This is a genomic window from Kribbella capetownensis (assembly GCF_004331485.1).
GTDB classification, from domain to species: domain Bacteria; phylum Actinomycetota; class Actinomycetes; order Propionibacteriales; family Kribbellaceae; genus Kribbella; species Kribbella capetownensis.
This window is the reverse complement of record NZ_SJKD01000008.1, coordinates 55,637-166,586: the sequence shown is the minus strand read 5'-3', so window position 1 is coordinate 166,586 and position 110,950 is coordinate 55,637. Positions and strand designations below refer to the sequence as shown.

110 protein-coding genes (2 of these 110 cut by a window edge) are annotated in these 110,950 nt (G+C 68.3%); 65 read left to right on the top strand and 45 right to left on the bottom strand.

Features of this window, described 5'->3' with window-relative positions; genetic code table 11:
• From E0H75_RS31500 to E0H75_RS31490, 3 genes are all read left to right on the top strand, one after another.
• On the top strand, positions 1-81 hold the 3' portion of the coding sequence (locus E0H75_RS31500) for an aldo/keto reductase (RefSeq protein WP_131517348.1). It extends 897 nt beyond the left edge of the window; 81 of the gene's 978 nt are visible here — the last part of the coding sequence; the start codon falls outside the window, past its left edge; the stop codon is at positions 79-81.
• A 137-nt stretch (positions 82-218) separates the two neighbouring features.
• Positions 219-4,127 carry a carboxypeptidase regulatory-like domain-containing protein gene (locus E0H75_RS31495; RefSeq protein ID WP_131517347.1) on the top strand — a complete coding sequence of 1,303 codons (3,909 nt, stop codon included), beginning with the start codon at positions 219-221 and terminating at the stop codon, positions 4,125-4,127.
• Positions 4,128-4,156: 29 nt separating this feature from the next.
• Positions 4,157-5,770: a carboxypeptidase-like regulatory domain-containing protein gene (locus tag E0H75_RS31490; RefSeq protein ID WP_131517346.1), complete on the top strand. Its 1,614-nt coding sequence runs from the start codon at positions 4,157-4,159 to the stop codon at positions 5,768-5,770.
• A 1-nt stretch (position 5,771) separates the two neighbouring features.
• On the opposite strand, the gene E0H75_RS31485 is transcribed toward E0H75_RS31490, so the two are convergent.
• Together E0H75_RS31485 and E0H75_RS31480 are read right to left on the bottom strand one after the other, a co-directional pair.
• A complete protein-coding gene (locus E0H75_RS31485) occupies positions 5,772-6,749 on the bottom strand; it encodes a helix-turn-helix domain-containing protein (RefSeq protein ID WP_131517345.1) in 978 nt (325 codons plus the stop codon).
• A gap of 30 nt (positions 6,750-6,779) precedes the next feature.
• A complete protein-coding gene (locus E0H75_RS31480; RefSeq protein WP_238163364.1) occupies positions 6,780-7,982 on the bottom strand; it encodes an MFS transporter in 1,203 nt (400 codons plus the stop codon).
• A 159-nt stretch (positions 7,983-8,141) separates the two neighbouring features.
• Between E0H75_RS31480 and E0H75_RS31475 the strand changes: the two genes are divergently transcribed.
• The 6 genes from E0H75_RS31475 to E0H75_RS31450 are packed head-to-tail and all read left to right on the top strand — an operon-like array spanning position 8,142 to position 14,128.
• Positions 8,142-9,620 (top strand): sulfatase-like hydrolase/transferase, encoded by a 1,479-nt coding sequence (locus E0H75_RS31475; protein WP_131517344.1) that lies wholly within the window; start codon positions 8,142-8,144, stop codon positions 9,618-9,620.
• 1 nt (position 9,621) lies between these two features.
• Positions 9,622-10,887: an extracellular solute-binding protein gene (locus E0H75_RS31470; protein WP_131517343.1), complete on the top strand. Its 1,266-nt coding sequence runs from the start codon at positions 9,622-9,624 to the stop codon at positions 10,885-10,887.
• The gene (locus E0H75_RS31465; RefSeq protein WP_131517342.1) at positions 10,884-11,804 is read left to right on the top strand and encodes a carbohydrate ABC transporter permease; all 921 of its coding nucleotides are present in this window, start codon (positions 10,884-10,886) and stop codon (positions 11,802-11,804) included. Before E0H75_RS31470 ends, E0H75_RS31465 begins: the two co-directional genes overlap by 4 nt.
• On the top strand, positions 11,801-12,625 hold the full coding sequence (locus E0H75_RS31460; RefSeq protein WP_131517341.1) for a carbohydrate ABC transporter permease: 825 nt from the start codon (positions 11,801-11,803) through the stop codon (positions 12,623-12,625). The genes E0H75_RS31465 and E0H75_RS31460 overlap by 4 nt, the downstream gene beginning before the upstream one ends.
• Before the next feature lie 14 nt (positions 12,626-12,639).
• Positions 12,640-13,647, top strand: coding sequence for a LacI family DNA-binding transcriptional regulator (locus tag E0H75_RS31455; protein WP_131517340.1), 1,008 nt, complete (start codon positions 12,640-12,642; stop codon positions 13,645-13,647).
• A gap of 4 nt (positions 13,648-13,651) precedes the next feature.
• Positions 13,652-14,128: a GNAT family N-acetyltransferase gene (locus E0H75_RS31450; RefSeq protein ID WP_202873268.1), complete on the top strand. Its 477-nt coding sequence runs from the start codon at positions 13,652-13,654 to the stop codon at positions 14,126-14,128.
• 364 nt (positions 14,129-14,492) lie between these two features.
• Here the strand turns inward: E0H75_RS31450 and E0H75_RS31445 are convergent, their stop codons facing one another.
• Genes E0H75_RS31445 through pdhA form a run of 3 tightly spaced genes read right to left on the bottom strand, consistent with a single transcriptional unit; the run spans position 14,493 to position 17,742 of the window.
• Complete coding sequence (locus E0H75_RS31445; RefSeq protein ID WP_202873267.1) at positions 14,493-15,716, bottom strand: dihydrolipoamide acetyltransferase family protein; 1,224 nt, start codon at positions 15,714-15,716, stop codon at positions 14,493-14,495.
• A gap of 11 nt (positions 15,717-15,727) precedes the next feature.
• The gene (locus E0H75_RS31440; RefSeq protein WP_131517339.1) at positions 15,728-16,723 is read right to left on the bottom strand and encodes an alpha-ketoacid dehydrogenase subunit beta; all 996 of its coding nucleotides are present in this window, start codon (positions 16,721-16,723) and stop codon (positions 15,728-15,730) included.
• Positions 16,720-17,742, bottom strand: a complete 1,023-nt coding sequence (pdhA, locus tag E0H75_RS31435) for a pyruvate dehydrogenase (acetyl-transferring) E1 component subunit alpha (RefSeq protein WP_202873266.1) — start codon at positions 17,740-17,742, stop codon at positions 16,720-16,722. Before pdhA ends, E0H75_RS31440 begins: the two co-directional genes overlap by 4 nt.
• Before the next feature lie 51 nt (positions 17,743-17,793).
• Between pdhA and E0H75_RS31430 the strand changes: the two genes are divergently transcribed.
• On the top strand, positions 17,794-18,387 hold the full coding sequence (locus tag E0H75_RS31430) for a TetR/AcrR family transcriptional regulator (protein ID WP_131517337.1): 594 nt from the start codon (positions 17,794-17,796) through the stop codon (positions 18,385-18,387).
• Here the strand turns inward: E0H75_RS31430 and E0H75_RS31425 are convergent.
• Positions 18,384-18,779 (bottom strand): RidA family protein, encoded by a 396-nt coding sequence (locus E0H75_RS31425; RefSeq protein WP_131517336.1) that lies wholly within the window; start codon positions 18,777-18,779, stop codon positions 18,384-18,386. The two genes, E0H75_RS31430 and E0H75_RS31425, sit on opposite strands and share 4 nt — an antisense overlap.
• Before the next feature lie 98 nt (positions 18,780-18,877).
• Here E0H75_RS31425 and E0H75_RS31420 point away from each other — a divergent pair, with 98 nt between their 5' ends.
• The gene (locus tag E0H75_RS31420; RefSeq protein ID WP_131517335.1) at positions 18,878-19,459 is read left to right on the top strand and encodes a TetR/AcrR family transcriptional regulator; all 582 of its coding nucleotides are present in this window, start codon (positions 18,878-18,880) and stop codon (positions 19,457-19,459) included.
• 120 nt (positions 19,460-19,579) lie between these two features.
• Entirely contained in the window at positions 19,580-22,912 is a 3,333-nt protein-coding gene (locus E0H75_RS31415) for a S8 family serine peptidase (protein ID WP_131517334.1), read from the top strand.
• Positions 22,913-22,957: 45 nt separating this feature from the next.
• Here the strand turns inward: E0H75_RS31415 and E0H75_RS31410 are convergent, their stop codons facing one another.
• Positions 22,958-24,145 (bottom strand): CynX/NimT family MFS transporter, encoded by a 1,188-nt coding sequence (locus E0H75_RS31410; protein ID WP_131517333.1) that lies wholly within the window; start codon positions 24,143-24,145, stop codon positions 22,958-22,960.
• A 45-nt stretch (positions 24,146-24,190) separates the two neighbouring features.
• On the opposite strand from E0H75_RS31410, the gene E0H75_RS31405 reads away from it, so the two are divergent.
• A complete protein-coding gene (locus tag E0H75_RS31405) occupies positions 24,191-24,883 on the top strand; it encodes a FadR/GntR family transcriptional regulator (protein WP_165554155.1) in 693 nt (230 codons plus the stop codon).
• Here E0H75_RS31405 and E0H75_RS31400 read toward each other — a convergent pair.
• The 3 genes from E0H75_RS31400 to E0H75_RS31385 all read right to left on the bottom strand — a co-directional run bounded on the left by E0H75_RS31400 (position 24,864) and on the right by E0H75_RS31385 (position 27,088).
• Positions 24,864-25,769, bottom strand: coding sequence for a pyridoxamine 5'-phosphate oxidase family protein (locus E0H75_RS31400; protein ID WP_131517331.1), 906 nt, complete (start codon positions 25,767-25,769; stop codon positions 24,864-24,866). The two genes, E0H75_RS31405 and E0H75_RS31400, sit on opposite strands and share 20 nt — an antisense overlap.
• Positions 25,766-26,365, bottom strand: a complete 600-nt coding sequence (locus E0H75_RS31395) for a CGNR zinc finger domain-containing protein (protein WP_202873265.1) — start codon at positions 26,363-26,365, stop codon at positions 25,766-25,768. The genes E0H75_RS31400 and E0H75_RS31395 overlap by 4 nt, the downstream gene beginning before the upstream one ends.
• A 315-nt stretch (positions 26,366-26,680) precedes the next feature.
• A complete protein-coding gene (locus E0H75_RS31385; RefSeq protein ID WP_131517330.1) occupies positions 26,681-27,088 on the bottom strand; it encodes a hypothetical protein in 408 nt (135 codons plus the stop codon).
• Between the two features lie 142 nt (positions 27,089-27,230).
• Here E0H75_RS31385 and E0H75_RS31380 point away from each other — a divergent pair, with 142 nt between their 5' ends.
• The 4 genes from E0H75_RS31380 (at position 27,231) to E0H75_RS31365 (ending at position 30,491) form a co-directional block, all read left to right on the top strand.
• Positions 27,231-28,238 carry a proline racemase family protein gene (locus tag E0H75_RS31380; RefSeq protein WP_202873264.1) on the top strand — a complete coding sequence of 336 codons (1,008 nt, stop codon included), beginning with the start codon at positions 27,231-27,233 and terminating at the stop codon, positions 28,236-28,238.
• Positions 28,235-28,948, top strand: a complete 714-nt coding sequence (locus E0H75_RS31375) for a GntR family transcriptional regulator (RefSeq protein WP_131517328.1) — start codon at positions 28,235-28,237, stop codon at positions 28,946-28,948. The genes E0H75_RS31380 and E0H75_RS31375 overlap by 4 nt, the downstream gene beginning before the upstream one ends.
• A gap of 8 nt (positions 28,949-28,956) precedes the next feature.
• On the top strand, positions 28,957-29,793 hold the full coding sequence (proC, locus tag E0H75_RS31370) for a pyrroline-5-carboxylate reductase (RefSeq protein WP_131517327.1): 837 nt from the start codon (positions 28,957-28,959) through the stop codon (positions 29,791-29,793).
• A 116-nt stretch (positions 29,794-29,909) separates the two neighbouring features.
• The gene (locus E0H75_RS31365) at positions 29,910-30,491 is read left to right on the top strand and encodes an NAD-dependent epimerase/dehydratase family protein (RefSeq protein ID WP_131517326.1); all 582 of its coding nucleotides are present in this window, start codon (positions 29,910-29,912) and stop codon (positions 30,489-30,491) included.
• A gap of 3 nt (positions 30,492-30,494) precedes the next feature.
• Here E0H75_RS31365 and E0H75_RS31360 read toward each other — a convergent pair whose 3' ends face one another.
• Positions 30,495-30,992, bottom strand: coding sequence for a winged helix-turn-helix transcriptional regulator (locus E0H75_RS31360; RefSeq protein WP_131517325.1), 498 nt, complete (start codon positions 30,990-30,992; stop codon positions 30,495-30,497).
• Between the two features lie 26 nt (positions 30,993-31,018).
• On the opposite strand from E0H75_RS31360, the gene E0H75_RS31355 reads away from it, so the two are divergent.
• From E0H75_RS31355 to dhaK, 5 genes are all read left to right on the top strand, one after another.
• Complete coding sequence (locus tag E0H75_RS31355; protein ID WP_202873263.1) at positions 31,019-32,251, top strand: MFS transporter; 1,233 nt, start codon at positions 31,019-31,021, stop codon at positions 32,249-32,251.
• A 75-nt stretch (positions 32,252-32,326) separates the two neighbouring features.
• A complete protein-coding gene (locus E0H75_RS31350) occupies positions 32,327-33,184 on the top strand; it encodes a class II fructose-bisphosphate aldolase (protein ID WP_131517324.1) in 858 nt (285 codons plus the stop codon).
• A complete protein-coding gene (locus E0H75_RS31345) occupies positions 33,181-33,987 on the top strand; it encodes an HAD-IA family hydrolase (protein WP_131517323.1) in 807 nt (268 codons plus the stop codon). Before E0H75_RS31350 ends, E0H75_RS31345 begins: the two co-directional genes overlap by 4 nt.
• A complete protein-coding gene (dhaL, locus tag E0H75_RS31340) occupies positions 33,984-34,628 on the top strand; it encodes a dihydroxyacetone kinase subunit DhaL (RefSeq protein ID WP_131517322.1) in 645 nt (214 codons plus the stop codon). The genes E0H75_RS31345 and dhaL overlap by 4 nt, the downstream gene beginning before the upstream one ends.
• Entirely contained in the window at positions 34,625-35,620 is a 996-nt protein-coding gene (gene dhaK / locus E0H75_RS31335) for a dihydroxyacetone kinase subunit DhaK (protein ID WP_131517321.1), read from the top strand. Before dhaL ends, dhaK begins: the two co-directional genes overlap by 4 nt.
• Positions 35,621-35,638: 18 nt before the next feature.
• Here dhaK and E0H75_RS31330 read toward each other — a convergent pair whose 3' ends face one another.
• Positions 35,639-36,886, bottom strand: a complete 1,248-nt coding sequence (locus E0H75_RS31330) for a GAF domain-containing protein (RefSeq protein WP_202873262.1) — start codon at positions 36,884-36,886, stop codon at positions 35,639-35,641.
• A gap of 305 nt (positions 36,887-37,191) precedes the next feature.
• On the opposite strand from E0H75_RS31330, the gene E0H75_RS31325 reads away from it, so the two are divergent.
• Both E0H75_RS31325 and E0H75_RS31320 read left to right on the top strand, forming a co-directional pair.
• Positions 37,192-37,785, top strand: coding sequence for an RNA polymerase sigma factor (locus E0H75_RS31325; RefSeq protein WP_131517319.1), 594 nt, complete (start codon positions 37,192-37,194; stop codon positions 37,783-37,785).
• On the top strand, positions 37,775-38,254 hold the full coding sequence (locus E0H75_RS31320) for a hypothetical protein (RefSeq protein ID WP_131517318.1): 480 nt from the start codon (positions 37,775-37,777) through the stop codon (positions 38,252-38,254). Before E0H75_RS31325 ends, E0H75_RS31320 begins: the two co-directional genes overlap by 11 nt.
• 5 nt (positions 38,255-38,259) lie before the next feature.
• Here E0H75_RS31320 and E0H75_RS31315 read toward each other — a convergent pair whose 3' ends face one another.
• On the bottom strand, positions 38,260-40,887 hold the full coding sequence (locus E0H75_RS31315) for a CHAT domain-containing protein (RefSeq protein WP_131517317.1): 2,628 nt from the start codon (positions 40,885-40,887) through the stop codon (positions 38,260-38,262).
• A 209-nt stretch (positions 40,888-41,096) separates the two neighbouring features.
• On the opposite strand from E0H75_RS31315, the gene E0H75_RS31310 reads away from it, so the two are divergent.
• Positions 41,097-42,455, top strand: coding sequence for a S8/S53 family peptidase (locus E0H75_RS31310; RefSeq protein WP_131517316.1), 1,359 nt, complete (start codon positions 41,097-41,099; stop codon positions 42,453-42,455).
• Positions 42,456-42,460: 5 nt separating this feature from the next.
• Here E0H75_RS31310 and E0H75_RS31305 read toward each other — a convergent pair whose 3' ends face one another.
• On the bottom strand, positions 42,461-43,084 hold the full coding sequence (locus tag E0H75_RS31305; RefSeq protein WP_131517315.1) for a hypothetical protein: 624 nt from the start codon (positions 43,082-43,084) through the stop codon (positions 42,461-42,463).
• A gap of 146 nt (positions 43,085-43,230) precedes the next feature.
• On the opposite strand from E0H75_RS31305, the gene E0H75_RS31300 reads away from it, so the two are divergent.
• Positions 43,231-44,031: an Ig-like domain-containing protein gene (locus E0H75_RS31300; protein ID WP_131517314.1), complete on the top strand. Its 801-nt coding sequence runs from the start codon at positions 43,231-43,233 to the stop codon at positions 44,029-44,031.
• Between the two features lie 5 nt (positions 44,032-44,036).
• On the opposite strand, the gene E0H75_RS31295 is transcribed toward E0H75_RS31300, so the two are convergent.
• On the bottom strand, positions 44,037-45,098 hold the full coding sequence (locus tag E0H75_RS31295) for an SDR family oxidoreductase (protein WP_131517604.1): 1,062 nt from the start codon (positions 45,096-45,098) through the stop codon (positions 44,037-44,039).
• A gap of 71 nt (positions 45,099-45,169) precedes the next feature.
• Between E0H75_RS31295 and E0H75_RS31290 the strand changes: the two genes are divergently transcribed.
• Positions 45,170-46,342, top strand: coding sequence for a zinc-dependent alcohol dehydrogenase (locus E0H75_RS31290; RefSeq protein WP_131517313.1), 1,173 nt, complete (start codon positions 45,170-45,172; stop codon positions 46,340-46,342).
• A gap of 25 nt (positions 46,343-46,367) precedes the next feature.
• Positions 46,368-48,041, top strand: a complete 1,674-nt coding sequence (locus tag E0H75_RS31285; RefSeq protein WP_131517312.1) for an alpha-amylase family protein — start codon at positions 46,368-46,370, stop codon at positions 48,039-48,041.
• 147 nt (positions 48,042-48,188) lie between these two features.
• Here E0H75_RS31285 and E0H75_RS31280 read toward each other — a convergent pair whose 3' ends face one another.
• Positions 48,189-49,133 (bottom strand): phosphotransferase family protein, encoded by a 945-nt coding sequence (locus E0H75_RS31280; protein WP_131517311.1) that lies wholly within the window; start codon positions 49,131-49,133, stop codon positions 48,189-48,191.
• Between the two features lie 229 nt (positions 49,134-49,362).
• Here E0H75_RS31280 and E0H75_RS31275 point away from each other — a divergent pair, with 229 nt between their 5' ends.
• The 4 genes from E0H75_RS31275 to E0H75_RS31255 all read left to right on the top strand — a co-directional run bounded on the left by E0H75_RS31275 (position 49,363) and on the right by E0H75_RS31255 (position 52,195).
• Entirely contained in the window at positions 49,363-49,536 is a 174-nt protein-coding gene (locus tag E0H75_RS31275) for a CsbD family protein (protein ID WP_131517310.1), read from the top strand.
• Between the two features lie 247 nt (positions 49,537-49,783).
• Positions 49,784-50,536, top strand: coding sequence for a GAF and ANTAR domain-containing protein (locus E0H75_RS31270; protein WP_131517309.1), 753 nt, complete (start codon positions 49,784-49,786; stop codon positions 50,534-50,536).
• Positions 50,537-50,898: 362 nt separating this feature from the next.
• Positions 50,899-51,696: an endonuclease/exonuclease/phosphatase family protein gene (locus E0H75_RS31260; protein ID WP_131517307.1), complete on the top strand. Its 798-nt coding sequence runs from the start codon at positions 50,899-50,901 to the stop codon at positions 51,694-51,696.
• Positions 51,686-52,195, top strand: a complete 510-nt coding sequence (locus E0H75_RS31255; protein WP_131517306.1) for a DUF3291 domain-containing protein — start codon at positions 51,686-51,688, stop codon at positions 52,193-52,195. Before E0H75_RS31260 ends, E0H75_RS31255 begins: the two co-directional genes overlap by 11 nt.
• Positions 52,196-52,228: 33 nt before the next feature.
• Here E0H75_RS31255 and E0H75_RS31250 read toward each other — a convergent pair whose 3' ends face one another.
• From E0H75_RS31250 to E0H75_RS31235, 4 genes are all read right to left on the bottom strand, one after another.
• Positions 52,229-53,011, bottom strand: coding sequence for a DinB family protein (locus E0H75_RS31250; RefSeq protein ID WP_131517305.1), 783 nt, complete (start codon positions 53,009-53,011; stop codon positions 52,229-52,231).
• Between the two features lie 41 nt (positions 53,012-53,052).
• The gene (locus E0H75_RS31245) at positions 53,053-53,256 is read right to left on the bottom strand and encodes a three-helix bundle dimerization domain-containing protein (protein WP_131517304.1); all 204 of its coding nucleotides are present in this window, start codon (positions 53,254-53,256) and stop codon (positions 53,053-53,055) included.
• Between the two features lie 83 nt (positions 53,257-53,339).
• The gene (locus E0H75_RS31240; RefSeq protein ID WP_165554153.1) at positions 53,340-53,789 is read right to left on the bottom strand and encodes a DinB family protein; all 450 of its coding nucleotides are present in this window, start codon (positions 53,787-53,789) and stop codon (positions 53,340-53,342) included.
• Between the two features lie 58 nt (positions 53,790-53,847).
• Positions 53,848-54,528 (bottom strand): VOC family protein, encoded by a 681-nt coding sequence (locus E0H75_RS31235; RefSeq protein ID WP_238163363.1) that lies wholly within the window; start codon positions 54,526-54,528, stop codon positions 53,848-53,850.
• Positions 54,529-54,674: 146 nt separating this feature from the next.
• Between E0H75_RS31235 and E0H75_RS31230 the strand changes: the two genes are divergently transcribed.
• Complete coding sequence (locus tag E0H75_RS31230; protein ID WP_131517302.1) at positions 54,675-56,165, top strand: DHA2 family efflux MFS transporter permease subunit; 1,491 nt, start codon at positions 54,675-54,677, stop codon at positions 56,163-56,165.
• Position 56,166: 1 nt separating this feature from the next.
• On the opposite strand, the gene E0H75_RS31225 is transcribed toward E0H75_RS31230, so the two are convergent.
• The gene (locus E0H75_RS31225; RefSeq protein ID WP_131517301.1) at positions 56,167-57,486 is read right to left on the bottom strand and encodes a dihydrolipoyl dehydrogenase family protein; all 1,320 of its coding nucleotides are present in this window, start codon (positions 57,484-57,486) and stop codon (positions 56,167-56,169) included.
• 160 nt (positions 57,487-57,646) lie between these two features.
• Here E0H75_RS31225 and ftsH point away from each other — a divergent pair, with 160 nt between their 5' ends.
• On the top strand, positions 57,647-59,611 hold the full coding sequence (gene ftsH, locus E0H75_RS31220; protein ID WP_131517300.1) for an ATP-dependent zinc metalloprotease FtsH: 1,965 nt from the start codon (positions 57,647-57,649) through the stop codon (positions 59,609-59,611).
• A 15-nt stretch (positions 59,612-59,626) separates the two neighbouring features.
• Here ftsH and E0H75_RS31215 read toward each other — a convergent pair whose 3' ends face one another.
• Positions 59,627-60,097, bottom strand: a complete 471-nt coding sequence (locus E0H75_RS31215; RefSeq protein ID WP_131517299.1) for a MarR family winged helix-turn-helix transcriptional regulator — start codon at positions 60,095-60,097, stop codon at positions 59,627-59,629.
• A 212-nt stretch (positions 60,098-60,309) separates the two neighbouring features.
• On the opposite strand from E0H75_RS31215, the gene E0H75_RS31210 reads away from it, so the two are divergent.
• Positions 60,310-61,377, top strand: coding sequence for an alkene reductase (locus E0H75_RS31210; protein ID WP_131517298.1), 1,068 nt, complete (start codon positions 60,310-60,312; stop codon positions 61,375-61,377).
• Positions 61,378-61,400: 23 nt separating this feature from the next.
• Positions 61,401-62,843, top strand: coding sequence for an MFS transporter (locus tag E0H75_RS31205; RefSeq protein WP_131517297.1), 1,443 nt, complete (start codon positions 61,401-61,403; stop codon positions 62,841-62,843).
• Here E0H75_RS31205 and E0H75_RS31200 read toward each other — a convergent pair.
• Together E0H75_RS31200 and E0H75_RS31195 are read right to left on the bottom strand one after the other, a co-directional pair.
• Entirely contained in the window at positions 62,767-63,255 is a 489-nt protein-coding gene (locus E0H75_RS31200; RefSeq protein WP_131517296.1) for a GNAT family N-acetyltransferase, read from the bottom strand. The genes E0H75_RS31205 and E0H75_RS31200 overlap by 77 nt on opposite strands.
• A gap of 9 nt (positions 63,256-63,264) precedes the next feature.
• Positions 63,265-63,702, bottom strand: a complete 438-nt coding sequence (locus tag E0H75_RS31195; protein ID WP_202873261.1) for a universal stress protein — start codon at positions 63,700-63,702, stop codon at positions 63,265-63,267.
• 130 nt (positions 63,703-63,832) lie between these two features.
• Here E0H75_RS31195 and E0H75_RS31190 point away from each other — a divergent pair, with 130 nt between their 5' ends.
• Genes E0H75_RS31190 through E0H75_RS31180 form a run of 3 tightly spaced genes read left to right on the top strand, consistent with a single transcriptional unit; the run spans position 63,833 to position 66,992 of the window.
• Positions 63,833-64,933: a sugar ABC transporter substrate-binding protein gene (locus E0H75_RS31190; RefSeq protein ID WP_131517294.1), complete on the top strand. Its 1,101-nt coding sequence runs from the start codon at positions 63,833-63,835 to the stop codon at positions 64,931-64,933.
• Positions 64,933-65,718, top strand: a complete 786-nt coding sequence (locus E0H75_RS31185; RefSeq protein WP_131517293.1) for an ATP-binding cassette domain-containing protein — start codon at positions 64,933-64,935, stop codon at positions 65,716-65,718. Before E0H75_RS31190 ends, E0H75_RS31185 begins: the two co-directional genes overlap by 1 nt.
• Positions 65,715-66,992: a sugar ABC transporter permease gene (locus E0H75_RS31180; protein ID WP_131517292.1), complete on the top strand. Its 1,278-nt coding sequence runs from the start codon at positions 65,715-65,717 to the stop codon at positions 66,990-66,992. Before E0H75_RS31185 ends, E0H75_RS31180 begins: the two co-directional genes overlap by 4 nt.
• Before the next feature lie 12 nt (positions 66,993-67,004).
• Here the strand turns inward: E0H75_RS31180 and E0H75_RS31175 are convergent, their stop codons facing one another.
• The 5 genes from E0H75_RS31175 to E0H75_RS31155 all read right to left on the bottom strand — a co-directional run bounded on the left by E0H75_RS31175 (position 67,005) and on the right by E0H75_RS31155 (position 71,207).
• A complete protein-coding gene (locus E0H75_RS31175) occupies positions 67,005-68,465 on the bottom strand; it encodes a sensor histidine kinase (protein WP_131517291.1) in 1,461 nt (486 codons plus the stop codon).
• Positions 68,466-68,509: 44 nt separating this feature from the next.
• The gene (locus tag E0H75_RS31170) at positions 68,510-68,890 is read right to left on the bottom strand and encodes a response regulator (protein ID WP_238163362.1); all 381 of its coding nucleotides are present in this window, start codon (positions 68,888-68,890) and stop codon (positions 68,510-68,512) included.
• Between the two features lie 12 nt (positions 68,891-68,902).
• Complete coding sequence (locus E0H75_RS31165) at positions 68,903-69,514, bottom strand: signal peptidase II (protein ID WP_131517289.1); 612 nt, start codon at positions 69,512-69,514, stop codon at positions 68,903-68,905.
• Between the two features lie 151 nt (positions 69,515-69,665).
• Positions 69,666-70,319 carry a response regulator gene (locus tag E0H75_RS31160; RefSeq protein ID WP_131517288.1) on the bottom strand — a complete coding sequence of 218 codons (654 nt, stop codon included), beginning with the start codon at positions 70,317-70,319 and terminating at the stop codon, positions 69,666-69,668.
• A gap of 24 nt (positions 70,320-70,343) precedes the next feature.
• Complete coding sequence (locus tag E0H75_RS31155) at positions 70,344-71,207, bottom strand: serine/threonine-protein kinase (RefSeq protein ID WP_165554151.1); 864 nt, start codon at positions 71,205-71,207, stop codon at positions 70,344-70,346.
• 215 nt (positions 71,208-71,422) lie between these two features.
• On the opposite strand from E0H75_RS31155, the gene E0H75_RS31150 reads away from it, so the two are divergent.
• Together E0H75_RS31150 and E0H75_RS31145 are read left to right on the top strand one after the other, a co-directional pair.
• Positions 71,423-71,941: a COG4315 family predicted lipoprotein gene (locus E0H75_RS31150; RefSeq protein WP_165554149.1), complete on the top strand. Its 519-nt coding sequence runs from the start codon at positions 71,423-71,425 to the stop codon at positions 71,939-71,941.
• A 24-nt stretch (positions 71,942-71,965) separates the two neighbouring features.
• Positions 71,966-73,078, top strand: coding sequence for a winged helix DNA-binding domain-containing protein (locus E0H75_RS31145; RefSeq protein WP_202873260.1), 1,113 nt, complete (start codon positions 71,966-71,968; stop codon positions 73,076-73,078).
• On the opposite strand, the gene E0H75_RS31140 is transcribed toward E0H75_RS31145, so the two are convergent.
• A complete protein-coding gene (locus tag E0H75_RS31140) occupies positions 73,059-74,072 on the bottom strand; it encodes a methyltransferase (protein ID WP_131517285.1) in 1,014 nt (337 codons plus the stop codon). The two genes, E0H75_RS31145 and E0H75_RS31140, sit on opposite strands and share 20 nt — an antisense overlap.
• A gap of 95 nt (positions 74,073-74,167) precedes the next feature.
• Here E0H75_RS31140 and E0H75_RS31135 point away from each other — a divergent pair, with 95 nt between their 5' ends.
• The 3 genes from E0H75_RS31135 (at position 74,168) to E0H75_RS31125 (ending at position 78,700) form a co-directional block, all read left to right on the top strand.
• Complete coding sequence (locus E0H75_RS31135; protein WP_131517284.1) at positions 74,168-74,896, top strand: helix-turn-helix domain-containing protein; 729 nt, start codon at positions 74,168-74,170, stop codon at positions 74,894-74,896.
• 192 nt (positions 74,897-75,088) lie between these two features.
• Positions 75,089-76,114 carry an NADPH:quinone reductase gene (locus tag E0H75_RS31130; protein WP_131517283.1) on the top strand — a complete coding sequence of 342 codons (1,026 nt, stop codon included), beginning with the start codon at positions 75,089-75,091 and terminating at the stop codon, positions 76,112-76,114.
• A gap of 114 nt (positions 76,115-76,228) precedes the next feature.
• On the top strand, positions 76,229-78,700 hold the full coding sequence (locus E0H75_RS31125) for a X2-like carbohydrate binding domain-containing protein (RefSeq protein WP_238163361.1): 2,472 nt from the start codon (positions 76,229-76,231) through the stop codon (positions 78,698-78,700).
• A gap of 48 nt (positions 78,701-78,748) precedes the next feature.
• Here the strand turns inward: E0H75_RS31125 and E0H75_RS31120 are convergent, their stop codons facing one another.
• Positions 78,749-79,498, bottom strand: coding sequence for an SDR family NAD(P)-dependent oxidoreductase (locus tag E0H75_RS31120; RefSeq protein ID WP_131517282.1), 750 nt, complete (start codon positions 79,496-79,498; stop codon positions 78,749-78,751).
• A gap of 129 nt (positions 79,499-79,627) precedes the next feature.
• Between E0H75_RS31120 and E0H75_RS31115 the strand changes: the two genes are divergently transcribed.
• Complete coding sequence (locus E0H75_RS31115; protein ID WP_131517281.1) at positions 79,628-80,542, top strand: LysR family transcriptional regulator; 915 nt, start codon at positions 79,628-79,630, stop codon at positions 80,540-80,542.
• Here the strand turns inward: E0H75_RS31115 and E0H75_RS31110 are convergent.
• Positions 80,522-81,439, bottom strand: a complete 918-nt coding sequence (locus E0H75_RS31110) for a LysR family transcriptional regulator (protein ID WP_131517280.1) — start codon at positions 81,437-81,439, stop codon at positions 80,522-80,524. The two genes, E0H75_RS31115 and E0H75_RS31110, sit on opposite strands and share 21 nt — an antisense overlap.
• A 95-nt stretch (positions 81,440-81,534) precedes the next feature.
• On the opposite strand from E0H75_RS31110, the gene E0H75_RS31105 reads away from it, so the two are divergent.
• Both E0H75_RS31105 and E0H75_RS31100 read left to right on the top strand, forming a co-directional pair.
• A complete protein-coding gene (locus tag E0H75_RS31105) occupies positions 81,535-82,290 on the top strand; it encodes a class I SAM-dependent methyltransferase (protein WP_131517279.1) in 756 nt (251 codons plus the stop codon).
• Positions 82,291-82,391: 101 nt separating this feature from the next.
• Complete coding sequence (locus E0H75_RS31100) at positions 82,392-83,537, top strand: winged helix-turn-helix domain-containing protein (protein ID WP_238163360.1); 1,146 nt, start codon at positions 82,392-82,394, stop codon at positions 83,535-83,537.
• A 3-nt stretch (positions 83,538-83,540) separates the two neighbouring features.
• Here the strand turns inward: E0H75_RS31100 and E0H75_RS31095 are convergent, their stop codons facing one another.
• Positions 83,541-83,978 (bottom strand): SRPBCC family protein, encoded by a 438-nt coding sequence (locus E0H75_RS31095; protein WP_131517277.1) that lies wholly within the window; start codon positions 83,976-83,978, stop codon positions 83,541-83,543.
• A gap of 121 nt (positions 83,979-84,099) precedes the next feature.
• Between E0H75_RS31095 and E0H75_RS31090 the strand changes: the two genes are divergently transcribed.
• Genes E0H75_RS31090 through E0H75_RS31070 form a run of 5 tightly spaced genes read left to right on the top strand, consistent with a single transcriptional unit; the run spans position 84,100 to position 87,836 of the window.
• The gene (locus E0H75_RS31090) at positions 84,100-84,651 is read left to right on the top strand and encodes an RNA polymerase sigma factor (RefSeq protein WP_131517276.1); all 552 of its coding nucleotides are present in this window, start codon (positions 84,100-84,102) and stop codon (positions 84,649-84,651) included.
• Positions 84,648-85,463: a zf-HC2 domain-containing protein gene (locus E0H75_RS31085; RefSeq protein WP_131517275.1), complete on the top strand. Its 816-nt coding sequence runs from the start codon at positions 84,648-84,650 to the stop codon at positions 85,461-85,463. The genes E0H75_RS31090 and E0H75_RS31085 overlap by 4 nt, the downstream gene beginning before the upstream one ends.
• The gene (locus tag E0H75_RS31080) at positions 85,460-86,329 is read left to right on the top strand and encodes an ATP-binding cassette domain-containing protein (RefSeq protein ID WP_131517274.1); all 870 of its coding nucleotides are present in this window, start codon (positions 85,460-85,462) and stop codon (positions 86,327-86,329) included. Before E0H75_RS31085 ends, E0H75_RS31080 begins: the two co-directional genes overlap by 4 nt.
• Complete coding sequence (locus tag E0H75_RS31075; protein ID WP_131517273.1) at positions 86,326-87,201, top strand: hypothetical protein; 876 nt, start codon at positions 86,326-86,328, stop codon at positions 87,199-87,201. The genes E0H75_RS31080 and E0H75_RS31075 overlap by 4 nt, the downstream gene beginning before the upstream one ends.
• The gene (locus E0H75_RS31070; protein ID WP_131517272.1) at positions 87,198-87,836 is read left to right on the top strand and encodes a hypothetical protein; all 639 of its coding nucleotides are present in this window, start codon (positions 87,198-87,200) and stop codon (positions 87,834-87,836) included. Before E0H75_RS31075 ends, E0H75_RS31070 begins: the two co-directional genes overlap by 4 nt.
• On the opposite strand, the gene E0H75_RS31065 is transcribed toward E0H75_RS31070, so the two are convergent.
• Both E0H75_RS31065 and E0H75_RS31060 read right to left on the bottom strand, forming a co-directional pair.
• Entirely contained in the window at positions 87,751-88,221 is a 471-nt protein-coding gene (locus E0H75_RS31065; RefSeq protein WP_131517271.1) for a nuclear transport factor 2 family protein, read from the bottom strand. The genes E0H75_RS31070 and E0H75_RS31065 overlap by 86 nt on opposite strands.
• Positions 88,222-88,289: 68 nt before the next feature.
• Entirely contained in the window at positions 88,290-88,664 is a 375-nt protein-coding gene (locus E0H75_RS31060) for a nuclear transport factor 2 family protein (protein WP_131517270.1), read from the bottom strand.
• Positions 88,665-88,754: 90 nt separating this feature from the next.
• Here E0H75_RS31060 and E0H75_RS31055 point away from each other — a divergent pair, with 90 nt between their 5' ends.
• Positions 88,755-89,312: a TetR/AcrR family transcriptional regulator gene (locus tag E0H75_RS31055; RefSeq protein ID WP_131517269.1), complete on the top strand. Its 558-nt coding sequence runs from the start codon at positions 88,755-88,757 to the stop codon at positions 89,310-89,312.
• A gap of 235 nt (positions 89,313-89,547) precedes the next feature.
• Here the strand turns inward: E0H75_RS31055 and E0H75_RS31050 are convergent, their stop codons facing one another.
• Genes E0H75_RS31050 through E0H75_RS31025 form a run of 6 tightly spaced genes read right to left on the bottom strand, consistent with a single transcriptional unit; the run spans position 89,548 to position 96,201 of the window.
• On the bottom strand, positions 89,548-90,558 hold the full coding sequence (locus E0H75_RS31050; protein WP_202873259.1) for an N-acetylglucosamine kinase: 1,011 nt from the start codon (positions 90,556-90,558) through the stop codon (positions 89,548-89,550).
• A complete protein-coding gene (locus E0H75_RS31045; protein ID WP_131517268.1) occupies positions 90,555-91,688 on the bottom strand; it encodes an SIS domain-containing protein in 1,134 nt (377 codons plus the stop codon). Before E0H75_RS31045 ends, E0H75_RS31050 begins: the two co-directional genes overlap by 4 nt.
• Complete coding sequence (locus E0H75_RS31040; protein WP_131517267.1) at positions 91,685-93,049, bottom strand: family 4 glycosyl hydrolase; 1,365 nt, start codon at positions 93,047-93,049, stop codon at positions 91,685-91,687. The genes E0H75_RS31045 and E0H75_RS31040 overlap by 4 nt, the downstream gene beginning before the upstream one ends.
• A gap of 28 nt (positions 93,050-93,077) precedes the next feature.
• On the bottom strand, positions 93,078-93,911 hold the full coding sequence (locus tag E0H75_RS31035; protein WP_131362023.1) for a carbohydrate ABC transporter permease: 834 nt from the start codon (positions 93,909-93,911) through the stop codon (positions 93,078-93,080).
• Positions 93,908-94,864 carry a carbohydrate ABC transporter permease gene (locus E0H75_RS31030; protein ID WP_131517266.1) on the bottom strand — a complete coding sequence of 319 codons (957 nt, stop codon included), beginning with the start codon at positions 94,862-94,864 and terminating at the stop codon, positions 93,908-93,910. The genes E0H75_RS31035 and E0H75_RS31030 overlap by 4 nt, the downstream gene beginning before the upstream one ends.
• Positions 94,865-94,866: 2 nt before the next feature.
• Positions 94,867-96,201, bottom strand: a complete 1,335-nt coding sequence (locus tag E0H75_RS31025; protein ID WP_165554147.1) for an ABC transporter substrate-binding protein — start codon at positions 96,199-96,201, stop codon at positions 94,867-94,869.
• A gap of 216 nt (positions 96,202-96,417) precedes the next feature.
• Between E0H75_RS31025 and E0H75_RS31020 the strand changes: the two genes are divergently transcribed.
• The gene (locus E0H75_RS31020) at positions 96,418-97,173 is read left to right on the top strand and encodes a DeoR/GlpR family DNA-binding transcription regulator (protein WP_202873258.1); all 756 of its coding nucleotides are present in this window, start codon (positions 96,418-96,420) and stop codon (positions 97,171-97,173) included.
• 6 nt (positions 97,174-97,179) lie between these two features.
• Here the strand turns inward: E0H75_RS31020 and E0H75_RS31015 are convergent, their stop codons facing one another.
• A complete protein-coding gene (locus tag E0H75_RS31015; RefSeq protein WP_131517263.1) occupies positions 97,180-99,237 on the bottom strand; it encodes a glycoside hydrolase family 36 protein in 2,058 nt (685 codons plus the stop codon).
• A gap of 302 nt (positions 99,238-99,539) precedes the next feature.
• On the opposite strand from E0H75_RS31015, the gene E0H75_RS31010 reads away from it, so the two are divergent.
• The 3 genes from E0H75_RS31010 to E0H75_RS31000 all read left to right on the top strand — a co-directional run bounded on the left by E0H75_RS31010 (position 99,540) and on the right by E0H75_RS31000 (position 102,096).
• Complete coding sequence (locus E0H75_RS31010; protein WP_131517262.1) at positions 99,540-100,154, top strand: DUF4386 domain-containing protein; 615 nt, start codon at positions 99,540-99,542, stop codon at positions 100,152-100,154.
• A gap of 204 nt (positions 100,155-100,358) precedes the next feature.
• A complete protein-coding gene (locus E0H75_RS31005; RefSeq protein WP_131517261.1) occupies positions 100,359-101,522 on the top strand; it encodes a lipid II:glycine glycyltransferase FemX in 1,164 nt (387 codons plus the stop codon).
• A gap of 37 nt (positions 101,523-101,559) precedes the next feature.
• Positions 101,560-102,096 carry a mycothiol transferase gene (locus tag E0H75_RS31000; RefSeq protein ID WP_131517260.1) on the top strand — a complete coding sequence of 179 codons (537 nt, stop codon included), beginning with the start codon at positions 101,560-101,562 and terminating at the stop codon, positions 102,094-102,096.
• Positions 102,097-102,098: 2 nt separating this feature from the next.
• Here the strand turns inward: E0H75_RS31000 and E0H75_RS30995 are convergent, their stop codons facing one another.
• Positions 102,099-103,403: a sensor histidine kinase gene (locus E0H75_RS30995; protein ID WP_202873257.1), complete on the bottom strand. Its 1,305-nt coding sequence runs from the start codon at positions 103,401-103,403 to the stop codon at positions 102,099-102,101.
• A 17-nt stretch (positions 103,404-103,420) separates the two neighbouring features.
• Entirely contained in the window at positions 103,421-104,077 is a 657-nt protein-coding gene (locus tag E0H75_RS30990; protein ID WP_131517258.1) for a response regulator transcription factor, read from the bottom strand.
• A gap of 95 nt (positions 104,078-104,172) precedes the next feature.
• Between E0H75_RS30990 and E0H75_RS30985 the strand changes: the two genes are divergently transcribed.
• From E0H75_RS30985 to E0H75_RS30975, 3 genes are read left to right on the top strand one after another with little or no spacing between them, the layout of a single operon-like run.
• Positions 104,173-104,901, top strand: coding sequence for an ABC transporter ATP-binding protein (locus tag E0H75_RS30985; protein ID WP_131517257.1), 729 nt, complete (start codon positions 104,173-104,175; stop codon positions 104,899-104,901).
• Positions 104,894-105,661, top strand: a complete 768-nt coding sequence (locus E0H75_RS30980; RefSeq protein ID WP_131517256.1) for an ABC transporter permease — start codon at positions 104,894-104,896, stop codon at positions 105,659-105,661. Before E0H75_RS30985 ends, E0H75_RS30980 begins: the two co-directional genes overlap by 8 nt.
• Entirely contained in the window at positions 105,658-106,113 is a 456-nt protein-coding gene (locus E0H75_RS30975) for a hypothetical protein (RefSeq protein WP_131517255.1), read from the top strand. Before E0H75_RS30980 ends, E0H75_RS30975 begins: the two co-directional genes overlap by 4 nt.
• Here the strand turns inward: E0H75_RS30975 and E0H75_RS30970 are convergent.
• The gene (locus E0H75_RS30970; RefSeq protein WP_131517254.1) at positions 106,091-106,960 is read right to left on the bottom strand and encodes an LLM class flavin-dependent oxidoreductase; all 870 of its coding nucleotides are present in this window, start codon (positions 106,958-106,960) and stop codon (positions 106,091-106,093) included. The genes E0H75_RS30975 and E0H75_RS30970 overlap by 23 nt on opposite strands.
• Before the next feature lie 96 nt (positions 106,961-107,056).
• Here E0H75_RS30970 and E0H75_RS30965 point away from each other — a divergent pair, with 96 nt between their 5' ends.
• From E0H75_RS30965 to E0H75_RS30945, 5 genes are all read left to right on the top strand, one after another.
• Positions 107,057-107,452, top strand: coding sequence for a PPOX class F420-dependent oxidoreductase (locus E0H75_RS30965; protein WP_165554143.1), 396 nt, complete (start codon positions 107,057-107,059; stop codon positions 107,450-107,452).
• Positions 107,453-107,544: 92 nt separating this feature from the next.
• Complete coding sequence (locus E0H75_RS30960) at positions 107,545-109,482, top strand: glycoside hydrolase family 43 protein (protein ID WP_131517252.1); 1,938 nt, start codon at positions 107,545-107,547, stop codon at positions 109,480-109,482.
• 103 nt (positions 109,483-109,585) lie between these two features.
• Positions 109,586-109,915 (top strand): PadR family transcriptional regulator, encoded by a 330-nt coding sequence (locus E0H75_RS30955; RefSeq protein ID WP_131517251.1) that lies wholly within the window; start codon positions 109,586-109,588, stop codon positions 109,913-109,915.
• Positions 109,916-109,924: 9 nt separating this feature from the next.
• Positions 109,925-110,683, top strand: a complete 759-nt coding sequence (locus E0H75_RS30950; RefSeq protein ID WP_131517250.1) for an ABC transporter ATP-binding protein — start codon at positions 109,925-109,927, stop codon at positions 110,681-110,683.
• A 9-nt stretch (positions 110,684-110,692) separates the two neighbouring features.
• Positions 110,693-110,950: the start of an ABC transporter permease gene (locus E0H75_RS30945; RefSeq protein WP_131517249.1), read on the top strand. 504 nt of this gene lie beyond the right edge of the window; the window shows 258 of its 762 coding nt (coding positions 1-258); its start codon is at positions 110,693-110,695; its stop codon lies off the right edge, out of view.

The window sequence follows — 110,950 nt, the reverse complement described above, 5'->3', positions numbered from 1 at the left end:
GAACAGCTCGGCGCAGTGGACCTCCAGCTCGACCAGGAGACGATGCGCCGCCTGAACACCGCCGGCACCGACGAGACCTGACCCTCTCGCGGCGCCGGACGTCGTGAACGTGACAGGTGGCAGGAACACGAGCGTGGAACAGCATTGTCAACGCTCGGGTACGGGTGACACGATCCAGCGGTTTGCCGTGTCACGACAGCGATCAGAGGGGTGGCGGCGTGCTACGCAGGATCTTGGGCGGGCGAAGGTTCCAGGCAGTCGCGGTCATCGTGCTCGCGATCTCCACCGCGTCCGCGAGCACCGCGATGGCGGCGGTGGTGCCGGCAGCAGGCACAGCCGGACCGCCGTCGCACGGCAGCTACTCGGTGCCGGCCGGCTGCAACGCCGGCGAGGCCTCGGCCGACGACGCCGCACCGATGGCCCGTTGCTACGCGGTCGGTCGTGCCGACAAGGCCGGGGTCTTACTGCAACAGCAGGACGAGCCGCTGCCGACCTCGTTGGGCCCCGCCCAGATCAAGGACGCGTACAAGCTGCCGGACGGCGGTGACGGCCGGATCGTGGCGATCGTCGATGCCTTCGGCTACGAGAACGCCGAGTCCGACCTCGCCGTCTTCCGGGCGCACTACGGACTCCCACCCTGTACGACGGCGAACGGCTGCTTCACCAAGGTGGACCAGCGCGGCGGCACCGACTACCCGACGCAGGACCCCGACTGGTCCATCGAGACCGCGCTCGACCTCGACGCGGTCTCGTCGGCCTGCCCGGCCTGTCACATCCTCCTCGTCCAGGCCGACAACAACAGCTCACCGAGCCTGGGCCAGGCCGTCGACACCGCCGCGGCCCTGGGCGCGGTGGCCATCTCCAACTCGTACGGCATCGACGGAGAGCTCCCGTTCGAGTCGTACTACGACCACTACTACGACCACCCCGGCGTTGCCGTCACGGTGTCGTCCGGCGACCTCGGCAACGTCCAGAGCTACCCAGCGACCTCGCCCGATGTGATCGCCGTCGGTGGTACGACGCTCAGCCGGGACAAGTCGTCTCCGCGCGGCTGGCGGGAGACTGCCTGGGCCGACGGCGGCAGCGGCTGCTCCCGCTACGAGCCACGGCCCGAGCACCAGCAGGGGATCGACACCGGCTGCCCGGACACGCGGGCCACCGCCGACGTCGCGGCCGACGCCGACAGTGAGACCGGGCTTGCCGTCTACAACACCCTCGGGCAGGACGGCTGGGCACAGTGGGGCGGTACGTCACTCTCCTCGCCGCTGGTCGCGGCGATGTACGCGCTCGCGGGTAAACCGGTGCCTGGGAGCAACCCGGCGACGTACCTGTATCGCCAGCACCTCGCGATGAACGACGTGACCGAGGGGACCGACGGGACCTGTGGCGACGTCCGGTGCACGGCCGGCCCGGGCTGGGACGGTCCGACCGGCGTTGGCACTCCCAACGGTGTCTCGGCGCTGACCCTCGGCGCTCACGGGCAGGTCACCGGCTCGGTGCGGACGAACAAGCGCACCCTGGCTGGTGCGACCATCGCGTTCACCGACGCCGGGGGCTACACCACTCGCGCCACGGCCGACGACCATGGTCGCTACAGCCTCGCCGTTGCCGCGGGCACCTACCGGGTCGTCGCGTCGAAGTTCGGGTACGCCGATGCGGCCGTCGACCACGTCACCGTCGCCGCCGGCTCCGCGACCAGCAGGAACTTCACACTGTCTGCCCTTGCCAGCCGCACTGTCACCGGGACCGTCACCGACGGGTCCGGTCAAGGCTGGCCGGTGTACGCCAAGATCTCCGTCGGCGGGTACCCGAACGGGGCCGTCCACACCGATCCGTTCACCGGCCGCTACAGCGTCGACCTCCCGGTCGGTACGACGTACCGGCTGCAGGTCGAGGCGGTGGACATGCCCGGCTACCTGCCGGCGAGCAGCAGTGTTGCCGTTGGCAACGGGAAGCGACCGCTCGAACGTGACGTCGCACTGTCCGTGGACGGAGCTGCCTGCTCGGCCGCTGGGTATGCCTACTCCTACCGGGGAGCCGGTGCCGGCTTCGAGGGCTGGTCCGCTCCCCAGGACGGCTGGCAGGTGACCGATGACGCGGGCACCGGCAAGATCTGGACGTTCAGCGATCCCGGTGCCAAGGGCAACCTCACCGGCGGCAGCGGCCAGTTCGCGATCGTCGACAACTGGGCGTCGCCCGTCGGCACGAACGACACCAGCCTGGTCGGCCCGGCCGCGGATCTGTCCGGTCAGTCGACGCCGGTCGTCGGGTTCGACACCTACTACTACGACTACGGGTTCGGCCGGCAGGACGGGTACGTCGACCTCAGTCTCGACGGCGGATCGACCTGGGAGACCGTCTGGCAGGCGCCGGATGCGTTCGTGCATGGGCATGTCGAGGTCCCGGTTCCGCAGGCCGCGAACAAGAACGGTGTGCGGGTGCGGTTCCGCTTCAGCGGCGACGCGGACAACTACTGGGAGCTGGACAACGTCTACGTCGGCACGCGGATGTGCGATCCCACGGCCGGCGGGCTGGTGGCCGGCTTCGTGCGCGACGACAACACCGGCGCGGCCTTGACCGGCGTACAGGTCGCCGGCGGAACGCCTGCCGTCAGCCAGGCAACGCCGGACGACGCGCAGCTCGGCGACGGCTACTACTGGCTCTTCAGCCGGGCTGGGCGTGTTCCGCTGACCGCCTCCGGGCGTCACTACGCGGCGGGCACCGGAACGGCAACCGTCGCTGCGCACCGGGTGGCTCGGCACGACTGGTCGCTGCGGGCGGGGCGCGTGACCGTCACCCCGCACGAGATGTCGGTCAGCTCCGGCAAGGGGCCGGTGGGGTCGCGTCCGGTGACGTTCACCAACCACGGCACGGAGCCGGCCGAGGTGACGATCCTCGAGCAGGACCGTGGTTTCACGCCCAGGGGTGGCCGGCTCCGGACGACCTCACCGGGCGCACCGCTGCGGCGGGAGAAGGTGGACGCCTCGCCGGTCTCGTTCGCGCGACAGCACCACGGCGGACCCTCGCAGGTGCCCTCACACGATGTCTCCGAGAACCCGGCCTGGTCCGATCTGCCGGACTACCCGACACCGATCATGGACAACGTCGTCGCCGCGAACGACGGCGTCGTCTACTCGGTCTCCGGAGCGACCGACAACGGCCTGACCGGAGCGGGCTACGCGTACGACGCGACCGCCAGGTCGTGGCGGCGGATCGCCGACCTGCCCGAGCCGCGGGAGAACGCGGTCGGCGGCTTCGTCGGCGGGAAGCTGTACGTCGCCGGCGGCTGGAACCTCCAGGGTGACCTGACCTCGACGACCTATGTCTACGACCCGGCGACGAACCGGTGGTCGCGCGGAGCGGATCTGCCCGCGCCCAGCAGCGCGGCCGCAGGAACCGTTGCGGGAGGCAACCTGTACGTCGTGGCCGGCTGCGAGACCGTGGCGTGCGCGGAGACGGCTCCCACCTATCGCTATGACTCCGGCCGCAACGCCTGGACGCTGCTGGCGGCGTACCCGGAGCACGTCGTGATGCTCGGCTGCACCGGCTCGGGCGACGGACTGATCTGTGCCGGTGGCCTGGTGCCGTCGGACGACCCGTGGCACGAGTTCCCGGTCGCCAGTGCCTATCAGTACGTCGCGGGCTCGGACAGCTGGACCAGAATCGCGGACATGCCCTATCCCGTCTGGGGGATGGCGTACTCGGGCAGCGGAGGCAAGCTCCAGCTCGTCGGTGGCATCACCAGCGGCGCGATCACCAACCAGGCGATCGAGTTCGATCCCGTGAGCGGTGCGTGGTCGGCGCTGCCGAACGCGACGTACACCATGTATCGCGGCGGTGCGGCCTGCGGCCTCAGCCGGATCGGCGGCTCGATCGGTTCGTTCACCGCGACACCGTTCGCCGAGTTCCTGCCCGGTCAGGACGCCTGTGTCAGCGGCACCGACGTGGGCTGGCTCTCGACGGACCGCACGCAGCTGGTGGTGCCGCCGGGCCGGTCGGTCACGGTTCGGGTCCGGTTCGACCCCGCGGCCACGTCCGCGGCCGGTGCCTACGCCGCCCGGCTCGCCTTCGGGACCGATACGCCGTACGACGTCCCACCGGTTGCCGTCACGCTGACCCGCAAGTGACCTGTCCAGCCTCCCGAAAGGAACTCTTCGTGCTTGCACGTCCCTCCCTCTGGAGGTTGTCAGCGGCAACGACCGCCTTCCTGCTGGCGTTCGCGGCCGTCCCGGCCCGGGCCGATCAGGCGCCGTCGAGCGCGGTCCGGATCACCGTGCTCGACCGGGCCGGTGCGCCGGTGCCCGGAACCGACGTCCTGCTGGTCAACCCGGACACGGGTGGGTCTCCGGAGGTGATCACGGACGACGCCGGGCACGGCGTACTGACGCTGCCGAACGGGCACTGGTCTGCTCTGGTACGCGTCGTGACGCCGCCCGCGCCGGGCCGTCGCGAGACCATCACGATGGTGGTCGACCCGGACTTCGTGGTCAGCGGCGACCGGACGCTGGTGCTGGACGCGCGGGCCGGCCGCAGGGTGATGCCACCCGTCGTCCAGGGCCAGTCGACCAACGTCACGGCCTTCACCATGATCGTCTCCCGGACCGATGCCGGGGTGGTCGGCTGGCAGCATCGGATGGACGCGAGCGTCGAGCAGGTGCGCGCGGGCGACGTGTACATCACGCCCGCGGCGAAGGCGTCCACCGGCGTTCTGGAGACAGTGGGTCTGTGGCGGCTCGAACCGACGGGGCATCGGGGGAGGTCGACGCCGGATTCCTACCGGGTGTTCGACATCCAGGCCGGCGTGTCCGCCGGGCCGAAGATCCTCTCCATCGGCGAACTGCACCGGATGGCGCGGATCGTGCATCACTACCACGCCTCCTCGGCGGGCGCCATCTGGCTGCAGACGACGGCGATGACGCGGTACAACCCCGGTGATTCGATGTTCTGGCGGCAGGTCGAGTCCGGCTCGACCGAGACGGAGCTGGTGACCAGCGATCCGCGGGCTACGTACCAGGAGTGCGCAAGCCTGCCGAACGAGGCGGCCTTGTTGCTGTGTGGGAGCGCGCCACGCAGCTATCGGTCCGGCGAGCGCGTCGAGCTGTTCGAGGGGCGCGGGCTACATGCGGATCTCGTTCCGGCGCAGACGTACCAGGTTCGCGGAGGATTCGTCCTGACCACGGGACTGAGCGACGGCGAGCTGGCCGGCCGCGTCGACGACCACTCCCTCGACGCGGTCCGCACCACCCTCTACCGCAACGCTGAACAGATCGCGACCGGCAAGACCGCGAGCGGGTTCTTCCAGGTTCCGGACGAGCGTGCCGACTTCCGGATCGTCAGCCGGATCGGCCGGCACGAGGGCACGATCCGGTCCGACACGATGACGGAGTGGACCTTCAGTTCGGCGGCTCCGGACGACGACGCACAGTACAGTCGGGTCCCGCCGGCCCTGACCGTCGCATACGCACCGGACGTCGACGGATCCGGTACGGCGTCCCGCCGGCATGACCTCCGGCTCGACCTGCAGGTGCGTCATTTCGACGGATCGGCCAGTACGGCGCAAATCGGCGTACCCGTGGTGTCGTGGACGAACGACGACGGGCAGTCGTGGCAGGCGGCGCGGGTCCACACGGGGCACGACGGCGGCTACTCGGTCACCGTGCCGGCCAAGGAGCTGCGCGGCGCGGCGGCGGTCGGGGTCCGCGTTCGGGTCGCTGACAGTGACGGGAGCGCCGTCGACCAGACGCAGTACGGCCTGGTCGAGCTGCGCTGACTCAGACCAGGCCCCGGCGTACCAGTTCCATGCCGAGTTGCAGCCGGGTGGTGGCTCCGACCTCGCTCATCAGGGTGTGGATGTGCCGCTGGACCGTGCGGATGCTGAGGCCGACGGCGCGGGCGACGACCTCGTCGGTCGCACCGCCGGCCAGGAGGCCGAGCAGGGTCCGGCGGGCCTCGTCGTCCGGATCCGTCGCGGCCTTGTCGCCGTTCGGCCGGTTGAGGGCGACCGACCGGGTCCAGGTGGTCTCGAACACCTCGGCGAGCGCGTCCAGGAACGCCGACGGATGGACGAGGTACGCCGTCGCGGTGTCGAAGTCCGAGGTCGAGTTGACCAGCGCCAGGTCGTCGTCGGCCAGTGCCAGCTTCAACGGCAGCCTCGCCGCCACCCGGGCCTGCTCGCCCTGGCGCACGCCGGCCCAGATGTCGGCCATCCGGCCGGGCACGTCCAGCACGGCGCGGTCGTAGATGACGCGGTACGTCAGCCGGGACTGATCGAGATCGTCCAGCTCCAGCTCGTTCGCCTCGAACGAGTCGGCCCCGCCGGAGTTGAAGTACGGCGGCCGGTCGAACACCCGGATCTCCCGCCGGGCGGCGCGCTGGAGCCGCCGGAAGGCGTTGCGGACGTTGCCGGCTCCCTCGAGGACCTCGACCAGCTCGGCCGGGTGCCGGCGCCCGCCCGCCGGGAACGCGACGGCCAACTGCTGCAGGTGGGTCTGCAGACGGCGCTGCCGGCGTTCGTGCTCAGCCAGCAGATCCTCGGCCACCTGCGCGGGCGGCGTCGCGGCGTACTTCGGCGGCTGTCCCGGGACCCGGAAGGCCAGCCCACGCCGGACGAGCTCGACGAGCGTCTGCGGCACGAGCGCGGCCACCGCACCGAGCACCGCCGACAGGTCGTCGACCTCGGCGTGGGGTCGCGCGAGCAGCGCCTCGTAGACCTGCCCCTCGACATCCGACAGACCGACCGCCTCCCACATCGCGCCGTCTCCGTCCCTTCTCGGCTGTGGCTACGTCCGGGTCCTCGCGACGAGCACGTGGAGGGTCAGCGTAATCGCGAGGATGACGGCGGCGATGCCGAGGAGGCCGTACGGCGAGGTGCCCGCGGCCAGCGAGACGCCGCCGAGGCCGCTGCCGAGGGCGGAACCGAGTGAGATGGCGCTGCCGTTCAACGCCATCACGATGGCGGCGGAGTTCGGGGCGAGGGCCGCGAGGCGGGCCTGCTGAGGTACGGCGGCGCCGCCGTTGCCGACGCCCGCGGCGAAGAACCACACCAGGCCGGTGACCGTGGTCACCGCGAGCGGCACGGTCAGGAACGCCACCATTCCCAGCACCGAGTTCAGCAGCAGCCCGATCAGTACGACGGTGAGGACGCGCAGCGGTGTGAAGCGGTCGGTCAGCCGGCCGGTGACTGCGTTGCCGAGCATGCTGGCCACGCCGTACCCGAACATGATCACGATGATCATCCAGTCGAGCCGGAAGGTCGGCGCGAAGATCAGCGTGGCGTAGGTGAAGCAGGTGTAGCTGCTGCAGAGGATGCCGGTCGTGACGAGCAGACCCGCCAAGAGCCGCGGCTGGCCGAGCGGACGCAGGCGCTCGGCCAATGTCCCGGCCGGGAGGTGCAAGCGCGGAAGCTTGAGCATGATTCCGGCCAGCGCGATCGTGCCGACCACGGCGACCAGGATCATCGGGAACCGCCAGCTGGACTGGCCGAGAGCGAGTCCGACCGGTACGCCGAGCGCGGTCGCGGTCATCCAGCCGCCGAGCACGAAGGACAGCGCCTTGCCGCGGTGCTGCGGTGGCGCGAGTGCGATCACGTACCCGGTGACCGCGGCGTTGAGCAGCGCGCCACCGAGCGCGGCCATCACCCGGCCGCCGAGCGCGGTCGCGTAGTTGGGCGCGAGCCCGACGACCAGGTTGCCGAGCACGAACACGGCCAGCGACAGCGCGATCGTCGTACGCCGTTCCCACCGGCTGGTGATCGTCCCGAGCACGGGCGCGGCAAGGGCCGATGTCAGTGCGAACACCGAGACCAGCTGTCCAGCGGCTGCCGCGCTTACCTCCAGATCGCCGGCGATGGCGGGCAGCAGCCCGGCCAGCACGTAGCCGTCGATCCCCATCGAGAACGTCGCCACCGCTAGCCAGATCAGGGTCCGGTACGACAACCCGGCATCCTGCTGCAGTCCCGGGGCCGGGCCTTCCGTTGCCGTCACGCGGCTAGTCGACCATCGCGCCGACCGGTTAAGCAACCTCCCTACCGAATCGTGGCCATCGGCGCCGGCCCTTGACGCGGGCAGCCGGTGTGCGCCAATCTTTGCAGCGCTGTATTACAGCGCTGTACAAATCCGCCGGACCCCAGGAGAGACCAGGGAATGCGTCCCGACATCGTCATCGTGATGACCGACCAGCAGCGCGCCGGATTCACCCGCCGGAGCGGCTACCCGGTCGACACCATGCCCTTCGTCGACCGGCTGGCGGCCGCCGGAACCGACTTCACCCAGGCCTACACCTCGGCGCCCGCCTGCGTCCCGGCCCGGACCAGCCTGCTGACCGGACGCTTTCCCAGCGCCCACCAGGTCCGGCAGAACAGCACGCCGGCCCACGCCCGGTTCGAGGCCGACCTCCTCGACGTACTGCGGGCGGCGGAGTACCAGCTGCACTTCGCCGGCAAGCCGCACATGCCGCGGGGCGCCGACGACTTCGACAGCTACAACGGCCCCTACTTCCATACCCACGGTCCGGAGCGCGACGAGCAGGAGAAGGCCTTCGACAGCTGGCTCGAGCGACTCGACCATGGTGTCTCCGAGGAGCCCACGCCGTACGAGCTGCGCTGCCAACTGCCGTACCGGATCACCACTGACGCACTCGCTGCTGTGGAGGCTGCCGATCCGGACAAGCCGGGGCTCTTCTGGGTGTCGTATCCCGAGCCGCACAACCCCTACCAGGTGCCGGAGCCCTATTTCTCGATGGTCGCGCCCGACGACGTCCCGGAGCGGATCACCGGCCCCGAAGGCGCCGAGGCCAAGGGTGGCAGCTACGCGTGGTTGCGCCGGCTGCAGGAGGAGAAGCGGCCCGGGTACGACGCGGGCTGGCGTCGGTACGCCGCCAACTACCTCGGCATGCTGCGACTGCTGGACGACCAGATCGAGCGGCTGCACGAAGGTCTCGCCCAGCGAACGCGACCACGGCTGACGATCGTGCTGGCCGACCACGGCGACTACGTCGGCGAGTACGGCCTGCAGCGCAAGGGCGCCGGGCTCTCCGAGTTCCTGATGCGGATCCCGTTGGTCATCGCCGGGGACGGCGTCGCCACACAGCGCCGCGACGAGCCGGTGTCGATTGTCGACATTCTGCCGACCATCTGTGAGGCAGTCGGTCAGCCGCTGCCTGAAGGCGTCCAAGGCCGGAGTCTGCTGCCGCTCGCGCAGGGCGAGGAGGCGCCGGAGACGGAGTTCGGCAGCATCATCGCCGAGCAGGGATTCGGCGGACGTGCCCGCGATGTCACCGATCGACCGCCGCTGCACTTCTCGTACGACGGCCAGACGTTCGACGAACTCAACACGGTCACCCAGTCCGGATCGGCCCGGATGCTGCGCAGCGGCCAATGGAAGCTCATCGTCCACGCCGATCTCGCGGGCGAGCTGTACGACCTCGACGCCGATCCGGCCGAGCTGGACAACCTCTTCGAGAGCGAACACCACCTGGCCGTCCGCGCGCGGCTGCTGCACCAACTGGTCCGATGGCAGGCACGACTCACCGACGACCTGCCGACCGGCGTCTACGTCCCGCTTCGCCTTGAACACAACTGGCGCTGGGCCCACTCCACCACGCCAACGAGCAGGGAGAACTGACATGAATCCGTCCACCTTCAGCCGCCGTACCCTGCTAGGTCTCGGTGCCGCCACGGCCGCCGCCACCATGCTGCCCGGCTGCTCCGCGAAGTCGGGGCCGATGCGGGTCGCGTGGTACGGGCCCGACCCCGTGACGAAGGCGATCAACAAGGCGCTGGACGCGTGGAAGTCCAACGGTGGCACGGACTTCGCCCCGGAGAGCGCGCCCTTCGACGACTACTGGGACAAGCTGGCCACGCAGACCTCGGGCAACAACGCGCCCGACGTACTGCGGATGTCGATGAGCTACTTCAGCGACTACGCCGGCCGCGGTGCCCTGAAGGACTTGGGATCACTGGGCATCGACACCTCCGGGCTGGACCCGGACGTGGCCGGCAGCGGCACCGCGGACGGCAAGAACTTCGGCATCGGGCAGAGCTCGATCAGCTACGCCATGTACGTCGACGAGGCCGCGGTGAAGAAGGCCGGCGGCAGCGTCCCGAAGCAGGGGTGGACGTGGGACGCGTTCGCCGAGTTCGCGAAGGACTATTCGGGATCGGTGCAGGGCACCTTCGGGTCCAGCGACCAGGCCGGCAACTTCCAGCTGTTCGAGGTGTTCGCCCGTCAGCACGGGACCGAGATGTTCTCCGACGACGGTGGGAAGCTGACGACCAGCAAGGACACGATCCAGGAGTGGTTCCAGTACTGGGCGGACCTGCGGACGGCCAAGGCCGCGCCATCGCAGAACGTCAGCGGCGAGACCACGGCGATCGAGAAGTCCCTGGTGGCGACCGGGAAGGCGCCGCTGCAGTTCGGCTGGGTACAGCAGGTCACCTTCTACCAGCCGCTGGTCAAGAGCCCGTTGACCGTACTGCCGGTGCCCCAGGACAAGGCCGGCGACCTCAAGGGGCAGTTCATCAAGGCCCTCGACCTGTGGTGCGTCTCGGCCGCGAGCAAGCACCCCGAGGACGCGGCCAAGCTGATCGGGTTCCTGCTCAACGACGAGACCGCGATCAAGACCATCGGCATCCTGCTCGGCGTACCGCCGTCGAAGAAGGCGCGTGACGTGGTCTCGGCCGAGGCCGACTCGGCCGGCGCCCGGGCCATCGCGTACGTCGAGGACATCGCCGGCAAGGTCGGTCCGTCGCCGCAGCCCTGGCCGAAGGGGTACGGCGAACTGCTCACCGGCTTCGGGCGCATCGCCGAGAACATCGGTTTCGGCAAGGCCACCCCCGCCTCCGGCGCGACGGAGTTCGTCGAGCTGGCGGGGAAGACGCTGGGCCAGTGAGTCGATCCGCCGCCGACTCGTTCGGAACGCGTCTGCGCCAAAGCGTCCCGGGCTACCTGTTCCTGTTGCCCTGGTTGATCGGCGTACTCGGTCTGACCGTCGGCCCGATGGTGTTGTCGCTGTATTACTCGTTCACCGATTACGCGCTCTTCAACACTCCGGCGTGGACCGGACTGCACAACTACACCGCACTGTTCCACGACGCCCGCTACCTGCATTCCCTTCGGGTGACGTTCCTGTACGTCGCGGTGTCGGTGCCGCTGGAGATGACCTTCGCTCTCGCGATCGCCGTACTGCTCAACCGTGGTTTGCGTGGTCTCGCGGTCTATCGCGCTCTGTACTACGTGCCGAGTCTGCTCGGCGGCAGTGTCGCGATCGCCCTGCTCTGGCAGCAGATCTTCGGCAGTGACGGTCTGCTCAACCACGTCCTCAGCCTGTTCGGCATCGAGGGACATGGGTGGATCTCGGAGCCGGGTACGGCGCTGTGGACGCTGATCGTGCTGCGCGTGTGGCAGTTCGGCGCTCCGATGGTCATCTTCCTGGCCGGGTTGCGGCAGATCCCGGAGGACGTGATGGAAGCCGCCGAGATGGACGGCGCGAACAAGTGGCAACGGTTCTGGCGGGTCACGCTGCCGCTGCTGTCGCCGGTCGTGTTCTTCAACCTGGTACTCCAGATCATCGGTGCGTTCCAGGCGTTCACCCCGGCGTACATCATCAGCGGCGGTAAGGGCGGGCCGTCGGACTCGACGCTGTTCTACACGCTGTACCTGTACCAGCAGGCGTTCGGCAACTTCCGGATGGGGTACGCCGCAGCGATGGCCTGGGTCCTGCTGCTGATCATCGCGGTGTTCACCGGCCTGAACTTCGTCCTCGGCCGCACCTGGGTGTTCTACGGAGACGAAGGGGTCCGCCGATGAGAACTCGCCGTGTCTTCGCACACGTCGGCCTGACCGTCGGCGCGTTGATCATGCTGTATCCACTGCTGTGGATGATCACCGCGTCGCTGCGGCCGAACACCGAGATCTTCACAGATGCCGGCCTGGTGCCCGAGCATCCGACGCTGGGCAACTATGCGCTGGGCTGGCACTCGACCGGGGTCAACTTCGGGGTGTACATCGCCAACTCGCTGATCATCTGCACCGCGGTCGTGATCGGGAACGTGCTGACCTGCTCGCTCACGGCGTACGCGTTCGCCCGGCTCAAGTTCGTCGGGCGCAAGACGCTGTTCGCGCTGATGCTGGCCACGATCATGCTGCCCGGTCACGTCACGCTGATCGCGCAGTACTCGATCTTCCGCAACCTCAACTGGATCGACACGTTCTGGCCGATGATCGTGCCGAGCTTCCTGGCCACCGACGCGTTCTTCGTGTTCCTGATGGTGCAGTTCATCCGGTCGATCCCGGTCGAGCTGGACGACGCCGCGCGGATCGACGGGTGCGGGGCGTGGGGCATCTACCGGCGGATCATCCTGCCGCTGCTGTCCCCGGCGCTGGTGACGACCGCGATCTTCTCCTTCATCTGGACCTGGAACAACTTCTTCAGCCAGCTGATCTACCTGTCGACGCGGACGAAACTGACGGTTCCGGTGGCCTTGCGCGGGTTCCTCGACGCGACCGGCAGCTCGGAGTGGGGAGCACTGTTCGCGATGAGTGTGGTCACGCTGGTACCGGTCGTGGTGGTGTTCGTGGTCTTCCAACGGCGGATCCTGGCCGGAATGGCACACACCGGCTTGAAGTGACATATTTACCACCCATGAGGCCTCGTTTGATCGACGTCGCCGAGGCGGCCGGCGTGTCGATGAAGACGGTGTCGAACGTCGTCAACGGGTCCGAACACGTCCGGGAGTCGACCAGGCTGCGAGTCCTCGCCGCGATCGACAAGCTCGGCTACCGGCCGAACATCGCCGCCCGGAACCTGGCCCAGGGGCGCAGTGGAGTGATCGCGTTCGCGGTGCCCCAGCTCGATCGCCCGTACTTCGCCTCGCTCGCGGCGCGGATGCTGGACGAGGCGGAGACCTTCGGCTGGATCGTCCAGTTCCACCAGACCGGTGGCCGGCGCGAGGCTGAGTTGGGTCTGCTCACGGACCGGCATCCGGCCCGTCTCGACGGGATCATCATGAGCCCGCTGAACCTGAGTCCGGAGGATGTGCAGCGGCGTGATCCGGCGCTGCCGCTGGTGCTGCTGGGTGAGAAGGCCGGTGAGGAACACCTGGCCGACCACGTCGGGATCGACAACCGGGAAGCCGGGCGGGCAGCGACCGACCACCTCCTGTCGCTCGGCCGGCGCCGGGTGATGGCGCTGGCGCCCGGGCCGGGGGTCGCGGACGAACGGATCAACGGGTATCGCGATGCGCTGGTGGCGGCGGGGATCGGCGTCGACGAGGACATCGTGCTCCCCGCCGGAGGGGTCCGCGGTGAGGACGCCGAGCTGACTCTCGGCCGCTGGCTGGACGCCGGCAATCCCGCTCCGGACGCGATCTTCGCGGGCACCGACTGGTTGGCGATGGGCGCGATCCGGGCTTTGGTGCTGCGCGGGCTGAAGGTGCCACAGCAGGTCGCCGTCGTCGGCTTCGACGACATCCCGTACGACCTCGCCACCCTCCCGACGCTGACCACCGTCGCGCCGGACCGTGTCGCCATCGCCCGCCTGTCCCTGCAGGCCCTCCGCGACCAGAAGCCGGGCCAGGACCCCGTCCGCTTCCAAGCGCCGTTCACGTTGGTGGTCCGCGAAAGCACCGCCGGCATCGGCCCGGGACACTGACGGAATGGATTGGATCTTCCGGTCGGCACACGAGTCCGATCTGCCCGAGTTGGTGGAGTTGCAGGAGCGCGGGGCGGTGGAAGGACTGGGGCATATCTTCCCGCAGGAGACGCATCCGTTTCCGCGCGCCGACATCCTGGACCGGTGGGCGGTCGAGCTCGCCGATCCGTCGATCGCGGTCTACGTCTCGTGTGATCAGCACGATCGGATCACCGGATTCGCGGCCCGCCGGGGTGACGAGGTCTTCCACTTCGGCACCGCTGTCGATACCTGGGGCTCGGGGCTGGCGGCGTACCTGCACGACGCTCTGCTGGCCACCTTCCCGTCCACGCTCGAGACTCTGCGGCTCCGGGTCTTCACCGAGAACGCCCGAGCCCGCCGCTTCTACGAGAAGCTCGGCTGGCACCCCACCGGCCGCCAGACCCGGACCGCGTTCCCACCCCACCCACCCCTCACCGAATACATCCTCACCCGGCGTTAGTAGCCGGCCCCAGGCGGGCGCGCCGCCTGGGGCCGGACCTGCGCCGCGTTAGGCCTGGAACAGGAACTGGTGGCTCAGAACAGATCATTTCCCGTCCCAACCTCCCACAGCCTGTTCAAGCGGAGGTGAGCCGGCTTCCGGAGATCTCCGCATCGGCAGGTCACAGCTCACAACCCACCACGACCAGGCTGGTGGCCGGGTCCATCCAGTACGTCGGGTGGGCGGGCTAGGGTGATGTGGGTGGAGGCCTGGTGGGGACGCTGCCTTCCGGGGCGCCGCTCCAGGTCCGTTGGCTCGATGCGTATGGCCGGCACCGCTGAGAATCCGCCGCAGGTCGAGGTCTGGGCGGTGGTTCGGATGCGGGTCAGGCGATGATGAGCCAGGGGTGCTCCAGGAGATGGGTCAGGTCGGCCAGGAAGCGGGCTCCGTCGGCGCCGTTGAGGATGCGGTGGTCGGCCGAGAGCGTGTAGCGCATCCTGGTGCGGGCGGCGAGTGATCCGTCGTCGAGGACTACGGCCTCGCGGCGGGATGCGCCGACGGCCAGGATCGCGGCCTGCGGGGGATTGATGATCGCGGTGAACTGCTCGACGCCGTACATCCCGAGGTTGCTGATGGTGAACGTCCCGCCGGCCATCTCGTCGGTCGTCAGTTGGCGCTGTCTTGCACGTACGGCGAGGGCCGCGGACTCCTCGGCGATCACGCCGACCGACTTGTGGTCGGCGTTGCGAATGACGGGGACCAGGAGTCCGTCGTCGATCGCGACTGCCACGCCGATGTTGATGTCGTGGTGGCGCAGGAGGTTGTGGCCGGACAGCGACGAGTTGACGTCCGGGTGCTGGCGCAGCGTCAGTGCGCACGCGCGGATGACGAGGTCGTTGATGCTGACCTTCTGGCGTCCGGCCTCCGTCAGTTGTGCGTTGAGCTCGAACCGCAGGTCGACGAGGTTCTCGAGGTCGGCGCTCGCGGTCAGGTAGAAGTGCGGTGCGGTCCGGGCGCTGTCGGCCAGCCGCTTTCCGCTCGTCCTGCGCAGCAAGCTGAGTGGGACCTCCTCGCCGTCGTTCTGTTCCTGGGCGACCGGTGTCTCTGGCTCGGCAGGAGTCGCTTGGGCGGCGGCACGGACATCCGCACGGATGATCCGCTCACCGGGTCCGGTCCCGACAACCTGCGTCAGATCCACCCCGAGCTCCGCCGCATCCCGCCGAGCCAAAGGAGAAGCCGGCATCCGCTCCATCGCAGGCACCACGACGGAGGTCTGCACGGCATCGTCGACGGTGCCTGACTGCGCGGGCGGTGGAGACGCCGACGCCTGAGACTCAGCTGCCTCGTCCGGTGCGGCTGCGTCGTCGGCGTCCTCTTCGTCGCCGATGACTGCGATTGGTTGGCCGATGGCGGCTTCTTCGCCCTCGGCTACCAGGATTCGGCCGAGGACGCCGGACTCGTAGGCCTCGTACTCCATCACGGCCTTGTCGGTCTCGATGTCGGCCAGGATCTCGCCGGCCTCGACCATCTCTCCGGTCTGCTTGTGCCAGGTGACCACGACGCCGGTTTCCATCGTGTCCGACAACCGTGGCATCAGAATCGTGCTCATCGTGTCTCCTCTCAGCGCAGCCGGCCGACCGCGGCCAGGGTCTGTCTGATCGCCGTCTCGACATCGCCCGCCGAGGGCAGGGCAGCGCTCTCCAGGCTCTTGGCATAGGGAAGCGGTACTTCAGCCATCGCGACCCGGCGTACCGGCGCGTCCAGCTGGTCGAACGCACCGTCCGAGATCGTCGCCGCGATCTCCGCGCCGATGCCGTACGTCAGCCAGTCGTCCTCCAGCACCACCGCCGCGTGCGTCTTGCGGACCGACCGGACAATCGTCTCCCGATCCAGCGGACGCAGACTGCGCAGATCGAGGACCTCGGCATCAATTCCCTCCCGAGCAGCCAGCTCCTCCGCCACGGCCAGACCGAGCGACGCCATCCGCGAGTAGCCGATCACGGTGATGTCGCTGCCGGCCCTGGTCACCGCCGCACGCCCGATCTCGGCCGGTACGTCGTCGTCCGGTACGTCGCCTTTCGTGTTGTACAGCGCGAGATTTTCCAGAAACAGCACCGGATCGTCGTCCCGGATCGCCGCGAGCAGCAACGCCTTGGCATCCGCGGGGTTGCTAGGGGCAACCACCTTCAGTCCCGGTACGAAGGCGTAGTACAGCTCGACGTTCTGCGAATGGGTGGCGCCGAGCTGCTGGCCGCCACCACCAGGCGTCCGGATCACCATCGGGACGCTGCGCTGGCCGCCGAACATGCCGTGGATCTTCGCCGCATGGTTGACGATCTGATCGAGTGCGAGCAGCGAGAAGTTGATCGTCATCAACTCGACCACAGGCCGGAGCCCGAGCATCGCCGCACCGATCGCGGCGCCGGTGAACCCTTCCTCCGAGATCGGTGTGTCCCGCACGCGTCGTTCGCCGAACTCCGCGAGCAACCCCGCGGTGATCTTGTACGACCCCTCGAAGACGCCGATCTCCTCGCCGATCAGGAACACGCGATCGTCGCGATGCATCTCGGCCCGCAGCGTCTCGTTGATCGCCTGCCGGTAGGACATCACGGTCATGCGCCGGCCACCGCGAAGAGAGGCTGGCCCGGCAGTCGGTTGAGATCGTTCGGCACCGGCGTCGCGTAGTTGTAGTCGAACAACGTCTTGACATCCGGTGCTGCGCTGGCATCGGCGAACGCGATCGCCGCACCGACCTCCGCCGCGACAGACTGCTCCAACTGTTCCAGGTCCTCAGCGCTCAACCGCAGCTGGTCACCCAACGCGAGCACGGGATCCGCGGCCCTGAGCTCGGCCACTTCTTCCTTCGTCCGGTACGCCGCCGGATCCACCACCGAATGCCCACGCAGCCGCCCGCTGACAGCCTCCAGCAGCACCGGCCGCCCTTCACGCGCCATCGCGACCGCGCGTACGGCGGACTCCTGTACGGCGACGACATCGTTTCCGTCGACGCGTTCGCCGTACATCCGGTACGCCGCGGCGCGCTTGTGCAGCTCGGGTTCAGCGGACGACATCTCGACGGTGGTGCCCATGCCGAGCTGATTGTTGACCACCGCGAACACGATGGGGAGTTTCCACAGTGCGGCCAGGTTGAGCGATTCGTGGAAGGCGCCGATGTTCGTCGTACCGTCGCCCAGGTGGCACATCACGATCTCCGGACCGCCGCGGTAGGCGATCGCGAGCGCCGCCCCGGTTGCCAGCGGCAACTGGCCGCCGACGATGCCGTACCCGCCGAGCAACCGGGCCTGCGCGTCGAACAGATGCATGGAACCACCCCAGCCCTTGGACACGCCGTCGCTCCGGCCGTAGAGCTCGGCCATGACGCGGCTGGGGTCGATGCCGCGCGCGATGGCGTACCCGTGCTCGCGGTAGTTCGTGAAGACGTAGTCGCTCGGGTCGAGTGCACTCATCAACCCGACGACCGTTGCCTCCTCGCCGAGGTTCAGATGGCAGTAGCCGCCGATCTTGGCTTCGGTGTAGGCCCGGGCGGCCCGCTCCTCGAAGCGCCGGATCAGCAGCATCTGCCGGTAGTGGCCCAGCAGGCCGGGCGGTGCGGACATCGTGTCGGCTCTCCTCACGAGGATAATGATACTAGATCGTGTCATTCTGTCATGAAGGAGGATAGCGCCATGACCAGAGCTGTCGACGGTGGTCCGCGCAAACGTGGACGGCCGACCGAGTCCGAACGCGAGCAGCGGCGGGAGGAGATCCTGGACGCGGCGGTCCGGCTGTTCCTCCGGCACGGGTACGGCGGTGTCTCGCTGGACCGGCTGGCGACGGAGGCGAAGGTCACCAAACGCACGATCTACGGCTACGTCGGCGACAAGACCGAGGTCTTCACCGCGGCGGTCGCCCGGTTGAACCGCGAGGTCCTGCCGGAAGCGGAGCCAGTCGACCGACAGGCCCGGACGCCCGGTGCGAACGCCCTCGAGGCACTCGCCGTACGGCTCGTCATCACGCTGCACTCGGACGTCGCGATCGGCCTGCACCGGATGGTGGTCGCCGAGGCACACCAGTTCCCGGACCTCGCCACGGGCTTCTACGCGGCCGGTCCGCAGCGCTACATCGACGCCTTGAGTGATCTCGTCCCGTGCCCCGAGGAGCTCTTCACACTCCTCCTCGGAGAGCCGCACCGCCGCCGCCTCCTCGGCCTGGATGCTCCGCCCTCACGGGCCCGGGCCGAGGCTCACGTCAACGGCGTACTGCAACTCCTGGACCTCTAGTCCATGGCCGTGGCTTCCAGGGCGACGAGGAGGTCCGGGCCGGCGAGGGTCGCGACGCCGAGGACCGTGCTGGCGAAGCGGTCGGGGATGCCGCTGAACCGCTCGGCCAGGACGCCGAACTGCTGGAGCAGTTCGCCGACGTCGGTGGTGTAGATGTTGAGCCGGACCACGTTGGCAACGGTCATATCGGCACCGGCCAGGACCGCTTCGAGGTTGTCGAGGGCGAGCCGGAGCTGGGCTGCCATGTCGCCCGGATGTTGCGCGTTGCCGTTGGCGTCGACGGAGTCCTGGGCGCTGCAGATGAGCTCGCGGCGGCGGCTCTCGACGAGCTGGGCCTGGTCGAAGCCCAGGCCGACGGACCAGTTCCACGGGTTGACGGCGGTGCGTTGCATGGTGGTCTCCTTCGATCGGACCGGCCCTTCGTGGACCGGCGAGTTAGTTAGGTAACTAACCTAGAACTCGGCTCCGACAGTTTCTTATACTCGGGACCATGAGCGAGACGCGACCGGGCAAAAGAGAGCGACTGGTGGCCGCCGCGGCGGAGATGGTGTACCGCCAGGGAGTGGCGCCGACGACGCTGGCGCACATCGCGGAGGCGGCCGACGTACCGCTGGGGAACGTGTACTACTACTTCAAGACGAAGGAGGACATCGTCGCCGCCGTCGGCCAGGCCCGCGCGGAGCGGCTGGAAGCGACGCTGGCCGAGTTGGAGACCCGCCACCGCACCCCGAAGACGCGACTCAAGGCCCTCGTCGACATGCTCGCCGACCGAGCCGATGAGACCGCTCTCTACGGCTGCCCCTACGGCACCCTCGCCACCGAGCTCTCCAAGCGCCCCGACGGCACGAACCCCCTCGCCACCTACCTGATGGAGCTCCTCATCAGCTGGGCCGAACGACAGTTCCAGCAGTTGGTACGCCGCGATGCCCGCGACCTGGCCATCGACCTGGTCGCCGCGTACGAGGGTGCCGCGGTCCTCGCTTCCACCCTCGCCCAGCCCGACCTGATGGCCCGCCACTCCCGCCGCCTCCGCGCCTGGATCGACGCTCAGCCGGGTCTTGCGACGGCTTGACCGGTTTCCGTCATGTCCGGGACTTGTCACGGTGGTCCGTGGCCGGGGTGGTGACCGATCGGATACGACAGGTGCATCAGGACGCACCAGATCGGTGCCTGGAGCAAGGATGGAGCCCTCGTGGCCTTGTCGAAACCACTTCCGACCCGGACGGCGCTGCTGCTCACCGGCGCGCTGCTGCTGTCCGCGGTGACCGTCCCGGGCCTCGCGTCCGCCGCCAAACCGCCGCCGCCCGGAGCCGCACCAGCGGCCCCGGCGCTGACCGGCCCAGCCACGGTCACGCTGCTGACCGGTGACCGCGTCACCCTGACCCCGGACAAGAACGGGACGCCGCGCGTCGACGTCCGGTCTCGCGACGGGAAGAGCGGGACCAACGGATTCTCCGTCCGCAACGACCACGGCCGGATCAGCGTCGTACCGCATGACGTCGCCACCCTGGTTCCCGACGTACTCGATCCTGCGCTGTTCGACGTGACCGGTCTGGTCGAGATGAAGTACGACGACGCGCACCGCGCGGACCTGCCGGTGATCGTGCGCCAGGGTGCTGGTGAGCGGACGATGGCGAGCAACGGGTTCACCGCGACCCGCGAGCTGGCCAGCGTGGACGCGACCGCCGGCCGGATCCAGAAGTCCCGTACGACGACATTCGGTGCATCGCTCACCACGACCAAGGCGGCGCGGCCGGACAAGATCTGGCTCGACGCGGCCGTGCACGGCGAGTCGACGACAGCGGTCGAGGCCGCGCCGCGGGACGGCTACCTGGACCAGATCAACGCACCAGCCGCCTGGGACCGTGGACTCGACGGGCGTGGCGTCAAGGTCGCGATCGTGGACTCGGGCATCGACGCCGAGCACCCCGCCCTGTCCGGGAAGGTGACGGCCACCGCCGACTTCACCGGCGAGGGCACCCAGGACGACCTCGGCCACGGGACGCATGTGGCGTCGCTCGTCGCCGGGAACGGCGCTGGATCGGACGGCGCCCGGCAGGGTGTCGCACCTGGTGTCGAACTGGTCTCCAGCAAGGTCATCAACGCCGCGAACGAGGGCACCGAGTCGGGAGTCATCGCCGGACTGGAGTGGGCGGCCGACCAGCACCCCGACCTGGTGAACCTCAGCCTCGGCGGCCGCGCGCCGCGGGTCGGCGACGACCTGATGGCCGATGCGGTCAACCGGCTGACCGACAAGACCGGCGCTCTGTTCGTCATTGCGGCCGGCAACAGCGGGTCGTTCCTCCCCACTCCGTTCTCGATCGAGTCGCCGGGGACCGCCGCGTCCGCCCTCACCGTCGGTGCGGTCGACGCCACCGACCACAAGGCGCAGTTCTCGAGCGAGGGTCCGACCTGGTCGTACGTGCAGAAGCCAGAGGTGTCCGCACCAGGCGTGAACATCCTGGGTGCCCGGGCCGGCGCCCGCGACGGTGACCTGTACGTCGCGTACTCCGGGACGTCCCAGGCGACGCCGCAGGTGACCGGATCGGCGGCCCTGCTGCTCCAGCAGCACCCCGACCTGACCTGGCAGCAGCTCAAGGCACGCTTGAGCAGCGCCGTGGACGACACCGGCACGTACACCTCGTGGTCCGGCAGCGGGCGGCTGAACCTCGCCACCGCGACCTCGAACGGCCTGTCCGCTGACATCGGCGTCGTCGACTTCGGTGCGATCCGTCACCCCGACGACGCCGTGCAGACCCGCACCGTCACGCTGACCAATCCCGGCAGCGAGCCGCTGGCGGTCACGGCCGCCGACCACGAGGTGCTGTCTGGCAACACCACGACGGCACCCGACGCGGCCGTCGTCGTGTCCCCGGCCACGTTGACGGTTCCGGCCGGAGGTACGGCGAGCCTCACCGTCACGCTGGACCCGGCCACCGTCGACGACGCCATGTGGCAAGGTTCGGTCGACCTGCTCGGGGCCGACGGCAAGGAGCTCCTCCGTCTCGCCTTGAACGCCTACGACGAGCCGCCGGCGTACGACGTCTCTGTCCGGGTGCTCGACCGGGACGGCCAGGCGGTGTCCGGCGGGTGGGTCAACGCGTTCAACGGCAGCAACGGTGACTTCATGCAGTTCGTGCTCGACGACCAGGGCCGCAGTACCCGCCGGATCTCGCCCGGCGAGTGGAGCATGTGGACCTTCGTGACGACCGGCGACACCGTCGCGATGACCGGCGGTACGGACTTCCTGGTCGCGAAGGACGCCGACTTCACGCTGGACGCCCGGAAGACGGTGCGCCTGGACGTGCCCGTGGTCGAGGGGCAGCCGACGAAGGCGACCGAGGGCGCGGTCACCGCCCTGCGCGCCTCAGATCCAGCCAAGTGGCAGGCTGAGGAGTTCTTCCCCACCATCGAGGACATCGCCGCCGGGAAGGTCTATGTGCAACCCACCGGTGCGCCCAAGAAGGGGATCGTCGAAGCCGTCACTCGCTGGCAGTTGCAGTCGACGAAGAAGGCCGACCACAACGCAGCGGACCTGTACCAGGTCTATCAGAGCGCGAACCGGTTCACTGTGCCGTTGGCGAAGAACCTGGACCGCAAGGCTGTCCGCGCCATGGCTCGGGTCGACACCTCCTTCGGCAGCGTCTGGGGAGGCGGTACGGCCGGCGTCGGTCGCGGCGTCCGGAGTGCGGTGACCACCTTCGGTGGCGGCACCTGGCAGACCGTCGAGACGCCCTCCCACCGCGTGGAGATGCTGTCCGCGGGCCCGGGGATCGAATGGTGGCAGTGTCTGGATTCCCCGGCCACCGGCATCGCCGGAGTCTGCGACAACCCGGAGCGGACCTACAAGCCCGGCGAGAAGGCGCGCTCGGTCTTCGGTACGGCGATGCATCCGCAGCTCAACATCGGCGAGATCTTCAACGGTGACTTCAACATCCAGGTCGGACTGGCCGACCCAGGCCACCTGGGCATTGTCGACACCGCGCTGATCGACGACGTACGGCTCGCGCTCTATCGCAACGGCGTCAAGCTCGGCGAGCAGAAGAACACGTCGGGCTTCTTCCAGGTTCCCAGTGGTACGGCGCGGTACCGGCTGGAGCACAGCTGGAAGACGGACCATTTCTCGACCTCCACGGAGGCGAAGACCACCTGGGAGTTCACGGCCACGCCACCGGCGGAGTGGGCGAATCCGGTCCGGCCGTCGATGCTGAGGCTGGACTACGACCCGTACGTTGCGCTGGACGGCAGTGCGCCGGCGTGGCGGCCGATGGTGTTCGACCTGCGGGTCGGAGCCCAGGACCGTGCGGCGACCGCGCCGGTCAAGTCGGCCCGGCTGTGGATCTCGTCGGACCGCGGTAAGCACTGGACGGCGGCGCCGCTGGTCCGTACCAAGGACGGCTACCGGACGATCATCGCGCCGTGGTCGTTGCTGCCCGGGCACACGTTGTCCGTCCGGGCCGCGATCACGGACAAGGCCGGCAACTCGGTCGACCAGACCGTTCTCGACCTGGTCCCCGTGCGCTGACCGGCGGACTCGAAGGCCCGGGCGCGTGCCCCGGGCCTTCGAGCGTCACGCCGTACGGGTGTCGCGGCCCACGATGATGCCGATCACGACCTGTACGGCGGCCAGGGTCGCGAACAGGGTGAGCGTCGCGTCCCAATTGCCGGTGAGTTCGGTGAGGGAGCCGGCGATGACGGGACCGGTGGCGGCGAGGAGGTAGCCGACGGCCTGCGCCATACCGGACAGCTGGGTCGCCTCGTGGTGGCTGCGGCCGCGGATGCTGATGAGGGTGAGCGCGGCGACCAGAGCGGCGCCCTGGCCCAGTCCGGCGAGGACGACCCAGACGACCACCAGACCTGGCGCCAGCAGGATTCCGAGCAGCGCAACGAGGATCGGAACGCTGGCGGTGATCGTGCCGGCGCGTTGATCGGTCGGATGCTTCAGCAGCCGGGGAATCGTCAGGCCGCCGACGAGGCCGAAGCACTGGAACAGAAACAGGTGTACGCCGGCTGTCCGCTCCGAGATACCGGTCGAGATCTCGATGGTGGGCAGCCAGTTGACGAGAAGGTAGAAGCTCGTCGACTGCAGGCCCATGAACGCCGTGATCAGCCAGGCCATCGGCTGCCGCCAGACGCTGACCGGGAGAGCGCCGTCGTCGGGGTCCGGCGGCGGCATCGGCACTGACGCGGACTGCCTCGGCAGCCAGATCACGGCGACGACCGCGGCAAGACCTCCCCAGACTGCCAGCGCGAGCCGCCAGTCGGCCGCGTCTGCGATCGGCACTGCTGACACCGAAGCGATCGCGGCGCCGCCGGTGATGAAGGCCGTGTACACCCCGGTCGCGCGGGACACGTTGCCCGCGTAGTCACGCTTGAGGATGACGGGGACCAGCACGTTGCCGACCGCAATCGCTGCACCGACCACGATCGTGCCGAGCCACAGTCCAGGCAGCCCGGTGTAGGACCGGGCGACGGTCGCGACGGCGAGGACGAGCAGCGAGACGAACACGGCCCGCTCCATCCCGTGCCGCCGGGACAGTCGATGGATGAGAGGCGAGGCCAGTCCGAAGGCGATGAGCGGCAGCGTGCCGAGCAGGCCGAGCGCTCCCTCGCCGAGTTGCTCGTCGGCACCGATCTGCGGCAGCACCGGGCCGACCGCGGTCAGCGCCGGACGCAGGCACAGGGCCACCAGGAAGACGGTCGCGGTCAGCAGGGCGGCCCGTCGTCCGGACGGCGGCTCGGCCGGCGGTTTCAGCACATCCTCACTCCTGACTAGATGTCCTACATTTACACTGTAGCCTGGGTGAGAACGGAGGTCGTCGCGGTGTCACTGAGTGGGCCGGTGCGTCAGGTGCCGCTGGTACTTCAGGTCTCGGAGCAGTTCCGAGGGCTGATCGAGTCCGGCACGTGGCCGGTGGGGAGCAGGATTCCCGGCGAGAACCAGCTCGCCGGCGACCTGGGGGTCAGCCGGGGAACTGTGCGTGAGGCGTTGCGGTCGCTGAGTCTGACCGGTCTGCTGGAGCCGCGGGTCGGCGATGGCACGTATGTGCGTGCGACCAATGAGATCAGCGGTGTTCTTGTCCGCGACGAGTTGTCGGCGTCGCTGACGCATGTCCTCGATGCGCGGGCCGGCATCGAGGCCGCGGCCGCGCGGCTGGCTGCCCAGCTGCCCGATGGAGTCGCTGGGCTGGACGCAGCACTCGAGGCACGCAGCGCAGCTCACGAAGCCGGCGATCTAGCTGGCTACGTTGCCGCGGATGCCGGCTTCCATCGAGGCGTGGTCGAGGCCAGCGGCAATCCGCTCCTGCTTCGTCTGTACGACGCTCTCGCGGAGGTGCTGACCGACTCGATCCACCAGACCGCCACGATCCCCGAGGACACCAAGGTCCGCGATGCGCATTTCGCCTTGCTGGCCGCGATCCGTGACGGCGATCCGGAGGCCGCGGCCAAGACGTCGTACGCGCTGATCGAATCGGTCAAGCAGTCTGCTGGGTGATGGCGGACGCCCACAGCGCACCGGCGGTCGCGTGGAAACGCACCGAGCGACCCGTGGCGAAGTCGTTGCCTGCAGCATTGTTGGAGTTCCACTCTAGAGTTGCTCTCCCGGTGAGCTGGAGTACGTCGCCGCTCTCGAAGTCGATGAACAGGAGCGCAGCCGTGGGATCGATGTTGAGGTTCCCCATGCTGTTGAACATGTTGTTGCCCGCGTAGTCCGGCCAGATCACGTCGGCGCCGTCGACCTGCACGAATCCGGGGGAGCCTCCCTTGTGCGAGGCATCCGCTCCACGGGTCGGGTGTTCCGTCCCCAGGAAGAACATGTCCGCAGTCGTGATGATCCGGCGCGCCTCGTCCGTCAGTCCGCCGCCCGCTGCCAGCGCTGAGTGCGTCGGGCTGACCGGCCGCGACGGCCCCTGCGTGATCTGTCGCGGCTGGACGTACGACGGACAGTTGCCGAACGCCTCGTGGACATCGAGGGTGAGGCCGTTCTCGGCCACGTCCGTGATCCAGCCGTTGACTCTGACGCGCCGGCGACGCTCGAGGTCGATCGCAAGTACGCCGGCCGCCTGGTCCGGCGCCAGGTTGTGCAATGCATCCGCCGGTGCGGGTTTGGTCTTCACCAGCAAGAGTTGGCCATGACCGGCGAGAAACCCTGGCTGCGCGACCAATGGGGACGCCCACAGTCGGTGCTGCTCGTCACGGGCGACCAGGACGGCGAAGGACTGCAACCCCAAGATCGCAGCCCGGCCGCCTGTCAGCGACACCGGAGCGAGCATGCCTTCCAGACGCGATGCCGCGTCCCGCAGTCCCGCACGCGTTTGTACCGCGAGTTCGCCTTCGTGGAATCCGGTGGTCTGGCTCGGTGTGTTCGGTGCGGCAGTCATCGCACATCTCCCGAGCGGTGCGTCTTGTGGTAGTGCCGTGCCGCGCGGGCGCGGTTCCCGCAACCGGCGCTCGAGCACCAGATCCGGCGCTTGTTCTCCGCGAGGAACAGCATCGAGCACGATGACGAGGCGCACCGCCGCAGCGTTGCCAGCCGATCGGGATCCGACAGCAGATCGATCGCCTCTTGGGCGAGCGCGGCGAGGATCGCGTTCCCGCCGAGTTCGGTGTGCCAGCGCGTTTCCGCCGCCGGTCCGTCTGGCCCCAGCGTGAGTTGCCGGCTGGTCGGGACCGCGGAGGCGTACGCGTTGACGTCGGCTACCGAGGTTGCCTGCGGGTCGCGGCCTTCGAGGTGTGCGTCGAAGAGGTCGCGGATCGCGGACCGAAGGCGCAGTACTGCGGCCTCGGGTGGGCGGGGACCGGTCGGGAGCCGGTGCGACTGCAGGTCCCACCAGGCGTCGGGCCGCTCCGACAGCAGGTCGCGTGGCGGGTCGACGACCAGGATCGCCGTATCCACCAGATCGAGCGCCGCGAGCGGTTCCCCACCCATCGGGAACCCGGCATCCTGCATCGCGTCGATCGTCGGCATAACGGACATGGTAGGAGTCTAAGCATTAGGCACGCGGATCACAAGCGCTCAATCTAACCATTGACTTGATCAGTAGGCATTAGGCTCACGCGAGTGCCGGCCATCATGTCGTACGGCGAGACGCGGGCGAACAACGAGCGCCTGTCCGAACGACACCCGCTGCCCGGTTCGAGCCGACACCACCATCAGCCCACGCAGTCGCTGGCCGTGCGTAGCTCCACGCACCGACTCCCGCCAGGCCAGCCACAGTGTGGCAGGCAGAACCAGCAGGAGAAACCAGCCGCCGCCTCGTCACCATGGCGGTAGCCAGAGTCCGCCGCGGTGTCACTCGTCGACTGGTTTGCGGCGGGAGCGCAGGACCTGGGCGAAGATGAGAAGGCCGGTGGCGAAGGCGACCAGGATGAGGAGGGCGACGCGGTCGGTGCGGGCTTGCTGGCAGTCGGCGAGGATCGTCTGCCGAGCATCGACCGCCCTCTCCTGCTGAGTCTCCGGAGGATCGTCCGACGCGCGAACCTTCTCCATGTACGCCGAGAGCACGGCCGACTCGTCATCACTGAGCGGCTCGTCCAGGTCCTGCGTCTCGGAGCTGAGCCGGCCCAGCGCCGGGCACTTCACGGAGACCGGGTCGCCATCGAACCCGTCGTCGTACTTCACATCGGCGGAGTTGAAGAACAAGAACAGCATCCACACAGCCCCAAGCAAAGCCAGCACCCCGGCCCACTTGCCCTTCATCGCACGCATCCCTTCCGTCGCGAACCCCCACATCCTGCCCGCCAAGGGGTCGACCACCGGGAGGTCGCGGCGACTGACGCGACCAGTAAAATGTTACATGCTACTGTGCTGTGACAGATGCCGCCGGGTGGTTGGAGCTGGGATGCGAGTCAGCGTGACGGACTACCACACGGCCGGTGAGCCGTTCCGGATCGTGACCGGCGGACTTCCCGACATACCGGGACAGACGATCCTGGAACGGCGGTCGTCCGCGCAGACGTCGCCTGAGGTCGACGCAGTACGGCAACTTCTGGTGAACGAGCCGCGGGGACATGCGGACATGTACGGCGGCTTCCTGGTGCCGCCCGATGACGACGGTGCGGACCTCGGCGTTCTGTTCTGGCACAAGGACGGCTACTCGACGGCGTGCGGCCACGGCACCATCGCGCTGGGCGCCTGGGCTGTCCGGACCGGGCGGATCCCCGCCGCGCCGGACGGCGACACCGAGGTGGTGATCGACGTACCGTCCGGCCGCGTCCTGGCCCGGGTCACCTGTCTGGGCGGTGAGGTCGAGCAGGTCTCGTTCCGCAACATCCCGGCGTACGTCGTTGCCCGGGGCATCGAAGTCGCGATCGGCCGCGGCACGGTCCGGGCGGACCTCAGCTATGGCGGCGCCCTCTACGCATCCGTCGACGCGTCCTCGGTCGGCCTCGACGTGACGCCGAAGAACAGCACCGACCTGATCTCCGTCGGGCGCGAGGTCAAGTGGGCGCTGAACGACACCCGGTGGGCGCGGCACCCGACCGACAGCCGCCTCGACGGCATCTACGGCACCATCCTGTACGACGACCTCGGCGGGACCGAGGGCGGTCCGCACCAGCGCAACGTCACCATCTTCGCCGACGGTGAACTGGACCGATCACCCTGTGGTTCCGGGACTTCCGCACGCATCGCGCTGCTGGCCGAGGACGGCCGGCTGCCGATCGGCCGCACTCTCGAGCACGACTCGATCGTGGGTACGACGTTCCTCGGCCGGGTCGTCGAACACGTCGAGGCCGACGGTCATCAGGCCGTCGTCACCGAAGTCACCGGCGCGGCGTACGAGACCGGCCAGGCCACCTTCACGCTGGATCCGCGCGACCCGCTCGGCACTGGATTCGTGCTGCGATGACCGTTCAAAGCCAGGTCGTGACCGACCAGATCGGCATCCCACACCTCGGCGGTGGTCCGAACCTCCGCCAGCAGATCGGCGACGTACTGCGAGCCTCGGTGATCGCCGGGCGGATGCGGAAGGGCGTCGTGTACTCCGCTCCGACGCTCGCCCAGCAGTTCGGGGTCTCTCCGACGCCCGTCCGCGAGGCGATGCTCGACCTTGCGGCCGAAGGACTCGTCGAAGCCGTTCGAAACAAGGGATTCCGGGTCGTCGAGCTGTCCGACAAGCAACTCGACGACATCACCGGGGTCCGGTTGCTGCTGGAGGTTCCGACCGTCGCCGGCCTGGCGACGAACCTCACCGACGAGTCGCGGCGCAAGCTCGAGGCGCTCTATCCTGCGGCGCGGCAACTCGTCGAGCTGACCAGGCAGCGGGACCTGGTCGGCTTCGTCGGTCTCGACCGGCAGTTCCATCTGTCGCTGCTCGACCTCGCGGCGAACCGGACCCTGGTGGAGATTGTCGGCAATCTGCGGGCCCGCAGCCGGCTGACCGGGATGTCGGACATCGACCACGACCTCCTGATCGCCTCGGCGCAGGAGCACGTCGAGATCCTCGATCGCCTGCTCGCCGGGGATGTGGCCGGGGTGACGACCGTGATGAGCCGGCATATCAAGCATGTCCGTGGAGCGTGGGCCGGTCGTCCGGACCGCGAGCAGGAGAAGGGATGATGAGCCCGATGACAGCAGCACGTCAGGACAGTCTCGCGATCGTTGGCGGCGGCAACATCAGTGCGGCCTTGCTGTCAGGGTTGCTCGAGGGGGACGTCGTACTCCACGATCCGGACCGGATCGCGGTGGTCGAGCGGTTGCCGGACAGGGCGGCGTACCTGCGGGAGCGGTTCGGGATCTCGACGCCTGATCTCGCGGAGGCGGTGCGGGGAGCCGATGTCGTGCTGCTGATGGTGAAGCCGTACCACGTCGAGGCGCTGCTGCCGCAGTTGATCGAACACGTCACAGCCGAGCAGCTGGTCATCTCGGTGGTCGGCGGGATCAGCACGGCGCAGATCGAGCGTGGGCTGGTGCCGAAGACGCCGGTGGTACGGGCGATGCCGAACACGGCGGCGTCCGTCGGGGAAGGGATGACGGCGATCTGCGCCGGATCCTTTGCCACTGACGTGCATCTGGAACGCGCCGGTGCATTGCTGCGCTCGGTGGGCAAGGTGGTGGAGGTGCCGGAGACGCAGATGAACGCGATCACAGCGTTCTCCGGCAGCGGTCCGGCGTTCTTCTTCTACTTCGCCGAGGCCTTGATCGACTCCGGAGTGCTGCTCGGACTGAGCCGGGAGTTGTCGGAGGAGATGGTGATCCAGACTGCGGTCGGTGCGGCCGTGATGCTGCGCGACTCAGGCATGGATCCGGTCCGGCTCCGCGCCGCTGTGAGCAGCCCCGGAGGCACCACCATCACCGCCATCCGCGAACTCGAGAAGGCGGGAGTCCGCGGCGCCGTCATGGTCGCCACCGAGGCCGGTCGCGACCGCACCATCGAGATCGGCGCGCAGGCCGGCAGCCACTGAACAACGTTAATCCCGTCACCCTCAGCTGGCTTGACGATTCGATAGTCAGCTTCTAGAGTTAAGAACAGATCCTGGATATAAAACATCCAGAACAATGAGAGATGGGAGCTGGAGCGATGAGGATCTTTCTTGCCGGGGCGTCGGGTGTGATCGGGCGCGCGCTGATTCCGCGACTGGTGGCCGACGGCCATGTGGTCGGAGGAATGACCCGGTCGGTCGCGAAGACCGAACTGGTGGAGGGACTCGGGGCCGAGCCGATCCTGTGCGATGTGTTCGATCGCGACGCGCTGATCCAGGCGGTCGGCGACTTCAAGCCGGACGTGATCCTGAACGAGCTGACCGACCTGCCGGACGACGTGACGCGGATCGGGGCGCACGCGGACCTGAACGCGCGGATCCGGACCGAGGGCAACCAGAACCTGATCGAGGCCGCGCGGCGGGCCGGGTCGCCGAAGATCCTGGCCCAGACCGTCGCCTGGCAGCTCCCCGACGGCCCCGATGCCTTGGCGGTCGCCGAACTGGAGCGATCGGTTCTGGCCGAGGGTGGCGTCGTCCTGAGCTATGGGCAGTTCTACGGGCCGGGCACGTACAACGAGAAGCAGTTGCCCGCAGAGCCGCGAGTGCACATCGACCGCGCCGCGGAGCTCACTGTGCGGGCGCTGCGCGAGCCGAGCGGCGTCGTCGTCATCACCGACTGATCGTCAGCTGTCCTGCGGGTCGGCCCAGTCGCCGTTCGCGACGATCGCGAGGTCCTCGAGCTCGAGGTTCTTGCCGGACGCGGTCCGCGGGCCGATGATCACCGGCTCGCCGGTGCCTCGCTCGACCAGGCTCAGCGGCCCGCCTTCCTCGTCCTGCACGTACTTGTTGCCCCACTGCATCAGCGCGAAGACCGCGGGCAACAGCTCCCGGCCTTTGTCGGTCAGCAGGTACTCGGAGCGGGTCCGCTGGCCCGGCTCGCGGTACGGCTGCTTGCTGAACAGACCGATCTCGGTCAGGTCCCTGAGCCTGGCCGCCACGATCGCGTCGGTCAGCCGGGTACGCCGGGTGAAGTCGTCGAACCGCGTGGTGCCGTAGAACGCCTCGCGCAGGATCACCATCGACGACCGGGTGCCGATCAGATCCATCGTCATCGCGATCGAGCAGTTCTCGAGCGTCCAGGTGCTCCGATCGGCCAGCACCCCTTCGAACGTGATCGCCATACCTCGTCCTTTACAAGGAGTTTCCGATGTCATCCTCTCACGTGGTGGCTGAGCGGCCTGTTGTCCGCCGGCGGCCGACCATCCCCGCCGGGCTCGCCATGGCCGGTGCGGCGATCACCTTCACCGCGCTGTATCTCGCGGCCGGGGCGCTGACCCCGTTGCTCGTGTTCTACCAGGAGCAGTGGGATTTCGCGCCGTCTCTGCTGGCGCTCGCGTTCGCTGTGTACGCGGTCGGCTTCCTCGCCGCCGTACTCACTGTTGGTTCGCTCTCGGACCATGTCGGCCGGCGCCCGGTGCTGATCGGCGCCCTGGTTGTCCAGATCGCCTCGAACCTCACCTTTCTCGCCGCTTCCGGTGTCGGGTGGGTGATCGCCGGCCGGATCATCCAAGGCGTCGCCAGCGGTGCGGCAACAGCCGCCTTCACCGCAGCGCTCGTGGAACTCGCGGCGCCGAACCGCAAACGGCTGGGCACGATCCTGGGCAGTGTCGGACTGACCGGAGGCCTTGGGTTCGGCTCCTTGCTGGCCGGCCTCGCCATCCAGCTCACGCCCGCGGCGAACTCGATCATCTTCGTCGTCCTGACTGTTGTGACGATCTTCGGAACGGTCCTGGTGGTCCTGTCGCCCGAGACCGCCACCCGGGTCCCTGGCGCGTTGCATTCGTTGGTCCCACGCATCGCCCTTCCACCGGCAACCCGTCGAGAGTTCGCCGCGGCCGCGCCGGTGGTCGCCGCGGTCTGGATGCTCGCGGGTCTGTCCGGCGGGCTCGCGCCGAGCATGGTGCGCAGTGTCTTCCATCTGAACAGTGGTCTTCTCAATGGCGTGGCCGGGTTCGTCGCGCCGGCGACCTCCGCTGTGGTCGGGCTGGCGTTCGCCCGCGTCGACTCGCGGCGGGCGATGACGTGGGGGATCTACGCATCGATCGTCGGAGCCGTCGGCATCATCACCGGCGTCCTGGCCGGAAGCCTGGCCGTGATGATCATCGGGCAGGCCATCGCAGGTGTCGGTTTCGGCGCGGCGTTCACGGCCGCTCTCCAGCTCATCTTCCCGCTCGCGGCCCCACACCAGCGGGCCGGCGTCGTCGCCGCGATCTACCTGGTGTCCTACCTCGCGCTCGGTATTCCCGTGGTCATCGCCGGTCAGCTCACCGGCCCCATCGGTGCGGTCGCGGCGGTCACGTCGTACACGGCCCTGACTGTGGTCCTCGCCTTCGTCAGCCTGATCGCCCAGCTCCGCCTCAAGCGCCGTACGCACGCTTAGCTGTGCAGCATTTCTGCAGCGTTCGGCGAGGCAGGCTGGCATCGAGCGGTGGGGTTGCCGCGGAGAGGAGGGATCATGCCCGTCGCGCCCCTGAAGGAACTCGTCGACGAGGCTCTGGCCAAGGGGTACGCCGTTCCCGCGATCAACGTGGTGGACGAGCTGAGCCTGCGTGCCGTCGTCGACGCCGCCGTGGAACTGCGCTCGCCGCTCATCGTCCAGACGTCGGTGAAGACGGTGAAATCGGTCGGCCGCGACGTCCTCAAGGCGATGTTCGACGCGACGGCCGCGCCGGTGCCCGTGCCGGTGTCTCTCCACCTCGACCACTGCCCGGACCGCGAGGTGATCAGCTCGTGCCTCGCGGCTGGCTGGAACTCCGTGCTGTTCGACGCGTCGGCGCTCCCGGTCGAGGAGAACCAGCGCCAGACCGTGGAGGTCGTCGCCGAGGCCAGGGCGTACGGCGCTCATGTCGAGGGTGAGATCGAGGGGATCACCGGTGTCGAGGACGGGGTCGGATCTGACACCGAGTCGGCGCGTCAGTCCCTCGAGATCGCGACCCGGTTCGTGGAAACGACCGAGGTCGACGTGTTCGCTCCGGCGATCGGCAACGCCCACGGCATCTATCACTCGTTGCCGGACCTGGACTACCAGCGGATCACCGACCTGGTGGCGGCGACCGGGATCCCGATGGCGCTGCACGGTGGCTCGGGGCTGAGCTGTGAGCAGTTCCAGGATCTGATCGGCCGGGGCTGCTCGAAGGTGAACATCTCGACGGCTCTCAAGGTCGCCTACATGACATCGTCGCTGGAGCACCTCGAGCAGGCGCGTGCCGCGAACAAGTGGGACCCGCCGTCCCTGTTCGTCCACATCCACGCGGCCGTGAAGGCGATGGCCGCCGAGCACATCGAGATCTTCGGCAGCGGCGGCCGGGCATGACCGCGATCATCTTCGACTGCGACGGCGTACTGGGTGATACCGAACGCGACGGGCATCTGCCGGCGTTCAACGCGACGTTCGAGCAGTTCGGACTGCCGGTGCGGTGGTCGGTCGAGGAGTACGGCCGGTTGCTGCGGATCGGCGGTGGCAAGGAGCGGCTGGCCACTGTGCTGGACGACCCGGAGGTGTGGGCCGCGGCGGGATCGCCTGCGACGCCTGAGGAGGGCGCCGAGGTTGTGGCGACGTGGCACCGGGCCAAGACGAAGGCGTTCACCGACTTGGTCGCCGCTGGAGTCATCCCACCGCGCCCTGGCGTACGGCGGATCATCACTGGCGCGTTGGAGGCCGGGTGGACGGTTGCGGTGGCGTCGACGTCTGCTGAGCCGTCGGTTCGGGCTGTCCTTTCCGGAGCTGTCGGTGCTGAGGTTGCGGCGACGATCCCGGTGTTCGCGGGTGACGTCGTACCGCGGAAGAAGCCTGATCCGGCCGTCTACGAGTTGACCGTCAAGGAGCTTGGGCTGGACCCGGCCGAGACCCTCGTCGTCGAGGACTCACACAACGGACTGCTCGCTGCCAGCGGAGCCGGGCTGGCCACGGTCGTGACCGTCAGCGGCTACACCCGGGACGAGGACTTCACCGGCGCCGCCCTCGTCGTCACGAGCCTGGGCGATCCGGGCGGTGAGCGGCTCGAGGTTCTCGCGGATCCCTGGGACATCGAACCGGTCGACGCGCTCAGCCTGACCCAGCTCTCCCGCCTGGCCGGCCGGTCACCGCACGACGAGACCCAAGGAGGGCGGACATGACGGACAGCTGGAACGAGGTCGACCTCGTCATGACGACGATCATCGACACCTGCCTCGCCAACGAGAAGTACTTCGGCGACCTGGATTCGGTGGTCGGCGACGGGGACTTCGGGTACTCGCTGGCGCGTGGTTTCGAGAAGCTGCAGGCGCAGTACGCCGAAATGGACCGGACCGACATCGGCACCTTCCTGAAGAAGGTCGGGATGCTGGTGACGTCGCGGATCGGCGGGACGTCCGGCCCGATCTGGGGGACCGGGTTCCTGCGCGCGGGGATGACCGCCGGTACGGCGACCTCCCTTGACGGCGCCACCGTCGTGGCGATGCTGCGGTCCGCGGTCGCCGGCATCATGGCGCGCGGCGGGGCCGCATTGGGGGAGAAGACACTGCTCGACGCGCTGGTCCCGATGACCGACGCCATCGAGGAGGCGCTCGCCGCGGGAGCGAGCAGTGACGAGATCGTCGACCGGGCCGCGGCGGCCGCCCGGTCAGCCGCCGACGCGACGATCGACCTGGTCGCGAAGCGCGGCCGCGCCGCCTACACCGGCGAGCGCAGCCGTGGATCGGTCGACGCCGGAGCCACCGCTGTCGCCGTACTGATGGAGCAGATCGCGAAGAACTGGAAGGGGAGGGAGTCCCGATGAAGAAGTTCGTGAACGATCCCAAGAACTACGTGCCGGAGATGCTGCAGGGGATCGCGCTGGCCAACCCCGAGACCTTGAAGTACGTCCCGGAGTACAACCTGATCATGCGGACCGACGCGCCGCGCGACGACAAGGTCTCGATCGTCCAGGGCTCGGGGTCCGGGCACGAGCCCGCCCACGTGATGACGGTCGGCAAGGGCATGCTCGACGCCGCCTGTCCGGGGGACGTGTTCGCGGCGCCGCCGATGGAGTACGTGTACGAGACCACCAAGCTGCTCGCGTCGCAGAAGGGCGTGCTGCTGCTGGTGAACAACTACACCGGCGACCGGATGGCGTTCGACATGTCGCAGGAGATGAGTGCGGCCGATGGTATGAATGTCCGCACGTTGATCATCGACGACGACGTCTCGGTGAAGGACTCGACCTACACGGTCGGCCGGCGTGGGGTGGCCGGCAACTTCTTCGTAATGAAGGCGGTGGGTGCGGCGTCCGAACAGGGCGCGGACCTGGACGAGCTGGTCCGGATCGGCGAGAATGTCAACTCGGTCACGCGGACGATGGGGATGGCGCTCACGGCCTGTACGCCGCCGGCGAAGGGCTCCCCGCTCTTCGAGCTCGGCGATGACGAGATGGAGATGGGCGTCGGTATCCACGGCGAGCCGGGGCGGAGTCGCGAGACACTCGCGTCGGCCAACGAGATCATCGATCAAATGCTCGAGGCGGTCCGGTCCGATCTGCCGTACGAGTCCGGCGACAACGTCGCGCTGATGATCAACGGGCTGGGCGGAACGCCGATCAGCGAGCTGTACCTGCTCTACGGTCGCGCCCACCAGGTGCTCACCGACCAGGGCATCAACGTACGGCGCAACTACGTCGGGGAGTACTGCACGTCGCTCGACATGGCCGGCGCGTCGGTCACCTTGGTCAAGCTGGACGACGAGATCGACGGTCTGCTGTCGGCGCCGGCCGAGATCGCGATCCGGGTCTTCTGACGTTCAAGGGGATCGGGGTCAGCCCTCGGTCCCCGCCGCGTTCAGGCCGTAGTCCTTGCGGAGACGTCGTACCTCGGACTGGGCGGCCGGCCACAGCGGGGAGGTCGGCGACAGCAACGTCAGTTGGTGTTCCCACGCGGCCAGGTCGTTGACCCCGGCGTACGAACGAGTCCACGCCACAACGAGGTCGACGTCCTGTGTCTGCAGTACGGCGGCCCGGATCCGGTTCTCCAGACGGTTGCGGGCGGCAACGACTCCGGGTGCGTCGGACTGCGGAAGCAACGGGCCGACGTACCGGCGCAGGGCCGACGACAGCAGATGCGAATCGAGGTCGTTGGCGGTCTCGAGCCAGTCCGCGGCGATGTCGCGGCGCAGCCGGTACGGACGCGACTCGACGATGTCGGCGCCGAGGAGTGCGCGGAGTCGGGTCACCTCACCTCGCAACGACGACCGGTGATCGGCTTCGCCGTAGAGCGCGTCCGACAACTCCTCCGCGCTGAGTCCTTCGGGGTGCTCGGCCAGCAGGACAAGGATGTCGCTGTGCCGCCGGCTGAGCCGGAGATCGCGGTCGTCGACGCGTACCTCGGCGTCCGGTCGTCCCAGGGCAGAGATGTGCACTCGATGGCCCGAGTCGCCGGTGATCCTGCGAAGGATCGTGAGTCGGCCGAGCTCGGCCTCGGCCATGCGGGCGGCGGCGCGTACCAGAGCCAGCGACTGGGGTGAGCTGGCATCGGCGCCGCCGGTCACGTCCACGACGCCGAGCACTCGCTGCGTCTCCGGGTCGTAGATGGGCGCGGCCGCGCACGACCACGGTTGCACGAGCAGCGTGAAGTGTTCTGCCGATCGGATCTGGACCGGTCCAGCGACCTCCAACGACGTACCGAGGGCATTCGTGCCGACCTGGCGTTCGGCCCACCACGCGCCTTCGCTGAAATGGATGCCGTCCGCGGCGCGCAGTACATCGCGACGTCCGCACACCCACAGCAGCCGTCCGTCACTGTCACCGATCGCCATCACGCTGTCACTGTCCTCAGCGGCCCGGCCGAGTACGTCGTACAGCATCGGGAAGACCGCGGCGAGTGGATGCTCGGCCCGGTACGCCGACAACTCGTCCGCACGGAACGCGAACGGCGCCGCCGTACCGGAATCCAGTCCTGCCGCGATGGATCGCCCCCAGGAGGCCGCGACCAGCCCCCGCACGTTCCGCTCCCCACCCTCGAGGAACTCCTCGTGCCGCCGATGCAACCCCCGATCGACCCGATCCACCCTCCAAGGGAACTGCGCGCACCCTCGAAAGTCCAGCACACCCATCAGGGGCGGCGGACTGCAGCGAGAGACTGAGGCCATTGGTTTCCTGGTGGACGTAGACGTCGAGGCGGGTCCACCGGAGGTAAATACCTTCGGTATCAGAATCCGGGCCCCGGGCTCTTGTCGGCATCACGTCGATCGGAAGGAGGCCGGAGATGGCTGTCGCAATCCCTTTACTCCCGGCGCGAGGCAGGAACCGCGAAAGGCGTGCAGGCTGTGGACTGCGTCGCCCACCTCGGCGAGAATGCCGAGGGGGGCGGGCGATGGACCAGCAACGGCATGCCGACAATCAGGCGCTCGTCGCTTTGGTGCGTTCCGCCGACCCGGTCGCCTGGCGCACGCTGACGGACCGCTACACCAATCTCCTGTGGCATATCGCCCGCGGAATGCGGCTGAGCCAGGAGGACGCCGCGGACGCCATCCAGACCACCTGGCTCCGGCTGATGGAGCGTGTCGACACCGTTCGGCAGCCGGACAGGATCGGAAGCTGGCTGGCCACCACCATGCGCCACGAATGCCTGGCGGCGTTGCGGCGCCGGTCCAAGGTGGTGGTGCTGGAGATCTTCGACGATCTGCCGGACCACGCCGATCCGTTCGACGACGCGCTGCTGCGAAGAGAGCAGGATGCCGCGTTGTGGCGGGCGTTCCGCTCGATGAAGCCGCGCTGCCAGACATTGCTGCGGGTGCTGATGACCGATCCGCCGCCGGCCTACACCGAGGTGGCGTCGGCGCTGGACATGCCCGTCGGGAGTATCGGCCCGACCCGCAAGCGTTGTCTCGCGGCGCTCCGCGAGATCATGGCCGCCGACCCGTACCCGTTCGAGTCCACGGCCGCGGAACCTGGCGGTGATCAGTGAGATGAACGCCGACCACGATGACGACGCACTGCTGGCGTGGTTGAAGCGAGTCGCAGCAGAGGCGGACCCGATGCCCGGCGACATCACCGCCGCCGCGTACGAAGCGATCGGCCTGCACGACCTCGACGGGCAGTTGGCCGAGCTGATCGCAGACTCTGCCGGGGTGACCCAGGAGTACGACGCGGTACGGCGTACAGAGGCCGCGGACCGCCTGCTGTCGTTCGAAGGCGGTGGTGTCCGGGTCGAGTTGGAGATCGTGCCGGATGACGGTGAGCTGGCTGTCATCGGGCAAGTCATCGGTGCCTCGCCGGAGGACTGCGAGCTCGAGTACGGCGATGGCCGCCGCGAGGCCCTGCCATTGGATGACCTCGGACGTTTCCTGGTCGATCGGAGGCGGGGCGGACCGGTGCGGATCCGGTGCCGGTCGGTCGACGGCAGCCCGGTGATCACCTCCTGGGTCAACCTGTGACCCCGTCAGCGGCCGAGAGCCACGAAGGACAACGCAGTCGCGACCGCGATCGGGTCGTCGCCGACGCCGGCGCGGGCTTTCTGGAGGGCGACGCCGAAGGAATCGCCCGCGCGCAGGTGCTGGTGGAAGTCAACCATCAACCCGGCGGTCGCGGTGTCGTTGACCGGTACGACGCTGGCCAGCAGGCTCGCCGTACCGAGTGGGACCAGTGCGGACACCGCTCCGAGGAGCTCGTCCGCGCCGATCGGAGCGGCGACGCCGGACTCGCAACTGGACAAGACCAACCGCAGTGGCGCGCGGCGGAGCCGGCCGAGGTCGTAGAGAGTCAGCGGCCCGTCGTCGAGAGCGAACGCGGAGAACAACGGGTTGTCGCGGCGCAAGCGCCCGTGGGCCGCGATGTGGGCGGTCCAGGCGCCGTCCAACGCGGCCAAGGTCTTGTCGGCAGTGGCGTGCCCGTTGGCGAGGACGTCCGCACTCGGATAGTTGCCCCTGATCTGCCGCAGTTCGTTGTCACCGCCGCGGAGTCCAGGTCCTGCGACGAGGGTGACGCGGCGTTCCCGCGGCGTGTGCAGACGGCCGGCCCGCAACCACATCGACGCCGACGGCGCGACCACGACCGGGGCCGATCTCAACGCCGGCAACATCGCCCAGGGCACCGCGTGCAGAGCCGCCGGCGGCACGATCAGGACAGGCCCGTCGCCGAGCTCGGCAGCCGACGGTCCCAGCAGGACCTTTTGCAGTCGGAGACCGACCGCGTCCATGCGTTCGAGAGCTCCGGAGTGCGCGCGACCGTGCGCCAGCCGGCGCAGCATGAACAGTGCGAGATCGAGTTCGCGTACGGCGACCTCGACCGGGCCGATCGGGTACATGCGTACTCGCCGGCCGATGACCGTGATCGCGTGGAGCACGCCGTCGAGCGCGGTGATCTCGACCAGGCGATGTTCTCCCAGGCTCTCGATCAACGCGCCGAGGTCAGCGGCGTCCTCACGGCGACGCGGATCGACCGAGGCGCCGGAACGGTTGCTGAGCCGCCTGGTTCGGGCCCGGATGGACGACTCGAGCCGGCTCCGTTCGAGCTGAAGCCGCTCGGTGTCCTCGTCCGCCCGCTGAGCGGCCTCGACGCGTCGAGCCACGTTGCGCAGAGCGGCGAGCTCGGCCGCGAGTTCGGGATCGTCGGGAGGGCGGACCGGCGGCAACGCCAACGCACCGGCGCGCCACTGCTCGCTCCACCGCAACAGCATCCGTGCGTCGTTCCGCCGTACGGCGTGACGCTCGGCCAGGGCGGCGAGCTCGACGCCGTATGCCGCGGCGTGGGCACGCAACTCGGGCGCGGCCAACGAGCGTTGGTGATCGGCCGCCGCTTCGAGGCCGTGCCGGCAGGCGATGAGAGTTGCGGCCGTGTCGCCGCGGCCCTCGGCCCGCAGCGCGTGGGCGAGCCAGCCGGCCGCATGTCCGAACGTCGGACCGCGATGACGGAAGCGTGCCGCGAGGGCGAGATGGCGGTCGGCGTCGGCCTGGCGTCCCTCGTCAGCAGCGAGGCGGCCGGCCAGAAGGTGCGCCGAAAGTGCATCCGGGGAACTGAACTCATCGAGTTGATCGGCGAGCCGCTGAGCCTCGGCGCAGAGTCGATCGCCACGGTGACCGGCGTCGTACCGCGCCTGGAGCGTGAGGTACGTCGTCCGCGCAAGCCAGCCCTTCCGGCCTTGCTGGCGGAACAGGCGACCGGCTTGGACAGCACGTTCCTCAGCGAGAGCCGGTCGTTCGGCGGCCTGCGCGGCCTGTGCCACGGCGAACAGCAGTTCGGCCGTCCCGGTCCCTCCGGGGTCGCGACGCAGGTGATCGCGCAGCACCTGCTCGGTCGTGGTGACCGCTTCGGTTGCGAGGCCGGCCGCGAGCAGTACGGCGCAGCGGTCGATCGCGAGACTCGGCCACTCCGTCTGAAGCGCCGTGTACCGAGCCGCGGCCTCGTCGAGGAAGCCGAGCGCCGCGGGCAGGTCACCTGCCTGGAACGCCACGTCGGCGCGGTTGTGTACGAGCATGGCCGACTCGAGCTCTTGGCCGTTGGCAGCCGACAGTTGCTCGGCCACCACCAGGTCCCGGTCGGCATGGGCTGCCTGTCCCAGGGCGGCGTACACCAGGAATCGGTGGGTGCGTGCGCGAGCCTCCCAGACCTGGTCGCCGCCGCGATGCAGGAGCATGACGGCCTGACGGAGGTCCGCGAGCGCTTCGTCGTACCGTCCGAGGACCCGGAGCAGGTATCCGCGCCGGGTCAAGGCCCTTCCCGCGGCGGCGCCCTTGCTGTTCGCGATCGCCTGTTCCAGCAGGGCGAGCGCCTCGACGTGTTTGCCTCCGAGGCCGAGCGTGAGGCCGAGGGTTGCTTGGACGTCCGCGATGCGTTCGGGCTCGGTGGAGCTCTTGGCCAGGCGCAGCGCGCGACGCAGTTCGGTGACCGCTTCGGTCTGATGGCCGGAGTCGCGCAGGACGATCGCCCGGGCCTGACGAGCGATCGATGCGGTCCTCGGGTCCGGAGCATCCGCCAGCACCGTGGCGGCCGCCGCGAGGGCTTCGGAGGGGCGAGACACCGCCAGCGGCAGGAGTCGGTCGGGATCGTCGTGACGGTCACCGGCTGACATTCAAGGAGTCTAAGAAACTCACTGCGTAATCGGGAGGGGTCATGTCAGAAGACGACGCAACGGGTCCGGAAGGTCGCACTGAGGAAGCAGCGGTGGTTCCTGAATCACCGGAGGACGCCCAGCGTGCCTTGATTCTCAGCCGTTTCGACCGCGAATCCGAGCATCCGCGGAAATTGGCGCCAGGGCGGGGGGCCGGTACGGATTCCGGGATGGACTTCTTCTACGAGGCCGGCACGATTCTGGTGCGGGAAGAACATTTCGAGCATGTGCGCAGGATTCTGGATCAGTTGCACCTGCTGCCCCGCGGTGACCGGGAGCCGGTGTCGCAGCCGGTGATCGCAGGTATCCGGCTGATTCGGTTGAATCCCGAGCTCAATCCGCAACTCGGCACGCTCGAGACACTCAAGTTGCTCCGGGAAGGCGGCGAAGTCACGATCAACCGCCCGGCAGACCAATCCGGCGACGTGGACACGCCGGCGGAAGGCTCCGGTCCGGAGCAGGGCGAGCGGCCCGCGGACGATGCGGGATCCGCGGAAGGGGCGGGATCCGCGGAAGGGGCGGGATCCGCGGAAGGGGAGCGGCCGCCGGGCACGGTGCCGCAGACGGTGCTCGTCACCGGGCTTGGTCCGGGGGTGGGGACACCGAATCATCTCGTCTCCATCACCGGTGGCCGGGGCAACGGTGCCGGGTGCCCGGCGACCGAGCCTGAGCCGATGCCCGCCGGAAGCGCCCCCTATCCCGGGTACACATCGGATCGATGCGCCGGAGAGGGCGTCAAGATCGTCGTCGTCGACACGGGCTTCGATGCGACGGCGCCGGACCGCAGCGACTGGCTGACAGGTGTGGAGGGGGACAAGGACCTCGGCATCGTCGGCAACACTCTGGAGTTCTACGCCGGCCACGGAACGTTCATCGCGGGAGTCATCAGGTCCGTCGCCCCGCTCGCGGAGGTCTGCGTCCGGAAGGGCTTCGGCCCGGAGGGCACGGTGGTGGAGTCCGACCTGGTCGCGAAGCTGGACGAGATCATCGAGAAGGACGACCCCGACATCATCAGCATGTCGGCGGGCACGTACTGCCACGACGCGACCGGCCTGCCCACCTTCGGGATCTTCAACGAACGACGCCTCAGTCACCACAAGGGTGTCGTCCTCGTGGTTGCTGCGGGCAACTATGCCGATCGGAAGGCGTTCTGGCCGGCGGCTGCGCCGTACACCGTGTCCGTCGGAGCGCTGAACACGTACTGGCATGGAAGGGCCGGCTTCAGCGATTACGGCGGCTGGGTCGACGTCTATGCGCCCGGGCAGGACCTCGTCAACGCCTTCCCGGTCGGGAACTACACCTATCGCGAGCCGCCGCACGTAGGTCCCGGACGCCCACCGCGGCAGGAGGAGTTCTACGGCATGGCGAAATGGAGCGGTACGTCGTTCAGTACGCCGCTCGTCGCCGGGCTGATCGCGGCGCGGATGTCACGCACCGGCGAGAACGGACGGGACGCGGCGGCCGCACTGATCGCCGAGGCCCGGCAGGCAGCACAGCCCGGTGTCGGCGCCGTGCTGCTGCCGGAGTAGTCGGTTCAGCGCTGGTCGTCGTTCGGGGTCGTCTCTTCGTCCGGGACCTGGGAGTCCTCGGGCGGAGTGACGCCCAGCAGCGGACGCAGCCGCACCATCGCCTGATCGGTGAACAGACCGGCCAGGCAGCCCGTCATCATCAGCACTGTCACGCCGGCGGAGGAGGTCGTGTCGTCGCCGATGCTGATCAGGCCGGTGTTGACGGCGACGACGACCACCGAGCCCAGCAGAGCGGACCAGACCGGACGCAGCAGGTACCACCAGACGAACCCTCGCTCCAGCGTCTCCAGACCGGCACGCTGGGCGAAGACCATGCTCTGATGGATGACGCTGCCGACGGCGCCCGCTGCCGCTCCGACGATCAGCAGCGACATGTTCAACGTGGTCGTGAAGTCCGGGCCCCACCAGTGGACAGTGCGCGTCGCGATGCCGGTCGGCCCGGTGATCTCCTGGTCGGACACGAGCCGCTCGGCGATGCCGTACGCCGCGATCAGACCGATCAGCGTGATGATCGCCTCGGCGAAGTTGATCGCGCCGATCATCCGCCGGGTCATCGGCTTCATCGCGGCCTTGTTCCGCGGCCGCGCGATGCCGGGCCGTGCAGTGGCAGGACGTGCTGTGGTGGTCACGGGATCCCTCCGGTTCGTTCTCTCCCCCTGCCGAACCAGAGTCGCGAGGCCGCGCCCGGATACATCCGGAATCGTGGGCGGGCGGTGGTATCAGGTGCGGCGGTTCTGCCTCCGGTTGGCATGGCCACGTCCGAGGGGAGACGGACATGGAAATGCAGCAGAACCATCGGATCAGACGGCAACTTCGAGAGACGAACGCGTTCAGCGGTACGTCGCTGTTCTTCGGCGTCCTGTCGTCCGTCGTGTGCTCGGCGATCATTCCGGCGCTGGGCGCGGGGCGGATCGCGACCGTGCTCGGCGCTGCGCTGGGCCCGTTGCTGGTGGCGATGTTCACCACGCGAGGACCAGGGTTGATCCGCACTGTCGGCATCGCGTCGGTAACCGCCATCGCCTTCGTGATCAGCCTCGGTGGGTTCACTTTGCCCGAGGCGATCGCGGGCGACGGATCACTGACCTCGGACCGCGCCGGCACCTTCGTGTACACCAAACGGGGCCCGGCACCGACCCCTGCGCAAGCCGCCCAGGCAACGAGAACCGCGCCAGTGCCTGAACCATCGGAGCCGCCGTCCTCGCCCTCGTCCTCGCCCGAGCCGTCGGGGCCTTCGCAGGCCGGCGCCGAGATCGAGCTGCCGGACCAGCGGGAGTGTCCGGAGATCCCGGTGGGCGACGTGAAGGTGTGCAAGCAGATCGGCGTCGGGAACGCCGGGACCAAGACGGTCGAGATCGCCACCGGGGAGATGAGCGGCGCTCACGCTGACGACTTCGTGATCACCCAGCGGTGCGACGGGACCCTGAAGCCGGGAACCGGGTGCTCGGTGCGGGTGGAGTTCCGGCCTTCCGCGAGTGGCCTTCGCGAAGCCAGTCTGATTCTGTACGTGCAGCCGGGCAACGTCACGCGTGAGATCACGGTGACCGGCAACGCGATCGCCCTCGACGGAACCGAGTGAGCTTGTCAGCGGTTCCGAGAGTGTCGGGCGGTGAGGACTGCGGTTGCGGCCGCTGTGCAGGTGGCGAGCGCGGTGGTGACCAGACCGCGATGCTGGGACGCCCAGAGTTGGTAGCTGTGCGGGGTTGACCGGTCGTCGAAGACGCCATGCGTCCCGTAGTCCGTGCCTTCCTTCTGATCGGCCGGGTGCCACAGGTTCGCGGCCTGGTCAGGGTCGGAGACCGAGTCGGTCTGCTGGGACTTGTAGCCGGTGCGGGCCAGGTAGCGGTCCAGGAGTCCGGCGGCGAACTTGTTCGCGATCAGCGTGGCGACGGTCGGCGTACCGACCCAGTACTCGCGGCGCTGTGGGTGGTCCGCGGCGAACACCACCGCATCGGCCGCGACCTCGGGCTGGAAGATCGGCGGCACCGGCTGCGGATGCTTGGGCAGCTTCGACAGGACCCAGGAGAACTGCGGGGTGTTCACCGCGGGCATCTGCACCATCGTGACGTGCACGTTGGACTTGTCGTGCAGCAGTTCGCACCGCAACGAGTCGTGGAATCCCTGGATCGCGTGCTTGGCACCGCAGTACGCCGATTGCAGCGGGATACCGCGGTACGCCAGCGCGGACCCGACCTGCACGATCGACCCGCGATCGCGCGGCTTCATCCGGTCCAGTGCGGCGCGGGTGCCGTAGACATAGCCGAGGTACGTCACCTCGGTCGCCCGCTTGAACTCCGTCGGCTCGATCTGCGTGAACGGCGCGAACACCGAGGTGAACGCGACGTTGGCCCAGACATCGATCGGCCCGAGTTCGTCCTCGACGCGCTGGGCGGCCGCCTCGACCTGCTCGTACTCGGCGACGTCGACCGGGATCGTGAGCGCGGTCCCGCCGGCCGCTTCCACCTCGCGCGCGGCGCCCTCGAGACCTTCCTCGCCCCGTGCCAGCAACGCGACCTTGGCGCCCCGCCGGGCAAACGCGATCGCACTCGCGCGGCCGATCCCACCACTGGCCCCGGTCACCACAACCACCTGCGTCACGCCCTCGACCTCCTCGACTCGAACCAACTCCGCCCACCAGTACCCCATCCGCTCCACCGGATTCACCCCCGCATGCAGCCGGGCACCGGAATTCCTCAGGCGTCGAAGGAGGAGGCACAGTGAAGGCACTGACCTGGCAGGGCAAGCGGACGATCGAGTACGCCGACGTACCGGACCCGCGGATCGAGGAACCGACCGACGCGGTGATCAGAGTGACGTCGACAGGGATCTGCGGGTCCGACCTGCACCTTTACGAGGTCATGGGTCCGTTCCTGGACGCGGGTGACGTGCTCGGGCACGAGGTGATCGGGCTCGTGGAGGAGACCGGCACCGGGGTGAGCAACCTGTCGGTCGGCGATCGAGTCGTCGTACCGTTCCAGATCGCCTGCGGGTCCTGCTTCATGTGCGGACAGGGCCTGCAGACGCAGTGCGAGACCACGCAGGTGCGTGACCAGGGGATGGGCGCCGCGCTCTTCGGCTACACCAAGCTCTACGGGCAGGTGCCGGGCGGGCAGGCGGAATACCTGCGCGTCCCGCAGGCGCAGTACGGGCCGATCAAGGTGCCGCACGGGCCGCCGGACGACCGGTTCGTGTACCTGTCCGACGTACTCCCGACGGCCTGGCAGGCGGTCGAGTACGCCGGGATCCCGGCCGGCGGGACGGTCGTCGTCCTCGGGCTCGGCCCGATCGGCGACATGGCGTGCCGAGTCGCGCTGCACCGCGGACACCGGGTGATCGGCGTCGACCTGGTCGCGGAGCGGCTCGAGCGAGCGCGCGTCCGCGGTGTCGAGACGCTCGAGTACGCCGACGATGTGGCTGACGCGATCCGGGACCTGACCGACGGCCGCGGCCCGGACTCGGTCATCGACGCGGTCGGGATGGAAGCGCACGGCTCGCCGACGGCCAAGATCGCTCAGCAGGCCGCAGCGCTGCTCCCGGATCCGATCCAGCGCACGGTCATGCAGAAGGCAGGCATCGACCGGATGGCCGCGCTGCTGCTCGCGATCGACGTCGTCCGCCGCGGTGGCACGATCTCGCTGATCGGCGTGTACGGCGGGATGGCGGATCCGCTGCCCATGCTGACGATGTTCGACAAGCAGATCCAGTTGCGGATGGGGCAGGCCAATGTCCGTCGCTGGACCAAGGACATTCTCCCGCTGCTCGGCGACGACGATCCGTTCCAGGTCGACGACTTCGCGACCCACCACCTGCCGTTGTCCGAAGGCCCGGCGGCGTACGAGCTGTTCCAGCACAAGCGTGACGGCGCGATCAAGGTGCTGCTCACGCCTTAGGGTTTGAAGCGGGGCACGGGAAGGCATGCGGCTGACCGAGACTGCGGACGTTTGGTGGAAGAACGCGGTGGTGTACTGCCTCGATGTCGAGACGTTCTTCGACACCGACGGTGACGGGCGCGGTGATCTGCAGGGCGTGAGTCAGCGGATCGATCATCTGGCCGAGCTTGGTGTCACCTGCCTGTGGCTGATGCCGTTCTATCCGACGCCGGACCGCGACGACGGCTACGACATCACCGACTTCTACGGGGTCGACGCACGGCTGGGGTCGCACGGCGATCTGGTCGAGCTGATGACGCTCGCGCAGGATCGCGGGATCCGGGTGATCGCCGATCTGGTCGTCAACCACACCTCCGACCAGCATCCGTGGTTCCAGAGTGCGCGGGCGTCGCGGCAATCGCCGTACCGGGGCTGGTACGTCTGGCGGGACGAGCCGCCGCCGGACGCGGACGAGGGCATCGTCTTCCCGGACCAGGAGGACAGCCTGTGGCAGTACGACGAGGAAGCCGGTCAGTACTACCTGCACCGGTTCTACAAGCACCAGCCGGATCTCGACATCGCGAACGCGGAGGTGCGCGAGGAGATCGAGCGGGTGATCGGGTTCTGGTCCCAGCTGGGGATGTCCGGGTTCCGCGTCGACGCCGTACCGTTCCTGCTCGACACCGCCGGCGCGCTCGATGCATCCGGCCTGCCGGACCCGCACGACTATCTGCGTGACCTGCGGGCGTTCCTGGATCGGCGGCGCGGTCAGTCGATGCTGCTCGGCGAGGTCAACCTGCCCTATCCCGACGTACGGCGCTTCTTCGGTGACGAGGACGGCGACGAGCTGACGATGTGCTTCGACTTCATCGGGATGCAGCGGATGTATCTGTCCCTGGCGCGCAACGACCCGGCTGAGTTGGTGCAGGCGTTGCGGTCGCGTCCGGATCCGCCGGAGGAGGCGCAGTGGGGCACGTTCGTCCGCAACCACGACGAACTCACCCTGGACAAGCTGTCCGACGAGGAACGCCAGGAAGTCTTCGACGCGTTCGGTCCGGCTGAAGACATGCAGTTGTACGGCCGCGGCCTGCGCCGGCGACTGCCGCCGATGGTGGGGAATGACCCTGCCCGGTTGAAGATGGTGTACAGCCTGCTGTTCTCCTTGCCTGGTACGCCGGTGTTGTTCTACGGCGAGGAGATCGGGATGGGGGAGAACCTCGCCGCGGAAGGGCGCAACGCCGTACGCACACCGATGCAGTGGACGACCGGGATGAACGGCGGCTTCTCGACCGCTGACCCTTCTGTGCTGGCCGCTCCGGTCACCGAGGGGGAGTTTGGTCCTGAGCACGTCAACGTCGCTGCTCAGCGGCGTGATCCGGACTCGTTGCTGAACTGGATGCGGCTGCTCATCCGGCGGTATCGGGAGTGTCCCGAGCTGTCCTGGGGCGAGTGCACCATCCTCGAGCACGAGTCGCCGTCGGTCTTCGCACACCGCTCCGACTACGAAGACGGCACGATAGTTGCCCTCCACAACTTCGCTGCCGAACCCGCCCACGTCACCCTGGCCGTTGCCGGCGCGGGGGTCGGCGTACGAGCGGTCGATCTCCTCCGCGACGGAACCACAGACGTCGGCGAGGACGGCGTGATCTGCCTCGACGTGGATCCCCACGGCTCCCGCTGGCTCCGCATCATCCACCCCGGCGACCGCTACATCCTGTGATCCCGCGGTCGACTGCCGGGGCGTGGGTGGGCCGAGCGGAGTACAGCTGGATGCTTTCCGGAAACTTGTCGTCGCCTGGTGGCACTTTGTTTCCGGGCATCGCATTACCGCACCTGGCCCTTCAGGGCGACCGGCAGGGAACCGCGGTTATCCGATGCGTCGTAGCGCTGTCTCGATGGCGACCTCGACGCGGGAAGTCATGCCGGAACCATCGACGGGACGGCGCCCAGCGACCTGACCACGGATCCACTTCGGCTGGCTGTCGTCATGGTGCAGCAGGGCGTACAGGTCCCACCACGGATCGAGAGTCACCCCGGCGATCGACTCATAGAGCGACCGGAGCTGCTCCGACCACTCGGGCGAGTAGAGCGCCGCCAAGTATCGCCGACAGTGCCCGACGTCAATCGCGCGCGCTCCTCGATGGATGGAGTTCCAGTCGGTCAGCCCAGTAATCCTCCCGCGCGACCACAGCATGTTGACAGGCAGGAAATCGCCGTGCAGAAAGACGGCAGGGTCCTTTGGTGGTGGCGCTGCCATGACATCGAACGCCGCCTTCCACACAGCCGGCTTCTGTGCGCCCGCCGGCACCTGAAACCCGTCTCGAGGAGCGATCCAGGAATCCGTCCAAGGTCTGAACCTCTTCGCGGGGAGATCGAGGGAATGCAGCAAGACAGCAATCTCGGCGATCCGCGTCAGCCACGACCGAGGTTCCGCCGGATTGAGGTGAACACGTCCCTGCAACCGTGTCATCAGCAACGATGGCGCGCCCCCCGTCGAAGCACCGGCAACATCAGAAGCCAGGATGCCCGGAACCGGGAGCCCGCTTCCCGCCACCACACCAAGGTTGGCGATCTCCTTCTCCAAGGCATCCTGCAGGTCAAGCCCGCCCGGGTACTGACGCAGTACGACGAACGTTCGCACTCCACGTCGCTCGACAGTCAGCCGATTCACGGCGGAAGAAACGCCACCGGTCAATCGGCGATAGCCAACGACGCGACTGCCCCGACCCATCGACGCCGCAACCCAGGCGAGAGTCTCCGCGGAGGGCCGACGCTGCCTGAACCCACCATCCCTCCAGTCGCCGTCGGTCATGAGCGCGAGCGTATTCGTCAGGCGCCTGCGGCGCTAAAGGTTTTCCAACCCACCAGAGCCAGCGACCCGGCTGCTGGACGGACGGGGTGGGCGCGTCCGCGAGGCACGCCGCGGAAGGCGCGCTCCTGGCGGATTGGTGGAGATCATCCGCAGCTGGATGTGCATGGATCGGCGGATCGGGGGCACCCGGAGCGCGACAAACGTCCGGAGCTTCTAGGAGGAGAGTTCGATGGGTGTTGGAGACAAGATGGAGAATGCCGCCGAGGCGGCCAAGGGCAAGATGAAGGAGAAGACCGGGGACGCGACCGACAATCGCGATCTGCAGGCCGAAGGGCAGGCGGAGAAGACGAAGGCCGACCTGAAGCAGGCCGGCGAGAAGGCGAAGGACGCGTTCAAAGACTGACTGCGTGTCACGGACCCACGGTGTCCAGGCCGCAGTCGGTTGCTTGGAGACTCACACCCCCGCCGGGGTGCGTGCGGTGTACGGCCAGCGCCCCGGCACATGCAGTAGCAGCCGGGGCGATGCGGAGGAGCCCGCAGCTCTCAAGGGAGCAGCACACGGGAGCAGTCGCCGGATGCGGGGCGGTTACCTCAGCGCACCGCAGGAATGGTTCGTATCGGTCTGAGGAGTTGCGGGGCAAGATAGGGGCATGGAACGCGGTGAGTTGGAAGACGCGGCGGATGCCGGCGTCCTCGACCGGGGACCTGCCCGATCTGGGCTCGCCCCGGACACGGACGCGGTGGCTGATGTGTTCGCGCGCCTGGCGCTGGAGTTGCATGACTCGGCGGGGGTCGAGGAGACGGTGCAGGCCGTGGTGGAGTTCGCGCTGCAGGCTCTGGGCTGTTCGCATGCCGGTGTTGCGTTGGCCGCTCGCGGGCGGCCTGAGGTTCCGGCGGTGACGGACCCGGTGGTCGAGGAGATCTACCGGTGGCAGATGGCGAGTCGCGAAGGTCCGCTGGCGGTGTCGATGCGTGAGCACAGCACGCTGCTGGTGCGAGACACCGCGACGGACGGGCGGTGGCCGGACTGGGCGGCGACGGTGTTGTCGCTGGGTGTCCGGAGCGTTCTGGACGTTCCCCTGACCACAGCCGCCGGCACAGTCGGCGTACTCGGGCTGTACAGCGCGACCCCGGATGCGTTCGACGCTGACGACGAGGCGGTCGCGCACATCCTGGCCAGGCATGCGTCGGTGGCGGTGGCGACCGCGCGCAAGGAGGCGAGCCTGGCTCAGGCGGTCGACGCGCGCAAGCTGGTCGGGCAGGCGATGGGCATCCTGATGGAGCGGTACGGCGTGGACGGTGATCGCGCGTTCGCGATCCTCAAGCGCTACTCGCAGGACACCAACACCAAGCTCCGCGAGGTGGCCCAGCGCCTGGTCGACACCCGCAAGCTACCGAAATAGTTCAACAATCATCGAGCGGAGTCTGTCATCCGGTTGAGTGGCGCAGGGGACTAGTGCGGTATACCGGAATGGTGGCAAGCTTGCCCCCGGGTGGGTCTGTTGAGCAGTCAGCAGCCGAAGTGGGATTCGGGTTGTGGCTGGAGGAATGATGACCGTCGGTGGCGTCGATACGTACTACGACTACGACGAGAAGCAGTGGAAGAGCCGAAGACTCGGCGGGGGACCGATTCGTCGCGGACCGGTGTGCCCGGCGCCGAAGTCTCCGGAACAACACGAGCAAAGCGGTGGCCAGAAGTCGCTCGCAGCCCGCAACCGGCCACACAAGTCAGCAGCCCTTGGTGGTTGATCATCAGGTCAGGGCGATGACCTGGAACATCTGGTGGCGGTTCGGACCTCGGTGGCGTGAGCGGCAGCCCGGGATCCTCGCCACGATCGAGCGGTACACGCCCGATGTCGTGGCCCTGCAGGAGGTCTGGAGCGCAGACGGTACGTCGCAAGCCGAGCAGCTCGCGCAGCAGCTCGGCTTCCACTCGACCTTCGCGGCGCCTTCGTACCCGGCCGCACCGGATCCGCCGGTGCTCCCCGACCACGAGGGTGTCGAGCTCGGGGTGGCGTTGCTCAGCCGATGGCCGATCCTGAACCAGGACGTGATCGCGATGCCGTCGCGCCATCGCGGGTGGGATCCGGTCGTCCTGAGAGTCTCCGTCGCGCATCCCGCCGGCCCGCTTCCGATCCTGGTCGCCTGCCTCGAGCACGCGACGACGTACAGCGATGACCGGCTGGCTCAAGCAGGCTTGCTGGCCGACCTCGCGACCGATCCCGGCACCGACGGACCGTGCCCGTCCTTGGTGATGGGCGACCTGAACGCCGCGCCCGACAGCGCCGTACTGCGGCCGCTGCGCGACGTACTGATCGATGCCTGGGCGGATGGCAATGGCGCATCCGACGCGGTCACGCTGCCCTCGTCGCATCCTTCTGCTCCGCTCGAAGCCGGCCCGGAGTTGGTCGACCAGCGGATCGACCACATCTTCTACCGGCCCGGGCACGAGGACCAGCTCGTCAACGTCGAGTCGGCCGTGATCGCCGGGGATGCGGTGGACGGCGTCTTCCCGTCCGACCACCGAGCCGTGATCTGCGACTTCCGCTGGCATGATCGGTGATCCGGTCGGCGGAAGGGATCTGGTGGAGTTCAACCTTGCTCAGGTCAATGTCGCGCGGATGCGCGCGGAGGCCCGGTCGCCTGTGGTCGGTGAGTTCATCGCGGCGCTGGATCCCGTCAACAGGTTGGCGGACCAGAGCGCGGGCTTCGTCTGGCGGCTCCCGGCGGCCGAGGGGCATGTGCTGACCCACGGCCCCGGTGGTGCGCGGGATGTGGTGAACCTGTCGGTGTGGTCGTCGTACGAGGATCTGCATGCGTTCGTCTATCGCAGCGCGCACGGCCGCTTCGTGCTGAAACGTAGCCGCTGGTTCGAGAAAGTCCAGCAGCCGTCGACGGCACTCTGGTGGCTGCCGGCCGGCGAGCGCCCGACCGTCGAAGACGCGCTGGCCCGCCTCGACTACCTGCGCCGCTGGGGCCCATCCCCCAAAGCCTTCACCCTCCGCCGCCGCTACGACGCAAACGGCCGGCCGGCAGGCGTCAGAAGACCTAACCGCGGTTGACTCCGGCATCGCACATCTCCGCGGCGCGGTGTGTCAGCGGGTTTCGAGGGTTGTGAGGTCGCGGGTGGCGAAGCGGTAGTGTTCGCAGGCTTCCTCCATCACGACGGCGAGGCATTCGGCGACCGCGCGAGGTTCCTCGGGGTATCCGGGTGCCGGCGTACGGTCGCTCATCCGGCCGAGGTCGGAGTTGGTGAGAGCGTCGACAGCACGGCGTACCACCGCCATCCGGTCGCCGAAGACCCGCAGGACCTCGTCGTACGCCGGAACCGCCGCAAGGTCGAGGCCTAGGGCAACCGCATCCTCGTCGGCGTACCAGGACTGGACGACGCCGAGCGGGTGGTACGGGTGCTCCTGGTCGAGGACCGGGCGGCTGAGCCAGGCGTCGACGATGAAGACGAGGTGGCGCAGGGTTTCGGCGAAGGACCATTCGCCGTCGACGCGTTCGTTCCGGGCGGTCTCGGGCCGGCGCTCGGCGCGAGCGATGGCGTCGGACCAGAGCTTCTCGATCGTGTCCCACATCGCGCGGAAGCCGTCGGCGTCCTGGATCTCGCGGAGCTGGACGCGCTCTGGATGCCGGCGGTCGAGTTCGGCATCGACGTACCCGGTCACGTCGACTCCGTTGACGAGCAGCCGCTCGACGTACCCGGAGATGTCGACGTCGACCAGGCAGCCGTCGACGATCTTCACCCCGGACAGATCGCAGTCGGTGAAGCGGGCGCCGCGAAGGTCCGCGACCCGGAACGCCGCACCGCGAAAGGCATCCGTCTCCTCGCCGCCACCCGAGAACCGGTGCGGGCCGTACTGAGCGTCATCCATCGCCCTAGTCAACCATCCACGGACCTCAGCGATGGGCGGAGTCAGCTGGGCACCCGGCCCCGGAGTCTGTCCTTGGCGCCGCGCTCGACGAACAGCGGCACGAAATCCCGGATCGGGTTGGGGTCGAACTCGGGCCGGCTGGCCTCGACCGCGGCCGCGACATCGTCCGCCGGGACATCAGGGAACTGCTTGCGCAGGCGCACGACCGCTTCGGCGATCGCGCGATCCTCTTCGGACCTGTCCATCTTTCAACTGTGTCGTCGCCGGCCACCGAAAGCAACGGCGCTCCCGATGACCGAACGCGGAGTCCGGATTCACCGGCCGCGAGTCAGCGGCCGGTCGTGCCGTCGATCTGTTCACGGATGATGTCGGCGTGGCCGGCGTGCCGGGAGGTCTCGCCGATGACGGCCAGGATCGCCCAGCGCAGGTCGTGGGTCTTGCCGTTGCGCGTCACCGGTGCGTCCGCGTCGCCGATCGAGGCGACGATCTCGTTGCTGGTCTCGCAGGCAGCGCGGTAGTCGGCGCGAAGGTCCTTCAGCGAAACCGTGGGGTCGACCTGCATCGACCGCTTCCCCCTGGTCGCCTTACGCCCGGCCACGATCTCCTCGAACCACAGCGACTCGACGAACGTCAGGTGCTGGATCAGGCCGGCGAGGTTGGTGCCGGAATCGACCGTACTGCGCCGCGCATCCGCCTCACTGAGCCCGGCCAGCTTCTTCAGTACGCCGGCCCGCAACCCATCGAGCACCGCACACAACTGCTGGACCTCGCCGGTCATGCTCCGGAGCATAAGACACACAGGAGATGACAGAGCGTGCTCCGTCGTCTCCTGTGCTTCATTCCGGGAGCTCGGCGCCGGACTGTTCGGCAGCCATGTACTCGGCGTACCAGGCCGGCCAGTTCTCGTCGAACTCGCCGCCGTGGCGCTTCTCGTGTTCGCCGTGGGCCGTGGCCGCGCGGATCAGGGCAGCGCGCAGGTCGTCGACGGAGGCGAACGACGTCTCGTCGGACTCGATCCGGCCGGGGAGCCGGCTGGTGATCTCCTGCAGCAGCCAGCCGTTGCCGTCCGGGTCGCTGAACGTCGCGAACGAGCTGTAGCTGGCGCCCTCCTCGGCCCGCCCGCCGACGCGATCGCTGCCGTCGGTGTGGAACTGCGCGCCCGGCGCGCCCGGGTGGAACACCTCGCTGACCTCGACACCGAGCCCGGCGAGCTCATCGCGAGCCGCCTGGATGTCGGACACGATCAGGTAGAGCCCCTGGGCCGAGCCCGGCGTGGCCGAGGTGATGCCGGCGCCGAACTGGACCGAGGCCGGCGAACCCGGCGGGGTGAACTGGACCACCCGGAAGCCGTTGTCGAACCCGAAGTCCGCGTCTTCGCGCCAGCCGAGGTTCGCATAGAACGCCTTCGCGGCGTCGACGTCGCTCACCGGGATGACGGTGGCCTCGAACTTGAACGGAACCTTCCCGGTCCGCCCGTCGGCGCTCGCAACTCCGGCCGAGTCCTGGGTGGTGCTCATGTGTGCCTCCTGGATGGATGTCTGCCTGTAGAGACGATCCTCGCGCCGCGACTATTCCGTCGCACCAGGGTGACTCACTGGTGCGACCTACGTGCGACGTGGAGGAAGGTCGGACGTGAACACTGCCGCCACCCCGGGAGCCGACCATGCCGACAACCGACCACCCGCTTGTCTCGTTGCGCAGCCGGGCCGGCGTCGCGATCGTCGCGGCGACCGTGCTCGCCTCGGGGATCGCCTGGTACGACGCGTACGTCGTCAACGTCGCGGTGCCGGCGATCGGCAAGCACTTCGCCGCCGGTGTCTCGTCGGTGCAGTGGACACTCACGGCCTATCTCCTGGCCGTCGCGTCGCTGCTGCTCCTGGCCGGTGCACTGGCCGACCGGTTCGGCCGTCGGCGCGTGCTCGTGGTCGGCCTACTGGTCATGCTCGCGGCATCGTTCCTCTGCGCAGCCGCTCAATCGATCGGCTGGCTGATCGGTGCCCGGGCCATCCAGGGCATCGGCGCTGCACTCGTCGTACCGATCAGCCTGGCCTTGCTGAACGGCACGCTGCGCGTCGCCGATCGTGCGAAAGGCATCGGGATCTGGGCGGGCCTGTCTACAGCCCTCAGCACCATCGGTCCGTACGGCGGCGGCTGGCTGATCGACAACGCCTCGTGGCGCTGGGTGTTCCTGCTCCCGCTGCCGTTGTTCGTGGCCGTGTTCGCCGTACTGCGGCATGTGCCCGAGACGACCCGTGAGCGGCCGGCGCTGTCGGTCGACGTGGTTGGTGCAGTGCTCGGAGTCGTCGGGCTGGGCGGCCTGATCTATGCGTTGACCGAGGGGCCCAGTGCAGGTTGGTCGAGTGCACGCGTGCTGGTCCCGGGTGTGATCGGAGCCCTTGCGCTGATCGCGCTGCTGCCGGTCGAGAACCGCCGACGCGCGCCACTGCTGCGCCTCTCGCTGTTCGAGTCACGCCAGTTCGACGCGATCAACGTCGTGACGGTCCTCGTGTACGGCGCTCTCGCGGCAGGCGGTTACCTGTTCGTCGTGAACTGCCAACTCAGCCTTGGATATACGGCCGCGCAGGCCGGAGCGGCGCTGATCCCGGCGTCGATCGTGTTCCTCCTCCTGTCGCCGTTCAGCGGCGCACTCGTGTCTCGTCTCGGGCCGCGCTGGCTGATGTTCGCGGGAATCCTCATCATCGCGGGCGCTAACGTCTGGCTGGCCCAAGCGGCTCCCGGCTCGAGCTATGTCGGCACGATCCTGCCCGCGGCGCTGGTACTGGGCGTCGGCCAGGGCGTCATGGTCGCGCCACTGACGGCCGCCGTTCTCGCCGCCGTCAGCGATGCCGATCTCGGCGAGGCCTCCGCGATCAACGACGCGGCCGCCCGGGTCGGCGCGCTGGCCGTGATCGCCCTCGTGCCACTCCTGATCGGTGCGACGGCGGGCAGCAGCCTCGCCGACTCGCTCGCCGATGGCTACCGCCCGGCGATGCTCGTGCTCGCCGGCGTCTGTGCCATCGCCGCCGTACTGGTCGCCGTCTTCGTGTCGAACGAGCGGGCTCAGGCTCCCCGCCTCGCTCCGCCGGCCCCGCACCACGGCTGCGCCCTCGCCGTCACCACCGAGGCGACGGTTGGCGCAGCCGACGGCAGGTGAGCTACGTCCGCAAGGCTTTCAGGGCTTCGACGTAGATCTCGGAGAAGGTCGGGAAGGGCTGGATCACGTCGCGCAGTACGTCGAGGGGTACGGCGGCCCGGATCGCGAGAGCAGCCTGCTGCAGCCATTCGCCGGCCTCAGGCCCGAGGGCGTACGCGCCGGTCAGCTTCTCCCCATCGCTGAGCAAGGTGAGGAAGCCGTTGGACTCGGCGTACGCGTGGGTGTAGGTGGCCGTCTTGGCGACGCCGGAGAGCGCGGCCGTCCCGCTGTACGGCGCTTCGATCGCTCCGACCGATGCGGCCTGTGGATCGGTGTAGACGACCCGGGGGACCGCGTCGTAGTTCGCCTCCCGCGGAGTGCCGAGGATGTTGGCGGCCACGACCTCACCTTGGTACTTGCCGACGTGGGTCAGCGGCCACAGACCGGTGATGTCGCCGACAGCCCAGAGTCGCTCACCGGCGCGAAGCCGGGAGTCGACCGGAACACCGCGACGGTCGGGTGTGATGCCGAAGGTCTCCAGCCCGATCCCCTCGACGCGCGGGCGACGGCCCGTGGCCACGAGGAGCTTGTCGCCGCGCAACTCCCGGCCGTCACTGAGGTTCAGCACGTAGTCGTTGCCCTCGCGCCGGGCACCGGTGATCTCGACCCCGAGGGCGAGGTCGATCCCCTCCCGACGGAGTGCCTCGCCGAGCGCTTCGGCCAGCGCCGCCGGCTCCCGGTACAGCAGGTGCTGACGCTGGTCGACCAGCGTCACCTCACCGCCGAGGCGTCGTACGATCTGCGCCAGCTCGGTGCCGGCCGGACCGCCGCCGATGATGAGCAGATGGCGGGGGACGGCTTTCATGCTGGTCGCCTCGCGGCTCGTCCACACGCCCTCGAGTTCGCGCAGGCCCGGGATCGGCGGGATCACGGCGTCCGCGCCGTTGGCGAGTACGACGTTGTCGGCTGTGTGGCGTACGCCGTCAACCTCCACGACACCCGGTCCCGCGAGCCGGCCGGAGCCCCGGAGCAGATCGATGCCGTTCTTGGCCAGCCACTGTTCCTGACCGGCGTCGGAGTAGTCCGACACCATGAAGTTGCGCCAGGCGAACACCGCCTCGGCATCGACCTCTGCGGTGGCGCCGGCGTCCCGCGCGCCCTGCACGGCCTCGCCCGGACGGAGCAACGACTTGGACGGGATGCAGGCGTAGTAGGAGCACTCTCCGCCGACCAGCTCACGTTCGACCACGGCGACCCGCAGGCCGCCCTCGGACAGGGCTCCGGCGGTGTGTTCGCCGGGTGATCCGCCGCCCAGGACGATCACGTCGTACTCGGTTGTCATAGTTCGGTCCTCCCTCGACAGGTGCTGTCCTCACGCTCGCTCGCCGGACGTCCGGGTCGCACCAGGGAGAGTCCCTGGACTCAGGACCGGGGACCCGCATTGGCGCGATGCCGGTCGCCTGGCCCGATGATGGAGGCAAACCGAGACAACGGAGCCGACGATGAGCGACCAGGACAAGCGACCGCGTGAGCAGCCCCCGGCGGATCAGGACGACCGATCCAACGGTTCGCAGCGGCCCGCCGACCAGCCGTGGCGGACCGAAGGGCTCCCGCCGGGCAAACAAGGCGACAAGCCGCGGCGGCCGCGCTGGCTGCGGTGGGTGGCGTTCGTCGCCGGCGGTTACCTGGTGCTGTTCCTGCTGACCACGATGCAGGACCAGATGGCGGGCAGCGCGGAGACGGTCTCCTACACCGAGTTCTCGGCACAGGTGCAGAAGGGCAACGTCTCCGAGATCTTCGCCCGGGGTGACACGATCCAGGGCCAGCTCAAGAACGAGGCCCCGGTGCCGGGCAAGAGCGACTCGAAGTACACGAAGTTCACCACCGAGCGGCCGACGTTCGCCAACGACGATCTGTACGGCGCCCTGCAGAAGGCCGGCACCACGGTGAAGGCCACTCCGGTGGTCCAGCAGCGCGGGGCACTGTGGAACCTGCTGATCTCGTTCGCCCCGATCCTGCTGCTGGTCGGGTTCTACATCTGGCTGTTCCGGCGTCAGCAACGCGCGGCCGGGGGAGGGCTGAGCGGTCTGCTCGGTGGTGGCCAGAAGAAGCCGGTCGACCCGCAGACCGTGCGGACCACCTTCGCCGACGTCGCCGGCATCGACGAGGTCGAGGACGAGATCTCCGAGATCGTCGACTATCTGAAGGACCCGGACAAGTACCGCCGGCTCGGTGCCCGGGCGCCGAAGGGCGTGCTGCTCTCGGGCGCGCCGGGGACAGGAAAGACACTGCTCGCGCGGGCCACCGCGGGCGAGGCCGGCGTGCCGTTCTTCTCGGCCGCCGCCTCGGAGTTCATCGAAGCGATCGTCGGTGTCGGGGCGAGCCGGGTCCGCCAGTTGTTCAGCGAGGCCCGCAAGGTCGCGCCGGCGATCATCTTCATCGACGAGATCGACACGATCGGCCGGGCCCGCGGCGGCGCGCGCTCGTTCGGCGGTCACGACGAAGGCGAGCAGACGCTGAACCAGATCCTCACCGAGATGGACGGCTTCTCCGGGACCGAGGGTGTGGTGGTGCTGGCGGCCACGAACCGGGCCGACGTACTGGATGCGGCGCTGCTGCGGCCGGGGCGGTTCGACCGGACGATCACCGTGCACGCTCCGGACCAGAAGGGCCGGGAGGCGATTCTTCGCGTCCACGCACGGGGCAAACCGCTCGCCGCGGACGTCGACCTCACCGCGGTGTCCAAGTCGACACCGGGAATGACCGGCGCCGACCTGGCCAACCTGTTGAACGAGGCAGCCCTGGCGGCTGCCCGCGACGGCCGGTCGGAGATCCGCCGCCGCGACCTGACCGACGCGCTGGAGAAGATCCAGTTGGGTACCGCCCGCAACGTCGTGATGCCGGAGGAGGAGCGACGCCGTACGGCGTACCACGAGGGCGGGCACGCACTCCTCGGCATGATCCAGGTCGGCGCCGACCCGGTCCGCAAGGTGTCGATCATCCCCCGCGGTCGCGCGCTCGGGGTCACGCTGTCGACCCCCGAGATGGATCGGTACGGCTACGACGCGGAGTACCTGCGCGGCCGCATCATCGGAGCCCTCGGCGGAATGGCGGCCGAGCAGGAGATCCTCGGCGTGGTCACCACCGGAGCCGAGAGCGACCTGCAGACCGCCACCCAGATCGCCCGTTCGATGGTCGGCCGGTGGGGTATGTCGGCGGCGGTCGGACCGGTGTCCGTGCTCCCGGTCGACGGTGACCCGCGGGCCTTCGCCTCCGACTCGCTGCTGAACACCGTCGACGACGAGGTACGGCGCCTGATCGACGAGTGCTACCAGGAGGCCAGGCGACTGCTGCGCGACAACCGCGATCGGCTCGAGGGCATCGCGGAGCAACTACTCCGGCACGAAACCCTCGACGAGGCCGACGCCTACGCCGCCGCAGGCATCCCCCACGACGCCCGGACATAACGCCGGGGCCGACGGCTAGTTCGGTGGAGTAGTGGCGCGGGTGAGGCTGGATTCGATGCGTTGGAGGATTGCCAGGGCGTCGGCTTGCTCGGCGGGGGTGAGGTCGCCGGTGGCGCTCTCTTCCAGATGGGCCCAGATGCGTTCGACCTCGCGGCGTACGGACTGGCTGGCGGGCGTGGCCTCGACGATCGTGGCGCGCTTGTCGGTGGTGCTGGGCCGGATACGCACGAAGCCGGCGTTCTCCAGGCGGCGCACGGTGCGGGTCATGGTCGCGGAGTCGGAGCCGAGGACGCGGACGAGGTCCGTCTGGCTCTGTGGGCCGCGGTCCCACAGTTGCATCATCACCAACTCCTGACCGAGGCGCAGACCGAGCGGGCGCAGCAGGTGTCCGGCGATCATCCGGTGCAGCCGTGCCACCCGGACGATCGCGTTGGTCAGCGGCTGGGCCGGCATGGACGGCAGTGGCGCGTGCTCTGAAGGACTCATCAGCCTCTCACCAGGATCATTTAGCTGTTCAACCAGTTGTCACTGTACCGGACGTCGATCGGACGACCGTTGGGTGGTCTGGCCTGCGCAGTCACAGTGATGAGTGACGCAGGTCACACGATGGGCGGAAATGGTTTGGATGAATTACCTGTTCGAACAGGTATTGGTTGCCGCGGAGGGCGGCGACCCTCCTCGAGAACGGGAGTCCGACCATGTCGATGGCCTTCGACCCGTACGACCTGGGTGGCAAGCGCCTGGCCAACCGCATCGCGATGTCTCCGATGACCCGCAGTCGCGCCTACGGACCGGGAGCGAGTCCAACCGCGCTGACCGCGGAGTACTACGCGCAGCGGGCGGGAGCCGGCCTGATCGTCACCGAGGGCACCCAGCCCTCGCCGGTCGGCCAGGGGTACCCCAATACGCCGGGACTGCACAGCGCCGAACAGGTTGCAGCGTGGCGAACGGTGACGGACGGCGTGCACCGCGCGGGCGGCGTGATCTACGCGCAACTCCTGCACACCGGCCGCATCGGGCACCCCAGCCTGCTGCCGGACGGCCTGCACCCGGTCGCGCCGTCCGCAACGGCCGCGCAGGGACAGGTCTTCACCCACGAGGGGCCCCAGGACTTCGTCACGCCGAAGGAGCTGACCGAATCCGGCATCGCTGCCACGATCGGCGATTTCGTCGCGGCGGCGCGCAACGCGATGGCCGCCGGGTTCGACGGGGTGGAACTGCACGGCGGCAACGGATACCTGATCCACCAGTTCCTCGCGCCCAACGCGAACCGCCGTACCGATGGCTGGGGCGGCGCGGCCGAGCGACGGATCCGCTTCCCCGTCGCGCTGGCCTCAGCGGTGGCTAACGCGGTCGGCGCCGAGAACGTCGGTCTCCGGATCTCACCCGGCGTACCGAACAACGACATCGTCGAGGTCGATCCCTACGAGACGTACGGCGCTCTGCTCGCACGGCTCTCCCCGCTAGGTCTGAGCTACCTGCATCTGATGGAAGGCCCGGACCGCGACCTGACCTACCGGCTGCGCAAGGAGTGGCCTGGCACGTTCATCCTCAACCCGCAGACCCTTCCCGAGACCACCGGTCCGGATGCCCTCGACCTGATCGAGGACGGCACCGCCGACCTGATCGCCTTCGGGGCGCTGTTCCTGGCCAACCCCGATCTGCCCGACCGCCTCGCTGCCGGCGGTCCGTACAACACGCCGGACAGCACCACCTTCTACGGCGGCGACCACCGCGGCTACACCGACTACCCGACCCTCACCTGACAACTCCCCGGGAAGGTTTCGCTATGCAACCCGCAGTAGAAATGCAGCCCGCGATCAGGAGATCCGCGTGGATGATCCTGGCGCTGGCGTGTGCCAGCCAGTTCATGGTGATCCTGGACGCGTCCATCGTGAACGTCGCCCTGCCCTCGATCCAGCGAGACCTCGGCTTCAGCTCGACCGGCCTGGCCTGGGTGGTGAACGGCTACCTGCTCACGTTCGCCGGTTTCATGCTGCTCGGCGGTCGCGCCGCCGATCTGTTCGGCCACCGCCGGATGCTCGCCGCCGGGTTGTTGCTGTTCTCCGTGGCAAGCCTGGTCGGCGGTCTGGCCGCGGACCCGGCAGTCCTGGTCGCGGCCCGTATCGTGCAAGGGACGGGTGCCGCCATGCTCGCGCCGGCGACGCTGGCCGTGATCAACACCCACTTCACCGCGGAACACGCACGTGCGCGGGCGTTCGGTGCCTGGTCCGCATCGGGTGGTGTGGGTGGGATGGCCGGCGCGGTCGCAGGCGGCGCGCTGACGACCGGCCTGTCGTGGCGATGGGTCTTCCTGATCAACGTGCCGATCGGTGCGCTGCTGATCGTTGTGGCGATGACGTCGCTCGCCGGCGTACGCACCGGCCGGCGGGAATCGCTCGACCTCACCGGCGCGGTCACCGGCACGGCAGGGCTGGCCGCGCTCATCTATGGCGTCATGCAGAGCACCGATCATGGCTGGACCTCGGTGCCGGTCGTCGTACCGATCGTGGCAGGCCTGCTTCTGCTCGCTGTCTTCACGCTGGTGGAGGCGCGCGTCGCCCGGCCGATGATGCCGCTGCGGTTGTTCCGTGTCCGGAAGGTCGCTGTCGGCAATGGCATGCTGCTGCTGTTCGGCGGGATCGCGATTGCGATGTGGTACTTCACGTCGCTGTTCCTGCAGAACGTCCTTGGCTACAGCGCACTGCGGTCCGGCCTCGGGCAGACTCCTGCGGCGGTGACGTTCGTCGTGGTCGCGCGACTGGCTTCGGCTCTGTTGCCGCGGACCGGCGTACGTCGGTTGATCCTTGCCGGGAGCGCCTTCTTCCTGGCCGGGTTCGCGTGGCTTGCCCAGGCGGGCGCCGATAGCGGCTACTTCACGGGCATCCTCTGGCCGACGCTGCTCGTCGCGGCCGGCATCGGGCTGACCTTCCCGACGCTGATGGCCGCGGTGACCGCTGACGTTCCCGAGGGCGACGCCGGGATCGTCGGCGGGCTCGCCAACACCGCCAGCCAGGTGGGTGGATCAGTGGGTCTCGCGATCCTCACGACGGCCGCCGGAGCCGCAACAGCCGACGGTCGGCCCGCGTCCTTCGCCGAGGGTTACGACCTGGTGTTCCTCGTAGCGGCCGCGCTCGGCGTGGCCATCGCGGTGGTCAGCGCCCTGCTGCCGCGTCACCAGCGTCCGGCAACTCCAGTCGCATCCGGAACTTCGGATCCTCATCCGCGATGACGACGAACCCGAGCCGTTCGTAGAGAGACCTGGCCCGATTCGCCTTCAGAACATGGAGTTCTGCCGCGGCGGCTCCGCGCCTCCGAGCCGCCGCGAGCAGATCGCGCAGAATCCGCGACCCGAGTCCAACCCCCTGGAACCGCGGCAGAATCTCGATCCGCCCGATGTAGAAGACGGTCGGCGTTTCGAACCCAGCATCGACGACACCGGCCTCCACGTCGCCAACCAGCACGATCCGCAGCCGCTCCGGCGAGAACGACCGCTCATGGAACCCGCGCTGCACCGCCTCGTCCCAAGGCCCCCACGTCGCCTCGACAACCGCACCCATCGCGGCCCGATGCAGTCCGTAGACGAACGCATCGTCATCGCTGGTTGCCGGCCGGAACCGATACTCAACGACCTCTTCCACCATGCTTCATCCTCAGGGGACGACGGTGACTGGCCAGCGGGCGTCTCGGACCAGGCGGGCGGCCAGAGAGCCGATGAGGCGGTGGCCGGATTGCATGGAGGCGCCGACGACTACCGCGTCGACGCGGAGTTCGTCGGCGAGGCGGACCAGTTCGAGGTACGGGTTGCCGTGGCGTTCGTGGAACGTGACGTGCAGGCCGAGGGCTTCCGCGTTGCGGTGCACCTCTTCGCGCAGTTCGTCGACGACGCTCACCTGGGACTGGCGCTGCAACTCCATCAGCTGCGGGTTCAGTAGGCCGCCTCCGGCCGGGACGTGGACGAACAGGACGATCACCTGCGCGCCTTGCCGCCTGGCCAATCCAGCGGCGTACGACCCGGCCCGCAGCGACGTATCCGACCCGTCGACCCCCACCAGAATCGACCGAGGACCATCAGTGCCGAGCTCGAACATCCCCATACCGTACCGTTGCAGTTAGCGGGAGCTGAGGAGTGTGGCTAGCCGGTAGGTGGGTCGGGCGCTTGCCGGGATGTTGTGTCGCGCGGCCGGGCGGAGTGTTGCCAGTATGAAGGCTCCCTGGGACATGCGTAGAACACTCCGCACCGTCGTGGCCGTGACCGGAGTCGCGACCGCGATGACGGCCGGGCTGGTCGCCTGTGGAAACAACAAGACCTCCTCGGCCGGCGGTGCCCCGCCCGCGAACACGAAGGTCGGCATCCTGCTGCCCGACACGGCGTCCTCGCCGCGCTGGGTCGCGGCGGACCCGAACGAGCTGAAGGCGCAGTGCGCGGACAACAAGCTCACCTGTTTCATCGACAACGCCAACGGCAGCGCGACCACGCAGCAGTCGCAGGCGCAGGCTCTGATCAACGCCGGCGTCGGCGTCCTCCTGGTCGTGAACCTGGACCCGGGCTCCGGCAAGGCGATCGAGGCTCTCGCCCAGCAGCACAACGTCGTCACGATCGACTACGACCGGCTCACCTCCGGTGGCACGGCGTCGTACTACGTCTCGTACGACAACGTGAAGGTCGGCGAGGACCAGGGCACGGCGCTGACCCAGGCCCCGCAGGTCAAGGACAAGACCGCGGTCAACTACGTCGAGATCGACGGTGCGCCGACCGACAACAACGCCACCCAGTTCGCCCAGGGCTACAACTCGGTCCTGTCGAAGCAGCCGGGCTGGAACAAGCTCGCCGACCAGACCGGTAACTGGGATGCCGCCACCGCGCAGACCGTGTTCACCACGATGCTCGGCCAGCACCCCGACATCAACGCGGTGATGGTTGCCAACGACACCATGGCGCAGTCGGTCATCAACGTGCTGAAGTCGCAGGGCCTCGCCGGCAAGGTCGCGGTGTCCGGGCAGGACTCCACCGCCGGTGGCCTCGACAACGTGATGGCCGGAACCCAGGCCTTCACCATCTACAAGCCCGTCGCCGGTGAGGCGGACGTGGCGATCAAGCTGGCGGGTCAGATCCTCGCCGGCCAGAAGCCGACCGCGCCGACCACCGTCAAGGACCCGACGAACGGTCGCGCCGTCCCGGCGTACCTGGCCGACCCGACCGTCATCACCAAGGCGAACGTGGCCAAGCCGGTCACCGACGGCTACGTGACGGCAGCGGCCGTCTGCCCCACCCCCGCGCTGGTCCAGCTGTGCGCGGCCAACGGCATCAAGACTCCGTGATGGCCACCCACCCCACTTTGGAACTGCGTGGCGTCGACAAGTCCTTCGGACCGGTCCACGTGTTGTCATCGGTCGACCTCACCGCGCTCAGCGGTGAGGTGACCGCCCTTGTCGGCGACAACGGTGCCGGCAAGTCGACCCTGATCAAGTGCATCGGCGGCATCCACCGCATCGACGCGGGAGAACTGGTCTTCGACGGTACGCCGCACGTCGTCACCGGCCCGCGGGACGCCGCCCAGCTCGGTGTCGAGATCGTCTACCAGGACCTTGCGCTGGCCGACAACCTCGACATCGTCCAGAACATGTTCCTCGGCCGCGAGAAGGTCACCGGCCTGCACACGCTGGACGAGAACTCGATGGAGAAGCTGGCGCGACAGGCGTTGACGTCGTTGTCGGTCCGGACCGTGCGGTCGGTACGGCAGCGGGTCGCGAGCCTGTCCGGCGGCCAGCGGCAGACGGTCGCCATCGCCAAGTCAGTGCTGTGGCAGTCGAAGATCGTCATCCTGGACGAGCCGACGGCCGCGCTGGGCGTCGCGCAGACCGAGCAGGTGCTCGACCTGGTACGCCGCCTCGCCGAGCAGGGCGTGGCAGTGATTCTGGTGTCACACAACATGAACGACGTGATGAAGGTCGCCGACTCGATCGGCGTCCTGTTCCTGGGCCGGATGGCGGCGCAGGTGAGACGCGAGGACGTGACCCAGACGCAGGTGGTCGAGCTGATCACCGCCGGCCGTTCGGGTGACCTGGGACTGTCCCGCGAAGAGTCGACCGGAGCGGCGATATGAGCGCCCAGACAGATCACCTCGTCAAGCCGGACAGCGCGGAGCCGGTCGAGGGACTCGGCGCACTGAGCACCTACATCCGCGACTATGTCGGCCGGGTCCGCGGCGGCGAGCTGGGCTCGATCCCCGCGATGGTCGGCCTGATCGTGATCACCGTCGTGTTCGCGGTGGTGCATCAGGGCTTCCTGAGTGCCTACAACATCGAGGCTCTGGTGATCCAGGCGGCGCCGATCATCGTGATGGCGATGGGCCTGGTCTTCGTTCTGCTACTCGGCGAGATCGACCTCTCCGCCGGCACGACCGGCGGCCTGTGTTCGGCGATCATGGCCGTGCTGATGATCCGGCACGGTGCGTCCTGGTGGTTCGGACTCCTGATCGGCCTGGGGGTCGGCGTCCTGATCGGTCTCGGGATCGGCTGGTTGCGCGCCCGGATCGGCGTACCGTCGTTCGTGATCACGCTGGCGACGTTCCTGGCGTTCCAGGGCGTCACGCTGATTCTGATCGGCGGCCAAGGAGCGGTGACCCTGCCCGCCGGCTCGCCGATCATCAAGCTGGAGAACAGCTTCGTGCCGCTGTGGCTGGGCTGGGTCCTGTGGGCGTTGTTCGTGATCGGGTACGCCGCCGTCAAGGTCAACGACGCCCTCGGACGCCAGCGTTCGGGGCTGTCCCGGCCGCCGTTCACCGTGATCGCGGCGAAGGTGGTGGTCCTGGCCGCGCTCGGTGCGGCGTTCACGTACGAGATGGGGATCAACCGCAACCTGTCCGCCAACGCCTTCTTCAACAACAAGGCCGAGGGCATGCCGTGGGTCGTCGTGCTGCTGGTGATCCTGTTCGCCGCGTGGCACTTCATCCTCAGCCGGACGCCGTACGGACGGCATCTGTACGCCGTCGGCGGGAACGAGGAGGCGTCGCGGCGCGCGGGCATCGTGGTGTCGCGGATCCGGATCTCGGTGTTCGCCATCTGTTCCGGTATGGCCGCCGTCTCCGGGGTCATCGCTGCCTCGCTGCTGCAGTCGGTCCAGTCGAACGCGGGCGCCGGCAACACCCTGTTGCTGGCGGTCGGTGCCGCGGTCATCGGCGGTACGTCGCTGTTCGGTGGGCATGGCCGTGTCATCGACGCGGTCCTCGGCGGACTGGTCGTCGCGGTCATCATCAACGGCATGAGCGACCTGATCCAGGGCGCGAACTCGGCCGGCTACGAGTGGGTCGTCACGGGCGCCGTACTGCTGCTGGCCGCCGGATTCGACGCGGTCGTACGCCGGGCGCGGGCCAGCTGAGCGAGGGCTGAATCATGGGTGGATCCGGTTGCCGGGACGCGACCAGCTCGGCTGGCTGTCGGTGCCGGAGTCGAGGCCGGACTCGAGCGGAAGGTCCACCAGCAGCGTGGTACCCACACCGACCGGGCTGTCCACCGAGATCGTGCCACCTAGTGCCTCGACCCGGTCGGCCAGCCCGATCAGCCCCGTTCCCTGATCAGGCACCGCACCACCGGTGCCGTCGTCGCGGACCGACAGGTGCAGGCGGCCCTCGCTGACCCGGGCGTCGATCCACACCTCCGATGCGTTGGCGTGCTTGACGGTGTTGGCCAGCGCTTCCGACGCCACGTAGTACGCGCAGACCTCGATCGGCTCGGGGAGTCTGGCCGGAATGTCCACTGTCAGTTCCGACGGCACGGGACTGCGGCGAGCGAGCGCCTTGAGGGCCGGACCGAGGCCGCCCTCGGTCAGGATCGCCGGGTGGATTCCCCGGGACAGCTCCCGCAGTTCGTCAGTCGCATTGGTGAGCTCGCGTGCGGCGTTGGCGAGCTGGGCGCGGACCTCCGGCTGGTCGGGTGGCACCGCGGCCTCGCCCGCGCGGAGCTGGAGCGCCAGGGCCACCAGCCGCTGCTGGGTGCCGTCGTGCAGGTCGCGTTCGATCCGCTGACGGGCCCGATCGGCAGCCGCGACGATGCGGGCACGCGAACCGGCGAGGTCCCGCTGTGCCTGCTGCACGGCCGCGGCCATGGCGTTGAAAGTCCGCTGCAGTACGCCCATCTCGCCGACACCGTGGTCGGACACTCTGGCGCTCAGATCCCCGGCCGCGAGCCGCTCGGCCATGGCGGCGGTACGGCGTACCGGGTGCAGGATGCTCCGGTTCAGATACCAGGTGAACAGTGCCACCAGCAGAACCGAGCCGGTCAGGCCGGCGGCTGCGGCGAACATCGCACGGCCGGCCGCGTCGCGCGCACTGTCCTGGCGCGTCATCGCCAGCTGCTTCTCGGCGTCGAGCAGTTGATCGAACTGCGTCCGCATCGCGTCGACCCGTTGCCGGCCCTCTGTGGTCGCGGGCAGGAGGTCGATCGAGGTCCGGTCCCGCCGGGCCGCGGCGACGAGCGGTACGGAGTAGTCGTTCAGGTACGACGTCCCGGCTCGGGTGAGGGCCTCGGCCCGGGCGTGCTGCTCGGCGTTGTCGGCGACAAGGTTCTCCAGGGCGGCGGCCTGCTGCGCGAACTCCGCGCGACCTTCCACCCACGGCTGCAGGAACTGCTCGGATCCGGTCAGCAGGAACCCGCGCTGGCCGTCCTCCATCTCGACGATGAGCCGCTCCAGCCGGTTGGCGGCCACCAGCACGTCCTCGGACTGCTGCGCCCGCCGCTCGAGGCTGCGCAGCTCGGTCACCGAGGAGAGCAGTACGGCGAACGCGGCGGCGATGATCACGGCGAGCAGAACGCTGGCGGTGATGATCCGGACGCTCAGCCCGAGACCCCTCATCCGCCCCTCCGGTTGGTCGCCGTGCTCCCGGGGCCTCGCGCTGCTCACCGTCCCGAGGGCCCGCCGACTTCGCCGAGCGTCTCGCGGACGGCGGCACCGGACAATGCCGTCTTCGACAGGAATCCGATCGCTGGGCTCGCCTCGATCAGGTCAGCGTAGTCCTCCTCGGAGTGGGCGGAGATCATGATCAACGGCGCCGGTGACCCGTTGGCCTGCTCCGCCAGCCGCGCGGCCAGTCGCAGTCCGCTCTCGGCACCGAGGTCGATGTCGACCAGCGTCACGTCGGGCCGCAGCCGCGCCACCAGGGCGAGGGCCTCCGTGCTGGTCGAGGCGGTCCCCACCACCTGGATTCCGTCGTACTCCAGCACCGCCCGCGCGGCCTCGAGGAAGCGCGCGCTGTCGTCGACGATGATGCAGCGAACCATGATTCCACCATTTCAGCGAAGTAGACCGGTGGCATTCCGGCTAGCTGCACCTCTGGACATCGATCCGGTCACGGTCCGTGCCTGGACCGGCATCCCCCGGCGCGTCCGGAGGCGACGATAGATCGCGGTACCGGATCGGTAGCTTAGCGATACTCCGAGGACGAGTGTCGCAACGCCGATGACGAGGTCCGCGAGGTTGTAGCGGTAGTGGCTGACAGCAATGAAGTCGACCGCGCCGCGGACACTGCCCGGAGCGGTCCAGGCGTGCAGGCCGACGCGGTCGAGTTGGTTGCTGCCCCAGCCGCCGATCGCCAGCGCGGTGGAGACGAGGATGATCGCTGGGCGCCGGCGCCGTACCAGCACGACGTACGCCGTGATCAGCAAGGCCAGCCCGGCGAGGTCCAGGAGCGTGCCCGTGGACGGGTCGGCGTACCAGTCGCCGATCCGCGGGCCCGCGAACTGGTCGCTTCCGCTGTTGATGATCGAGCCGTCGACGTGCTGCCAGGCCCACCGCTTGGTCGCCTGGTCGACCAGGACGACCAGCGCGAGCAGGGCGAGAACACGGAACCGCTGGCCGGCTCCGGCGGCGGCGGTCGTCGTGGTGGCCAGGCGGACCTTCGACATGACGCTCCTCGGGGGTGGACGGCGTCCGCGCTGGTCACGCGCGTTCTCGGCCGTACTTCAACCCTTCCGGGCGAGCGAGGATCGGACCTCAGCGACAGCGGCCAACCCACCTACCGGTTGCCTGCAATCTTGCGCCGGGCGCTGTCAGGGGTCAGCGGCCCTCGAGGTAGGTGAGGACCGCCAGGACGCGGCGATGGTCGTCGTCGGCCTCGGGCAGCTGGAGCTTGGTGAGGATGCTGCGGACGTGCTTCTCCACGGTGCCTTCGGTGACCCACAGCTGCCGCGCGACGCCGGCGTTCGACCGGCCCTCGGCCACCAGGGCCAGCACCTCGCGCTCGCGCTCGGTGAGCACCGCGAGCGGATCGTGCCGATGGCGAGAGTCCACGAGCTCCTTCACCAGCGCCGGGTCCACCACGGAGCCACCCCGGGCGACCCGCTCCAGCGTCTCGACGAACTCGTCAACGTCCGTGACGCGGCTCTTGAGGAGGTAGCCGACTCCTTGTCCACTGCCGAGGATCTGCATCGCGTGCTCGACCTCGACATGCGCCGAGAGCAGCAGGATCGCGGTCTGCGGGCGCTCCTGCCGGATCGCCTGCGCCACGTCCAGCCCCTCGGTCGAATGGCCGGGTGGCATCCGGATGTCGATGATCACCAGGTCCGGGAGGTGTTGCCGGACCAGCGCCAGCAGTCCCGGGCCGTTGCCGGCCTGCCCGACGACCTCGAATCCCGAGCGCTCCAGCAGGCTCGCGAGCCCTTCCCGGAGCAGGACGTCGTCATCCGCGATCGCCACTCGGGTCCGGCTCATCTCCACTCCCTACGCCGCCTGAACTCAGGTTAGCGCGAGGTCGAGGAGGGCAGCCCGGGCAGCGCCGACGGTCAGACGTTCGCACGGGTCCTTGGCCAGCAAGCCGGCGATGACGGGGCGCAGCCGGCCCGCCCGCAGCCAGGGGCCGGGCGGATTCTCGGCAACCGCGGTCAGCGTCGCCCACAGGCCGCCCTGGTCGAACGGCGTCCTGCCCTCGACGGCGGCGTACAGCGTCGCGCCCAGTGAGAACAGGTCGGACGGCGGTGCGGGCTCGTCGCCTCGGAGCTGCTCCGGGGACATGAACGCCGGGCTGCCGGCGACCACACCATGCGGGCAGTCGAAGTCCTCGTCGTGCCTGCAGGCGACGCCGAAGTCGGTCAGCACCACCCGGCCGTCGGCGCACAGTTGCACGTTGCCCGGTTTGACGTCGCGGTGGACGATGCCGGCGGCGTGGACACTCCGCAGTACGTCGAGCAGACGCAGGGCGAGGCGGATCACCCTGTCGATCGACAGAGGTCCGTCGGTCGCGATCACCTCGGCCAGCGTCTGGCCGGACAGCGGCTCCATCACGATCCAGGGGAGGCTGCCTTCGCGGACGAGATCCAGGATCCTGACCACGCCGTCATGGCTCACCCGGGCAGCGGTCCGCGCCTCGTTGAGCGACCGGGCTCGCGCTGCCCTTGCCTCTCCCACCGAACCGGTGTCGTTCGCCAGGTGCTGCTTGATGGCGACCGGCCGGCACAACAGTTCGTCCTCGGCCAGCCAGACCCGTCCCATGGCCCCGCGTCCCAGCAGTGACCGAAGCCGGTACCGCCCGGCGACCAGCCGTCCCGACGGTGCGGTCACGGACTCCGTGACGGCTTCGGCGAGGTCCGCGACGGCGTTCATGGGCTGACCCTTCGGATCTGGCGGTGTTCCGACCGTTCCAGCCTGCTGGGAAACCGGCATCCGAGTCGTCAGGGCCTGCGGGCATCCCCTCTACCGGCTAGCAGGAAGGCGAGCTGGGTGCCAGCCGCAGACCTGCTCCGCGCTCTGAACCCGTCCGTTCGATCCGACCGTGTGAGGAGTGTCGAATGATCAACAGCGCAAGGAGAAATCTGAAAATGAAGCGCATCGCCCTCTTCGCCGGTACGGCTGTGCTCGGGCTGGCCACTCTGACAGCCTGCGGCAACGGCTCGAGCTCGGCGCCCGCGCCGCAGAGCACGCCCGCCGCGTCGGCCTCCAACGCTCCGGCGAAGGTGTCCACTGCCACGGCCGGGAACTTCGGCAAGATCGTTGTCGACGGCACCGGCCGCACGCTGTACGTGTACGACCTGGACACCGCCAAGCCGTCCAAGTCCAACTGCTACACCGGCTGCGCCGCGCTGTGGCCGCCGTTCCTGGCAGGCACCGGTACGCCGCAGGTCAGCGGGGTCGACCCTTCGCTGGTGGGCACGGTGGCCCGTACCGACGGCACCAAGCAGGTGACGCTGGCCGGATGGCCGCTCTACCACTTCGCCAACGACTCCAAGGCCGGCGACGTGAACGGCCAGGGCGTCGACGGCACCTGGTGGGTGGACTCGACCAGCGGCCAGAAGATCACCACCCAGGCGTCCTCGTCGGGCGGCAACCTCGGCTACTGAGTCGTTCTTCCGTACGCTGGGTCGATGAGTGCAACGGTGCCGCGGACGGTGCTCAGCCGTCGTGCCTTGAATCGGGCCTTGCTCCAGCGTCAGCAGTTGCTGGATCGGGGCAGCGGCCCGGCGACCGAGTTGATCGAGCGGCTGGTGGGGCTCCAGGCTCAAGCGCCGTTGGCGCCGTACGTCGCGCTGTGGTCGAGGCTCGACGGCTTCGACCCCGACGAGCTGTCCGAGCTGCTGAGGTCGCGCCGGCTCGTGCGTTCCTCGTTGATGAGAGCAACGATTCATCTCGTCACCGCCGAGGACTGTCTGTCGTTGTGGCAGCTCCTGCATCCGGTCGCGGATCGAGGATTGCGGGGTGCCTTCGGCAAGCAGTTGGCCGGGGCCGACGTCGACGCGGTTGTTGCCTACGGCACCGAGCTGCTGAGCCAGGAACCGTACACCCGCAGTCGCTTGCGCGCGGTGCTCGGTGAGCGCTGGCCGGACTGGGACGCCACAGCGATGGCGTACGCCGTGAGCTACCTGACCGGCACGGTTCACGTCACTCCGCGCGGGCTCTGGGGCGAGAACGGCCCTGCCGCGCTGCAGACGATCGAGAGCTGGCTCGGCCGGTCGCCGGTGGCCGATCGCCCGATCGACTCGCTCGTACTGCGGTATCTGGCGGCGTTCGGTCCCGCGAGTGTGGCCGACGTACAGACGTGGTCGGGGCTGACCAAGCTGCGGGAGGTCGTGGATCGGCTCGAGCTGCGCGTGTACGCCGATGACGAGGGGCGAGAGCTGTACGACGTACCGGACGGGCCGCTGCCTGATCCGGAGACGCCCGCGCCGGTGCGGTTCCTGCCGGAGTACGACAATCTGCTCCTCTCGCACGCAGATCGCCGGCGGGTCAATCCGTCCGGGCGGACGATCCCGCTGCCGCCCGGGAACGGCGCGGCGATGGGCACGCTCCTCATCGACGGCGACTACCAGGCCGACTGGCGTCACCACCGCGGCCAGGAATCAGCACGAGAAGCGAGCCTGCGGATCACGTCTCACCGCGCACTGACCACCGATGAGCAGGAGGCGATCGAGCTCGAAGGGGCCCGGCTCCTCACCCTGATCGGCAACGAGGCAACACCGATCACCTTCGCAACGGACTAGGAGTTCGGGCGAAGACGAGCAGGGACCGGCCTGAAGTCAGGCGCCGGCGTTCTTCCAACGACAAGCCGACCGATGCCGCCAGTGCGTGCAGGTCGTCGTGGGTGCGTTCGCCTCCGCCGAACAGGACGAACAGCCGGAGATCCTGCGCGGTGGCGTTCAGCTCCGCCGCGGAACTTGCCTGATCATCGGTCAGCTCGCGTTCGACGACGACAACCCGACCGCCGGGTCCGCACGCCTCCGCCGCCCGCCGAAGGATGACGGCGGCGCCCTCGTCGTTCCAGTCGTGCAGGACATGCGCCAGGACATACGCGTCGTACCCGGTGGGCAACGGACCGCGGAGGTCGGCGGTCACTACCTGCGCGCGGTCGGCCAGGCCGAGCCGTTCGGCCTCCTCCTGCGCGGCTCGAGCCGGACCGGGGCGTTCGACGAGTACGCCGGTCAGCTGCGGCCAAGCCTGCAGGAGGCGATAGAGGAGGTGGCCTCGACCTCCGCCCAGATCCGCGATGCTGCCCAGCCGCCCCCACAGCGGATCCTCGACGAGCTCGTCCGCCCACTCCGCTGCCCGGGCGCTCATCAGCGTGTCGAACGAGCCCGACAGCACAGGATCGTCGTCGAAGACTGCCCATGGATCCGGTCTGCGCTGCCGGCCCAGCACTGCCGCCAGACAGTCCTCCACGAAGGACCTGTCCATCCGTCCGGCCGCGCCACTCCAGTCCAACCGGGCCGCATACGATCCGGTCCGGTCCGAGATGCGCCGGCCGAGCTCGGTCGACGACACCACGCCGTTCGCGTCCACGGAGAGAATCCCGCGCGCGGCGAGGAATCGCACCAGGCGCCGCAGGACCGAGTCGTCGATCCCCAAGCCGATCGCCAGCTGGCTCATGGGAGTCGGTTCCGTGGAGAGCAGGCCGATCGTGACCGCGACCCGAACGACGACAGGGGTCACCAGATCGGTCACCTGGTCGGGACTCGGCACTGAGGTCGACTGAGGCATGGCGCCAGCATCTGCTCGACCTCAGCGATCGCCCACACGGTGGCAGGAACTCGCCACCGGGGAGGTGGACCCTCCGTCGAGGCCAGAATGGACGGATGACACGGAGGCCCGAGCCGGTCGAGCAGGTGACGCATGCCCTGGAGCAGGGCAGGCGCCGGGTCCGCCTAGGGGCGACCGCACCGGCTCACACCGTACGAGGGTCACAGTCGTCGCTCTGGGACACCATCACCAAGCTACGGGCTCAGGCACGCCGCGAGATCCTCAGCTTCGACGACACCAGCTACCTGCTGGCCCACGACGTACCGGATCCGATCCAGCGGCGCGGCCCGGCGACCCTCCGCGCGGCACTCGGCCGCGGTGCCAGAGTGCGTCAGGTCACCTCGCGAGCAGGCTTGCTCGCCGACCAGCAGCTCGGGGCGATCGTCTACCGATCCGGCGGCGAGGCGCGGGTGGTGGACGCGGTGCCGCTCAAGGTTTCGATCATCGATCGGCACACGGTCCTGCTGCCGTTGAACTCGACGGTGCTGGCGGACGGATTCCAGATCGTCCAGGACCCGAGTGTCGTCGGCGCGCTCGTGGCAGTCCACCAGCATCTGTGGAACGCCGGAACCGACCCGGAGGGCATCGATCGAGACCTGCCTCCGCCGCACCTCGCCGTCATCCTGCCCGCGCTGGCTTCGGGCGCGCCCGACGAGGTCGCGGCGCCCCGGCTCGGTCTCTCGCCGCGCACTTACAGCCGCCGGGTCGCGGAGTTGCTCAAGGTCCTCGGCGTGCACAGCCGCTTCCAGGCCGGCGCCGAGGCGATTCGCCGCGGCTGGCTCTGACCCCGGCCGTGCCTGGGCACGTGGCGAGTTGACGCCAGTTCAGCGCCACGGTCCCGTGGCCACCGCAGGGTGGTTGCGACGGAGTTCCGCAGGCTGCACAACCAGCCGGGGGTGCCTGCGGGATCCGTCGCCAATCAGCGCCCGGGGGAGGACGGTGCGCTGCTCCCGGCGTACGGGAGGAGGATGAAAGGCATGAGAGCTATCACGTATGCGCGTTCCGGAGATCCTTCCGTTCTCGAGCTCGGGGAGAGGCCGGTCGCCGAGCCGGGTGATGCCGAGGTGCGGGTCCGAGTGGTGGTGTCAGGGGTGAATCCGACGGACTGGAAGTCGCGGACCGGCTCCTACGGCGGTGGGCCGGAGGAGGCGACAGTGCCCAACCACGACGGCGCCGGCGTGATCGACGCGGTCGGTGCCGGTGTGGATGGTCTGAGCGTGGGCGACCGTGTCTGGATCACCTTGGCCGGCGACGGTCGCCCGGCAAGCGGCACGGCCCAGGAGTTCACTGTCGTGCCCGCGGGCCGGGTCTTTCCCTTGCCGGCGAACGCGGACTTCGAGCTCGGCGCGAGTACCGGCATCCCGGCCATCACCGCACACCGCGCGTTGACGGTCGGCGATGGCGGCGCGACGCGGCTCCGGCCGGGCGCACTGTCCGGCCGGACCATCCTGGTCGCCGGGGGAGCCGGTGCGGTGGGCAACGCCGCGATCCAGCTCGCCCGCTGGGCCGGCGCGACCGTGATCTCGACGGTCAGCCGGGAGTCGAAGGCGACCCTCGCGACGGCCGCCGGCGCACACCATGTCGTCGAGTACACCAAGGCGGACGCGGCCGACGCGATCAGAGGGATCGCTCCCGATGGTGTCGACCTCGTCGTCGAGGTCGCGGCGGGTGCGAACGCCGAGCTCGACCTCGCCGTCCTCCGTCCGCGCGGGACGATCTCGATCTACGCCAACGACGGCGGTGCGCCGTTCGAGCTCGACGTACGGCGGAACATGGGCCTCAACACCCGCTATCAGTTCGTCCTGCTCTACACGGTCGGCTGGGACCGGATCACGGCCGCCGCGGAGGACATCAACCACGCCATCGAGGACGAGGCCTACCGGGTCGGCGAGCAGGCCGGCCTCCCACTGCACCGCTACCAACTCGAGGACACAGCCGCCGCCCACGCAGCCGTCGAGAACAACGCGGTCGGCAAGGTCCTGATCACCGTCGCGGCGACCTGACCGGCGGCAGGGGCATTTCCACGTCACATACTTGACAGAAGTAAGTAAAGGCCTCAGGGTTCAGACATCCTATCCGATTCGCGTCTTCGGAGACCCTAGAGAGGTCAGCCGCTCATGACCAGATTCCTTCGAAACAAGGCGATCCGAGGACCACTCGTGGCGCTCGCCGTCGCCGCTCTCCTCCCGGTCGGCCTGACTGCCGCGTCGTCCGCCGGTGCCGCGCCGCCGCAGACGGTCACCGCGGCGGCCGGTACGACGTACCCGCCGGCGGGTGAGCAGGCGCGGCAGCCGTACATGGGCTGGAGCAGTTACAGCATGCAGGTGTACTCGCCGACCGGTGGCGGCTGGATCACCGCCGACCAGATCGAGGCGCAGTCGGATGCGATGCACCAGAAGCTGCAGCCGTACGGGTACGAGTACATCAACATCGACGCGGGCTGGAACGGCGGCATCGACGACTACGGCCGGCCGGTGCCGAGCAAGACGCTCTACCCCGACGGCCTGCAGGCAGTGATCGACCACGTCCACGCGAACGGCCAGAAGATCGGGCTCTACGGCATCCCGGGCATCTCGAAGGCGATGCTCGACGCCAACCTTCCGGTGTACGGCGCTCCAGGCTGTACGACGGGAGACCTGGCGGTGCAGCCACTGCAGAAGGGCGACTACTGGGGCTTCGGCTACCGGATCGACGCCGCGAAGCCGTGTGCGCAGAAGTACATCAACTCGATCGCCGATCTCTATGCGAGCTGGGGCGTCAACTTCCTGAAGTTCGACAGCGTGACCCCGGGCTCAGGGGTCAGCGACCTGTCCATGGACGCGCGCGACGAGGTCAAGGCCTGGTCGCAGGCCCTCGCCCGCCACGGAATCTGGCTCGAGCTGTCCTGGGCTCTCGACATCAACTACGCGGACTACTGGAAGCAGTACGCGAACGGATGGCGGATCGATTGGGACGTCGAGTGCTACTGCCCTGGTGAGGCGCTCACCACCTGGCAGAACGTCGCGCGACTGTTCCCCAAGCTGGCCGACTGGTGGCGCCATGGCGGACCGGGCGGGTGGAACGACCTCGACTCCTTGGATGTCGGCAACGGCACGATGGACGGGCTGACGAAGGACGAGCGACGTACGGCGGCAACGCTGTGGGCGGTGTCCGCGGCCCCGTTCTACATCGGCAACGACATGACCAAGCTGGATTCGTACGGCCTCGAACTGCTCACCAACCGCGAGGTGATCGCGGTCAACCAGGCCGGTCGGCCGGCCCAACCGGTGTCCACCAAGACCAACCGGCAGACGTGGTACTCGCTCAACGCGGACGGCTCGTACACCGTTGCCCTGTTCAACCTCGGGACCACCGAGGCCAACCTGACGGTGAACTGGGCCGACCTCGGACTGGACGGGTCCGCGAAGGTTCGCGACCTGTGGGCGAAGAAGGATCTGGGCCAGTTCGCGTCCGGCTATACCGCTGCGACCGTGCCGCCGCACGGGACCCGGTTGTTCACCGTTACGCCGCAGAAGAACGCGAAGGTCAGCGTCAACGACGACGATCTGCGGGTCTCGTACGACGGAACCTGGCAGCGCAACGGCAACTTCGAGGTACCCGCGGTCTCCGAGCCGTTGACGGTCGCGGTGACCGACTCGTCGGCAGCGAAGTCCGGCGCGACCGCGAAGTCGACCGATGCCGGCGTACGGACGATCTCGGTGAACAACGACAACCCGGAGATTGTCTACACGGGTTCATGGAGCCGGAGCACGGGCCGTGGGCTCGGTGACTATCAGGACGACGTGCAGTACACCGAGGCCAACGGCGACGCCTTCACGTACAGCTTCGTCGGCACCGGCGTCGACTACGTGACCGAGACGCACGAGTCGCAAGGCGACGTCGAGATCTACATCGACGGTGCGCTCAAGGCGACGGTCGACACTCATCGCGATCCGGCCGAGGGGCGCGGTGCGCAGCAGGTCGTGTACAGCATCCCGGACCTGCCGAACGGAACGCACACGATCCGCGGGGTGAAGAAGTCCGGACAGTTCATGCTGCTCGACAAGCTGAACGTGCGGCAGGAGAGCCTGCTGAATCCGGATACGGCGGCGTTCGACAAGAACCCGTCCGCGCAGGCCGATGTCAGCGTCCAGATCGGGCGCGACCCCGACGAACTGGACGGTATCGCGAAGGGCGGCAAGGACCTCGTCAAGGGGACCGACTACACCGTCGACGGAACGGCGGTGACGATCAGCAAGAAGTACCTCGCCGCCCAGCCCGTCGGCAGCACGGTGCTCGACTTCAGGTTCCGCGGCGACCATCACGACGACGTGCACTACGCCACCGCGAATGGCGCGGGGATCGACTTCGCCTTCCGCGGCACCGGCGTCGAGTGGCTGACCGCACTCGGTCCGGACCAGGGCGATGCCGACGTCTACCTCGACGGCAAGCTCGTACGCCGGGTGAACCTCGCCAACGATGCACGCGCCACCGCCCGCCCGGCCTTCACCCGAACCGGCCTGAAGAACGGTGACCACACCCTGCGCATCGTCAAGGTCTCAGGCGACGTACTGCGCAACGACGTCATCCGCTACACGACCGGAAAGTAGCCGTAGGCAACGGCGGCGCCGTGCAACCGGCGCCGCCGTTGCCCTGGATCAGACGGCGATGCGGCCACCGTCGACCGGGAGCTGGGCGCCGTGGATGTAGCGGGCGTCGTCGCTCACGAGGAAGGTCACCGCGGTCGCGATCTCCTCGGGCAGCCCGGGCCGGCCGTGCGGAGTCGTGGCGGCGAGCTTGTCGAGGGCGTCGCCGTACCCGGACGTGCCCTCGGTGCGGGTCGGGCCCGGGCTGACCGCGTTCACCCGGACGCCGGACGGGCCGTACTCGGCAGCCCAGGCCTTGGTGAGCAGCAGCAGCGCGGCCTTGCTGGAACCATAGAGCGCGTACCCGGCGTCGCCGTAGTGCGCGACCATGGTCGCGATGTTGACGATCGCGCCCTTGCCTCGCTCGGCCATCTGCGGCGCCAGCGCGGCGACCAGGAAGTACGGCGCCTTGACGTTGATGTCGTAGACGTTCTCGAAGACGTCCTGGGTGGTCTCGGCCGTCGGCCCGTACGGGTAGATCCCGGCGTTGTTGACCAGGATGTCGATGCGGCCGCCGCCGAGTTCGGTGGCGCGGCGGGCGAGCTCCCGCGCGCTGGCCTCGTCGCTGAGGCCGGCGGCGACGAAGTCGGCCTTGCCGCCTGCCGCGCGGATGGTGGCGACGACCTCCTCGGCCCGGGCCGCGTCCCGGCCGGACACGATCACGTGCGCGCCGTGCTTGGCGAGGTCGAGCGCGATGGCACGCCCGATACCGCTGTTGCCGCCGGTCACGAGGGCGGTCGAGCCGTCGAGCTGTGCAGTCATGTCGATGTCTCCTTGAGTGGTGTGGACTGGCATCGATGGGCTCAACCACGGGACCGTCACCCCGTATGCCGTTGTGCCATCGGCTTTGGCGCTGGGGGTCATCAGTGCTGCTGATGCCAGAATCGGTGTGTGGAGATTCGTGAGCTTCGTGCGTTCGTGGTCGTCGCCGAGGAGGGTGGCGTGTCGGCGGCAGCGCGGCGCCTGCACCTCAGCCAGTCGGCGTTGTCCCAGGTCGTGCAGTCGCTCGAACGGCAACTCGGCGTACAACTTCTGACCCGCAGTCACAGCGGTACGACGCCAACCCCAGCGGGAGAGTTATTGGTACGCCGGGCGCGCGCGATCCTGGCCGACCACGACAAAGCGGTGGCCGAGCTGTCGGCGTTGGGCGACAGCGGCTCGGTCGTTGCCGGGAGCATCCGTGTCGGCGTACCGCTCGAGCTGCCGCTCGACGTACTGCCGTCGGCGCTGGCGGAGCTGCGGGCAGCGCACCCGGCCACTCAGGTCGAGGTCCGGCATGCCTCGAGCGCCGGACAGGTGGCGGCGCTCGAGAACGGGGAGCTCGACCTGGCTCTGGTCCGCTATCGGCCCGTCGGCGACCGGTTCGACGCGATGCTCGTCGTCCGCGAGCCGATCGGCGTACTGCTGGATGCCCGGCATTCGGAGTCTCTCGCCAAGCCGTCCGGTGTGCCACTGGATCGCCTGGCCGGGATGAACTGGCTGGCGTTCCCACGCTCGGACGCACCGCCTTGGTACGACGAGGTGGCGGCCATCCTCAGGACCCACGGACTCGTCGATCAGGTGTCGGCGGCCGGTGGCGATCCACCGGTCACCGCTGAGGTGAAGTTCGCCGCCGTACGCGCTGGGCGTTCCTTCACGCTCGCGCCGCCGGGGTGGGCGACCACCCTGCCCGAAGGTATTCGCTGGCATCCGATCGAGGGGAACCCCATCGTCCGCCGTACCTGGGCTATCTGGCCGGCCACCTCACGGCAACGCGACCTCGCCACCCTGGTCGCAGCCTTCCAGCTACCGAACGGCGGTGGCTGATCCGCGGTCCTGCGCTTTCCACTCGGTGGCGACTTCGACGGTGATTTCGATGGCTCGTTTGGTCAGCGGCGACTGGGTGCGGCCGGCTTGCCAGAGGAGGTAGATCTCGCGGGGTGACGGCCCGGGGTGCAGGTCATGGATGGAGAGTTCGGGGTCCGCGACCTCGGCGCCGGTCAGAACCAGCCAGGGGAGTACGGCGGAGCCCAGTCCGGACCGGACCATCGCCAGTACGGCTTCGTTGCCGACGGCACGGAACACGATCTGGGGCCGGACCTCGCTGCGGGCGAACATCGCCTCGACCTCGCGCTGGTCGCAGGTGGGTGGCCACGCCACCATCGGAGCCCGATCGAGACTGGTGACGCGGACCGGACCTTCGGGGAAGGCACCTCGCGGCGCGACCAGGACATACGGATCGTCGAGCAGTTTGAGATGTTCGATCTCGCCGGGCACCCGGCGATCGTGGAACATCAGGTCCACCGTGCTGACCGGTGGTGGATCGGACTCGTCCTCGATCAGCCGGATGTCGCAACGAGGGTGCTCCTCGCGCAACCGGCGGATGACGTGCGGCAGGAGCACGTTCGAGACGCTCTGGAAGGTGCCGATGTCGATGCGCCCTTCGCCGGCCTTGAACCGGTCGACCGCGGCGGCCAGGTCCTCGGTCCGCTCCAACAGGTCCCGACCGTGGGACAACACGACTGTGCCGAGTGGCGTGATCCGCACTGGCTTCGGCCCGCCGGGCCGGTCGAACACCGAGCCGCCGACGGCCTTCTCGAGCGACGCGATGTGCTGGCTCACCGTCGATTGCGTGTACCCGAGCCGCATCGCCGCACGCCCGAACGATCCCTCATCAGCGACGGCGGCCATCGTGGCCAGATGCCGCAACTCAACCTCGCCCATGATCCGAAGATACCCGCGGGGATCGGGCTTCGCGATGACATCGATCGAGAACCATCGCTTTTCACCATGCAGCTGGGCGGCTTAGCGTCGTAAGCATGGATCAACCGTTCGACTACGACGCCGAGCTCCGTCGCTATCACGAGCGCCTGCAGACGGCTGCTGATGTCAGGCCTGACGATCACGTGCTCGACATCGGCTGCGGCACTGGGCTGACTACCCGGGACGTCGCCAAGCGGGCGGCTTCCGCGGTCGGCGTGGACATCTCCGCCCAGAGGGTGGCGACCGCTCGCCGGCTGGCCGAACAGGAAGGTCTGCGGAACGTCTCCTTCGAGCAGGCCGACGTTCAGGACCACGGCTTTCCGGCGGATCGTTTCTCGTTGGGGGTCAGCCGGTTCGGCACGATGTTCTTCACCGACCCTGAGGTCGCGTTCACCAACATCGCCCGCGCACTGCGTCCGGGTTCGCGGCTCGTGCAGTTGGTCTGGCAGGCCGGCGAACACCAGGAGTGGTACGCCGTGTTCGGCGGTGACCAACGCACTGAGCCGGCCACCGGCGGAGCGTTCTCCCTCGCCGACCCCGCGACCGCGGAACGCATCCTGACTACCGCCGGATTCACCGACGTTGACATCACCGACGTACGAGAACCTGTCTACTACGGCAAAGACGCCGAGACCGCCTACGAAGCCGCGCGCAGTCTGCGGATGACGCAGGACCTCGTCGCAGGCCTCGACCCAGCCCAAGCCGAACAAGCCCGCCAACGCGTCCTGACCGACCTCGCCGCCCACCAAACCCCGGACGGCGTCTGGTTCGACTCCCGCGCCTGGATCATCACAGCCCATCTGTGCTCTTGAGGCGGTCCTGGAAGATGGGGAGACTGGCGGCTGTGCCAGACCGGGTCGAATTGTCCGATGGTGATGCTCGGCGGATCGGGTTGCGAGCTCAGGGGTTTGGGGTGGCCAGGCCGGCGCGGGTGGATCGGCGGCGGGTCCGGAAGCTGGTGGCTTCGCTCGGCGCGGTTCAGCTGGATGCGGTCAATGTGTTGGTGCGGTCGCACTATCTGACGGTGTATTCGCGGCTCGGGCCTTATCCGCGCAGGTTGCTGGATGAGCAGCTTGATCCAGATCGCGCGGTCTTCGAGTACTGGGGTCATGCGGCGTCGCTGCTTCCGGTCGAGTTCCAACCGGCGTTGCGCTGGCGGATGACGTCGTACGCCGAGCACAAGAACTGGCTGGCGTTCCGGGAGCGAGTGGAGCGCGAACGGCCCGGCTATCTCGCGGCGGTCGAGCGGGAGGTGGCCGAGCGTGGGCCGATCCGGTTCGGCGAGCTGAGCGATCCGGCCCGGCGCGATCGGTCGGACACGAAGTACGCCGCTTCGAGCGTGCTGTGGGAGAGGTTCTCGGACGGCAAGTCGGTGCTCGAGGGGTTGTTCAACGCCGGGCGGGTGTCCGCGGCCGGACGTCGCGGCTTCGAGCGGCTGTTCGACCTGACCGAGCGGGTCATCCCGGCGGAGATCCTGGCATTGCCGACGCCGCCGGTCGAGGAAGCGCAGCGGTTCCTGGTCCAGCACGCCGTACGGGCGCTCGGCGTCGCCAGTGCACGCGATGTCGCCGACTACTTCCGGCTGCCGGCCGTCGTCACGCGGGCTCGATTGCGCGAGTTGGTCGACGGCGGTGAGCTGCGGCCGGCCGCCGTACACGGCTGGAATGAGCCGGCGTATCTGGATCCGGGCGCTGACACGCGTCCGGTGGAGGCGCGGGCGCTGCTGTCGCCGTTCGATTCGTTGCTGTGGGAGCGGAGCCGGGTCGAGCGGCTCTTCGGTTTCCGGCACAGCTTCGAGCTGTACGTGAAGCCCGCCAAGCGCGAGTACGGCTACTACGTCCTTCCGTTCCTCCTGGGCGACAACCTGGTCGCCCGAGTCGACCTGTCCGCCGACCGCACCCAAGGCACCCTACGAGTCCTCGGCGCGTACGCCGAACCCTCGGTCAACCCCAAGACGATCGCCGCCGACCTGACCACCGAGCTCAACACCCTCGCCACCTGGCTCGACCTGGAGAAGACCACGGTCACACCTCGAGGCAACCTCGCCCCACACCTGTGACGATCACGCCTCGAGGAGCCGCTTGAGGCGCTTGAGGTCCTTCTGGTTGGCACGCCGCATGGCAGCGGACAGGAACGGAGCCGCGACACCCGCGAACCCGGAAGGTTCGCCGCGGTTGCGGAGGCTCATCCGGGTCGCAGCGTCGCCGGCCGCCGTCCACTCGTAACTGGTCTCCATCGGGAACGGCCCCTGTGCGGTGCGCATCACCAGGCGCTCGCGCGGCACCAGTTCCACCACCTCGTAGGTGTAGGCGAGGCGCCGGCCAAGGAAATGGGCGACAAAGTCCATCCGGGACCCGGCCGCGACCGGCGGTGCGGTCCGCCACTCGACGGACTCGATGTTCGTGTACCACTGCGGTGCGTTGGTCGGATCCCCGACGTACGCCGCGACCTGCTCGAGCGGCCGGTCGATCACGATCTCGGTCAGTACGTCGACAGCCATGCCGGAATCATCTCGCGGCAGCGGCTGGTCCGGCGATGTCTTGGCCTGCCACGGACAGTCGCCGGGGCTGCACGGAAAATCAGGTCGATCCGGCGGGAGTTTGCGCTGCGACAGTAAGGATATGAGCACGCTGTCGGACGCCGAGCTCCTGCGGAACATCGCCGCGGGTGACGAGGCGGCGCTGCGGCAGCTCTACGAAAGGCATGCCGGCTGGTTGCTGCTGCGGTTGAACCGGCGCTGCGGCAGCCAGGATCTCGTGGCCGGGGCGTTGCAGGACACGTTCGTCGCGGTCTGGCAGTCGGCCGGACGGTTCCGCGGCGAGGGTGAGGTAGCGGCCTGGCTCTGGGGGATCTCGATCCGGCGTCTGATCTCCGCGCTGCGCGGTCACCCGGCCGCGGATCCGCTCGGCGATGACGTCGTCGGCGCCGCCGTACCGGTCGTCAACAGCGCCGAGGACGAGTTGCTCCGCGGAGTCGAGTACGGCGATGTCGGCCGCGCACTGCGGACACTCCCGCCCGAACTCCGCGCCACCCTGCAGGCGACCGTGATCGACGGGCTGACCACCAAGGAGGCAGCCGTGCTGCTCGGCATACCCCAAGGAACCGTGAAGAGCCGGCTGCGCGTGGCCAAGAGCCGGCTGCGGGACCAGTTGATGCCCGGGAGGACCTCATGACCTGGCACCTCGGTCCTGAACTGCTGGACCGCTACAGCGACGGCGACCTGGACCTCGCCCGTCAGTCCGCGGTCGAGACACACCTGCTTGCCTGCGCGGACTGCCGTCAGCTGACGTCGGCGAAGGCTCCGCAGGACTTGCTGACCGACATCTGGCAAGGCGTGCAGATCGCGACCGCGCGGCCGCGGATGCCGTGGCCGCTCCGACTGCTGCGGAAGCTCGGCCTCGCCGAGACCGATGCGGTGATTCTCAGCGCGTCCAGCTCGCTCTACCGGCCGTGGCTGCTGTCGCTCGTCGGCGCGTTCGTCATCGGTGTCGGCGGGACCATGATGCCGGCCACCGAGCAGCGTTCCCTCTACCTGCTGTTCGCCCCGTTGCTACCGGCAATCACTGTCGCGGCCGCGTACGACGCCACCGACCCGATCCGTGAACTCGCCGCGGCGACGCCGTTCAGCAAGTTGCGAATCGCCTTGCTGCGAACGGCAACCGTCGTCGCGATCGCGCTGCCCGTCGTACTGCTCGCCGGACTCGCCTTGCCGTTCGTCGGCGCCGACGCCTTCGCCTGGCTGCTTCCGTCACTGACCCTCACCTTGCTCGCGCTCACTCTGCTGACGTGGTGGACCGCGTCCGTCACGGCCTGGGTCGTCGCCGTCCTCTGGCTGACGGTGGTCGGGATCCTGCGGTCCGCGCAGCAGCTCAGCGCGGTCGACACCCCCTTCGCTCAACTGGCCTTCGCTGTCGCAGCCCTCCTGGCGCTGGCCGCTCTCGCCATCCGGCTCACTACACACCACGCACCAGGAGGCTACGCATGAGTCCCCAGATCGCCGTCCTCGACGGCGTCACCAAGTCGTACGGCGGTGCCGAAGTACTGCACCGCACCGACCTCGGCTTCGACCGGGGCGTGATCGGACTGCTCGGCCCGAACGGTGCCGGCAAGTCGACCATGCTCCGCCTGCTGGCCACCGCCATGCCGCCGACCTCCGGCCGGATCGTCGTCAGCGATCACGTGGTGACCGACGGGTCGCCCGACCGTACGGCGGCCCGTCGCCGGCTCAGCTACCTACCGCAGGAAGTCGGCATCCCGCGCCGGATGACCAGCTTCGCCTTCCTCGACTACATCGCCGTACTCAAGGAATGGAAGGACACCGGCGCCAGGCATCGCGAGGTCAACCGTGTCCTCGGCCTGGTCGGGCTGGAGGACCGCCGGACCAAGCGCGTGTCGGCGCTGTCGGGTGGGCAACGGCGGCGGCTCGCACTCGCCCAGGCGTTGATGGGCGACCCCGACCTGGTCGTGCTCGACGAGCCGACGACCGGTCTCGACCCGGAGCAACGGGCCTCGCTGCGCGGCATCCTCTCGTCGTACGCCGATCGAGGCGCCGTACTGCTCGCGACGCATCAGACCGAGGACGTGTCGGCGTTGTGCGACCGGGTGATCATCCTCGACGACGGGCGGATCCGGTTCGACGGATCGGTGGCGTCGCTGATCGGGCTGGCCGACGGGCAGGTCTGGATCGGTTCCGAGGTGAACGCCGGCGCATTGTCGTCCTGGCGCACCGGGACCGGCGAGATTCGCTCGCTCGGTGGCGTGCCCGCGGCCGGCAGTCGTCCGGCCGAGCCCGCGGTCGAGGACGCGTACCTGCTCGTTCGGAGCGCGAACCTGATCGGACAGCCGCGATGAGTACCGCCGTGGTCGTCGCCAGACCGTCGTCGATGCTCGGCCAGATCGCCCGCAAGGAGATCGCCCGGTACGCCGCGCACCCGCTGTTCCTGGTCGGTGCCGCACTCGTCGTACTGACTTCGATCGGCAAGCCGGACGGGAACATCTCCTCCCTCGGCGACGTGATCGCGCCGGCCGCTGGATTGGGCGTGATCGGACTCCTCGTGATGGCGTCGCTGACCCGGTCCTCGGACCAGATCGCGTCGGCCGCCGGTGCGGTCGTCGTGGGTGAGCGCACTCGGACGCTAGGCCTCGTCTGCGCGTTGATCGTGCCGTTCGCGGCCGGTCTGTGCTGGCTCGGCTGGGCGATCTGGGCGTACCAGCACTGGCCGCCGCCGCCCAACGGCGCACCGTTCGGCGGCGTCAGCGACGGCTGGGCCGTGGCGAACCTGGTCGCGCTCGGCCTGATCCCGTCCATCGGCGGACCGGTGCTCGGGCTGGTGATCGGACGGTGGTTGCCGCGTCGCGGTGCCGCGCCGCTGTTCGCCGTAGTGCTCGTCGCCGAAACGATCGTGATGCAAGGGTTGTTCGAGCCGCTGCGCTACCTCCGGTTGGTTGCTCCGTGGACCTACTTCACCGGTCCGTACGGCATCCCCGGTGACGACATGCGGATCATGATCCTGACCGGGTCGCCGTACTGGTACTGCGTGTATCTGGTGGTGCTGTGCGGGCTCGGCGTCGTACTCGCGCTGCTGCACGATCGTGAGCGTCCGCGCGGCCCGCTCTTCGTGGTCCTCGGTGTGATCGTGGCGGTGGCCGTGGTGACCGCCGTACTCGCGATCACCACCGGAGTGCAGGAAGCCATGATCAACCCGTTGCCGTCAGGGCAATGATCCGGTACGCCGCCCGCGCCGTTCCCTGGGGACTCCAGGGAACCGGCGCGGGCCTCATGATCGGGCTGCTCCTGCTGGTGGAGCGCTGGCCGTACATGTTGTGGCCGTTGCAGGGGATCGCCGTTGGGTTGCTCGCGGCAACAGTTGTCTGGTGCTACCCGGAGCCGGCCGCGGCACTTGTCGACACGTTGCCGCGGGGTCTGTTCTGGCGTACGACGGCCCGTTCGGCCGGTGCGGTCGCGGTGGTGCTGCTGTGGCTGATCGCCGTACGAGAGACTCGGGTGGGGTACTTCGGTCATGCGATGGACGTGGCCTGGCAGGGGATCGCGCTGGTGGTTGCCGCGGCCGGATTCGTTACCTGGCAGCGTTCCCGCGGTTCCGACGGCCCGGCGCGAGCGGTGTCGGCCGCGATCGTGGGGATCGCGACCTGCATCGCCCTGGCCCGGCCGTTCGCGAACGTCGTACCGATCTTTCCTTACACAGCAGGCGATGACTGGTCGACCAGCCGGGTGCTCTGGTCCTCGCTGCCTGTGCTGGTGTTGATCTGCGCTAGAGTCCCAGCTCGGTCAGCCCGGGGTGGTCGTCGGGGCGAGGCCCCGGAGCGTCCCAGTGGAAGAGCCGGTCGGACTCGTTGATGGCCTGGTCGTTGATGCTGGCCCGGCGTACTCGCATCAAGCCGAACTCGTCGAACTCCCAGTTCTCGTTGCCGTGGCTGCGGAACCACTGCCCGTCGGCGTTGTGGCACTCGTACACGAAGCGCACCGCGATCCGGTGACCGGTGTACGCCCACAGTTCCTTGATCAGGCGGTAGTCGAGCTCGCGCTGCCACTTCTGGGTCAGGAACCCGACCACCTCGTCACGCCCGTTGACGAACACGTCCCGGTTACGCCACCTCGTGTCGGTGGTGTACGCGAGCGACACGGCCTCGGGATTACGCAGATTCCAGGCGTTCTCCGCGGCCCGCACCTTCTGGATCGCGGTCTCCTCGCTGAACGGCGGCAGTGGTGGTCGGCTACTCATCAGCCCTCCTCGGTCGGGAACCCATCGAGGACAGTATCCAAGACCCCCGCGAAGAGCTGCTTGGGCTCTCAGTCCGGTAGGGGGAGTCCGCCGGGGGTTTTGGTGTAGCCGAGTTGTTCGATGACGCGGCCGTCGCTGACCCGCGTCACGTTCACGCCGAGGACGGACTCGGCGTCGGTGGGGCCGAAGCGGTAGCGCCAGCGCACGGCCGCCCAATCGCCGGACGAGAACACGTGCTGGACTTCGAAGGTGGTCGACTCGTCGTCCATCAGTTCGCCCCAGAACGCCACGCACGCATCCTTCCCGACGAACGCCGCGCCGTCGGGAGCGGGCTGGGCCGCGACCATCACGCAGTCGTCGTGCACGAGGGCGGCCATCGCGTCCTTGTCGCGGAGCCGGAACGCAGTGTTGAAGCGGTCAATGGTGTCAGCGGTGCCGGTCATCTCATCCTCCTGGAAAGTAGAACAGTTGGTCTACTTCTAACCGTAGTAGACTGAATGGTCTATCGTCAAGGACAGGATCAGGATCGGCAGATGACGCCCAGGACCTCGCCCGGACCCCGGGAACGACTTCTCGCGGCCGGACAGCAACTCTTCTACTCCCAAGGCGCCTCGGTCGGAGTGGATGCGCTGCTCAAGGAGGCGAACGTCGCCCGCAGGTCGCTCTACGAGCATTTCGGCGACAAGGACGGCTTGATCGCGGCGGTTCTGCACCGCGCCTCCGCGGAGGACCTTGCCTGGTACGAGAACGCGTTGGCCGGCGCCACCGAACCGCGAGCCCGGCTGCTCGGGCTCTTCGATCGGCTCGACGAACTCGTCGCGACCCCGGACTTCCGCGGCTGCCGGTACTTCGCGACCGACCTTTCCTTCGCGGACCCCGCTCACCCGGCCCATGCGGAGACCGACGCCTTCCGGCGGAGCCTTCACGCCCTCCTCGTGCGAGAACTCGAGGCCATGGGTCATGCCCACCCGGAACGCGCCGCAGAGCAACTACATCTGCTGATCGAGGGGACCTTGGTGGTGGGGGCCACCCAGGACGGTCACCATCCCGGTCGCGCCGCGCGCGACCTGGCAGCCGTCGTTCTCGACTGACGAGAGGTTCACGAGACGGCCGGCTCCGGAAAACGGGAGCTGTGTGGGGGGCTCAACCGTGCAGACGAAGTCGACCGTCCCTTAGTACCGATTGTGGACTACAAAGTGCCGAAATCCTACGTATTCGAGCGTTTGAAGGTTGTCGTGGTGTCGCATGGGAACGGTCCGGGCCCGCTGCGTGGCTGAACGGTCCCAGACCTCGAAGCAACCAGACCCCCGAGAAGCCCGGGTGCCTCTAGCCTTCCGGTACCCGATCGACCGGGGCGGATGCACGCCGGGAGTTGTCGATCAGCGTGTGCGCGTTCAACGACTCTCCGGCCTGGGCTGCTGCGTAGAGTGCCGCGCCGACCACGGGGGAGTACAGCGGCGTACGCAGGTCGTAGGCCTGGCTCTGTGCGGCCAGCGCATTCGCGAACGGCTGCAGCACCTCGGGCGCCGTGAGTACGCCGCCTGAGTAGGAGACCGGGACCGTCTCCGCCGGAGTGAAGTCCAGGCGTGAGCGCGTAGTTTCCACGAGCCGCACCAGTTCGGTTGCTGCGTCACCAACGATTCGCGCGCCCTCCACATCACCCAGCCCGGCAGCCCGGACGATCGGCCGGGACAGTGCGGCCACTTTCCGCCGGCTGCCTCGCCAGCGATTGAGTACGACGTCGAGTAGGTCGAGATCGGACGTCAGTTCGAGCTCCTCCCGCAGTACGGCGAGCAGCGGCCCCGGCGGCAGTCTCCCGTCACTCATCTGTGCGAACGCGCGCAATCCCTGGACGCCGATCCAGTAGCCCGAACCCTCGTCGCCGAACAGTTCGCCCCAACCACCGACGCGGACCCCGTTGCCGCCGTACCGGCCGTAGGTCATCGACCCGGTCCCGCTGATCACGTTGATGCCGTCAGCAAGTCCGAGCGAACCGGCCCAGGCGCAGACCATGTCGTTGCCACAGCTGTAGCGATCGTGTCCGAGAGCGGTTCGCGGTGCGGCGTCGAGCAGCGGTACGTCGGCGCTCACCTCGCCGTACGCCGGCAGTCCGAAGAACGCTGACGTGATGGCCGCCGGCTCGATCCCGGCACTGGCGCAGATCCGGGGGACCGCCTCGGCCAGGACCCGCTTCACCAGCGAGACGCCTTCTCCTTCGGCCGAGTCGAGGTAGTAGCAACTCGGTGCGTCGGCGGTGGCCAGGACTTCGCCATCACCGGTCACCAGGCACAGCGCCGTCCCCGATCCGCCGCCGTCGACGCCCAAGAAGATCGTCACGGCCGCAGGGGGTGGATGGTCACGCCCTGAACGACGCGGTTGACCTCGCCGTCGGGGAACGGATTGTCCGGTGTCCGGCCGAGTGCCACGGAGAATCGCAACGCGAGCAGTTGAGCGATGACCACGAACGGCAGCGTCAGTACTGCGTCGTCGACGTCGGCCACCCCATCGATCTGCCAGGACTCTGCATCATCGGACTGCGCGCTGACGGCCAGTACGTTCTCGGCTCCGATGGCTGCACGGAGTTCCTGGACGATGTCCTCGTCGTACCGGCGGGTATAGCCGTCGTTGGAAAGGTAGACGACAGCAAGGGTCCCGTCCTTGAGGACTGCCTTCGGCCCGTGCCGGAAGCCGAGTGGCGTGTCGTAGTAGCTGATCACCTTGCCCGCGGTGAGTTCGAGAAGCTTCAACGCCGATTCCCTGGCCAATCCGCCCAGCGAACCGCTGCCGAGGTAGACGATCCGGTCGTAGGATCGACCGGTCAACCCAGCCAGCTCGTCCGGACGGCCGAGAACCTGCTCAGCCGCTGCGGCCAGCCGCTCGGCGAGCCGCGGATCCTGGTCCGGTGCCAGTGCGAGCCAGGCGGTCAACAGCATCGAGGTGAAGCTCGACGTCATCGCGAAACCGCGGTCATTGGTTGCCGACGGCATCAACAGGCCCAGAGAGGATTCGGACCCGCTGTGCTCGCGGGCCAACTGGCCCTCGGGGTTGCAGGTGATCACCAACTGGTGCACGGATGTGAGGCACGTCGCGGCCAACTGGGTGGCCGCGACACTCTCCGGACTGTCGCCGGAGCGAGCGAAGGAGACGAGGAGCGTAGGCACATCCTCGGCGAACATCTCCCGCGGATTCGACACGATGTCGGTCGTCGCCACAGCCTCGACCCGGCGCCGAAGCGTCCGGGCCAGCGCGGGAGCCAGCACCTCCCCGGCGAACGCCGACGTCCCGGCGCCCGTCAGCACGATACGTAGGTCAGGCAGCGCGAACAGTGGCTCGAGAAACGCGGCGACCTCGTCCGACCTGGCGGCCAGAGTCTCAGCGGCCTGACGCCAAACCGCCGGCTGCTGGACGATCTCGCGGTAGGTGGTGAGTGCGGCCAGCCCGTCCGCAGTGGTCGGTGCGCCGGTCACCTGGCCGACTCCATCTCGGCGAATCGGTCCAGCAGCGGCCCATGTGCCTTGATGGCGTCGTCCAGGATCCCGGTCGCGACGTCAAGCCGTCCGACGAGCGGATCGAGTACCAGCGCCTGCAGCGCGAGCGCCCGGTCGCCGGTCACGGCGGCGCGAACCGTGATCTCCTGCTGCTGAGCCCGTGCGGTCAGTACGGCGGCGATCCCGTCCGGCAACGCTCCGACGCCAAGCCCGGTGATCCCTGCGGCGCCGACCACGGCCGGCACCTCGACGACGGCGGTCGGCGGCAGGTTGGGAATCTTGCCCTCGTTCGGCAGGTTCACCGCGAGCTCCACGTGTTCGTTGCCGCTGACAATGGCTTCGGCGATCGCCACCAGCCGCTCGGCCTCCTGATTGTCGGTCCGCGGCAGCGGTGCCTTCCCGTCGGCCTGGGCGTGGAGGAGCTCCCAGAGATCGTCCTTCTCGCCGATGTACTCCATCGTCGCGTCCCGTCCACCCTGCAATCCCCAGGGCAGGCGAGTCGCGTCGGCCGGGCTGCCGTCCTCGGCCCGCAGGTACCAGCCGAAGAACTCGGAGACGTGCCGATCACCGGGCGCCGGATAGAGCCCGAACGTCCGCATGAGATCCGCCGAGACCGGAAGATGAACACCTTCCTCCCGCGTCGAGGGGGCGTCCACGCCGCCGGCACGCTCAGTCACGCGCTGACGCAGCAGGGGATACAGATCCTCGGTGCCCCTGCGTACGTCGAGCAGCCAGCACAGATGGTTGAGGCCCGCGAACACGGCGTTCACCTCGCCACGCGGTACGTCGAGGTCGGCGGCCAGCTTGGACAGCGTGTGCATGGTCCCGTGGCACAGGCCGACGGCTTTCACGCCGGTCTGGAGTGTGATCGCGCGGACGTTGGCGGTCAGCGGATTCGAGTAGTTGATCAGCTGTGCCTGAGGTGCCAGCTCGGCGACATCGGTTGCTATGGCCACCAGTTCGGGCACGTGCCGGAGCGCCCGCAGTACGCCGCCCGGCCCGACGCTGTCGCCCACTGTCTGGGCGATGCCGTAGCGGGCCGGCACCTCGATGTCGGCGCGCCAGCCCGCGGCTGCTCCGACGGCGATCGTCGTAGTGACGAATCGCGCACCTGGCAACGCTTCCCGGCGGTCGACGTGCGGGACGAACTCGAGCTCGGCACCTCGCTCGGCGGCGATCCGGCGACCAACTTTGGCCATGGTCTCGGCGGCTTCGCCGTTCAGGTCGACCAGATGGACGGTCCAGCCGTCGAAGGTGCGGGACGAGGCGAGATCGGTCATCAGGCCGGGGGTGAACACGGTGCTGCCCGCGCCGATCAGGACGAAGGACTTCTCGGTCAAGGACTTCTCCTTCGGGAGCGTGGATCGATCACTTGGTGCTGCCGGCCAGCAGGCCGTTGACGATGTAGCGGTTGAAGGCCAGCGCCAGGAGCGCCGGGACGATGATCGCCAGTACTCCGGCCGCGTTCAGCAGTGTCGACGGTACGACGTGCCGTCCCTGGAGAGAGGCGATGACGACGGTCAGTGGCTGCGTGGACAGGTCGCTGGACAGCACCAGCGGGAAGAGGAACTGACCCCAGGCGAACAGGAAGGTGATCAGGGCGGTGGAGATGATGCCCGGTCGCGCCAACGGCAGCAGCAGGTGCCAGAGCACTTGGAGCCGGCGAGCGCCATCGACCAGCCCGGCCTCCTCGATCCCGACGGGCAGACTGGCGAAGTAGTTGTGCAGGATCCACGTCGCCAGCGGCAGGAACCCCGAGACGTAGACGAGCACGATGCCGGTATAGGTGTTCACGAGTCCGAACGTGCTCATGATCCGGTACAGCGGGATCAACGTCGTGTACGCCGGGAACGCCATCGTCGCCAGAACCGCGTAGAACAAGACGTTCCGGCCGCGGAACCGCATCCGGGCGAACGCGTACCCGGCCAGCGTCGCGAGCAGAACGGTCACGATGGTCGCCGCGCCGCACTCGACCACGATGTTCACCGCGGACTGCCGGATCTGCGCCGGGACGTCACTGTCACCGGTCAGCAGCGTTGCATAGTTGTCCAGCGTGGCATTCGTGGGTAGGTAGTGCGCGGGCTTCGCCCGTGCGTCCGCCTCCGTCTGCAGGCTGGTCTTGATCGCCCAGTAGATCGGCACCAGGGACCAGATCAGAATCGCCGCGACCCCGAAACCGCGAGCGCCGGTACGTCGTTTCACAGCTCGACCCTCCGGTAGACGAGGCGGACCACGACCAGCGAGATCAGCAGCGTGACGATGGTGATCAGCAGGGACAACGCGTACCCCTGTCCGAAGTCGAGATCCTGGAAGCTGATGAAATACGTCTGCATGGTGACCGAGGCACCGGTGTTCGCCGCACCGTTCAGGACGTACGGCTGATCGAAGACGTTGAGCGTGGCAATGACCGCCTGCACCATGGTGACCGCGATACCCGGCCGGGCCAGTGGCAGCGTGATCCGCCGGAACGCCGACCACGACGTACAGCCGTCGATCTGGGCCGCCTCGTACAGCTCGCCCGGAATGAGTTGCAGGACGGCCAGGATCAGCAGCACCGAGAGTGGCGCGATCTGCCAGACCTGGACGAGTTCGATGAGCGTGATCGTGAGCAGCCGGTTCTGGCCGAGCAGTACGGCGTTCCCGTCGCTGAGATGGAGTGACGACAACACGCTGTTGATCAAACCCGCGTTGGGATCGAAGATCCCGGTCCACAGGATGCCCTCGACCACCCCGGGCATGGCCCACGGCAGGATCAGGATGGCGATCACCAGACTGCGGCCGCGGAACGGCTTCTGCAGGACCACTGCTGCGCCGATGCCGATGACGGTGGACAGCGTCACGCCGATCACGACGTACAGCGCGGTGTTGCCGATGCTGCCGATGACTGCCGGGGAATGCCAGAGCCGGGTGAAGTTGCCGAACCCGTCGAACCGGGTCGGCGGATCGAGGGCGTCGACCTTGAAGAACGACTGCACCACGGTGAACACGGCCGGCACCAGGGCCAGGCAGGCGATGAAGATCATCACCGGCGCGACCAGCAGGTACGGCAGCAGGTCGACGCGGGAACGGCGTACCGGTGCGACGCTGGTCGGGCCGGCCGGGGGACGCGGTGCTGCCCCCTCGGCCGCCAGCGGTTCGGTGGTCGAAGAGCTCACCGTCACGACCCGGATGCGAGCTGGTTCGCCGTGTCGCCGATCGTCTTGATCGCCTGCTCGACCGACATCGAACCGGTCGCGGCGGCGTGCAGGTTGGTGTAGACCGCGTTCGAGAACTTCGGGTACCACGACGGTGCGCCACCCTCGAAGACCGGCTTGGAACCCTTCAGCATCGGCTCGAGATCCTTGCCGCCGACCAAATTGCCCTTAGCAACCATCTGCTGGACAGCGGACAGGTGCGAGGGAATCGGGTACGTCGCGAAGGTCTTCTCCGGACCGTTCACCCCGGCGAAGTCGGCCTGCTGCTCGGTGGCCGTGAACCACTCGATGAACTTCGCGGCGGCGTTCGGGTACTTGGCTTCCTTGGGGATGCCGACGCCGTCCGGGTTGCTGAGGTTCGCGGCGGGCCCCGAGGCACCCGGCGTCGGCAGGTACTTCACCTTGCCGACGACCGACGACGACGCCTTGATGTTGTACAGCGTGCCGACGTTGCCGGAGTAGTCGGAGAAGGTGCTGGCCACCTGCCCCTTGGCCATCAGGTTCTGCTGGCCTTGCGAGTCGGTGACGTTGATGTTGCCGGGTGGGACGAGACCGGTCTTCAGCGCGTCCACCATCCACTGGGCCGCCTTGTAGCCGGGCGAGTCGGGGCTGGTGAACTGCGGTTTGCCGTCCTTGTCGAGCACCGTCCCGCCGAACGCGCCGGTGGTCTCGTACCAGTACGTCGACAACCCCTCGGCGGCCGCGAACGGGATGTTGAGCGGATGCTCGAGGACACCCTTGGCCTTGATCGTCTTGAGTGCCTCGGTGTACTCATCCATCGTCTTCGGCGCCGGATTCGCGCCGGCCTTCTGGAACAGCTCCGTGTTCACGGTCGTCACCATGAACGAGGCGTCGTACGGGACGCCGACCACATGACCGTCGACGGTGAACGAGGCGAGCTGCGGTACGTCGGCCTCCATCGCCTTGGTGTCGATGTAGGTGTCCATCGGGTAGAACCACTTGAGCTTGCCGAGTTGGCCGACCCGGGACCAGTCCACGTTGGTGGCGTCGGCGAAGTACGTCTTCGCGGTCGCGGCGGCGGAGATCTTGCTCTGCAGGCTGTCCCAGTCGATGTTCACCCAGTTGACCGTGATGCCGGTGTCCTTGGTGAACGCCGCCAGCGCGGCCTTCGGTGGTGGGTCCGAGGCGAGCGCGACGGTGATCGTCACTCCGCTGGTCTGGGTCGAACCCCCGCTGCTCTGCTTGTCTCCCGGCCCCGATCCGCTGCAGCCCGCAAGCACGAGGGCGAGGCTGGTGACCCCTGCCATCAGTGCCGCGTTCCACCGCGCTGTACCCATCCGACGTCCGGTCCTCAGCATGGTTTCTCCGTTGTGATCCCGGCCCTGGCCGAAGCGGCCGGCGTACGAGTGAGAGACGCTGCACAGTTGCGCATTCGATCGCGCGATTTTGATGCGAACGTAGCTGAATGAAAAACAACCGGTCAAGGCATTCGATTACATGCGCAGAATAATGCGCAAATGCTCAAAAGATGTGCATCTTGTACAGTGCCCGATGTGCGGAAGTCAGAGCGGTTGAGTGCGATCCTCGATCAGGTCGGCGAGCACGGCAGCGTGGACGTCGCCGCGCTGGCCCGCGCGCTCGGCGTCTCGGGCGCGACCATCCGCCGGGACCTGCAAGCGCTGAGCCGCGACCAGTTGCTGGTGCGCACCCACGGCGGAGCGATGTCCAACGAGTCCGGCGACGAAGTGCCGACCCGGGTCAAAGCGGCGCTGCGGCAGGCGGAGAAGCGAGCCATCGGCAGAGCCGCTGCCTCCTTCGTGGAGGAGGGCGCTGTTGTCGGCATGACCGGCGGCACCACCGCCCTCGAGTTGTCTCGTGCCCTTGCGCGGCGGCGAGGCATCACGGTGGTGACGAACGCGATCAACATCGCCTCCGAGCTTGTCGGTCACGCCGGCGTCCGGCTCGTGCTGATCGGTGGGATCGCCCGCTCCTCCTACGAGTTGGTCGGCCCGGCCGCCGAGGCGATGCTCGCGAACTACCACCTCGACATCGCGTTCATCGGCGTGGACGGACTCACGCCGGAGGAGGGCTGTACGACGTACGACGAGATGGAAGCGCAGACCGACCTGGCGTTCCTGCGCCGGGCGTACCGCGGTGTTGTGATCGCGGACAGCTCCAAGCTCGGCCGCGTGACCTTCGCCCGGATCAGCATGCTCTCCGGCGTCACCGATGTCGTCACCGATCGCGGCGCCCAGCCCGGCCAGCTCGAGGCGCTGCAGCGGGCCGGCGTGCAGGTGACGGCAGTCTGACTGGGATCAGCGGTGCTCGGCAACGACGAGCTGGAACTTCTCGAACGTCAGCTTGATCGTGTTGTGCCGTGCGTCGACGGCGCCCAGGGACGTTCCGTTGAAGGGATCGGTCAACCGGTACCTGCCCTTGCCGAGACCACGCAGTTCCACGTCCCCGTCCCATTGGTCGGCGTAGAAGGCGTAGTGCAGCGTTGAGTTCTTGGCGATGACGTGTGTCTCCGGCAGGTCGAAGCCGACGTCGTACAGCTCCCCGCGGTACTCGCCGGTGGGCAGCATGTTCTTCTCGTAGAGGTCGACCCACTTGCGCCAGAGCGCCTCCTTCTCCGGAGTCAGTACCTTCTCCCGGCCTGGCTTCGTCCCCGGCGGGTCGCTCGGGTAGGTGAACTTGGTCGACAGTACGGCGCCGACGCCGTAGCTGGAGGCGAAGTCGTTGCCTCCGTCACTCAGTTCGACGTGGTCGCCGGCGTAGCTGCTGCCGTTCCCCATCAGCGCCTTCATCGACTTGCCCTTGGTCCGGACCTGGTACGACGACGTCGGGTCCGAGCCGGGGTACTGGTCGACGTACGGCAGGTTGTGGAAGGCGAACGCCGTACCGCATGGGCAGAGTTCGACGACCGCGTTGCGATTCTCGGCGTGCGCGGCGTCGTGGATCGCCTTCCAGAACTGAGCCAGTCCCTCGGTCGACTCCTCCGGGCGGGCGTGCCCGTGAGCGGGGTTGCAGCAGGGCGTGACGCCGTTGAGATGCTGCCCGTCGATCTTGAGTCCCTCGTAACCCCAGTCACCGATGAACTTCCGCGCCTGTCCGGCGAAGTAGTCGACCACCGGCTGGTACGCCGGGCACAGGGTCCACGCGTCCCACCAAGTCACCTTCTGCTTGTTGCCGTCGCGGTCGAGCAGCAGCATGTCGGGGCGTTCCTTGAACAAGTTGCTCTCGGGGTCCGCGGCCAGCGGCGCCCACCAAAGCCGGGCCAGCAGACCGGCGTCCCGGATGTCCCGGGTGAACGCTCGCATGTCCGCGTCGCCGCCGGGGAACTTCGCCAGGTTGATGTCCCAGTCGCCCTCGTTGGTCTGCCAGCCGTCGTCGAGGCCGGCCCACTTGAAGCCGACGTCGCGGACCTTGGGCAACGTCCCGAGCACCTGCTCGACAGTGAAGTCGCGCTCGTATCCCCAAGCACACCAGACCGGAGCGTACGCCGACTTCGCGACCTTGGGAGCGCGTAGACCGAGGTCGCCCATGTAGTCGCGGTACCGCTGCAGCGGCACGAAGTGGTCGCTCGAATGGACCGTCACGAAGGTGGTTTCGGTGGTCAGCCGTTGACCCGGCTTCAGGGTGCGCGGGGTGTCGCCCTCGATGGCGATGCTCGCACCGTGCTCCGACTTGCGGACCGGCATCCGCAGAACCCGCGCCTTCGGCTCCACGTGTCCGACGGAGAGACCGCCGGTGCGACGCCAGACGGTCGCCATCGGGGTGCCGCCGCCGTAGTCGGAGGCATCCATGCCGAGTGAGTTCTCCTGGGCGAAGTCGTCGGTCACCGGTTGCACCCAGTCGCGGCGGTCCTCGTGGGTAGAGCCGGAGAAGGTGTAGAAGCCGCCTGGCGATTGCAGAAGTTCGTGAGCTCCATTCCGCCAGCCGGTGATGTCGAGCGACTTGCCGGACAGGTTCGTATAGGTCACCTGCATCACGGCCATACCACTCAATCGCTGATAGCAAGTGAGCTCGACGGTCTTTCGTACGCGTTCCTTCGAGTCACCCTCGATGGTCACCTGCACCCCTGCACCATGGCGGGAATGCCAGGTCCTCCGCGTCCGCTGCTCCCGATAGGCGAAGGTGTCGATCGCCGTGTCGCCGAGGAGCAACGCCTCACCGGCGTCGAACTGCGTCAACTGCGAGCCGTTGAGCGCGACCCTGCTGTGCAACTGGTCATCGAAGTCAACAGTGATGGAGGTATCGCCGACACCCACGACCTTCGGCCCTGCCGCAGCAGCGGTCGCGGCCGGGAGCGCTGCCAGACCCGCGCCTCCCAAGGCGATTTTCAGAACGGTTCGCCGCTTCATATGAGTCATGCCAAAACTCCTCAGGAGTGAAAGCCGACGCAGCGCAAATATGCGCGATGAGTCCTGAAACGTAATCTGACGAACACATTCCGTCAAGCCAACAAGGTATTTGCGCACAACATTGATCAAAGCGCGCAATTCGCGGTCTCAGTGCGATCCCACACCCTGGACAGCCGAGCGGTGGAGGCGCACTGTGAGAACAGACGTCTGCCGGGGAGGGCTCCTGGAGCGGAGCGGGCGTCACATCCGGGGGAGACCGTCGTCGGGGGCGATACCGCATCTCCTTGCTCAGGCTCGATCGAGGGAGAGTCATGTCCAGAAGGGGAATCGCGGTCGCCGTCGGCATCTTGTTCTTGGTCCAGATGGTCACCGCCATGGTCGGGACGTCACTGATCGATGGCTTCGAGAACGGCGATACCGACCGCGCACCGTTGACGGTCGGCGTCGTGCTGATGATGTGTTCTGGGATCGCTGTCGTGGGGATCGGCCTGCTGATGTACCAGGTGCTGAAGGAGGTCAACCAGCGGCTTGCGATCTGGTATCCGGTGATGAGAGTCATCGAATTCACCGTCTCCACCGTGTGCGGGATCTATCTGCTCACCCAGCTGGAGGTCGTGCCCAATCACCTGCTCTGGGTGTACATCCCCACGGGTATTGGTGGTCTGATCCTCACGTACCTGCTGTTTGTTTCCCGGATCGTTCCTCGGGCGATCGCTGTGCTCGGGCTGGTTGGCTACACCTGTCTCTCGCTCGGGGCCGTCCTCGACCTTCTCGGCGTACTCGACATGAATGCTGGAGCTGGACTTGTGCTGCTGGTTCCGGGCGGGTTGTTCGAGGCCGTGGCTATGCCGATCTGGTTGATTGCCAAGGGATTCAGGTCACCGGTGCCGGCGCCCGGCGTCGGGTCACCGGCGTTGGCGGCGTAGGGCCTCAGTTCCAGCTGTCTTGGACGAGGCGGCTGTCGCACGCACTACTACCTGTGATCACGTCATGTGTCTCAGCACTGGCGTTTCGGTCAGGTCCGTAAAGCTCGTCCGTTCTGGTGGAACGGTGTGACTTTTTGCGGTGGCCGAGGCGTCTTACAGGGTGACGCGACGACATGACAGCCGATTGCGGGCGGGGTGAGACGTGTGCGCACCGAGGTTTCGATCCGTCAGCACCAACTGACGGTCGGTGAGATCGAGCCGCTGCACTATCGAGCGGTAGCCGATCTCCACGATGACAGAAGCTTTCTCCAGATCCCGTCCTGGGCTCAGGTCAAGACCGGCTGGGCCTCCGAGCTACTGGCCTGGCGAGACGGCGACGGACGGGTCGTCGGTACGACGCTGGTGCTGTTTCGCCAGGTGCCAGGTCTGTCCCGGTGGTATGCCTACCTGCCTGAGGGACCGGACATCGATTGGGCGGATCCCTGGCTGGAACGCTGGCTCGATCCCTTGCTCGACTATCTGGAGCGACGGGAGGCTTTCGCGGTCAGGCTGGGACCGCCGAAGGCCTTGCGGCGTTGGCAGGCGGCCACCTTGAGGTCGGCTGTCGCTCCTGGCCGCCGGGTCGACCATGTCCTGCCCGATGTGGTGGAGCCGGTCGGGTCCGCGATCGCCGACCGGTTGAGGACCCTGGGATGGCGCCGATGCGGCGAGCAGGAGTCGGCCGGCGATGCGCAGCCCCGGTACCTGTTCCAGGTCCCGATCGCCGGCCGCGATCTCGTGGCCGGCTTCAGCAAGGAGTGGCAGCGCAACATCCGCAAGGCGATGAGGTCGGGCGTCGACGTACGGCTCGGGGCCGAGCGCGACCTGCCCACGTTCTACGAGCTCTTGAGCACCACGGAGCGACGCAACGGGTTCCGTTCGGGCCGGTCGTTGGCGTACTACCAACGCCAGTACCGGGTGATGAACGGCGAGGTGCCGGGCCAGATGCGGCTGTATCTGTCGAGCTGGCAGGACGAAGTACTTGCCGCGCACACGATGAACGTCGTCGGCCGCCGGGTCTGGTACCAGGCGGGCGGGTCGGCCGATCACCGCCGCGAGGTCAGGCCGAGCCACATCCTGCAGTGGAAGATGATGGCCGACGCCCAGAAGCTCGGCGCCGAGCGGTACGACATGCGCGGAGTGTCGGCTTCGCTGGATCCCGACGACGCTGCGTACGGGCTGCTGCGATGGAAGCTGGGCACCGGCGGCGAGGTTGTCGAGACCGTCGGCGAATGGGAGCGACCGCTTCCTGGACCGATCAACCACACACTGCACCGGGCGATGATCCACTTCCGTCATCGCGGCCGGTCCGGGAAGGTCCGTCGCTGAGGCAGGATGTCGTCGTTCCCAGGATCGAGGAGGCCCCATGGACTGGCGAGAGCTTCAGCTGTCCGAGTGTCTGCGTGGCACCGATGCGGAGATGCTGCAGTTCGCGGTCGATCGGGTGCGGCAGCAGTTCGCCTGGAAGACCGGTGATCTCGACGCGGAGCAGTTTCGCCGTACGCATCCGCCGTCGACGATGACGCTGGCGGGCTTGGTCAAGCATATGACGTTCGTCGAGGACGGCTTCACCGCGCAGGCGGCGGAGCAACCGCTCGGGCCGCCGTGGGACACCCGGAGCTGGGTCGAGAACGACGAGTGGGGGTGGGAGTCCGCGGTCACGGACGATCCGGAGCAGCTCTACGCCGAGTGGTACGCCGCCGCGAAGCGCTCCCAAGCCACGTGGGCGCAGCTGTGCGCCGACGGCGGCCTCGACGTGGTGATCGACACCGCCGAGCCGGCCTGGGCCAAGACTCGCCGCCGTTTCCTGATCGACCTGCTGGAGGAGTACCTCAAACACACCGGCCACGCCGACCTGCTGCGCGAAGCCATCGACGGGCTGAGAGGCAACGACCCCAGCTGAACCTAGCGGGCTCGCGGACCAGTCGACGCCCGGGGCCGGCCGCTGTCGGAGTCAGCCGGTGGGAGCTTGGCTTCCAGGGTGGCGCCGCCGGTGTCGGCGGTGTGGACGGTGATCGTGCCGTGGTGGCGTTCGATGATGGTGGCAACGATTGCCAGACCGAGGCCGGTGCCGCCGGCGTCGCGGGAGCGGGAGGGGTTCAACCGGACGAACCGGTCGAAGACGTGGGACCGGTCGGCTGGGGGGATGCCGGGACCGTCGTCGCTGATGGCGAGGACGACCGTGCCGGCGGACTCCGTGAGGGTGAAGGCGACCCGGCTCCGGGCGTGCCGCGCGGCGTTGTCGGCGAGGTTGTGGATCATCCGGGACAGCGCCGCCTCGTCGCCGCGGACCTGACCGCCGGACACACCGGCCGTGTCGATCGTCAGGCTTGTTGCCAACCGCAACCGTTGTGCCTCGGCGAGGACGAGGTCGTCGAGGTCGACCGGGGTGTTCGGAGGTTCCGTGTGGTCCTCGTCGGAGCGAGCCAGTAACAGCAGATCGTCAACCAGGCCTTGCATCCGCACATCTTCGTCGAGGACCGTCGTCGCCAGCTCGGTGACGGTCGTGCGCCCGGGATGGGCCCGTGCGACCTCGGCGTGCTGGCGGATGGCCGCGATCGGAGACCGCAACTCGTGCGAAGCATCGGAGACGAACCGTTGCCGGCTCTCCTGCGCCCGCTGCAGCCGGTCGAGCATCCGGTTCATCGTCCTGCCCAGCCGGCCGATCTCGTCGGTGCGTACGGCGGGAACCCGGCGGTGGAGCTCGCTCGCGGTGATCTCGTCGACCTCACGTCGGATCGCCGTCACCGGCGCCAGGATCCGCCCTGTCACCACCCAGGTCACGCCGCCGACGATCAGCATCATCAACGGCACCCCGACCACGAGGACGCGACGGACGAACCGGGTTGAGTCCAGCACGTCCACCAAGGGTTTGCCCACGATCACATCACCACCGGTGGCGAGCGGTGCCGCGGCGAAGACGAAGTCCTCCGGGTAACCGGGAGGCTCGACCGAGACGCAGCCGTTGGTAGGCGGAGAAGCGAGCGTCTCGCCACCGCCCGGTACTGCGGTCCACTGGATCAGTTCGCTGCTTGTCGACTGCGGCCGGTCCGTACCGGTCACCGAGCTCAGTTGCGTAACGCGGTCGCGCGCGTCCTGGCACACCTGGTCGGTGAGTACGGAGCCGAGCAGTGCGACGAGCACCAGGGCGCCCGCGACGAGCGCGACGCCGAGCACCAGCACCGCCGTGAGTGTCACCCGCAGCCGCATGGCACGACCTCCCATCGTCAATCGGCGAGTCGATAACCGGCTCCGCGCAGGGTCGTGATCGAGTCCTGGCCGAGCTTGGTGCGGAGTCGTCGGATGTAGACCTCGATGATGTTCGGGTCGCCGTCGAAGTCGTAGTCCCAGACGTGATCGAGGATGGTGCGTTTCGACACCACCTGACCGTGCCGGCGAACGAGGAACTCCAGCAACGACAGCTCGCGCGCGGTCAGCGCCAGCTCGATCTCGCCGATCCAGGCTCTCCGGGCCGCGGGATCCAGCCGCAGGTGACCGGCTTCCAAGACGCACGGTCGTTCTGCCGCACCCCGTCGTACCAAGGCACGGAGCCGCGCGATCAGGACGGCGTACGAGAAAGGCTTGGTGAGATAGTCGTCGGCGCCGGTGTCCAGCGCACGGACCTGGTCGGTGTCCGCATCCCGCGCCGTCAGCATCAGGATCGGCGTCCACACCTGCTCGGCCCGAAGCGTCGCACAGATTTCGAACCCGTCGATCTCCGGCAGCATCAGATCCAGCAGGACGACGTCGTACCCGTACTCGCGGGCGAGCCAGAGTCCGTCGGTCCCGGTCAGCGCGACGTCGACGGCGTACCCCTCGGCCTCCAGGCCGGCCCGCAGGCCCGTGGCCAGCCGGAGCTCGTCCTCCACCACCAGCGCGCGCATCACCCACCTCCAGGCGATCCTCCTCCATTCTGGCTGAATCCCGGCTGAATGCACCGTTCAGCCGGGATTCAGCCGTGCGGACCTACCGTCGGCCCATGGCGACCATCGAGGCGATCGGCCTGAGCAAGCGGTACGGCGCGCGCAACGCCCTCGACGGACTCACCTTCGCCGCGGACGCGGGGGAGGTGATCGGACTGCTCGGACCCAACGGCGCCGGGAAGACGACCACGATCCGCCTGCTCACCACGATCCTCGAGCCGACCGGCGGGACCTTCGCCGTCGCCGGCGTACCGAGCGATCAGCCGCACCGGATCAGGCGACGCATCGGCGTTCTGCCGGAGAGCGCCGGCTATCCGGCGCGGCAGACAGGGGCGGAGTACCTGCGTTACGCGGCGCGGCTGTTCGGATCGAGTCGCCACGATGCACGCGCGGTGGCCGGTCGATTGCTGACCGACGTCGGACTCGGGGATCGAGCGGGTGCACGGATCTCGACGTACAGCCGGGGAATGAAGCAGCGGCTCGGGATCGCCCGCGCGTTGGTCAACGACCCCGCGGTCGTGTTCCTGGACGAGCCGACGCTCGGCCTGGACCCGGCCGGTCAGCGCGAGATCCTGAGCACCATCGCGGCCATCGCCGAGCGACGCGGTGCGACGGTGGTGCTGTCGACCCACACGCTGACCGAGGTCGAGCAGGTCTCCGGCAGCGTACTCATCCTCGACCACGGCAGGCTTCGGGCGGCCGGGCCGCTCGCCGGCATCGTGGCGGGAGCGGGCAGCCTGAGTGCCGCGTTCCTCGACCTGACCGGGGAGAGCGGTCATGACTAGGTGGACAGTGGTTGCCGAGCAGGAGAGCCGGGACCTGTGGATCGGCGGCCGCGGACCAGTGCTGGTGTTCGGATTCAGCGTCCTGCTCAGCGCGATGACCTACCTGGCCGCGACCAATCAGGCGATGAACTTCCTCGAGCAACGCGAGGCGGTCAACCTCACGGTCCAGGTGGGGCTCGCAGTCGGGGTTCTGCTCACGGTCGTGGTCAGTGCGGATGCGATCAGCGGCGAGCGCGAACGCGGCACCTTCGAGGCACTCCTGCTCACACCGGTGTCCCGGCGTGCGATCGTCGTCGGCAAGCTCGCAGCCGCCATGACGATGTGGCTGGCGTGTTTGGCCGTCACGCTCCCTTATCTGTGGGTGCTCGGCCGCGGGGTGGCAGGCGCAGGCCAGGCGGCGCTCCTCGCCCTGACCGTCGGGACGCTGGTCGCGGTCGGGCTCGGCGGCATCGGAATGCTCTTCAGCGGTTGGACGAACTCCAACAAGACCAGTCTGGCGGGCGGCTTGCTCCTACTGCTCGTACTGTTCGCGCCGACCCAACTGCCCGCGCTGCCGCGGACCGGATTCGGTCAGGTACTGACCCGGATCAACCCGATCGGGTCGGCACTGCACTACGTCTCCCAGATCCTTGTCGGCCGCCGCGGCTGGACCAACGACCTCAGCTATCTGGCCGCGCCGGTCGTGGTCGCACTCGTCGTCGTCGCCGTCCTGATCGCGGCCGGTCCTCGACTCGTCCGGCTGACTGCGGGGCTGCGATGAACCTGCTCAGCCTGATCGCCACCGTGGTGATGGCCAGCCCGACGATCACGATGAATCAGGACCAGCTGACCGCGCAGCTCGGCCAGACCCTCACCGTGGAGTCCGTCGTCAGTGAGTCCGGTCCGGCCATCGCGCACCTCAACGTGGTCAGCCTCGACGGCGTGTACGTCGATCTGGAGGACTGGACCCAGGACGTCACCCAACCGGTCCCGGCGGGCCGGGAAACCCAACTGGACTGGGAGTTCCAGGCTGTCAATCCCGGTCACTTCGCGGTGTACGTCGTCCTGATCCCGCGGAGCGGAGCTCTCGTCGCCGGACCACCGGTCCACATCACGGTGTCGCCTCGCCAGACGCTCGACACCGGCGGTGCCCTGCCGGTGGCGATCGCCGTACCGGCATTGCTCGGCGCCGCCGCGCTGATCGGGCGCCTCAGACGTGCAGCAAGGGCTTGAGGTCCTTGCCGAGGAAGTGCACGAAGGCGTCGAGGTCCGGTTCGTCTCGGCACGGTTGGATGGAGACTGTGGTCACTCCGGCGTCGGCCAGTTGCAGGATGCGGTCGGCGATGGTGCGGGCGTTGCCGGCGGCGCCTACCTCTGGTCCGCCCGGAATGTCCCAGTTGGCCAGCTCTGCCTCTATCCGGGCGTGAGCATCCGGTCCGGTGGCCACGGTCAGGGTGGCGACGACCTCGTGGTCTGGCGCGGCGTCGGCCAAGGTGGTTGCCGTCGACTGCTTCAGCTCGGCGAGGTCCAGGCCGAGGGGGAGCATCGTGCCGGTGCCGAGTCGCCCTGCTGCAGCCAGAGATCGTGGACCGGCAGCACCGATCAGCAGCGGCACGGGCTGAAGCGGCGGGTAGGTCAACGCGACGTCGTCCAGCCGCACGTAGCGGCCTGACACCGTGACTCGCTCGCCGTCCAGCAACTGGCGTAGTGCAGTCGCGTACTCGCGTAACAGGGTGAGTGGCGCATCGGCTCGCACTCCCGCTTGCTCCATCCACGGTTGTACGCCGTGACCGATTCCGGCCACGAATCGGCCGGGAAAGAGCCGATCGATGGTCGCGATCTCCATGGCCGCCTGGGCGACAGAGCGCAACGGCACCGGCAGTATGCCGATCCCGACCCGCACCCGCGACGTGGCTTCCAACGCAACCACGGCGCTGGCGACCGCACTCTCCTTGAAACAGTCCTCCGACACCCAGAAGTCGTCCAGCCCGGCGGCGTCCACCGACCTTGCCAACGATCTGATCGACTCCGGGGGCAGCGCCGGGTGAAACACCAGGCCGAGTCTCAGCTGATTGGTCATACCACCATGCTCGACCCGACCACCGACAGTCTCGACGCGCGCGACCCTGCGATGCCAGTCTTGTCGACCAGGACCGACTTACAGCAGGAGGCGAGAGTGGAGATCCCGGGCGGGTTCGAGGAACTGTTGTCATCGACAACGGTCGCGTTCGTTGGGACGATCGGCAAACGTGGTGAGCCACAGGTGACGCCGCTGTGGTTCCTCTGGGACGGCGAGCGAGTGCGGATCAGCCTGGTGGAGGGCCGCCAGAAGTTGCGCAACCTGCAACGCGACCCTCGGATCTCGGTCGTGATCGTGGACCCGGCCCGGCCGACGTACTACCTGGAACTGCGCGGCCGGATCGACGAGTTGCGCCCCGACCCGGAGCTCGCGCTGGAGCAGGCGATCGCCCGCAAGTACACCGGCGACTGGGCGGACGTCGAACCGGGTACGACGCGGTACGCGGCCGGCGTCATCGTCGAACGCACCACAAGCCAGCTCGGGAGCCCTTGACGCGACGTCCCAGCGCGGGCTGTAATCGATGTCTCCCGCCGTGTTGACGTCAACATCCTTACTGCCCGTCCGCCCCGACGTAAGGACCCCGGATGAGACTGATCAGACTCGCCGTCCTGAGCGCAACGCTCACCCTGCTGGCCCCGGCCGCGATCGCGGCCCCCGCCCCACCTGCACCCACGACCTACAACTCGTTCCGCCCCGGCGCCGAATGGCTCGACACCACGGGCCAGGTGATCCAGGCGCACGGCGGCCAGGTGGTGCCGTCGACCGACCACCGCGGCCGGCGGATCTGGTACTGGTACGGCGAGGACCGCAGCAACGGGTACTTCGACTCACCCGGAGTCCACGTCTACGCGTCGTACGACTTGTACAACTGGAAGGACCAAGGACTCGCTCTCCGGTCGATGAGTTCACCGGATCAGTTCACGAACGACAAATACTTCGCGAAGTTGTACAAGCACTACACCGCCGCGCAGAAGGAGATCGTCTGGCGCGACCTGTCCACCAACAGCGTCCGCACCGACGGCTGGGCCAGTCCGTCGATCCTCGAACGCCCGAAGGTGATCCACAACCAGGCCACCGGCAAGTGGATCATGTGGGTGCACTCCGACGGACCGTCGTCGCCCACCGGTACGTCGACGTACGCGCGGGCCGAGGCCGGCGTGGCGATCGCGGATTCGCCGACCGGGCCGTTCCGGTGGATCGACTCGTACCGGCTGAACCGCGTACCGAGTGACTCGGTGCCGTGGTGTGGGACCGGGTCCGCGTTCGACCCGGCCGGCGGCATGGCGCGGGACATGAACCTGTTCGTCGACGACGACGGGACGGCGTACATCGTCTACTCCTCCGAGGAGAACCGGACGATGTACATCTCGAAGCTGAACAAGTCGTACACCTACCTGTCCGCGCCGCCCGAGAAGGCGGTGCAGGGGAAGGACTTCGTGCGGACGCTCGCGTGCAACCAGCGGGAGGCGCCGGCGATGTTCAAATCCGAGGACACCTACTACCTGATCACCTCCGGTGCGACGGGATGGGATCCGAACCCGGCGCGGTACGCCACGGCGACGAGCATTCTCGGCCAGTGGACCGACAAGGGCAGCCCGATCAGTGGGGCCGGCGCGGCCGACACCTATCGGTCGCAGAGTACGTCGGTGATCCCGGTCGATCCGGCGCGGAACAAGTACGCGTTCATGGGCGACCGGTGGACTCCGGATGATCTGGCCAACGCGCCCTACATGTGGTTGCCGATGAGCTTCGGCGAGGGTGGCAGTCTGTCGATCGGCCCGGACCAGGAGTGGACGCTCGGCGACCTGGCGCCGTACCAGCGCTGGACTGTCGAGACGGCGCTGCCGGATCACGTCTGGCTCAACGACACGAGCACGTTGCCGGCCTCGATCCGTGTGAAGACGGCGGCGGGCTCACAGCAGGTCGCGGTCACCTGGGATGCGTCGACTGTCGCGCAGCCGGGGCCGGCCAGCCTCCGCGGCACTCTGTCGGACGGGCGGACTTTCACGCGGTCCGTGATGGTCGTCCCGCATAATGCTCGGTACGCCGTCAACGCGGGCGGTGCCGCGACGCCGGACTGGCAGGCGTTGATGCAGACCGCCGCTGGTGAAGGTGCACTGCTGAATTCGGGCCCGGAGCAACCATTGGGAACCGATCCCGTCACCGGGACGACCTGGGGCTTCACCGGGTCGAGTGCGCCCGCGGGGAGTGGCGACCTGTACAGCACCTTGCGCTACGCCAAGGATCATGAGGCGCTCGTCTACACCTTCGGCGGCCTGGAGCCGGGAACGTACACGGTCCACGCCGGGTACTTCGATCCGTGGCCGTGGGCCAACCGCGCCGCCCAGGTCTCGGTCAACGGTTCGATCGTCGACCAGCAGCGCCTGTTCGCCGGCACCGGTACGGCGGCGTCGTACGGCGGGATCGCGGTCGGTGCCGACGGCAACCTCACCGTCTCCATCGCGCCGACCCGCACCCCGGACATCCAAGTCAGCTGGCTGATCGTCTCCCGCGACGGCTGACTCGTGCCCCCGGTCGACCGCCGGGGGCACAGTTGTGTCCGCACTAGTCAGTGCTACTATCTACTGGTAGTCAGCAGCACTGAGTAGCGCGAAGAGGTGAGCCGTGGTCAAGCAGATGACGGAGATGCTGAAGGGCACGCTGGAAGGGATCGTGCTCGCGATGCTGCTCGGGCGGCCCGCGTACGGCTACGAGATCACCGCGTGGTTGCGGGAACAGGGCTTCACCGACATCGCCGAAGGCACCATCTACGCGCTGCTGGTCAGGTTCGAGCGACGAGGTCTCGTCGACGTGGAGAAGGTCCCGTCGGAAAAGGGTCCGCCGCGCAAGGTGTATTCCCTCAACGCTCAGGGTCAGGAATATCTCGACGAGTTCTGGAGGACATGGAGCTTCCTGTCCGAACGGCTCGAACAGCTCCGCGAAGGAGGACGCTAGGAAATGGCCATGACGACACAGTCCGTTATTCAGGTGCAGGGCCTGGAGAAGTCGTACAAGGAACTGAAGGTACTGCGGGGCGTCGACTTCGACGTGCGGCGCGGCACCATCTTCGCCCTGCTCGGCTCGAACGGCGCCGGCAAGACGACGGTCGTGCGGATCCTGTCCACGCTGCTCAGGGCCGACGCGGGGACGGCCACGGTGAACGGCTTCGACGTCGCGACCCAGCCGGACAAGGTGCGGGAGTCGTTCAGCCTGACGGGTCAGTTCGCCGCCGTCGACGAGATTCTCAGCGGGCGGGAGAATCTCGTCCTGGTCGCCAAGCTGCGGCACCTCGACGAACCGGGCAAGATCGCCGACGAGCTGCTGGCTCGGTTCTCGTTGACCGAGGCGGGCGGGCGCCGGGTCGCGACGTACTCGGGCGGTATGCGCCGCCGCCTCGACATCGCAATGAGCCTGATCGGGAATCCGCCGGTCATCTTCCTCGACGAGCCGACCACCGGACTCGACCCGCAGGCACGGATCGAGGTGTGGAACAGCGTCAAGGAACTCGCCGAGCACGGCACGACGGTGCTGCTCACCACGCAGTACCTGGACGAGGCCGAGAAACTCGCCGACCGGATCGCGATCCTCCACCAGGGGCACATCATCGTCAACGGCACCCTCGCCGAACTGAAGCAACTGCTGCCGCCGGCTAAGGTCGAGTACGTCGAGAAGCAGCCGACCCTCGAGGACGTCTTCCTCACCCTGGTCGGCACGGACAAGTAGGGGAAAACCATGGCCACACATCTCTTCGGCGACACCGCCGTACTCACCGGACGGTCCCTGCGGCACATCACCCGCAGCCCCGACACCATCATCACCACCGCACTGATGCCGATCGCGATGATGCTGCTGTTCGTCTATGTCTTCGGCGGCGCGATCGACACCGGGTCGGCGTCGTACGTGAACTACCTGCTGCCCGGCATCCTGCTGATCACGATCGCCTCCGGCGTCGCCTACACCGCCTTCCGGCTCTTCACGGATCTGCAGAGC

What these genes read in the sequence shown, in the direction of transcription:
- E0H75_RS31485 (WP_131517345.1), bottom strand. Translation starts at nt 6,749, where the DNA reads ATGTGGGAGGCGGTCGGTCTGTCGGATGTCGAGGGGCAGGTCTACGAG.
- E0H75_RS31475 (WP_131517344.1), top strand. Translation starts at nt 8,142, where the DNA reads ATGCGTCCCGACATCGTCATCGTGATGACCGACCAGCAGCGCGCCGGA.
- E0H75_RS31470 (WP_131517343.1), top strand. Translation starts at nt 9,622, where the DNA reads ATGAATCCGTCCACCTTCAGCCGCCGTACCCTGCTAGGTCTCGGTGCC.
- E0H75_RS31460 (WP_131517341.1), top strand. Translation starts at nt 11,801, where the DNA reads ATGAGAACTCGCCGTGTCTTCGCACACGTCGGCCTGACCGTCGGCGCG.
- E0H75_RS31455 (WP_131517340.1), top strand. Translation starts at nt 12,640, where the DNA reads ATGAGGCCTCGTTTGATCGACGTCGCCGAGGCGGCCGGCGTGTCGATG.
- E0H75_RS31450 (WP_202873268.1), top strand. Translation starts at nt 13,652, where the DNA reads ATGGATTGGATCTTCCGGTCGGCACACGAGTCCGATCTGCCCGAGTTG.
- E0H75_RS31445 (WP_202873267.1), bottom strand. Translation starts at nt 15,716, where the DNA reads ATGAGCACGATTCTGATGCCACGGTTGTCGGACACGATGGAAACCGGC.
- E0H75_RS31440 (WP_131517339.1), bottom strand. Translation starts at nt 16,723, where the DNA reads ATGACCGTGATGTCCTACCGGCAGGCGATCAACGAGACGCTGCGGGCC.
- E0H75_RS31430 (WP_131517337.1), top strand. Translation starts at nt 17,794, where the DNA reads ATGACCAGAGCTGTCGACGGTGGTCCGCGCAAACGTGGACGGCCGACC.
- E0H75_RS31425 (WP_131517336.1), bottom strand. Translation starts at nt 18,779, where the DNA reads ATGCAACGCACCGCCGTCAACCCGTGGAACTGGTCCGTCGGCCTGGGC.
- E0H75_RS31420 (WP_131517335.1), top strand. Translation starts at nt 18,878, where the DNA reads ATGAGCGAGACGCGACCGGGCAAAAGAGAGCGACTGGTGGCCGCCGCG.
- E0H75_RS31400 (WP_131517331.1), bottom strand. Translation starts at nt 25,769, where the DNA reads ATGACTGCCGCACCGAACACACCGAGCCAGACCACCGGATTCCACGAA.
- E0H75_RS31395 (WP_202873265.1), bottom strand. Translation starts at nt 26,365, where the DNA reads ATGTCCGTTATGCCGACGATCGACGCGATGCAGGATGCCGGGTTCCCG.
- E0H75_RS31385 (WP_131517330.1), bottom strand. Translation starts at nt 27,088, where the DNA reads ATGAAGGGCAAGTGGGCCGGGGTGCTGGCTTTGCTTGGGGCTGTGTGG.
- E0H75_RS31380 (WP_202873264.1), top strand. Translation starts at nt 27,231, where the DNA reads ATGCGAGTCAGCGTGACGGACTACCACACGGCCGGTGAGCCGTTCCGG.
- E0H75_RS31375 (WP_131517328.1), top strand. Translation starts at nt 28,235, where the DNA reads ATGACCGTTCAAAGCCAGGTCGTGACCGACCAGATCGGCATCCCACAC.
- proC (WP_131517327.1), top strand. Translation starts at nt 28,957, where the DNA reads ATGACAGCAGCACGTCAGGACAGTCTCGCGATCGTTGGCGGCGGCAAC.
- E0H75_RS31365 (WP_131517326.1), top strand. Translation starts at nt 29,910, where the DNA reads ATGAGGATCTTTCTTGCCGGGGCGTCGGGTGTGATCGGGCGCGCGCTG.
- E0H75_RS31360 (WP_131517325.1), bottom strand. Translation starts at nt 30,992, where the DNA reads ATGGCGATCACGTTCGAAGGGGTGCTGGCCGATCGGAGCACCTGGACG.
- E0H75_RS31355 (WP_202873263.1), top strand. Translation starts at nt 31,019, where the DNA reads ATGTCATCCTCTCACGTGGTGGCTGAGCGGCCTGTTGTCCGCCGGCGG.
- E0H75_RS31350 (WP_131517324.1), top strand. Translation starts at nt 32,327, where the DNA reads ATGCCCGTCGCGCCCCTGAAGGAACTCGTCGACGAGGCTCTGGCCAAG.
- E0H75_RS31345 (WP_131517323.1), top strand. Translation starts at nt 33,181, where the DNA reads ATGACCGCGATCATCTTCGACTGCGACGGCGTACTGGGTGATACCGAA.
- dhaL (WP_131517322.1), top strand. Translation starts at nt 33,984, where the DNA reads ATGACGGACAGCTGGAACGAGGTCGACCTCGTCATGACGACGATCATC.
- dhaK (WP_131517321.1), top strand. Translation starts at nt 34,625, where the DNA reads ATGAAGAAGTTCGTGAACGATCCCAAGAACTACGTGCCGGAGATGCTG.
- E0H75_RS31325 (WP_131517319.1), top strand. Translation starts at nt 37,192, where the DNA reads ATGGACCAGCAACGGCATGCCGACAATCAGGCGCTCGTCGCTTTGGTG.
- E0H75_RS31315 (WP_131517317.1), bottom strand. Translation starts at nt 40,887, where the DNA reads ATGTCAGCCGGTGACCGTCACGACGATCCCGACCGACTCCTGCCGCTG.
- E0H75_RS31310 (WP_131517316.1), top strand. Translation starts at nt 41,097, where the DNA reads ATGGACTTCTTCTACGAGGCCGGCACGATTCTGGTGCGGGAAGAACAT.
- E0H75_RS31300 (WP_131517314.1), top strand. Translation starts at nt 43,231, where the DNA reads ATGGAAATGCAGCAGAACCATCGGATCAGACGGCAACTTCGAGAGACG.
- E0H75_RS31295 (WP_131517604.1), bottom strand. Translation starts at nt 45,098, where the DNA reads ATGGGGTACTGGTGGGCGGAGTTGGTTCGAGTCGAGGAGGTCGAGGGC.
- E0H75_RS31285 (WP_131517312.1), top strand. Translation starts at nt 46,368, where the DNA reads ATGCGGCTGACCGAGACTGCGGACGTTTGGTGGAAGAACGCGGTGGTG.
- E0H75_RS31280 (WP_131517311.1), bottom strand. Translation starts at nt 49,133, where the DNA reads ATGACCGACGGCGACTGGAGGGATGGTGGGTTCAGGCAGCGTCGGCCC.
- E0H75_RS31275 (WP_131517310.1), top strand. Translation starts at nt 49,363, where the DNA reads ATGGGTGTTGGAGACAAGATGGAGAATGCCGCCGAGGCGGCCAAGGGC.
- E0H75_RS31270 (WP_131517309.1), top strand. Translation starts at nt 49,784, where the DNA reads ATGGAACGCGGTGAGTTGGAAGACGCGGCGGATGCCGGCGTCCTCGAC.
- E0H75_RS31260 (WP_131517307.1), top strand. Translation starts at nt 50,899, where the DNA reads ATGACCTGGAACATCTGGTGGCGGTTCGGACCTCGGTGGCGTGAGCGG.
- E0H75_RS31255 (WP_131517306.1), top strand. Translation starts at nt 51,686, where the DNA reads ATGATCGGTGATCCGGTCGGCGGAAGGGATCTGGTGGAGTTCAACCTT.
- E0H75_RS31250 (WP_131517305.1), bottom strand. Translation starts at nt 53,011, where the DNA reads ATGGATGACGCTCAGTACGGCCCGCACCGGTTCTCGGGTGGCGGCGAG.
- E0H75_RS31245 (WP_131517304.1), bottom strand. Translation starts at nt 53,256, where the DNA reads ATGGACAGGTCCGAAGAGGATCGCGCGATCGCCGAAGCGGTCGTGCGC.
- E0H75_RS31240 (WP_165554153.1), bottom strand. Translation starts at nt 53,789, where the DNA reads ATGACCGGCGAGGTCCAGCAGTTGTGTGCGGTGCTCGATGGGTTGCGG.
- E0H75_RS31235 (WP_238163363.1), bottom strand. Translation starts at nt 54,528, where the DNA reads ATGAGCACCACCCAGGACTCGGCCGGAGTTGCGAGCGCCGACGGGCGG.
- E0H75_RS31230 (WP_131517302.1), top strand. Translation starts at nt 54,675, where the DNA reads ATGCCGACAACCGACCACCCGCTTGTCTCGTTGCGCAGCCGGGCCGGC.
- E0H75_RS31225 (WP_131517301.1), bottom strand. Translation starts at nt 57,486, where the DNA reads ATGACAACCGAGTACGACGTGATCGTCCTGGGCGGCGGATCACCCGGC.
- ftsH (WP_131517300.1), top strand. Translation starts at nt 57,647, where the DNA reads ATGAGCGACCAGGACAAGCGACCGCGTGAGCAGCCCCCGGCGGATCAG.
- E0H75_RS31215 (WP_131517299.1), bottom strand. Translation starts at nt 60,097, where the DNA reads ATGAGTCCTTCAGAGCACGCGCCACTGCCGTCCATGCCGGCCCAGCCG.
- E0H75_RS31210 (WP_131517298.1), top strand. Translation starts at nt 60,310, where the DNA reads ATGTCGATGGCCTTCGACCCGTACGACCTGGGTGGCAAGCGCCTGGCC.
- E0H75_RS31205 (WP_131517297.1), top strand. Translation starts at nt 61,401, where the DNA reads ATGCAACCCGCAGTAGAAATGCAGCCCGCGATCAGGAGATCCGCGTGG.
- E0H75_RS31200 (WP_131517296.1), bottom strand. Translation starts at nt 63,255, where the DNA reads ATGGTGGAAGAGGTCGTTGAGTATCGGTTCCGGCCGGCAACCAGCGAT.
- E0H75_RS31195 (WP_202873261.1), bottom strand. Translation starts at nt 63,702, where the DNA reads ATGTTCGAGCTCGGCACTGATGGTCCTCGGTCGATTCTGGTGGGGGTC.
- E0H75_RS31190 (WP_131517294.1), top strand. Translation starts at nt 63,833, where the DNA reads ATGCGTAGAACACTCCGCACCGTCGTGGCCGTGACCGGAGTCGCGACC.
- E0H75_RS31185 (WP_131517293.1), top strand. Translation starts at nt 64,933, where the DNA reads ATGGCCACCCACCCCACTTTGGAACTGCGTGGCGTCGACAAGTCCTTC.
- E0H75_RS31180 (WP_131517292.1), top strand. Translation starts at nt 65,715, where the DNA reads ATGAGCGCCCAGACAGATCACCTCGTCAAGCCGGACAGCGCGGAGCCG.
- E0H75_RS31175 (WP_131517291.1), bottom strand. Translation starts at nt 68,465, where the DNA reads ATGAGGGGTCTCGGGCTGAGCGTCCGGATCATCACCGCCAGCGTTCTG.
- E0H75_RS31170 (WP_238163362.1), bottom strand. Translation starts at nt 68,890, where the DNA reads ATGGTTCGCTGCATCATCGTCGACGACAGCGCGCGCTTCCTCGAGGCC.
- E0H75_RS31165 (WP_131517289.1), bottom strand. Translation starts at nt 69,514, where the DNA reads ATGTCGAAGGTCCGCCTGGCCACCACGACGACCGCCGCCGCCGGAGCC.
- E0H75_RS31160 (WP_131517288.1), bottom strand. Translation starts at nt 70,319, where the DNA reads ATGAGCCGGACCCGAGTGGCGATCGCGGATGACGACGTCCTGCTCCGG.
- E0H75_RS31155 (WP_165554151.1), bottom strand. Translation starts at nt 71,207, where the DNA reads ATGAACGCCGTCGCGGACCTCGCCGAAGCCGTCACGGAGTCCGTGACC.
- E0H75_RS31150 (WP_165554149.1), top strand. Translation starts at nt 71,423, where the DNA reads ATGAAGCGCATCGCCCTCTTCGCCGGTACGGCTGTGCTCGGGCTGGCC.
- E0H75_RS31145 (WP_202873260.1), top strand. Translation starts at nt 71,966, where the DNA reads ATGAGTGCAACGGTGCCGCGGACGGTGCTCAGCCGTCGTGCCTTGAAT.
- E0H75_RS31140 (WP_131517285.1), bottom strand. Translation starts at nt 74,072, where the DNA reads ATGCCTCAGTCGACCTCAGTGCCGAGTCCCGACCAGGTGACCGATCTG.
- E0H75_RS31135 (WP_131517284.1), top strand. Translation starts at nt 74,168, where the DNA reads ATGACACGGAGGCCCGAGCCGGTCGAGCAGGTGACGCATGCCCTGGAG.
- E0H75_RS31130 (WP_131517283.1), top strand. Translation starts at nt 75,089, where the DNA reads ATGAGAGCTATCACGTATGCGCGTTCCGGAGATCCTTCCGTTCTCGAG.
- E0H75_RS31125 (WP_238163361.1), top strand. Translation starts at nt 76,229, where the DNA reads ATGACCAGATTCCTTCGAAACAAGGCGATCCGAGGACCACTCGTGGCG.
- E0H75_RS31120 (WP_131517282.1), bottom strand. Translation starts at nt 79,498, where the DNA reads ATGACTGCACAGCTCGACGGCTCGACCGCCCTCGTGACCGGCGGCAAC.
- E0H75_RS31110 (WP_131517280.1), bottom strand. Translation starts at nt 81,439, where the DNA reads ATGGGCGAGGTTGAGTTGCGGCATCTGGCCACGATGGCCGCCGTCGCT.
- E0H75_RS31105 (WP_131517279.1), top strand. Translation starts at nt 81,535, where the DNA reads ATGGATCAACCGTTCGACTACGACGCCGAGCTCCGTCGCTATCACGAG.
- E0H75_RS31095 (WP_131517277.1), bottom strand. Translation starts at nt 83,978, where the DNA reads ATGGCTGTCGACGTACTGACCGAGATCGTGATCGACCGGCCGCTCGAG.
- E0H75_RS31090 (WP_131517276.1), top strand. Translation starts at nt 84,100, where the DNA reads ATGAGCACGCTGTCGGACGCCGAGCTCCTGCGGAACATCGCCGCGGGT.
- E0H75_RS31085 (WP_131517275.1), top strand. Translation starts at nt 84,648, where the DNA reads ATGACCTGGCACCTCGGTCCTGAACTGCTGGACCGCTACAGCGACGGC.
- E0H75_RS31080 (WP_131517274.1), top strand. Translation starts at nt 85,460, where the DNA reads ATGAGTCCCCAGATCGCCGTCCTCGACGGCGTCACCAAGTCGTACGGC.
- E0H75_RS31075 (WP_131517273.1), top strand. Translation starts at nt 86,326, where the DNA reads ATGAGTACCGCCGTGGTCGTCGCCAGACCGTCGTCGATGCTCGGCCAG.
- E0H75_RS31070 (WP_131517272.1), top strand. Translation starts at nt 87,198, where the DNA reads ATGATCCGGTACGCCGCCCGCGCCGTTCCCTGGGGACTCCAGGGAACC.
- E0H75_RS31065 (WP_131517271.1), bottom strand. Translation starts at nt 88,221, where the DNA reads ATGAGTAGCCGACCACCACTGCCGCCGTTCAGCGAGGAGACCGCGATC.
- E0H75_RS31060 (WP_131517270.1), bottom strand. Translation starts at nt 88,664, where the DNA reads ATGACCGGCACCGCTGACACCATTGACCGCTTCAACACTGCGTTCCGG.
- E0H75_RS31055 (WP_131517269.1), top strand. Translation starts at nt 88,755, where the DNA reads ATGACGCCCAGGACCTCGCCCGGACCCCGGGAACGACTTCTCGCGGCC.
- E0H75_RS31025 (WP_165554147.1), bottom strand. Translation starts at nt 96,201, where the DNA reads ATGGGTACAGCGCGGTGGAACGCGGCACTGATGGCAGGGGTCACCAGC.
- E0H75_RS31015 (WP_131517263.1), bottom strand. Translation starts at nt 99,237, where the DNA reads ATGACTCATATGAAGCGGCGAACCGTTCTGAAAATCGCCTTGGGAGGC.
- E0H75_RS31010 (WP_131517262.1), top strand. Translation starts at nt 99,540, where the DNA reads ATGTCCAGAAGGGGAATCGCGGTCGCCGTCGGCATCTTGTTCTTGGTC.
- E0H75_RS31000 (WP_131517260.1), top strand. Translation starts at nt 101,560, where the DNA reads ATGGACTGGCGAGAGCTTCAGCTGTCCGAGTGTCTGCGTGGCACCGAT.
- E0H75_RS30995 (WP_202873257.1), bottom strand. Translation starts at nt 103,403, where the DNA reads ATGCGGCTGCGGGTGACACTCACGGCGGTGCTGGTGCTCGGCGTCGCG.
- E0H75_RS30990 (WP_131517258.1), bottom strand. Translation starts at nt 104,077, where the DNA reads ATGCGCGCGCTGGTGGTGGAGGACGAGCTCCGGCTGGCCACGGGCCTG.
- E0H75_RS30985 (WP_131517257.1), top strand. Translation starts at nt 104,173, where the DNA reads ATGGCGACCATCGAGGCGATCGGCCTGAGCAAGCGGTACGGCGCGCGC.
- E0H75_RS30980 (WP_131517256.1), top strand. Translation starts at nt 104,894, where the DNA reads ATGACTAGGTGGACAGTGGTTGCCGAGCAGGAGAGCCGGGACCTGTGG.
- E0H75_RS30975 (WP_131517255.1), top strand. Translation starts at nt 105,658, where the DNA reads ATGAACCTGCTCAGCCTGATCGCCACCGTGGTGATGGCCAGCCCGACG.
- E0H75_RS30970 (WP_131517254.1), bottom strand. Translation starts at nt 106,960, where the DNA reads ATGACCAATCAGCTGAGACTCGGCCTGGTGTTTCACCCGGCGCTGCCC.
- E0H75_RS30960 (WP_131517252.1), top strand. Translation starts at nt 107,545, where the DNA reads ATGAGACTGATCAGACTCGCCGTCCTGAGCGCAACGCTCACCCTGCTG.
- E0H75_RS30950 (WP_131517250.1), top strand. Translation starts at nt 109,925, where the DNA reads ATGACGACACAGTCCGTTATTCAGGTGCAGGGCCTGGAGAAGTCGTAC.